The sequence below is a fragment of the Sphaerimonospora cavernae genome (assembly GCF_042435035.1).
GTDB lineage: Bacteria > Actinomycetota > Actinomycetes > Streptosporangiales > Streptosporangiaceae > Sphaerimonospora > Sphaerimonospora cavernae.
In genome coordinates this window covers 622,451-723,029 of sequence record NZ_JBHMQT010000003.1, presented here as the reverse complement: position 1 = coordinate 723,029, position 100,579 = coordinate 622,451, and the positions used below count along the sequence as shown (strand labels likewise).

Here is a 100,579-nt window from a genome sequence, read left to right as displayed (position 1 = left end):
CAAGGCTTTCTTGCTTGCGTCCACTATGTGATTTTCGAACAGCAACCAGTGGTTGTTTGTTCAATGGGGTTACGGCGGTTTTAGCGGTTGGGAAACACCCGGTTACATTCCGAACCCGGAAGTTAAGCCTTCCAGCGCCGATGGTACTGCACCCGTGGGGGTGTGGGAGAGTAGGACGCCGCCGGACAATCTTTTTGTGGAGGCCATCCCTTGTGGGGTGGCCTCCACGTGTTTCTGGGGGTGTTCCCCCCGGGGGGGCAGGTCGGGCGGATGCGCCGGCCGACGTAGGACCGTGCCCGAGACCCCCGGTCACAGCAGACCCCACCGTTCATCACTCCCCAGCCACCAGCACGCCCCGCTACCGGCGTGGCGAAGTCTTGGCGGGTTAGTTGATGCTTCTTGTCACTACTTGATCAATCCGCCTTCGCTGCCGCAGTTCTATCCCCTGACGGCAGCGGTGAGGAGGGGTTCGATGCGGAAGGGGATCTGGGTGGAGAGCGCGATCGTCGTGTCGGTTCGCTGGATAGCCGGGGATGCGAGAATCCGCGCGATGATCTCCTGTAGGTGCGGCGTGCTGTGTGCGACAACCCGGCAGAGCAGGTCGGCCTGGCCACTGGTGCCGTATACCTCCAGGATCTCAGGGATCTCGGCCAGGGTGTGTACGGCCTCGGTGAGCTTGCCCTGAGCGATCTGAAGGGAAGCGAATGCGAGGATTGGGTAACCGATCTGCTCGGTCACGACGGTGGGCCCGAAGTCGCTGATCACTCCGCGCCCGGTGAGCTTCTCCAGCCTTGCCTGGACTGTGCCTCGGGCGACGCCGAGTAGTCGGGCGAGTTCGGTGAGTCCGATTCTGGGGTTGGCGCGCATGGCGACAAGCAGGCGGCTGTCGAGCGAATCCAGCATGGGTTCGAGAGTACGCTTCTCTGATCGAATCGACCAGTGAAAGACCCAGGGAATACCTGATATTGAGCATCTCGCCCACTTTGATTGGTCACTCTTGCCAGCCAAACCGCGTCTTGCTGTCATATAGAAGTATGTTCGAGGAAGCACAGTACTTCGCCCCGGTAGAGACGCGTGACGACGGATCCGTTGTCGTCGAGCTGGCCAAGAGCCACCCGGGGTTCGCGGACGCCGTCTATCGCGAGCGTCGTAACGCGATCGCCGCGCTGGCGCTCAACCACACGCGGGGGGAGCCCATCCCGCATGTCGACTACACCGCCGAGGAGCACCACGTCTGGGCGCTCGTCACCAGCGAACTGGCGGTGAAGCACCGTATGTACGCGGTGCGGGAGTTCCTCGCCGCGGCTGAACGACTGGGTCTGCCCAGGGATCGCGTACCGCAGCTCCAGGAGGTCGGCGAGCTGCTTGCGCCGATCACCGGATTCCGTTATCTGCCGGCGGCGGGGCTGGTCCCGCTGCGGGATTTCTACGGTGTGCTGGCGGATGGCCTGTTCCACTCCACCCAGTACATCCGGCACCACTCGGTGCCCTTTTACACCCCGGAACCGGACATCATCCATGAGGTGATCGGGCATGCGAGCACGCTCGCGTCATCCCGTTTCGCCGAGCTGTACCGGTTGGCGGGTCGGGCCGCACGTCGGGTGGAGACGGATGAGGCGTTGGAGTTCGTCTCCAAGGTGTTCTGGTTCACACTGGAGTTCGGCGTCATGTGGGAGGGGGCCGAGCTCAAGGCGTACGGCGCGGGCATCCTCAGCTCCTATGGCGAGATCGAGGAGTTTCGTGGGATGGACATCCGTCCGCTCGATCTTTCCGCGATGGGCACCACGCAGTACGACATCACGAAATATCAGGAGGTGCTCTTCGCGGCGGCCTCGCTCGACCATCTCGAGGACGTCGTCGGCGCGTTCTGGGACACCTGCGACGACGACGCCGTCGCCCGGCTTGTCTCGGCCGTTTGATCGCCACGGCCCTTTCGAAGCACGCTCTCTGTCATCGATCATCGGTGATCCTGGGGTGGGGTCGGGAGGTCACCCCCGGACGGCCTGGGCCGGGTAGGGTCAGCGGGCGCTGGGGCCGACGATGAGCAGCGCGTCTCCGACGGCTCGCTCGGCGCCGTCGGACGGGTGGTTGACGACCTTCTTGCCGATCACCATCGCGGTTGAGCCGCCGCCGTCGAGATTGATCGCGTCACGCGCGCCCAGCCACTTCATGAGCGCGGCCGCCTCGAAGAAGGATGCGCCGACTGTCTTGCCGGGATCGCGTCCATCGACGACCGCGATGATCAGCTTGCCGCTGCTCGTGACTCCGGCGAGCGTGCGCGGGTGACGCCGCACGATCATGTTGACGTTCGCCATGCCGTCGCGGGAGGCGGTGATCGAGATGTGGCCGCCGCGGACGAGGCCGATCGCTCCGCCGATGATGTTGGTCTGCGGGGTCAGCGGGATGGTCCTCCTGGTCCTCAGGTCCGTGACTGTCGTCGTGACCCGGACGGTCGAGCCTTCCGTGGCGTATTCCCAGAGCCAGTCCGCCGCGGCGCCGACGCCGTGCAGCACCCGGGTACCCGGGACGACCCTGCCGCCCTTGCCGCCCGCCGAGCGGACCGCCACAACCTGGCCCGATGCGTCCAGCACGGCCTCGGCGCCGTCGTCCTTGGGCGTCGCCTGGCCGAGCTCCTCGGTGTACATGACGAGCTCGTCCGGTTTGGGTACGCGGTTGACGCCGGTCACCTGTACGGCGGATCCGCTGCTCGACCGTGCGACCACCGTGGAGGACAGTTCGGTGATGCGTGCCGTACGCCCCTGGAACACCAGCCCGACGCGGCCGGGTACCGCCTCGCTGAGGAGTTCGCCGCCGACGACCGAGATCCCGGTGGGATCCCCGCGGAATGCCGGCAGTGTGTGGATGTCGAAGAACCCGCCGTTGACCGCGGCGATGGCCTTGGCCGAAGCGGCCATTTCCGAGACCTTCTCCCGTTTGGCGGTGCTCTTGCCGAGCGAGGACTGGAACGACCCCCGGAACGTCCGAGGGTCGACGGTGATGACCCGGATGCTCCACGGGCCGGTGGTGGCGAACCCGTCGTCGCCCTGCCAGTCGACCTTGGCGGATATGCCGGCTTCCTTGAGCTGTTTGACGACCTTGGCCGCCGCGGCCTTCTCGTCCAGCGGCCAGTTGCCTACGCGTACCATCCAGTAGTCGGCCGCCGGGTAGTCGGCTACGGCGGGCCTGGTGAACTTCACGATCGTGGGTTCCAGTCCTGCCGCCTGGACCGCCTCCGCCTGAGCCTGGGCGGTGGTCTCGGACATGAAGTCCTTGCCCGAGACCACCACGCTCACGGTGTAGCCGTCCTCCGACTTGCCGTGTTTCAGCACGAAATAGCTGATGCCGGGGGCGAGGCTCTTGGCCGTCGACTTCGGGATCCCCGGTACGCCGAGGGGGAACTCCGTCGTCGGAAGGCCGGCGACGGAATCGGCGAGTGCCGGGGCCGAGAAGGTGGTCATCGTCACGGCCAAGGCGGTGGCTGCCATGGCCAGGCGGCGTCTCATGCGTTCCCTCTCTCCGCGTGATGATCCTTGATCGGACCATCGTGGCGAGGACAGGACGCAAGATGCGGCAAAACGCCAAAAAAGCAACAGAATTGACCCCGACTTTCCCACAAAGCCCCATAAAACGAATAATCAGCGTAAATGGTCGATTTTCGGAACGAACGGTACGGCTAGGGCGTGTGGGTGTCGATCTCCCGGGCCTGCCGTACGAAGTCCTGGGCGGATCGGGCCTCGACGTGGATCAGAGTGCCGTTGCGGCGGCGGGACATGCCCCAGTAGCGCATCGTGGCCTGGCCCCACCAGATCGTCCACTTGGGGAAACGGGCGGACAGGGCGCGCACGACGATCGCCGGGCTGACTTGAGGTTCGACTCTGCGCTGCACTCTTCGAGCAAACACGATTCGCCCCGTGAGTACGAGCCTACACAGGGTAGCCGGTGTCATAGCTTTTATACCCGGGGATGCAGATCTGCCTTCTGGTGTGTTCCATCTACGCGCCGCTCGTCACGCACCACTCGGCCGTTCAGCCGTTCGAGCTCTTCGGTCGTGAGGTCGAGGTCGGTCGCGGCCAGCGAGTCGAGGATGGACGCGGGCCGGCTCGCTCCCGGGATCGGAATGATCACGGGCGACGTGTGCAGCTGCCATGCGAGGGAGACCCGCTGGGGGCTCACTCCTCGCGCGACCGCCACGTCGTCGAAAGCCTCGCACTCCGAGCCGAGACCCTTCGCCGCGCGCATCCCGCCGAACGGCCCCCAGGAGAGGAAGGCCAGGCCAAGCTCCTCACACAGTCTGACCACGGGTTCGCTGGTCCGCACGCGGGGCGAGTGCTCGTTCTGGACCGATACCAGAGCCTCGCCGAGGATCTCGTGGGCCAGCCGAACCTGTGCCACGCTCGCATTGGAGATGCCCACGCGTACGACGAGTCCCTCGTCATGCAGTGCTTTCAGAGCGCCCATGCTCTCCGCGTACGGCACCCGCGGGTCCGGGCGGTGGTGCTGATAAAGCGGGAGGGCGTCGTAGCCGAGTCGGCGCAGGGATGCCACGCAGGCGCGGCGCAGGTGCTCGGGCCCGCCGTCGATCCACCAGGTGTCGGTTTCGGGGAAGCGCAGATGGCCGCCTTTGGTCGCCACCACCACGTGCTCGGTCGAACCGGGGTAGTGCCGCAGGGCCTTGGCGACGATCAACTCGTTCACGCCGTCTCCGCCGCCGGCCGGGCCGTACACGTCCGCGGTGTCGAGCAGGGTCACGCCCGCGTCCAGGGCGGCGTGCACGGTTTGGATGCTCTGCTTCTCGTCATAGCCGCGGACCTGGGTCAAGGTCATCGCGCCCAGCCCGATCGCGGAGACCGCCAGGTCGCCGATCCGGCGGGTCCTACTGTGAGAATCGGTCATTTGCCCACTGCCGTCCAGCCGCCGTCCACCGGCATGCAGACTCCGGTGGAGAACGCGGCGCCGAGCAGCAGGAACTCGATCGCCGCGGCCATCTCGTCTGGAGTGCACAGGCGCCCCAGCGGGGTGCGTGCCTCGGTGGCCGACACGTCGTATCCCTGGTCGATCATCTCCTGGACCATGGGGGTCAGCGTGTGCCCCGGCGCGACGCTGTTGACCCGGACGCCGAGCGGGGCCCACTCGATCGCGAGGTTCTGCGTCAACTGCGCGATGGCCGCCTTGGCGACGCCGTAGTCGGCCTGGTTGGCCCACCCCCGGTAGGCCGTCGTCGACGAGATGGTCACGATCGATCCGCGCTCGGAGCGGTCGCCGCTCCCGGCGTCGCGTTCCGACAGTCCGGCGACGAGCGCCCGGGCCGCGACCAGGGTTCCGACGAGGTGGACGTCGAGCACCCGCCGGTAGGCGTTCAGATCGAGCTCCAGGGCGGGCTTGTACTCTCCCCGGATGCCGTGGCTGGTCACCAGGCGAGTCGGGACTCCCGCCGTCCCGGCGGACGCGGCCAGGGCCGCTCGTACGTCGAGTTCGCGGGTGACGTCGACCTCGAAGGACCGCAGCACCCCGTCGGGCAGGTCGGCGGCGTTCATCGGCTGCATGTCAAGGACGGTCACGGCCAGTCCCCGATCCAGCAGCCGCCGCACGACGGCCAGGCCGATCCCGCTGCTGCCGCCTGTGACGACCGCGTGTTCTCTGGGCATGGACACCTCTCTCAGGAAGCTTGCGTCGGGGTGGCCGTGGGGGGTTCCACGAGCTCTACTCGCACCCGGTCGGGGTCGAGCACGTAGACGACCCGGCAGCCGGCCATGGGGCCCACCCCCGCCACGATGGGGTCCGACAGGGCGATGACGCCCTCCTCGCGGAGCCGGTCCAGCGTCCGGTCGAGCTCGGCCACCTCCACCGCGACGTGCACGGCTCCGACACGGCCGTTCTCCGGGTCGATCGGGTCGGGGTTCCCGCCGACATACTGCAGTAACTCCACCACGCAGTCGGCGCGCAGCGGACGAGCGAAGGCCTGGCGGACGACCACCCCCGGGTAGCCGGTGACGGCATCCACCTGCGGACCGCTCCGCTCGAAGGTGCCCAGATGCGACATGCCCAGCAGCCGTATGTAGAAGTCGAGTGACCGCTCCAGGTCGGAGACGGTGAGGCCGACATGGTGGATGAGGGTCAAAGCGCTGCCTCGCTTCTCAGCAGGTATGTCGGATCACATTAACCTAATGCTTGCTTGATTGACGCAGCCTCGTGCATGCTATGGCAACAGGCCGACCAAGCGCTTGCAACGCACGCCATGTGCTGGTCATCGGGGCTGTCCCGTGCCGCTCACGCGGACCGAATGTCAAGGAGGAACCACGTGGAAGAACGGATCACCTACGCGCGGGCGACGCACGGTGAGGAAGAGATCCAGGCGGTCGTCGACGTTCTCCGCAGTGGCCCCCAGTGTCTGCGCATCGGCAAGAACGTGCACGAGATGGAGACCCGGGTGCCGGCGCTGAGCGGCAAGCGGTACGGCGTCATGTGCAACTCGGGTTCGTCGGCTCTCTATCTCGCGATCGAGCTGCTCGACCTGCCCGAAGGGAGCGAGGTCATCACCTCGCCGCTGACCTTCTCCACCGATGTGGCCCCGATCGTGCGCGCCGGCCTGGTCCCGGTGTTCGTCGATGTACTGCCGAACACCTTCAACGCCGACCCCGGCAAGATCGAGGCGTTGATCTCTGATCGGACCGGGGCCATCCTGATCCCCAACCTGGCCGGGAACTGCCCTGACTGGGACGCCATCCGTGGGATCGCGGATCGGCATGGGCTGAAGGTCATCGAGGACACCTGCGACGCGCTGGGGTCCCGCCTGCGCGGCACTCCCACCGGTTCCCGCGCCGACATCTCCGCCACGAGCTTCTCGATGTCGCACATCATCACCACCGCCGGCACCGGCGGCATGGTGATGATGGACGACGAGCAGAGCCGAGACCGGGCCCTGCTGCTGCGCCGCTGGGGCCGGCGCTCGGAGCCGAACCTGTTCGGCGACAACGGCATCGGCCGGGTGTTTCGTGAGGACCTCGACGGCGTCGACTACGACAACGACTTCATCTTCGACACCCTGTCGTGGAACTTCGAGCCGTCCGAGGTCGGTGCGGCGTACGGCGTCGTCCAGCTCAACAAGCTCGAGCAGAACTTCAAGCGGCGCAAGGAGATCTTCGCCAAGTACACCGCCGCGTTCGGTGCGTACCCGGAGTTCTTCACCACGCCGGTGGAGACCGAGGACCTCGACACCGCATGGCTGTGCTACCCGGTGATGGTCAACGCGGACGCTCCGTTCACCCGTAGCGATCTTCAGGAGGGCATCGAGGCCCAGGGCATCGACACCCGCACCGTGTGGAGCGGCAACGTCACCCGGCACCCGATGATGAACGGCGTCGAGTTCCGCCAGCCCGCGGAGGGCCTGCCGGAGGCGGACGCGGTGTTCGAGCGCGGCATGTCGCTCGGCATGAGCCACGGCCTGACCGAGGCGGAGGTCGTCCGGATCGCCGAGGCCATTCACACGTTCGCCTCCCGCTGGAAGTGACCGGCGCCCTGCGGTAAGCGGCTGCTACATCGAGACCATTGGAGGGTGAGGAATGAAGAGTCGTTTTTCCATGATGGCCGCGCTTGTCGCAGGCGCGGCACTGGCGCTCACCGCGTGCGGGTCGTCTGATTCGTCCGCGGACAAGGGCGCCGGCGGTGGCACCGGGGAGCCGTACCGGGTGCTGGTGATGGGCGGGCTGAGCGCGGACGGCGTTCTCAAGAACAACGCGCAGACCTCGATCCTTTCCGCCAAGGCGGGCGCCGAGAACGTCAACAGGAACGGCGGCGTCCTCGGGCACAAGGTCGAGATCACCGTCGTCGACGACGGCGCCAACCCGACCGTGGCGGTGACCAAACTGCGTGAGGCGCTCGCCTCGAAGAGCAGGCCCGACCTGGTCCTCAACTCCGGTCCCTCGACGATCGCGGCGGCCACTTTGCCGATCTTGAAGCAGAACAATGTCCTGTCGTTCAACATCGGGCCGACCGAGGACTCCGCCGATCCGGCGGCCTTCCCGCTGAACTTCGACCTGTCGGCGTCGCCGACGGACTATGCGAAGGGCTTCGTCGCCTACCTGCAGCAGAAGGGCTACAAGTCGGTCGGCGTCATCCACGGCAGCAGCGCGTACGGTGTGACGTTCGGGCAGCGGATCGAGAAGGCTCTCACCGATGCCGGGATCACCGTGGTGGCGAACGAGGAATACGACGTGGCCGCCCTGGACATGACGCCGCAACTGCAGGCGATCCAGGCCAAGAATCCTGAGGCGCTGGTCATGGACGGCTACGGCGGCCCGGTCGGATACCTGCTCAAGAGCCTGGAGAAGCTCGGCTGGGACATCCCGGTCGTCGGCAACAACTCGATGGCGGCCACCGGCCTGATCTCGTCCAAGCCGCCGGCCGGCGTGCTCGGCACCGACCAGGTCAAGAACCTCGTGATGGAGGTCTACATCAGCACCCGCCACGACCCGGCCGACACCCGCGTCAACGAGGCGGTGAAGACCATGACGGCGCTGGGGGAGATCCCCTCGACGCTGATCAACGCCTACAACTACGACGCGCTGCCGCTCGTGGCCGCCGCCGCGGAGAAGGCCGGAACCGCCGACGACCCCAAGGCGATCGCGACGGCGCTGGAGGATCCCGCCGTGCAGGAGAAGGCGGTGACCGCGATCCTGCCGCGGTACAACTTCTCCGCCCAGTCACATGAGCCGAACGTGGGAGCCGACGCCTTCACCTTCATCGCGCCGTCGGAGCTCAAGAACGGCCAGTTCCAGCCCGGCGAGTCCGGGCAGTGAGGTCGCGGTAGCGTGACGCTGATCTGGGGCGGACTGGCGCTCGGTGCCGTGTACGCACTCGTCGCGATCGGGTACAACATCGTCTTCACCTCGTCGAAGACGTTCAACTTCGCCCAGGCGCAGTTGATGATGGTGGGCACGTTCGTCGCGTACACGGGCCTGGTGACCCTCCGGCTTCCCGCCGTCGTGGTGGCGCTCATGGCCGCCGGCGCGGTCTTCGTGGTGGCGGCGCTGGAGGAGCGCATCGCCATCCGCCCGGTCAAGGAGCCCGAGGCGGTGCTGGTCACGACGCTCGGCGCGTCGATCCTCATCGACGGCGTGACGCAGCTGATCTGGGGATCGCAGCCGCTGACGGTGCCGTTCTTCGGGTCCGACGGCGTGCTGACCCTGCTGGGCGGCCGGGTCTACCCGGTGGAGATCGCACTCATCGTCGTGACGATCCTCATCGTGGCGGTGCTGGCCTGGCTCAGCAGGCGCACGCTCCTGGGCCTGGCGCTGCTGGGCATGGCCGAGGACCGGGAGGCGGCGATGCTGCGCGGGGTGAACGTCCGGCGGTTGGCATTCGGCGCCTTCGCGGTCACCGGCGCGCTGGCCGGGGTGCTGGGGCTGTTCGTCGGGCCCAAGACGTTCGCCGTGGCCACACTGGGCGCCTCGCTGGCTCTCAAGGGGTTCGTCGTGGTGGCGATCGGCGGGTTCGGCTCGATCCCGGGGACGCTGGTGGGCGGCCTCATCGTCGGCATGGTCGAGGCGCTGGCCGCACGATACCTGGGCAGCGAGTACGCCAACATCTCGGTCTTCGTCGTACTCATCGTCATTCTGATGACGCGCCCGGCGGGTCTGTTCGTCCGCGCCCGGGAGAGGACGGTCTGACCATGACACAGAGCCCGATCACGGCCCGCGGCCCGATCCTGGAAGTGTGGCGGCTGCTGCGCGTGATCCCCTCGTGGATCTTCCCGCTGGCCGTCGGGATCATCGTGCTGGTCTTGCCCGCCCTGGGGCTGGACTTCGCCACCACCCGGCAGATCCAGCTGGCGTGCGTTCTCGCGCTGCTGGTCAGCGGATTGAACCTGAGTCACGGGTATGCGGGGGAACTCGCCCTGGGACAGGCCGCCATGTACGCGGCCGGGGCCTACACGGCGGGGCTGCTGTCCAAGGCCGGGCATACCGACATCACGCTGCAGTTCCTGCTCGCCGGGGCGGCCGCGCTGCTGGTGGGCCTGCTCAGCGGTATCCCGGGGCTGCGCCTGGGCGGCTGGTCGCTGGCGATGACGTCGTTCTTCCTGATCCTGCTCGTACCGGACATTCTCGCGATCTTCAGTAAGCAGACCGGCGGGCGCAACGGCCTGAGCGGGATCGAGGGCCCGACCCTGTTCGGCACCGCCCTGGATGCCGATGCCTTCTATCACGTGATCGTCGCTGTCACGATCGTCTGGTTCGCGGTCATGCGGAACATCGTGGTGTCCCGGCACGGCGTGGCCTTCCGGGTGCTGAAGAAGAGCCCGGTGCTCGCCTCCTCCATGGGCATCTCGGTGTTCCGCATGAAGCTGCTGGCCTATGCGGTGGGGGCGGTCCCCGCGGGGCTCGCGGGCGCGCTGTTCGCCAACCTCGACCTGTACATCTCGCCTGAGGCGTTCGGCTTCGTCGTCGCGGTCACCGTGCTGGCGGCCTCGATCCTGGGCGGTTCCACCAGCGTGTACGGCGCGGCCCTCGGCGCGGCGATCATGCAGTTCGGGCCGAACCAGGCCACAGAGTTCAAGGAGTACGCCCTGGTGTTCACCGGGGCCTTCCTGATCGTCGGTGGCGTGCTACTCAAGGGCGGACTGGCCGGCCTGTGCCGGGGTGTGGTCAAGCGGCTCGACCGGCGGCTCCAGGCAGCCAACGCCACGCGATCGGTGGCACCGGCCGGGCACGACGACACCGGTGCTCCTGCCATCGGCACCGATGAAATCAAGGGTGCGTCGCTCGAGATCGATGGGCTGTCGAAGAGCTTCGGCGGAAACCAGGCCCTCAAGGACGTCCGCCTGTCCGCGCCCCCCGGCCGGGTGACCGCGCTGATCGGTCCCAACGGCTCCGGCAAGACCACCCTGTTGAACATGGTGTGCGGCTTCTACCGGACCGATTCTGGGACGATCAAAGTCGGGGAGCGGCAACTGCAGGGGTCCGCGCCGTACCGGGTCGCCCGGGCCGGGGTGGCCCGTACCTTTCAGACCCCGAACATCCCCGAGGGGGTGACGGTCCTGGAAGCGGCCTCCTCCGGGCGGTTCAGCGGACATCGGGCCTCGGTCTTCGACGCGATTTTCCGTACGCCCCGCTTTCGCCGCGTACGGGCCGGGGACCTGCACGAGGCCGAGCGTGCCCTCACGCTCGTCGGCATGTCCCATCTGCGTGACGAGGAGGCGACCTCGCTTCCGTTGGGCATGCGGCGGCTGCTGGAGGTGGCGCGAGCCCTGGTCGCCCGGCCGGGAGTGCTGCTGCTGGACGAGGTCGCCTCCGGCCTGGACGAGGATGAGGTCGCCAGGCTCGCCGGCCTGATCAGGCGGATCCGCGCGGCGGGTGGGACGGTCGTGCTGGTCGAGCACAACTTCCGCCTCGTCCTCGACCTCGCCGATGACATCTTCGTGCTGGCCCATGGCCAGGTGATCGCCTCCGGGCCGCCCGAAGCGATCGAGAAGAACCCCCGCGTGCTCAGCGAGTACCTCGGCATCGACACCGAGTCGGCCGGGGGCAGGGCCAGGGTCGCCGAACTGACCGAAGCCCATTCGGGCGGCGAGGGGGAGAGCCGATGACTACGCCGCCGACCATGCCGTCGACCACGCCGGGGAGCGGCAGACAGCGGGAAGAACCGCTTCTGCGGGTCCGGAATCTGGCCACCGGCTACGGCGACCTGCGGGTCGTATGGGACGTCTCCTTCGAAGTGCGGCCCGGGCAGTTGACCGTGCTGCTCGGCCGCAACGGCGCAGGAAAGACCAGCACCCTGCGGGCCGTTTCCGGTCTCAACAAGGCATCTGCCGGGACCGTGCACCTCGCGGGCCGGGATGTCACCCGGATGCCCCCGCATCAACGGGTGCGGCTCGGTATGGCCTACGTCCAGGAGGGCAAGCGGGTCTTCCATCAGTTGACGGTCGAGCAGAACCTCCTGCTGGGCGGATACCCGCGCGGAATGCGCCGATCGGCCCTGCGCGACGAGGTGCAGCGGATCTACGAATTGTTCCCCGTGCTCGGGAGCAAGCGCACCCTGCCCGCGGGCAGCATGTCCGGCGGGCAGCAGCAGATGCTGGCCATTGGTCAGGCACTGATGGCCAAGCCCCAGCTGCTGCTCCTGGACGAGCCCTCGGGCGGACTCGCACCGGTGATCGTGTCCGAGGTCATGGAGCGGGTCGAGTCGCTCAAGGAGACCGGGCTCGGAATCCTCCTCGTCGAGCAGGCCGTCGAGGCGTCCGTACGGGTGGCCGACCACGTCGCCGTGATCGACATGGGCAGGGTCGTCCTGTCGGCTCGGGCCGACGAGGTCGACGACCTCCACGTGATCCGTGACGCGTACTTCGGCAGGGCTGGTCAATGAACCACGTGATTGCCAGATCGATCGATTTGTCTCTTTGGGAGGGGCTGCTGTGACTGATCCATTGGTGCGGTTGGACGACAAGGTCGTGTTCATCACCGGTGCGGCGGGAGGTCAGGGCGCCGAGCATGCCCGGCTGTGCTCGCGCCTGGGCGCGCGGGTGGTGCTCGCCGATCTTCAACAGGAAGCCGTGGCCGCCGTGGCCGGCGGACTTTCGGGAGAGAGCCTCGCCGTCGCCCTGGACGTCAGCAGCGAGGAAGCCTGGGATGAGGCGCTGGCACGCACCCGTGAGGCCTTCGGCCGGGTGGACGTGCTGGTGAACAACGCCGGGCTGTACCGGCTGGGTGCCCTGGAGGGACTGCCGCGCGGTGAGATCGAAGCCGCTCTGGCCGTGAACCTGGTCGGTCCGCTGCTCGGCATGCAGCGCGTCGTGCCGCTCATGCGAGACCGCGGCGGCTCGATCATCAACGTCGCCTCCACGGCGGCCCTGAGCGGGTACGCGGCGGCGATCGCGTACGGAGCGTCCAAGTGGGCGTTGCGCGGTGCCACCCGTTCGGCCGCCAAGGAGCTGGGTGTTCACGGGATCCGGGTCAACTGTGTGTGTCCCGGAGCGATCGACACGCAGATGATCTCCGAGGAGACCCGGGCGGGACGCGGTTCGGTGGCGGGCCAGCCGATCCCCCGGGCCGGTCGGCCGGACGAGGTGTCCGCCCTCATCGCCTTCCTGGCCAGCGATGCCAGCAGCTACTGCACCGGGCAGGACTTCGTCATCGACGGCGGCCAGAGCATCTGAAGCGGTCAGGGGTTCTCACGGCGGAACGTCTCCAGGGCCAGCAGGGCGACGTGCAGGGAAAGACACGACTCCACGTCGTCCAGGTCGGTTTCGAGGACACGTTCCAGCCGCCGCAGCCGATCGTAGAAGGCGGGCCGGGACAGGTGCGCCTTCTGAGCGGCGACCGCCTTGTTGCGTCCCGCGTCGAGGTAGATCCGCAGGATCCTGGTCAGGTCGCCGTGCCGCTGGGCGTCGTGCGCCAGAAGCGTGCTCAACTCGCGCTCGGCGAACGTCTGCAGTCGGGCGTCGTCGCGCAGCAGATGCAGCAGGCCGCGCAGCCGCAGGTCCGGCAGGCGGTAGAACGCCCGGCCGTCGGGCTGGCGCACCGCCACCTCCGCGACCTGCTCGGCCTCCAGGAAGCTGCGCCGTACATCCTTGACCGACTCGACCACGGACCCGGCGGCCAGCACGAACGGAGAGGCGAAGGCGGCGCGCAGGCGCTCGGCCAGCGCACCGAGCGTCGCCTCGGCCGCCGTGCGCGGCGGGAGCGGCAGCAGCACGCCGACCCGGCTCTGGTCGAGCGCGCCGACCAGCGCGGGGAGCTTGACTTCCCGGCAGGCGGCGGCCGTCGCCTCGGCCAACTCGCCGAGCCGGGCCTGCTCGCCGAGCGCGGTGCCGGGTGGCGCGGTGAGCCGGACCACGGCGCTGATCAGCCGGCGGCCGGTGAGCGGCACGCCGACCGCGCGGGCCCGGGCGGCCGCCTCGTCGGGATCGGAGAAGGCGTGGGTCAGAATGCCCGCGATTATCGTGCCGTGCGCCTGCCGCTCAAGGGACTCCTGGTGCCGCTCGATCAGCCGGCCGAGGGCGAGCGTCGTCGCCGCGCGCTCGGTCAGCACGATGTCGTGGGGAGTGGGCGGGGCGTCGCAGAACATGATCAGTCGTCCCCAGTCCTGCCCACGGGCGCCGACCATCGTGACCAGCCAGCCGGCCGCGGCGTCGTAGGCGGTCCGCTCCGTGGGCGAGACCGAGCGGGACCGCGTCTCCCAGTTGGCCAGGATGACGCCGGTGTCGGCTCCGGCGGCATCGCACGCGAGGACCTGGTGAGCCAGATTCTCCAGCAGAACCGGGCGGCCGGAGAAGCGGGCCACCTGGCCGAGGACCTCGGCCGGGGCGGCGCCCTCGACGGACAGCTCGGTGAACACCTCGTGGAGTTGTTCGGAGGCCCGCAGCTCCTGCAGTTGGATGTCGATGATCCGCGCGTGGACCGACTCGGTGATCTGGACGAACGGCGTCTCCCGCGCCAGCGTGATCAGGGGAAGCCCGTGCTCCTCGGCGGCCTTGACAACGGCGGGGGGCAGCTCGCGTACGAACCTGCGGCCCAGCTCGACGATCAGGCCCGAGGCGCCGACGGCGGCCAGGTCGGAGACGTACTCGGCGAGCTTTCCCGGCTCGCCCGGCAGGGCGACACCCGTGGTCAGCACGAGTTCGCCACCGCGCAGCAGATGCGCGATGTCGGCGATCTCACCCACGTGGACCCAGCGAACCCGGGTGTCCAGCCGGTCGACGCCCGCGACCACATGCGGGTTGCCGCGCCGTACCGTGTCCAGCGCGAGCACGTCGGCGACCGTCGGTAACATGCCCCCGAGGCTACCTGATCATTATGTAAAGCAGATGCGGCCTCGAATGACAAGATGGAACACCGGGATGGCGTCTTGAGCTTGGACGCTCACGATCCGGCGATCGTCTCAGGTGTGGTCTCATCCCCGGTCGCACGCCTGTTCTCGCACAGGGGGTCGTCCACGCGACGGCTTCCGTGGCCGGGCGGCCGCCGCTCCGGATCCAGCCGCCGTGCGTCCAGACCGTCGAGGAGTGCGAGCAGGCCGTAGTCGAAGCCCACCTGCGCCGCCGTCGCGGGATCGAAGCCGGCGGAGGAGCACGCCGTGAAACGCTCGAGCACGTTGGGAAAATGCTCGGCCAGCCGCTCCACCATGGGGCGGATCGCGGTCTGGGCTTCGCCCAGGCTCTCGCCGGACCGCCTGTTCGCGCCGCGCCAGGCCGCCTCGGGCAGGCCGGAGCCGAGGGCGTAGGAGAAGACGGCCGTGAACGCGTAGTCGATGTCGTCGCCCTGGAACCCGGCCCGCCGGCATGCTCCCACCAGCCGGTCCACCGCCGTCATCGCGTTCGGGCCAAGGCTGGGCAGCACGCCGATGACCCCGATGCACCACGGGTGCGCGATGATCATCCCGCGCAGGCCCCAGGCGACGGCCCCGGCGGTTTCGCGCCAGTTCGCGTCCGCCGGCACGTGCACCTCGCCGTAGATCTCGTCGAGGGTCAGTTCCAGTAACTCGTCCTTGTTGGCCACATGCCAGTAGAGGCTGGTCGCGCCGGCGCCGAGTCGCGCACCGAGCTTACGCATGCTGAGCCCGTCGAGCCCCTCCTCATCGAGCAACTCGATAGCGGCACGGACGATCTGATCACGGCTGAGTCCCTGCTCACGCCGCTCCGTGCGCTCGCGGGCCCAGACGGAGGAGAAGGGCTTCGCCGACATCTCCCCAGCATATTTCCTCGCACACCGTACGGGAAATATCGTACAGTGTGCGAGGCTCGGGTCGAACGCTGTACGAGACCAGAAGGCTTATAAGAAGGAGAGATCTCGTGTCCCATCCCCGCCGATGTGGTCGCCCTGCTGGTCCTGCGCGGCGGGCCCGCCGTACGGCCCGCTCCCGAACCGCAACCCGTCGCCTCGTCCTGAGGGGATGCGAGTATTTACCGAACTGTAAGGTCAACTCGAAAAACGGCGACATGTTGACGGGTGTGCCATTACTCCTAGCAGCAGGGATACTCGAAGCATGCCGGACTCGCCCAATTCCACACCGATGTCGCAGACCGACGGTCTGCTCGCCCGCCACCGCGCGGTCATGCCCAACTGGGCAGGCCTGTACTACGACGAGCCCATCGAGATCGTCAGCGGCAAGGGCAACCGTGTCGTCGACGCCTCCGGGAAGAGCTATCTCGACTTCTTCGCGGGCATCCTGACCAACATGATCGGGTACGACATCCCCGAGGTGCGGGAGGCCGTGGAACGGCAGCTCGCCACCGGGGTGGTGCACACCTCCACGGTCTATCTCCTCCGCGGGCAGATCGAGCTGGCCGAGAAGATCGCCCGGCTGTCGGGCATCCCGGACGCGAAGGTGTTCTTCACCAACTCCGGCACAGAGGCGAACGAGACCGCCCTGCTGCTGGCGACGTACGCGCGTGGATCCGACCAGGTGCTCGCCATGCGGCAGAGCTACCACGGCCGATCGTTCGGCGCGATCAGCGTCACCTCCAACCGCTCCTGGAAGAACAACTCGCTCTCGCCGCTGAACGTGCACTTCCTGCACGGCGCGGACCAGCACCTCGCCCAGTTCCGCGGGATGTCGGACGCCGACTACGTCGCGGCGTGCGTCGACGACCTGCGCCACGTGCTCGCCACCGCCGTCACCAAGGACGTCGCCGCGCTGATCGCCGAGCCGATCCAGGGCGTCGGCGGCTTCACGATGGCCCCCGACGGCCTGTTCGCCGCCTACAAGGAGGTCCTCGACGAGGAGGGCATCCTGTTCATCTCCGACGAGGTCCAGACGGGCTGGGGCCGTACCGGCTCGGCGTTCTTCGGCATCCACAATCACGGCGTGACCCCCGACATGATGACGTTCGCCAAGGGCCTGGGGAACGGCTTCGCGGTCGGCGGCGTGGTCGCCAGGGGTGACCTGATGGACGGCCCGCACGCCGCCGGCGTCGCCACGTTCGGCGGCAACCCGATCTCGATGGCGGCGGCCGGGGCCACCCTCGACTACGTCCTCGACCACGACCTGCAGGCCAACGCCGCCAGGACCGGTGAGATCATCATCGGCGGTCTGCGCGAGGCCGCGACCCGCCTGCCCGTCGTCGGCGACGTACGGGGCAAGGGGTTGATGTTCGCCGTCGAGTTGGTCGACCCCGCCACCGGGGCGCCGGCCCCCGCGCTCGCCGTACGCTTCATGGAGGAGACCAAGAAGCTCGGCCTGCTCATCGGCAAGGGCGGCCTCTACGGCAACGCTCTGCGGATGGCCCCGCCGCTCACGCTCACCGAAGACGAGGCCCGTGAGGGGCTGGGCATCCTCGTCACCGCTCTGGAGATCATCAATGACGAAGCTCGTTAACCACTGGATCGACGGCGCCCGCTCCGGCGGCGCAGGAGGGGCCGCGGACATCTTCAACCCGGCCGCCGGCGAGGTCGACGGACAGGTGGTCCTGGCGACCGTCGAGGAGGTCGACGCGGCGGTGGCCGCGGCCGCCCGCGCCTTCCCGGCCTGGCGCGACACGTCATTGACGAAGCGGACCCAGATCCTCTTCCGCTTCCGTGAGCTGCTCGACCGGCACCGTGACGACGTCGCCGCGCTGATCAGCTCCGAGCACGGCAAGGTGCACTCGGACGCGCTCGGCGAGGTGGCCCGCGGCCTGGAGGTCGTCGAGTTCGCCTGCGGCATCCCGCATCTGCTCAAGGGCGGGTTCTCCGAGAACGTCTCGACCCGGGTCGACTCGTACTCGATCCGCCAGCCGCTCGGCGTGGTCGCCGGGATCGCTCCGTTCAACTTCCCGGCCATGGTGCCGATGTGGATGTTCCCGGTCGCCATCGCCTGCGGGAACACGTTCGTGCTCAAACCGTCGGAGCGGGACCCCTCCGCTTCGCTGCTGATCGCGGAGCTGTGGCAGCGCGCGGGGCTGCCGGACGGCGTGTTCAACGTCGTCCAGGGCGACAAGGTCGCGGTGGACCGGCTGCTGGCGCACCCGGACGTGAAGGCCGTGTCGTTCGTCGGCTCGACCCCGATCGCCCGATACGTGTACGAGACCGGCACCGCGCACGGCAAGCGGGTGCAGGCGCTCGGCGGGGCGAAGAACCACATGCTCGTCCTGCCCGACGCCGATCTCGACCTGGTCGCCGACTCGGCCGTCTCGGCCGGCTTCGGCTCCGCCGGCGAGCGGTGCATGGCGATCTCGGTCGTGCTCGCCGTGGATCCCGTCGGCGACGAGCTCGTGGAGAAGATCGTCTCCCGGGTACGGAACCTCGTGATCGGCCCGGGTGACGACCCGACCTCGGAGATGGGCCCCCTCGTCACCGCCGCTCACCGCGACAAGGTCGCCTCCTATCTCGACATCGGCGTCCAGGAGGGGGCCAAGATCGTCGTGGACGGCCGGGAGACGCCGGTCACCGGCGGCCGGGGGAACGGCTTCTGGATCGGGCCCACGGTGCTCGACCACGTGGCACCGGGGTCCCGCGTTCATCGGGAGGAGATCTTCGGCCCGGTGCTGTCGATCGTGCGGGTGCGGTCGTACGAGGAGGGCCTGCGGCTCATCAACTCCGGTGAGTACGGCAACGGCACAGCGATCTTCACCAACGACGGCGGTGCGGCCCGGCGCTTCCAGAACGAGGTCGAGGTCGGCATGATCGGCATCAACGTGCCGATCCCGGTGCCGATGGCGTTCTACAGCTTCGGCGGCTGGAAGGACTCCCTCTTCGGGGACACACACGTCCACGGCACCGAGGGGGTCCACTTCTACACCAGGGGCAAGGTCGTCACCTCGCGCTGGCTCGACCCCTCACACGGCGGCATCAACCTGGGCTTCCCCACCAACGCCTGATGCCCTCCGCGCGGAGCCGCGCCGCGCACTTCACGCGGACGCGGCTCCGGCCCGATGGTCATGCTCTGAACGCATGCCGACGGGTGCCACTTCTAGCTCGCTTTTCTCGCCTAGAAAAGGTGGGGGAGCGGCGCAGTAGGCTCATGGCGAGATCGTGTCGGGGTTCGGGGGGGTCGTTCGCGTGAGCCGTACGCACCGACTGGTGGTCGCCGTCTCGGTGACCGGGTTGCTGGCCACGGCATGCGGCGGGACCGGCGAAGGCGGACAACGCGCCGCGAGCGTAGGGCAGGAGGCCGCGACGCCGGGCACGCCGGTGGCCGGGCAGGCGGCCGAGCGCGTCGCAGCCGCCGTCCTGCCGGCTTCCGTCTCTCCGTCTCCGTCACAGTCTCCATCGCCGTCCGCATCGGCGTCGCCATCTCCCTCCGCGCAGACGTCCGGGCCTGGCCCGGCGCCGCTCGCGTCGATCGGTCCCGGCGAGCGGATGGTCCGCGTGCTCGCGCTCAACGGCTACGTCGAGTGGGGCGGCACCGACCCCAAGGTCAGCTGGGTCGGGGAGTTCGAGAAGACGACCGGTTGCAAGGTCAGCCTCAAGTCCTACGACCCCTCACGAGACGACGGGGCAGGCGTGCCCGCCCCGTCGTCCTTCGACGCGATCTCGGCACCGCCCGAGGTCGCGGGAAGGCTGATCGCCGAGCGGAAGGCCGCGCCGCTGAACACCGCGCTGCTCCCCGGTTACGGCGAGATCCCCAAGCGGCTACGCGAGTCGTCGGCCGAGGACGGCCAGGTGTACGGCGTGCCGTACCTGTGGGGTCTCAACGAGGTGCTCTACGACTCGAGCGAGGTCGAGCCGGACGGTGCGGACGCGATCTTCGAGGACGATGGGCCGGTCATGTTCAGGGACAACCCGCTGTCGCTGGCCGACGCCGCGCTGGTGCTGAGAGATCGTGGCGCGCGCATCAAGGATCCGTTCAAGCTGACCCCGGACCAACTCGACGCGGCGGCTGAGCTGTTCGACAAGCCGGGCAAACGGGTCTTCTGGACTGATCCCATCGATGTCGTCAAGGGCTTCGCCACGGGTTCCGTACGGCTCGCCCACGCCACGCCTTACCACCGGGACGTGCTGAGCCGCGGCGACAGGCCGGTGCGAGCGGTCGGCGACCGGCCCGTGACCGGCTGGGTCGACTCCTGGATGGTGTCGGCACAGGCCGCCCACCCATCGTGTGCGTACCGGTGGCTGACCTGGACGAGCTCGGCGGACGTGCAACGTCAGGCGTCGGCCTGGACCGGGTTCGCCCCCGCCAACCCCCGTGCCTGCACCGGCCGCGCCCGGCGGCTCTGTGTGGACTACCGGGTGGGCGAGCCGGGCGAGTTCAAGGGCGTCTACTTCGCTGTCCGCCCCGCCGACTACGACCAGTGGATCGCCCGCTGGTCCCAAGTGGCCGGCTGACCCCCACCCCCCCTCACCCGCCCCCCCCACACCGTGATCTTGCGAATTCTGTCACGCCAGCGGCCTGACGTGCATAAACCCTTACAGTGATCTTGCAGAAACTCGCACACATGATGATTGACCAGGGGTGATGCCTTCCGTGATCTTGCAGTGCAAGATCAGGGAGGTGGTTTGGGCAGGTCAGCGGTGGGCGTTGCGAGTATTCGCAAGATCACGGGGAGGGGGTGGGTCAGCTGGTCGATGGCGGTCTTCAGGCTGGCGCCGGTGGCGTCGGCGAACGGGCCGCCCGGGTAGTCGACCAGCCAGACGCGCAGCATGTCGGACATTCCCTGGGGGCTTGTGCACGAGCTCGCCGGACAGGGAACCGGGTACGGCTGCCACGGGGTGAGCGGGCCGGCGACGGCGGGTCCCGGCAGGCCGGGCGGCATGATGTAGACCACGCCGAGCAGCGTCGAGGAACCGTCGGGCTTTTCGTAGTAGACCAGCGCTTCGGGCCGTGCCGGGTCGAGGACCGCGCCGTCGTCGAGCAGTGCGGGCTTGGCGAGCTGGCGCACGCCCTCCCCCTCCGTCCAGCTCTCGTACCCGTCCTTTTCCGCGTCGCGCTCGGTGGGCCAGCGCTTGGTCGCCTCCCGCCTCGTCACCTCCAGCAGTGCGTTGGCGGCGCCCGCCTGCGCGTCCGTGTTCTGGGTGTCGGATGCCGCCGCGGCGGTCCCGTGATGGTGGTGGCCGAGGTGTGGGTCGGCGGGGCTCGTCGAACTCGCCGACTCCGCCAGTGCGGTGGAGACGGAAGCCGCGATCGACGGGGTGAACGAGGCGGCGACGCCGGCGGCCACCAGGCCGGACAGCGTCGCCACGCTGAGGCGCCTCACCCAGGGTCGCCCAGCCCAGGACAGCACAGCCCAGGAAAGCACAGCCCAGGAAAGTACGGCGGCTGGCCCGGTTCCAGAAGGCAGAGTTCCAGAAGGCAGAGTTCCAGAAGGCGGAGTTCCAGAAGACGGAGTTCCAGAAGACGGAGTTTCGGAAGGTACGGTTCCCGGCGGCGTCCGGCGCTCGGCCAGCACGAGCGAGCCCGCGATCAGCATGACCTCCAGGGTCGCGCACAGCAGGTCGGGCGCCTGTGCGGGCTGCGGCGTCCACGCGCTGGGGCCGAAGGGGAGCCCGGCCGTCGTGCCGACCAGCCAGATCACGAGCACCGCCAGGTTGAAGAACGCGCCGGTCAGGAGCACGTTCTGACCGGCGCCCCGCCCGGTGAGCGCGGCCGCCGCCCAGGCGAGCTGGGCCCAGCCCACGAAGGCGAAGAAGACGCCGTGAACCAGGGACGCACTGAAGTGACCGGGCATGACGCCGAAATGGATTGCGGCTGCTCCGGCCGACAGCGCGGCCAGCGTCGGCGCCGATGGTGACGCGGCGGAGATCCGCGTGTCGTTCATGCCCCAATTATCGTACTTTGCGATCTCCGAGCGGGAGACCCAAGGAGTGATCAGGATGTGGCGGCGCGGGAACGGCGCGGCAGTGGCACCTTGCCCTCGGGCGCGGGCAGCAGAGCTTCGGCGCAGTCTTCGCAGGCATGAACGGGGGCGTTGTCGGGGAGCAGGCCGACCCTGACGCGGGGGCGGGGCCACTTCTTGTGGCACACGACACAGGCGTCACCGTCACGTTGCGTCGTCGTCAGGCCGACCGGGTCGAACGTCAGCATGAGCCTGCCGACGCCGTTCGGGTTCCAGGCCATTGGAGGTCCCCCCTCGATCGCGTATCGGAACCGTTATAACGCGGTTACCCTTCGTGATCGGCGCGTGGTAGGCCAAACTCCGGTTAAATCGCGGCATGGCACAAGCCGTATGACAACAAAAGGGACACCCAGCATTAACCCGGGTGCCCCTTTTAGTGTTGTTTAAACGGTGTTGTCCCCTCCAAGGATGTTCTCCAGGATGGAGAGGCCCTCTTCGAGCAGGTGATCCGGGATGACCAGCGGCGGCAGGAAGCGCAGCACGTTGCCGTAGGTCCCCGCGGTGAGCGCCAGCAGTCCCTGTGCGTGGCAGCGCTGCGCGATCTGCCCGGCCGGCACCGGATCTCCGGTCGCCGGGTCCGTCAGTTCGATCGCGATCATCGCGCCGCGCCCGCGCACGTCGCCGATGATGGGGGAGCGCCGCTGAAGCGCGCGCAGGCGGGGCAGCATGATCTCGCCGATGCGCCGGGCGCGTTCGACGAGCTTGTCCTCCTGGATGGTCTCGATCACACCGAGGGCCGCCTCGCAGGCGAGCGGGTTGCCGCCATAGGTTCCACCGAGCCCGCCGACGTGCACGGCGTCCAGCAGTTCGGCGCGACCGGTCACGGCGGCGAGTGGCAGGCCGCCCGCGATGCCCTTGGCCGTGCAGATGATGTCCGGCACGATGCCCTCGTCCTCGCAGGCGAACAGATCGCCGGTACGCGCGAAGCCTGTCTGGACCTCGTCGGCGATGAAGACGATGCCGTTCGCCCGGCAGAACTCAACGATCTTCGGGAGGAAGCCGCGCGCCGGCACGATGAAGCCGCCCTCGCCCGCGATCGGCTCGATCACGACGGCGGCCACGTTCTCCGCGCCGATCTGCTTGTTGATCATATCGATGGTCTGGGCGGCGGCCTCGTCCGCGCAGTTGTCCGGCCCCGTCGGCCAGCGGAACGGGTAGGCCAGCGGCGCGCGGTACACCTCGGGCGCGAACGGCCCGAACCGATGCTTGTACGGCATGTTCTTGGCCGTCAGGGTCATGGTGAGCAGCGTCCGGCCGTGATAGCCGTGATCGAACACCACGACCGCCTGCCGCCCGGTGGCATGCCGCGCCACCTTCACCGCGTTCTCCACGGCCTCCGCGCCGCTGTTGACGAGGAACGTCCGCTTCTCGTGGTCGCCTGGCGTCAGTTCGTTGAGCTTCTCGCAGACCTCGACGTACGACTCGTACGGCGTGATCATGAAGCAGGTGTGGGTGAAGTCGGCGACCTGCCGGCTCACCCGCTCGACCACGCGCGGGGCCGCGTTGCCGACGTTGGTGACGGCGATGCCGGAGCCGAAGTCGATCAGCGAGTTGCCGTCGGCGTCGACCACCACACCGCCACCGGCGTGGGTCACGAAGACGGGCAGCGTGGTGCCGATGCCCGGCGGCACGGCGGTCTGCTTGCGTGCGAACATCTCCCGGGACCGGGGGCCGGGGATCTCGGTGACGAGGCGGCGCTCCTGGGGAAGCCCCGGGCCGCCTGCCGTGGTGGCAGTGCTCATGCTTTCGAAGGTATGGCCGCACCCCTGATTCTCCCGATACGTCGATATGGAAGAATTAGTCAGGCGTTTTGGCCGTCCCGGACAAATTTCGCGGATGGAGGGGGCGTGGCACCCACGTTGCGACGGGTGGCGACGATCGCGCCGCTCCACCTCGTCGTGCTGGCTGGGCGGGAGAGGCTGGACCGGCCGGTTCGCTGGGTCGCGGTCAGCGAACTGGAGGATCCCACCCCGTTCCTGGAGGGCGGCGAGCTGGTGCTGACGACCGGCATGCGCCTCGCCGAGGCCGACGCCGTGCCGTACGTCTCGCGGTTGGTCGCGCGCGGCGCCGCCGGTCTGGGGTTCGGTGTGGGGCTCAGCCATGGGGCGGTCCCGCCGGGTTTCGTCGCGGCGGCGGATGCCGAGGGGCTGCCGCTGTTCGAGGTGCCGAGGGACACTCCGTTCATCGCGATAGGCAAGGCGGTCAGCGAGCTGCTCGCGGCCGAGCAGTACGAGGAGATCAGCCGAGCCTTCGCCGCTCAGGGGCGCCTCACTCGCTCCGCCCTCCAGCCGGAGGGTGTCGCGGCCGTCATCGACCGTCTGGCCCGCGAGATCGGCGGCTGGGTGCTTCTGCTCGACGAGACCGGTGCCGTACGGCACGCGGCCCATGTGACCGGCCATGTGACCGGCCATGTGACCGGCCACGTGACCGGCCACGTCACCGGCCACGTCACCGGCGTCACCGGCAGCGCAGCCGGAACGGCGGGGGACCGGGAGCCGGGTTGGGCGGAGGCGGCGGCGCGGATGCTGGAGCCGGAGCTGATCCGGCTGAGGCGGACGCCCACGCTTTCCAGCGTGGCGCTGGCCGGTCCGGACGAGCACGTGATCGTCCAGCCGCTCGGTCGCCGTGCGTTCTTCGCGGTCGGGTCGTGTCGGCCGTTCTCCCCGACCCGGCACACGATCGTCAACGCGGCCGGTTCGCTGTTGACGCTCTCCATCGAGCAGGAACGGGCGCGAGGCCGCGAGCAGCGGGCCGCTGAGGCCCGGGTGCGGGCGGCGGCGCTGAGCCTGCTGCTCGTGGGCGAGGTCGGGGCGGCCGAGGAGGCGCTGGCGGCCCTGAGCGGGAAACCGGGACGGCAGGCCGGGCAGCCGGCGCGAAAGCCGCCCCAGCTGCCGCGGGGGCCGCTGTCCGTGCTGGCGTGCGCTCACGCCGACATCGATCTCGACGACCTCGCCGAGGCGCTGCCCTGCTTCACGGCTCCCCGAGGCGGCTTGCTGGTGGCGATCCCCCCCGCCGAGGAGGCCGAGGCGATCGCGGAGATCGCGGGCAGGCACGGCCGGGTGGGCGTGAGCTCTCCCGGAGTGGTCACCGTCGAAGGCTCCGCGGACGATCCCGCCGGGCGCGTCGCGGGGAATGTCGCGGGGGATCTCGCCGCGGGTCTGGACCAGGCCGAGCGGGCGCTCGCCTCGGCCACCCCCGCCAAACCTGTCGTGCGCTTCCCCGATCTCGCCGGCCAGGGGCTGCTGTCCCTGCTCGATCCCACCGCGGGGGCGTCGTTCGCCGCCGCGCTCCTCGCGCCACTGCGGGAGTACGGCTCCCGCGCCGATCTCGTTGAGTCGCTGGGCGCCTACCTGGCCTGCAACGGTCACTGGGACGCGGCGGCTCAGCGGCTCGGGGTGCACCGGCACACACTCAGGTATCGGATGAAGCGGGTGAGCGAACTGCTCGGCCGCGACCTCGATGACCCGGCGGCGCGGGCCGAGCTGTGGATCGCGCTGTCCCTCTGATCGCCCCTTGTGATCGACCTCTCGTGATCACCGCCGTCATCAGCGCTTTCAACAGCGCTTTCATCAGGGGGCGGTCGAGCACTCGGGATCGGTCATGAAGCTGCGGATGGCGGCGGTCGTGATGGTTTCGTACGTCCTGCCATCGGCCAGATGACCGGCACGTTCCAGGCTCAGCGCACCCTGGGCGGCGGCCCACACCGCGTCGGCGATCCGTCGTGGCTGCGTCGGCACCAGATAACCGGCGGAGATGCAGTCGGCGATCACCCGGTCGACGATGTTCAACGCGGCCCGGGCGAGCGTGCGGGCCCGCTCACTCGGCACGAAACCGGGGATGGCCCGCTCGAACATGAGACTGTAGTAGCCCGGCTCGGACAGTGCGGCGTCTCGGTAGGCCGGACCCAGTGCGGTGAGGTGCTCCAGCGGGTCGCGGCGGTCCGGAACTGCCTCAAGGCGGCGTCGAAAGCGCTCGAAGCCCTCCAGATACAGAGCTTCGGCGAGTCCCTCGTTGCTGCCGAACATCGTGTAGATGACCTGGGCCGAGCAGCCCGCCTCGGCGGCGATCCGGCGGACGGTGAGGCTCTCCGGCCCGGAGGAGTCGAGCAGCCGGCCGGCGACGTCGAGCAGGCGCGTGCGCAACTCGTCGTATGTGCTGCGGTGGCCGCGCGTGTAGGCACCCTGAAGTCCGAGCGGCGCCGGCGTACCCATCAGCGACGAGCCCTTCTCATATCGGGAGTCTCACAAACCAGACCCGGAAGATGACTTAACCATGCCGCTCGTCTTTCAAACCGCATTGAAACGGAAAACATCCCGAAATTGCCGCGCATTCGTGACCAGGCGAAAGCTTGTCCATATCGGCGTGTCTCCCGCCTCCGATTGTGCGGCATGGAGCAACGCCGGTGTCGGCGGGGTGGCATAGCGTGAGAAGCATGGACGTGAGCCCCAGCCCCGAACGACGCAGTTCCGACCCTCGCCCCTTCTGGCTCGCCGGTCGTCCCGCCATGGGCGACGCCGAAGGGACCGTGACCAACTCCCACGACCGGCGCGTCGTCGGGGCGTACTCGATCCCCACCGCCGAGCAGGTCGAGCAGGCGGTGGCGGCGGCGGACGCGGTCCGCGGACAGGCCGCCGCGCTGCCCCTGCATGTTCGTGCGGAGGCGCTGGCCCATGTCGCCCGCCGCCTCGCCGAGCGGGCGGAGGAGCTCGCCCAGTTGATCAGCGGCGAGAACGGCAAGCCCGTCTTCTGGGCGCGGGGGGAGGTCGGCCGGGCCGTGTCCACGTTCCGCTTCGCCGCCGAGGAGACCCGGCGCTTCAGCGGAGAGGTGCAGCGGCTCGACACCGAGGCCGCCGCCCAGGGCCGTCTCGCCTACGTCTCGCGGGTGCCGTACGGACCCGTGCTGGCCATCACGCCGTTCAACTTCCCGCTCAACCTGGTGGCGCACAAAGTGGCCCCGGCCATCGCCGTCGGCGCCCCGATCATCGTGAAGCCTGCTCCCAAGACCCCCCTGTCCGCGCTGGTGCTCGGGGAGATCCTGGCCGAGACCGACCTGCCGGAGGGCATGTTCTCCGTCCTGCCGGTGCCGAACGAGCGGGCCGGCGCGCTCGTCGAGGATCCCCGGCTGCCCGTCGTCTCGTTCACGGGTTCCGGCCCGGTCGGGTACGCGATCCTGGACCAGGTGCCGCGCAAGCACGTCACGCTCGAGCTCGGCGGCAACGCGGCGGCCGTGGTGCTGGCCGACGCCGACCTTGACTGGGCCGCCGGGCGGATCGCGCTGTTCTCCAACTACCAGGCCGGTCAGAGCTGCATCGCCGTGCAGCGCGTGATCGTGGAGGACGCGGTCGGCGAGGAGTTCACCGAGGAGCTGGTCAAGGCCGTCGGCGCGCTCGTCACCGGGGACCCGGCCGACGAGAAGACCCAGGTCGGCCCACTCGTCAGCGAGGAGGCCGCGGTCCGGGTGGAGAGCTGGATCAAGGAGGCCGTCGCGGCGGGTGCGCGCGTCCTCATCGGCGGCACCCGTGACGGCGCGACCATCGCCCCGACCGTGCTCGCCGACGTGCCGGCCGACGCGAAGGTCTCGTGCGAGGAGATCTTCGGTCCCGTCATGATCCTGCATCGGGTCGGCTCCGTCGACGAGGCGTTCGCCGCGGTCAACGACTCCAGGTACGGCCTGCAGGCCGGGGTGTTCACCCGCAGCGTCGACATCGCCTTCCGGGCCAACCGGGAGCTCGAGGTCGGCGGCGTCATCATCGGCGACGTGCCGTCGTACCGGGCCGACCAGATGCCCTACGGCGGTGTCAAGGAGTCCGGCGTCGGACGAGAGGGCCTGCGGTCGGCCATGGCGGACCTGACCTACGAGAAGGTCATGGTCCTCACCGGCCTCACCCTCTGATCACATGACTCGGCCGACCGGGGCGGCAACCCGGTCGGCCGTTCCTCACCTGGTGAGCTCGCTCACCCGGTCAGTTCGGCGGCGCGGGTACGGGCCCACGCGTCGGCGGCCAGCACCTCCTCGACCGATGAGGCCGGTCCCGGCGCGTGCTCGGCGACCACCCGCTCCACGGTGTCCATGATGCCGAGGAACGGCAGGCCACCCTTGAGGAACGCCTCCACGCACACCTCGTTGGCCGCGTTGTAGACGGCGGGAGCCGTACCACCCTGGGCGCCGACATGGCGGGCCAGCGCGACGGCCGGGAACGCCTCGTCGTCGAGCGGCTCGAACGTCCAGGTGTGCGCGGCGGTCCAGTCCACGGCCGACGCCGCGCCCGGAACGCGCTCGGGGAACCCCAGCGCGAGGGATATCGGCAGCCGCATGTCGGGCGGGCTCGCCTGGGCGACCGTGGAACCGTCGGTGAACTCGACCATCGAGTGGATCACCGACTGTGGGTGCACCACCACGTCGATCCGGTCGAAGCCGATGTCGAAGAGCAGGTGTGCCTCGATCACCTCCAGGCCCTTGTTGACCAGGGTGGCGGAGTTCACCGTGATCACGGGGCCCATGTTCCACGTCGGGTGGTTGAGCGCCATCTCGGGCGTGACGTCCCCCAACTCCGCCCGGTGCCTCCCCCGGAACGGGCCGCCGCTCGCCGTCACGACCAGGCGGCGTACGGCCCGGGCGTCGGCTCCGGACGGCCCGGCGGCCCACAGGCACTGGGCGAGTGCGGAGTGCTCGGAGTCCACCGGGAGCAGCTGCCCCGGCGCGGCCAGCCGCTTCACCAGCGGTCCGCCGACGATCAGGGACTCCTTGTTGGCCAGCGCGAGCACCCGGCCCGCCTCCAGGGCCGCCAGGGTGGAGGTCAGTCCGAGCGCGCCGGTGATCCCGTTCAGCACCATGTCGCAGGGGAGGGCGGCGAGCTCGGCGACGCCCTCCGGCCCGGCCAGGATCCTCGGCCGTGCGCCGCACGCGGCGAGGGCCTCACGGAGCGCCGGTACGGCTGCCGCGTCGGCGACGGCGACCGCCTCCACCCCGAACCTGGCGGCCTGACCGGCCAGCAGGTCGACGCGACCGCCCCCGGCCGCCAGGGCGGCCACCCGGAAGCGCCCGGACGCGCGTCCGACGACGTCGAGCGCCTGGGTGCCGATGGACCCGGTCGACCCGAGCACCACGATCGAGCGTTCCCGCCCGGGCGGTGACGGGGGTGGTGAACCCGAGGGCGACTCGGCCGGCTGACGGCGATCTGTGGTCATAGCCTCATTGTCTCCGAGGAGGACCGTTCGGTGGACCGGCACGCAACCGCCATCGGATTCACTGAAAGTAGCCACGAGACGACAGATCGTGGTCCAAACTCGGGTTCCATGTCTCCCTGTCTCCCCCTGCTCGCCCTCGCCGCCCTCGTCGCCGGACTCACGGGAGTCCCGCAGCCCGGGGCCGTCACCATGCCCGCCATGCCCTCTCCGGCCGCCTCCGACATCGTGGATCACGTGGCCGCGTCGGCCCTGGGCACGTACTGGACGCCGGAGCGGATGGAGCGGGCGCTCCCCATAGACCTGCTGTCCACGGTCAGGCAGGTGGAAGTGGCGACCGCCGGTATCCTTCCGGCTGCCGTGGCCTCTCCCGTGCCTTCCCCATCTCCCTCCCCAGCTCCCTCCCCGTCTCCCGACGCTGCTTCCGCCGGGCCCCGGCGCGTACGGCAGGCCGGACTGGCACGCCGACCCGGCATGCCGCAGGCCAGGACGAGCGGGTCGAAGTGGAACGCGGGCGGTGCGGTGACGAGCACCACCGGTCGGGTGTTCCTGACCATGGACGGCGTCGACTTCGTCTGCTCGGCCAGTGCCGTACGCAGCGCGAACAAGGACGTGGTGGTCACGGCCGGACATTGTGTGAAGAACGGCTCGGGGTCCTGGGCGGAGAACTGGACGTTCGTCCCCGGCTACCGTGCCGGACAGAGACCGTACGGCGCCTACACCGCCCGGCGGATGTTCGTCGCCGGGCCGTGGGCCCGTGGCGGGAACGACGACTACGACCTGGGCATGGTGGCGGTGACCACGGCGAACGGCCGCCACCTCGGCGACGCCGTGGGCGGCCAGGAGATCGGCTTCAACGCCCGGCGGGGGCTGCGCACCTACGGGTTCGGCTTCCCGGCCGACCCGCCCTACAACGGGGAGCACCTGTTGTACTGCGCGGGTGTGGTCCGCGCGGATCCCCAGGGGCAGACCCGCGATCAGGGGCTGCGCTGCGATCTCACGGCAGGGGCGAGCGGCGGGCCCTGGCTCACCGGCTTCGACCCGGCCACCGGCCGCGGCACGCTCACCTCGGTGAGCAGCTTCAAGTACAGCAACGACCACCGCACGATGTACGGCCCCTACTTCGGCGCGGCGGCGAGAGATCTGTTCCAGGCCGCCCAGCGGGCGTGACACATTGACTCAGGCGTTGGAGCCACCGGTCAACGGAGGGCGGCGAAGGTGAATCGAGGACGCCCCGCCATCGCCGGACATCCCTAGACTGGGACCGCCGGCACATCGGCTCGCCGGGCTCGCCAACACACAAGGTGCTGAAATGTCAGTTGATCTCGGGATTCCCACCGTCCGGACCCAGCCGATCGCCAAGCGGCGGGCATCACGCCAGATCATGGTCGGCCCGGTCGCGGTGGGCGGGAACGCTCCCGTTTCGGTGCAGTCGATGACCACCACGCCGACCTCCGACGTCAACGCGACACTTCAGCAGATCGCCGAGCTCACCGCGGCCGGCTGCCAGATCGTGCGGGTGGCCGTACCGTCGCAGGACGACGCCGACGCGCTTGCGTCCATCGCGAAGAAGTCCCAGATCCCGGTGATCGCCGACATCCACTTCCAGCCGAAGTACGTGTTCGCCGCCATCGACGCCGGGTGCGCGGCCGTACGGGTGAACCCGGGAAACATCAAGAAGTTCGACGACAAGGTCGGCGAGATCGCCAAGGCCGCCTCGGCCGCCGGGGTGCCGATCCGCATCGGCGTCAACGCGGGCTCGCTCGACCCGCGCCTGCTCAGCAAGTACGGCAAGGCCACCCCCGAGGCGCTGGTCGAGTCGGCGCTGTGGGAGTGCTCACTGTTCGAGGAGCATGACTTCCGCGACATCAAGATCTCGGTGAAGCACAACGACCCCGTCGTGATGATCCAGGCGTACCGCCTGCTCGCCGAGCGGTGCGACTATCCGCTGCACCTCGGCGTCACCGAGGCCGGCCCCGCGTTCCAGGGCACGATCAAGTCGGCCGTCGCGTTCGGCGCGCTGCTGGCCGAGGGCATCGGCGACACGATCCGGGTCTCGCTGTCCGCGCCGCCGGTCGAGGAGGTCAAGGTCGGCGCCCAGATCCTGGAGTCGCTGGGCCTGCGCGAGCGCGGCCTGGAGATCGTCTCCTGTCCGTCCTGCGGCCGGGCCCAGGTGGACGTCTACACCCTCGCCGACCAGGTTCAAGCGGGGCTGGAGGGGCTGAAGGTCCCGCTCCGCGTCGCGGTGATGGGCTGCGTCGTCAACGGCCCGGGAGAGGCACGCGAGGCCGACCTCGGCGTCGCCTCCGGCAACGGCAAGGGCCAGATCTTCGTCAAGGGTGAGGTCATCAAGACCGTGCCCGAGTCGCAGATCGTGGAGACCCTCATCGAGGAGGCCCTGCGCCTCGCCGAGGCCATGGGCGTGGATGTGGACCTCGACGACGAGCCCGGTCCCGAGGTCGTGGTCCACTGATCGTCGTAGGCCCTGATCGTCGTAAGCCACTCACTCCATTACACTCCGCAATGGAGTGACTACGAAATGGCAATGATCGGGTAGTGTGGGCGGTAGCCCTGCGATCACGTCCGGGAAGCTGTCCTCTGCCGTTTGAGAGCAGAGGGAGCGTGGCCGGTGAAGCGGGTCGTCGGAGTGTTCGCGGGTGTGACGGTGCTGGTCACCGGATTGGTCGGGCCGGTCGGCCCGGTAGGCCCTGTCTGGGCGATCGGCGCCGCCGGAGCGCGGGTTCTCCCGGACGCGTCCCACCCGGCGCCCTGGCGGGGACGGCAGGGGATCACCTGGGGTCCCTGTGAGCGTTCGGGACTGTCGTCGAAGCTCGGCGCCGCCCTCGGCCCCGTGCTGCCCGCCAAGCCGAGCAGGAACCGGGCGCAGGGAGAGGAGTGCGGGACGGTCCGGGTGCCGCTCGACTACGCCGAGCCGTACGGCCAGCAGATAACGATCGCGTTGAACCGGATCAGAGGCTCGGTCTCCAGGGACGGCAACCACCTCGGCTCGCTGCTGGTCAATCCCGGGGGTCCGGGCGGCTCGGGGTTGGAGCTGGCCAGGTTCGTCGCGTCCCAACTGCCCCGGGACATCGCCGCGAGGTTCGACGTGATCGGGTTCGACCCGCGCGGAGTCGGCGCCAGCCGGCCGGCCATCGCCTGCGTGAATCCCAAGCACTACTACGCCCCGCCGCGCCCGGACAACGTGCCGCGCGGCAAGGCCGAGGAGGACGTGCTGGTCGCCCGGGCCAGGCAGTACGCCGAGGCGTGCGGCAACCGTTGGTCGTGGTTCCTGCCGTACCTCACGACCGAGAACACGGCGCGGGACATGGACATGATCCGCGCGGCCCTGGGCGAGGAGAAGATCAGCTACCTGGGCTACTCGTACGGCACCTATCTCGGTGCCGTCTACGCCACGTTGTTCCCCAAGCGGGTACGCCGGCTCGTGCTGGACAGCGTGGTCGACCCCGAGGGCGTCTGGTATGACGTGAACCTCGCCCAGGACCGCAGCTTCGATCGCCGCCAGCGCGACTTCCTTGCCTGGATGGCGGAGCACCACGACGCCTACCGGCTGGGCCGTACCGAAAGGGCGGTGGAGTTCGCGTGGTCCTCGATGCGGTCACGCCTGCGGGAGCGGCCGGCCGGGGGGATCGTCGGCCCCAGCGAACTGGACGACATCTACACCTCGGGCGGCTACTCGAACCTGCTCTGGCCGGCTCTCGCCGAAGCGTTCTCCGCCTACGTGCGCAGGGGGGACACGACCGGCCTCGTCAAACTCTTCCACGACCAGGCCGAGGTGGACGCCGAGGAGGAGAACTCCTATGCCGTCTATCTGGGAGTCGAGTGCCGCGACGCGGCCTGGCCGCGTGACTGGTCCCGCTGGCACGCGGACACGGTGAAGATGCACGCGAAGGCACCGTTCATGGCCTGGCAGAACGCCGTCTACAACGCGCCCTGCGCCTTCTGGCCGGTGCGCGGCGGCACCCCGGTGAAGATCGGGGCCGACCGACTGCCGCCGGTGCTGCTGATTCAGGCCGAGCGTGACGCGGCCACGCCGTACGCGGGCGCCCTGCGCATGCGCGGCCGCTTCCCGACGGCCCGGCTGCTCACCGAGGTGGGCGGGGGCAACCATGGTGTGTCGCTGGCCGGGAACCCCTGCGTCGACCGGCAACTCGCCGCATATCTGCGGGACGCGGCCCTGCTGCCGCAGCGCCGGGGCGTACGCGGCGCCGACGCGACCTGCCCGGCCCAGCCCGGCCCACGGCCGACGGCACGGAAATCGGCGGCAGGCAAAGCGGCGGCACGCAAAGCGGCGCCGGGGGCCGTACGGGATCACCGGGACCTGCTCAGGACACCGAGGCACGACCTGGTGCGGCCGGCACGCCGTTAGGGAGGGCTTCACGAGTCATCTCCCGCTGCGGGCGGACGGCGCCTCGCGAACAGTCCCCGACTTCCAAAAACAACATGGTCGCGTAGGCTTGGCCCGTGATGCTGCGTACATCGGCGTCGCGCGTGCTCGACGACAGCGATCGCGACGAGGTGCTGGCGCTCCTCGACACGGACCCGGTCGCCAACGTATTCGTCGCCTCCCGGGTCAGGGCCGTGGGGCTCAACACCTCGCGGCTCGGCGGCCAGATGTGGGGGTTCGGCCCGCGCGGCGGGCTCGTGTCCCTGTGCTATGCCGGAGCCAACCTGGTCCCCGTCAACGCCACACCCGAGGCCCTGCACGCGTTCGCCGACCGCGCGCGCAAGCAGGGACGGCGCTGCTCGTCGATCGTCGGTCCGGCGGAGGCGGTCGAGCGGCTATGGGAGCGGCTGGAACCGCACTGGGGCCCGGCCCGCGCGATCAGGAGGTCGCAGCCGGTCATGGTGACCAGGTCGCTGCCGCCCGTTGAGCCGGACCCGCTCGTACGGAGGGTCCGCCCCGAACAGTTCGGCATCCTGCTGCCGGCCTGCGTGGCGATGTTCACCGAGGAGGTCGGTATCTCCCCGGACAGCGGGGACGGCGGCGCGCTCTACCGGTCGAGGGTCGCCGAACTGATCCGCATCGGCCGGTCCTACGCCAGGATCGAGGACGGGCGGGTGGTGTTCAAGGCGGAGATCGGCGCGGTCACCCCGCAGGCCTGCCAGATCCAGGGTGTGTGGGTGGATCCCGAACTCAGGGGGCGCGGTCACGCGGTGACCGGCATGGCGGCCGTCGTGGAGCAGGCGCTCGGTTACTTCGCCCCGCTCGTCACCCTTTATGTCAACGACTACAACCTGCCCGCCCGGGCCGCCTACCGGAAGGTCGGCTTCCGGGACGTCGACACCTTCATGTCTGTCCTGTTCTGAACACGTCCCGGGTGGGATGTGGGGAACGGCCCGGTTCGACCGGGCCGTTTTCTTACGTCTCGATGGTGATCTGCCAGCGCGGGGGCCGTTCCTCCAAGCTACACGAGCACTGTCCGCAGCCTGGAACCATGTCGTACTCCCTCCTGCTCCGTTGCCTGATAATCGAACGTTCCAAGTGTGACCGGACCGCGACCCACCGTAAAGGCCAGAAACAGCTATCCCGCCCGGAACCGGAGTGCGGCCATCACCTCATTCCGTCTCAGAGTGCGATATGTCAGATCAAGTGCGTTTACGCCCGCAATTGTGACTGTATGGGGCGGTTATTCGGGACGTTATTCATCCGCCGCGAGCTTCTCGGCTGCCCACACCCCGGTCGAAGGCCGCCCACGCCAGGGTCCTGGGTGGACGAAGCGCCGCAACGGGCAGGGACGGGAGTACAACCTGCGAGTGACACTAATGCTCCGGTGACAGTCGGCCTTTCGGATGGGACCTTGGTTCAGGGGCTATCCGAGGGGGCGGGGTCATGGACGCCTGGTCGGTCCCGGGATACCGGGAAGTGCGCGAGTTGGCGACGGGCGGCACCGGCAGGGTGGTGCTCGCGACCTACACCGCCACCGGGGCCTATGTCGCCGTCAAATATCTGCGTGACGAGCTGAGGGGCGACCCCCTGTTTCTGGCCGGGCTCCGTCAGGAAGCCCGGATCATGGTGGAGCTCGACGACCCCGCCATCGTGCGGCTCTACGAATACGTCGAGGCCCGCGACGGCGCGGCGATCGTCATGGAGCTCATCGACGGAGTCTCTTTGCGCGCGATCCTCGCCCAGCACGGACCTACCGGCCCGGAGGCGGCACTCGCGGTGCTGAAGGGGTCGCTCAAAGGTCTGACGGCCGCACACGCCGCGGGCATCGTGCACCGGGACTACAAACCGGAGAACGTGCTGGTCCAGGCCGACGGGACCAGCAAGCTCTCGGACTTCGGGATAGCCACGCCGAGCGGAGAGCCCGGCATGCCCGCCGGGACACCGCCCTACATGGCACCGGAGCAGTGGGACTGCGGGCCCTCCGGCCCGGCCGCCGACGTCTACGCAGCCACCTGCGTGTTCTTCGAATGCCTCACTGGGCGGAAGCCGTACCGGGCCGAGCACCCGACAGCGCTGCGCCACCAGCACCGGAGTGCGCCGATCCCGGTCGTCGACGCGCCGGCCCCGGTACGCCGCCTCATGGCGCGGGGACTGGCCAAGAACCCGGCCGACCGGCCGGCCGGCGCCCGGGCGTTCCTCACCGAACTGGAGGCCGCGGCGGCCGGGGCGTACGGATCCGACTGGGAGCAGCGCGGCCGCCGCCGCCTCGCCGAACTGGCCACCCTGCTGGCGCTGGCGTTCCCACTGGCGACCCCGGCCGAGCCGATCGAGGTGAGCACCTCGATCGCCCGGACGGCGTACACCGCGACCCCGTTCGCCCGGGTGTCGCTTCGCCGGCGGCTGTCGCGTCGGGGGTCGCTCGCCGAGGTCCGCTCGGGGCCCCGGTTCACGATCGGCGCGGCCGTGCTGTCGGCGTTGGTGCTCGTGGCGATCGTCGCGGCGGATCGGGGCATTCCCTCCGCCCGGATGTTCACCCAGCCGAACAGACTCAGCCCGCCGCCGCACAGCCGAATCGTGCAACCGTCGCCGGGCCCGGGCGTGTCCTCACCCAGGCCGTCCGTGCCCTCCCCGGTGCTGTCCCGCACGATGCCCGACTCGCACCCGACCGAAACGGCCCCCGCCCAACTGGCCCCGGCCAAAATGGCGCAGCGCGGTTCCGCGGCCGGACAGCCGATCTTCGGGTGGCCTATTGATCCCGACACGACCAGCGGGCCGACCGGCGGCCCCACTATCGAGCCTTCTGATGAGCAGACCACCGCGCCGACGACGCCACCCCTGAAGGTGACGGCGCTCGACATAACCGAATTCGACGGCGATTCGGCGACGATCGGCGTGCGGACCATCAGCAGCGGGCGAGCACTGCTCATGGTCCGGTTCGCCGAGGGTTCCTCCCCCGGTCGGCTGGCCCCCGGCCCGCGCCGGACCATCCCCCTGCGTGGTGCGACCTCCTACGAGCAGACCGTCCGGTACGGCTTCCCGCCACCGGCCTGCGGCACCACCGTCTTCCGGCGGGTGACGGCCAGGACGATGCCGCGGGCGGCGGGCGGGACCAGGGCCAGGCTGATGAAGGTGACGAGTGCGCCCTGCCCGTCCGTCTCCATCGACTCCTGGGACGGCACGGAGGCCACCGTACGGGTGACGGCCACGGACACGACGGCCCCGGTGGATCTCACGATCGCCTTCAGGCAGCGGCTGACGTACGAGGGGCGAACCGCCGCCGTCAGGCGTGAAGCGACGAGGAGGCTGTCCGGATCGACGGACTACACGACGTCGTTCAAGGTGTCGTTCGAGCAGCCGGAGTGCGGTTTCGAGGATGTCAGGACCGCCACGGTCACCACCTCACCGGGGGGTGCGACGGCCTCTGCCGACGTGGTGGCGAAAGGGCGCCCGTGCCCCCACGACGCCCCTCCGCCGACGGCCTCCCCAGAGCCCGAGATGACTGATCAGCGTGAGGTGTCGGAGCCTGGCCAGGGCCCGGCGTGGCCCCAGAGGGACGAGACGGGCATGGAGTAGATGCCGCCGCCATGGGAGCCGGCGAAGGTTCCCAGATGCAGGACGGCTCCGGCGAGCATCCGATCACCCAGTCGATCCTTCAACCAGCGCAGATGCTTCGACGCCTCGCTGCCGGGGGAACTGCTGGCCTTGACCTCGAGGCCGACGACGCGGCCATCGGAGCTCCCCGTTCCCTCTGGCGAAGTCCCCGCTGACCGTTCGGCAGTCCCCACACGGACCATTCGACCCGGGGCCGGTGACCGGCCTCGGGTTCTTTGCTCCATATTCATGCTATTTAGTCGGCATATGTCCCGATTCCGGGTCGCCGGTGTGAGATGCCCCACAGATGTCTTCGCGGCCGACGCCGGTCCGATTTGTCCGCGTGGATGAAACGGACATATTACTACAATAGGGGTGTTTATTGCATGAAGGCATCTATAAAGCGATAATGCCAGCCTAAAAGCTGCAGGTGGCTGTTTATGGTCGCATCCGACTGGAAATCAACATGCACAGGAAAGGTAACCGACAATAGATTGCGAGGGCATTCATCCATATATTCGGGATTGATGTCTCGGGAAAAATCACAGAACGGGGGAACAATATGACGATGTTCGCGAAGGTTATCGCAGGGCTGGCGCTCGGCACCGCGCTCGCCGGTGGCATCGTGGCCCTGGGGGCCACCGCCGCCGGGGCCAGCACGGGCCCGGACAACAACCGCCTCATCAACAACAACAACGACTACATGCACAACAACCACTGGTTCTATCCGCAGAACAACTGGTGGAACCAGCTGGGCAGGGCCGACAACCGCAACGGTCGCGAAGCGCTCGGCATGGCCGTGAAGGACGTCGTGCTCGGGTTCCAGCAGAAGGACAACCGGGACGACAAGCAGTTCCTCAACAACTGGTGGAACAACCACGCGATGTTCGGTGGCAACAACTCGTACGACAACAACCGGAACATCAACGAGCACCCGCTCCAGCAGAACCGTGGGGTGAACCAGCCTGTGCTCGTGCAGCCGGTCCAGCAGCGGGTGGTCCAGCCGGTCCAGCGTGAGCGCGTGATCGAGCCGGTCGCGGTCCAGCCGGTCCAGCAGCGGGTGATCCAGCCGACTCTGCCGATCAACGGGTTCCCGCGGTTCGGCGAGGGGCTCGGCCGCTTCTGAGCAGGGTATGGCCTGCCGCTTTTCCCGGCACCTGAGCTGACCATCAGGTCGCAGCGGTCCTTCCCGGCCGCCCGCAAGGGCGCGCCGGGGAGGACCGTGGGCGTCTCCCCGGGTCAGGAGACGGGCACGTTGCGCAGCGCCTCGCGCCGGCTCAGGCCGCTGATGCCCTGGTGGTTCACATAGCGGACGACCTCGTCCGGGTCGGTCTTGGCGTACTCGCGAAGCGCCCAGCCGATGGCCTTGCGGATGAAGAACTCGGTGTCCGACAGATTCGGCTCGATGCACGCGTACAGCAGGCCGAGATCCGTGCGCTTCTTGAACGCGTTCTGACACAGGATCGAGGCGCGCCGCTTCCACATGTCGGCGTCGCCCGCCCACTCCAGCATGAGCGGGCGCATCGCGTCGGGATAGCGCTCCAGCAACGTGCCGACCCGGTGCACGGCAATGTCGTCGACCACGTCCCACCAGGCGCCCGTGACGATCATTTCCTCGTACATCGGCACTGTGTAGAGCGTCTGCCACGACTGGTAGTAACGGTGGGCGGCGAGCTCGATCGCGGCGTACCGCTCCTCGCGGTACTCGGCCTCCCGCCACAGCGAGAGTACGGCCCTGCGCCACTCGGGCGCCGATTCCAGGCGATGCTCCCGGAAGACCCGTCGCAGGGCGTTCCGGCGTGGCACGGACGTCACACCGAGAAACGGCATGACCGATTTCATGTAGGCGGCCATGGCCGGGGCGCGCGAGGGGTCTGCCACCTCGGTCAGCGCGAGCCGTACCTCCTCGACAAGCGTCGTCATCGTGATCCGCCGGTCTCGTCGCCGGAGGCGAGGCCGTCGAAAACTACCTTGACGAAGTGGTCGGCGAGGGCGCCCGTGTCCAGGTGACCGTCGGGGCGGAACCACCGTGCGGTGACCCAGACCGTGTCGCGGATCATCCGGTAGGTGAGTTTGGGATCCACGTCGGAACGGAACTGTCCCACGGCCTGGCCGCGCTGGATCTGCTCCACCCACATGCGCTCGACCTCGTCCTCGGCCCGATCCAGGTAGCCGAAGCGGTCGTCGGGCAGTGACCGCAGGTAGCTCCAGTCGTTCTGCATCACCGTGATGGCCGCGCGGTGCGCGTCCAGGGATCCGAATCCGATCCGCACCATCTCCGAAAGGACCGACCGGGGATCGCCGTCGCCGCTCAGCACTGCCCGGTAGCGGGCGGTCACGTCGTCGAGGAAGGTACGGAGAACCTCGTCGACGATGGTTTCTTTGGAATCGAAGTGATGGTAGAGACTTCCCGAGAGGATGCCGGCCTCCAGGGCGATCTCCCGGACCGTGGTGGCCTGGAAGCCTTTTCGTGCGAAGAGCTCGGCGGCGAGTTTCACGAGGTGATCGCGGCGTTCTGACGCGCCCGCGCCGTTGGCGACCGCTCGCCTCGCCCGCGTCGTAGCGGAGGTGGCGCCTGAGTTCTTTCGCTGGCTCACGGGCTCCATTATGGGCTCTCAAGCAAGGGCTCGCTCAAAATTCCGGCATTCTCCCGTCCTGACCAGCTACGATCCGCATTCCCGCGCGATCGCCTCCCCGAACCTCCGGTTTCACGGCCCCGCAGCCACGACCGCCGTCGGTTTGCCTGCGGCAGGATCTGAAACATGGCCAAATCTGGTTATCCATTTACGCTCGGAGTCGCTTCGGGGGAACCGTTACCCGATGGTGTGGTCCTGTGGACCCGGCTGGCTCCCGATCCGCTGGACGCGAAGCGGCCGGGCGGCATGCCCGATCGGACCGTGACCGTGCGATGGCAACTCGCCGAGGATCGTGCGTTCGCCCGCGTCGTCCAGACCGGAACCGCGGCGGCCCAGCCGGAATGGGCGCACAGTCTCCACGTCAGGGTCGCCGGGCTGCGACCGGGCACGGAGTACTTCTACCGGTTCTCCGTCGACGACCACGTCAGCCCCGTCGGCCGTACCAAGACGGCCCCGGCGCCGGACTCCACCGACCCCGTCCATTTCTGCTTCGCGTCATGTCAGCGCTACGAGCACGGCTATTTCACGGCGCTGCGCCATCTCGCCGACGAGCGGCCCGACGTGGTGCTCCACCTCGGCGACTACATTTACGAGTACGGCAAGCCGAAGCAGCCCCGCCCCGGCCGCTACGTACGTCCGCTGGAGTCGGCGGCCGAGTGCACCACGCTGGCCGCCTACCGCAGGCGCTACGCGCGCTATCACATGGACCCCGACCTCCAGGCGGCGCACGCCGCCGCGCCGTGGCTCGCGCTGCCAGACGATCACGAGGTGCGGGACAACTGGGCCGGGGGGCTGCCGGGAAACGGCAGCAGCCCGTCGGCCTTCCTCAAGCGCCGGGCCGCCGCCTTCCAGGCGTACTACGAGCATCTGCCGCTGCGGGTGCGCCCGACGGGGCCGGATCTGCGCAACTACCGCTGGCGGCCGTACGGGCGGGTGATCGACTTCATGCTCGCCGACACCAGGCAGTACCGCAGCGGCCGGGACATGCTCGGCCGTGAGCAGGAAGAGTGGCTGATCAGCCGGTTGAAGGGCGCGACGGCCCGGTGGAAGGTGCTCGCGCAGGCCGTGTTCTTCGCCCAGCGGAGATTTCCGAACGGGACGCTGAGCGCCGACGCCTGGGACGGCTTTCCCGACTCCCGGGCCCGTGTCCTCGCGAACGCCCCGGACGGGCTGGTGGTGCTGGGCGGCGACGTGCACAACAACTGGGCCTGCGATTTGCGCGCCGACTGGTCCGATCCGGCGTCGGCGCCGCTCGGCGTCGAGTTCGTCGGCACGTCGGTCACCAGCATGCCGCCCGACACCGACGCGAAGGCGATCCTCGCCGCCAATCCGCACATCGAGTTCTTCGACGGCCACCGGGGGTACGTCTCCTGCAGGGCGAGCATGGACGACTTCCGCGCCGACTACCGAGTGGTCGGCCACGTGGACCGGCCGGGCGCATCGGTGTCCACGGCCGCCGTTTTCACGGTCGAGAAGAACCGGTTACGCCGGGCCGACCTGTGAGATTCCGGCGTTCGGCGGGCTAGCAAATAGGAAACTTTCCTATTAGATTGCGGGCATGCCTCAACACTCCCTCATGGGCGCAGCATGAAGCGAAGCCCGGATCTGCTCCGTCTGGCGGACACGGTCATCCTGCCCGGTTTCGAGGGCACCACGGCTCCCGACTGGGTGCGGCGCCGGCTCGGCGACGGACTCGCGGGGGTCGTGCTCTTCTCCCGGAACATCGCCACCCCGGCCCAGCTCGGCGGGCTCACCGCGGCCCTGCGCGCGGAGAGCCCCGACATTCTCATCGGCATCGACGAGGAGGCCGGGGAGGTGACCCGCCTGGAAGCGCGCACGGGGAGTTCGCGGCCGGGAAACTACGCGCTCGGCGTGGTCGACGACGAGGAACTGACCGAGCGGGTGGCCCGCGACATCGGGCGGGACCTGCACGACGCCGGGATCAACCTGGACTTCGCCCCGGCCGCCGACGTCAACTCCAACCCCGACAACCCGGTGATCGGCCTGCGCTCGTTCGGCGCGGACCCGATGCTGGTGGCGAGACATACGGCGGCATGGATCCGCGGTCTGCAGTCCACCGGAGTGGCCGCCTGCGCCAAGCACTTCCCCGGTCACGGCGACACGTCGGTCGACTCCCACCACGGGGTGCCGAGGGTCGGGGTCTCCCGGGAGGAGCTCGCCGAAGTCGAGCTGTGGCCGTTCCGGGCCGCGATCCGTGAGGGCGTGCGCTGCGTCATGACCGGCCACCTGCTCGTCACCGCCTACGACGCCGAGCGGCCGGCCACGCTCAGCCCGCGCATCCTCACCGGCCTGCTGCGCACCGAGCTAGGCTTCGACGGCCTCATCGTCACCGACGGCATCGAAATGGCCGCGGTGTCGGGGGCGTACGGCATCGGCGGCGCGAGTGCGCTCGCCGTCGCGGCCGGGGCGGACGCGGTCTGCGTGGGCGGGGAGAACGCCGACGAGGCCACCCTGGACCGCATCCGCGAGGCGATCGTCGACGCGGTCGCCGGGGGCGCGTTGCCGGAGGATCGGCTCGCCGAGGCGGCGGCCCGGGTGCGGGCACTCGCCGCCTGGCTCGCGGACCGCACCGCCTGGGACGCCCCGACGGTTTCCGGGGAGGGGGACACCACGGTGGAGATCGGCCTGGCGGCCGCGCGCCGTGCCGTACGGATCACTCGCCGGCCGGGAGCCGAGGCCGTGCTCCCGCTGACGGCGGCCCCGCACGTGGTGGAGCTGGCGCCGGAGACCAATCTGGCGATCGACAAGGGCATGCCGTGGGGGGCCGGTGAGCCGCTGAGCAAGCTGCTGCCGGGCACCACGGTCACCCGCCTGACCGAGCCCGACGTCGCCGGGCCGGGCGGCGACATGTCGGATGCGGTGCTCGATCAGGCCGCCGACCGGCCGCTCGTGCTGGTCGTACGGGACGCCCATCGTCATCTCTGGCAGCTCGGCCTGGTGGAGCGGCTGCTCGCCGCCCGGCCGGACGGCGTCGTCGTCGAGATGGGCCTGCCCGGCCGCACCGACCTCGGCGTGGCCCACATCGCCACCCACGGCTCGGCCCGGGTCTGTGGCCAGGCGGCCGCCGAGGCGCTGACCGGAGTGGTTCCCGGGTGAGCGGTGCGTCTCCGTAGCATGGGTTCGCACCTGGTAACGGAGGGAGCACGATGAAGGTCGCGTACGTCACCACAGATCATCCGGTGGCCGGCCATGACGACGAGCGAGAGATCGTCCTGGCGGCCTGGTACGGCGCCGGCATCGAGGGCTCACCGGCGGCGTGGGACGACCCGCGCGTCGACTGGTCGTCGTTCGACGCGGCCGTCATCCGATCGACCTGGGACTACATCGACAGCAGGGACGATTTCGTCGCCTGGGCTGGCCGGGCCGGGACGGCGACGAGGCTGTTCAATCCCGCTTCGGTGATCGAGTGGAACACCGACAAGACCTACCTCAGAGACCTCGGGGTGCCGATCGTGCCCACGTGCTGGGGCTCACCCGGTGCCCGGTTCTCCGAGAAGGGTTCGTCCGAGGGCGGGTTCCCGGACTGGGACGAGTACGTGGTCAAGCCGGCGGTCTCGGCCGGGGCGCGCGGCGCGCTGCGGACCGTCGACCGGGTGGCGGCCGAGAAGCACGCGGCCGGGCTCCTCGACGAGGGCCGGACGGTCATGATCCAGCCATACCTCCGAACCGTGGAGCACGAGGGCGAGCTCTCGCTGCTGTACTTCGGCGGGCAGTTCAGCCACGCCGTCCGACGCCACCCGATGCTGTCGGACGCCGAGCTCACGACCGAGGACCGGGCGACGCTGCGAGATCCGGACGACGACCAGTTCGCCCTCGCCGAGCGCGTTCTGGATCAGTGCGCGCGCCGCTTCCCAGGAGAGGTGCCGGCGGACCTTCTCTACGCCCGGGTCGACCTGGTCCGGATGCCGGACGGCGAGCCGGTGCTCATGGAGCTCGAAGTCGTCGAGCCGTACCTCTTCCTCCGGTACGAGCTCGCGGCCCCCGACATGTTCGCGCAGGCTCTGGTCGAGCTACTCAGGCGGTGAGGCCGCCGTCGACGGGGATGACAGTGCCGGTGAGGTATGCGCCCGCACGGGAGGCGAGGAAGACGGCCGCTCCGGCCATGTCATCGGGCCGGCCGATGCGGCCCAGCGGGATCTGGCTCTCGACGGCGCCGCGCATCGCGGGATCGTCCAGCACGAATGCCATCATCTTCGACTCGAACGGCCCGGGCGCGATGGCGTTCACCGTGATCGATTCGCGGGCGAGCCGGTGGGCCAGATGCCGGGTCAGCATGTGCACCCCCGCCTTTGAAGCCGAGTAGGCGTAGTGCTCCATCGCGGAGACGCGGATGCCGTCCACGGAGCCCACGTTGATGACGCGGGCGGGGTCGTCGGCCGAAGCGGCGGCGCGCAGCAGGGGCAGAAACCGCCGCGTCAGGAAGAACACGCCCTTGACGTTGATGTTCCAGACCTTGTCGAAGGCGTGCTCGGGATATTCATCGAGCGGCGCGCCCCAACTCGCTCCCGCGTTGTTGACGAGCACGTCGAGCCGGCTCTCCCGGGCCGACACGGCCTCGACCAGGGTCTCGATCCCCTCCGTCGTCGACAGGTCCGCCTGGACGGCGTGGCAGCCCAGTTCGGCGGCGGTGGCCTCCAGTTCGTCCTTCTTCCGAGAGGAGATGTAGACGGTCGCGCCCGCGTCCCGGAACCCCCTGGCGATCATCTTGCCGATGCCGCGCGAGCCGCCCGTGACGACCACGGTCTTGCCGACCACAGAGAACAGGGTCATACCCGGAAGCATACCGATCAGTCGGTTCCCGTACGGAGGCGTGGGCTGGGGCGGACGTGAATGAAAGGCGTCCTGGCGGGTGTGGGGGACCCGCCAGGACGCACCCGCCCCGGCTGGGGGCTTCGACCTCGGCGAGGGTTGAGGTCGAAGCCCCGGTCAGCAGGGGGGATCGATGGACATACCCAATGGATGGATTTGTACCAACGTTTGGATAATCGCGGTCCCGCGCGCTCTGGTCAAGGGGTTGTTCCCCCTTTCAGGGAGATCGTCTAGATTTGTTGGAACAAAAGGTGGGATTGAGGAAAGATGGCACGGTCGTCGCTCTACCAGCAGGTGGCCGCCGAGGTGCGGCGGGCCATCTACACCGGCGAACTCGCGCCAGGCGACCAGATCCCGACCGAGACCGACCTCATGGAGGCACACGGCGTCAGCCGCAACACCGTGAGACTGGCCCTGGGCGAGCTGGAGAACGAGGGCCTCATCCTGCGGATGCGTCGCCGTGGAACGTTCGTACGGGAGCGTCGTCCTCTGCTGATGCGCCCTCAGGACGAGTTCCCGTCCCGCGACCAGGACGTCGATCGCCGCCTCGACTCGTTCGTGCACGCGGTCACGTCGGAGGGCCGCAACCCCGACCAGAACATCGAGGTGTCCATCGTCGAACCGCCCGAGGACGTCGCCACGCGGCTCGCCCTCGCCGACGGGGGCCTCGCCGTCGTCCGGCGCCGCCTGCGGTTCGTGGACGGTCAGCCGTACAACACCAATGACTCGTATTTCCCCCTCGACCTGGTGACGGATTCGGAGATCGCCAGGCCCGGGAACATCACCCGCGGAGCGAACCGGGTCCTGGAGGAGCTCGGCCACCCGCAGACGAGGGTCGTCGACGACATCTCGGCGCGGATGCCGACCTCGGACGAGACGCCGCGACTGCGCCTGGAGCCCGGCACGCCCGTCGTCGTCCATGTCCGGGTGGGCTACGACGGGGAGGACACGCCGGTACGGGTCGCGGTGTCGGTGCTCCCGGCCGACAAGCACCTGATCCGATACGAGCTGGAACGTCGGCCGGCTTCTCGGCCGTAAACGACCGAGCCCGCAACTTCCCGCCGTCGATGGCTTCGACGGCGCGGCTCGCGTACGGCGCGCCGGCCCCGTCACGTCTCTCTCGCCCGAGGGGCCCTCCCCGCTGTTCCGCCGCCATGAGCGGGTCGCCGCGCCGCACCCTCGTCACCCTCTGTGATCGCAACGCATCCCACAGCATCGAAAGGACTTCGCCATGCGCGCGAACACTCTGAGTCTGCCTGCCAGGCTCACGCTCACTCCCCGCCGTGCCACGCCGGATGACCTGCGGGCCGTGCTCGGGCTGCTGGCCGAGACGGCCCGCTGGCTGAACTCGCTCGGCGTACGGCAGTGGCCGGCGGAGGGCTTCCCCGCCGGACGGATCGAACCGCTCATCGGAGCCGGGGCGATGTACGTCCTGGACGACGACGCCGTCACCGGCGCCCTGGCGGCCACGATGGCGCTGGACGGCCACGCCGATCCCGAGTTCTGGCTGTCCGTCGACCATCCCGCTGACGCGCTGTACGTCCACAAGCTCGCAGTGAGCCGGGCTCACGCGGGCGAGGGGCTGGGCGAGGCCCTGCTCGATTGGGGCGCACTGCGCGCCGGCACCCTCGGCCGCCGGTTGCTGCGGCTCGACTGCGCCAAGGACAACGCGCGGTTGCAGGCGTACTACCGTGACGCCGGATTCCGGCACGTGCGCACGGTCGACCTGCCGCATCGGGCATCGGGAGCGTTGTTCGAGCGCCGGGCTTCGGGCGTGCCCGCCCCGCGCGCGGGCGTGGGTCCGCTCCTGCGCCGGGCCGCTGAGCACGGCCCGGCGCATCGCGGCTCATTGACGACAACAATCGCCACAAGAAGCTAGTTGAGCCTCGAACGGGAACGGATGTCAGCGGATGCCATATGGCGCCGCAAATGGACTCGATACTGTTCGAACTATGACCAAGCTCCTTGAAGTGATCGCGCTGGACGTGCGCGACGCCGTCGCCGCCGAGGCGGGTGGCGCGGACCGCCTGGAGATCGTGTCGGATATGAGCTCCGGCGGGCTCACCCCCTCGGCGGAGACCGTCGCGGCCATCGCGAAGGAGTGCAGGCTGCCGCAGATGGTCATGCTGCGGTCGAACGCCGGCTTCGCCGTGACCCCGGAGGAACTGGACCGGCTGCGCCGGAACGTCAGGGAACTGGCGCAGGCGGGCGCGGGCGGTTTCGTCTTCGGGTTCCTGACGGCGGACGGTTCGGTGGACCTGGCGGCGACCGAGGCGCTGATCCACGCGGTGGCCCCGCTTCCGTGGACCTTCCACCGGGCGGTGGACCACGCCGCCGACGTGCGGGCGGCCTGGCGTGCCGTACGGCTGCTGCCGAACCTCGCCACCGTGCTCACGGCGGGCTCGGCACAGGGCGTCGGCACCGGCCTGGGCGTGTTGCGCGGCCGTGCCGAGGCCGGGGACGGGCCGCTGGTGCTGGCCGGGGGAGGCCTCAGGAAGGAGCACGTGCCCGTGCTGCTCGACTACGGCGTCCAGGCCTTCCACGTCGGCAGTGCCGTACGGGACCCCGGTTCACCTCCGGATCGGTGGAGCGGTCCCGTCGACGCCGCGCGCGTGCGCGACTGGCGCCGCCTCGTCGATCAGGAGTGACGTCGATCAGGAGTGATGAGGCGGCGCGGCCACCGAAACGCCGCTCAGCCGAGGGCTCGATCGGCCCGGGCCAGCGCGGCGACGAGGGTCTTCACCGTGGCGGGTTCGTCCAGGACGCCGCCCGCCGCCCGGGTACGCTCCTCCCAGGCGTGTACCCGCTCGACGTAGTCCTCGTAGCGGGCGAGGTGGAACGCGTAGACGGTGGCGAAGCGGCTGATGAGATGGGACGGATGCATGTCCCAGCCCTGATAGAAGCCGTGGGACAGCGAGTGCCTGACGAGCGTGGCGTGCCTGCGCAGTAGCGCCCGCACGTCGGCGGCCGAGTCCGAGGCCGGTGCGGCGGCGAGCGAGCCGTCGCAGAGTTCCACGCCGGAGCCGGCCAGCGCCGTCTGCATCACGTGACGGGCGTGGTCGCACACGGGATGGTCGAGCCGCTGTTCGTGCGGCGGCAACCCGAGGGAGGCGGTGTAGTCGAACACCCCGAAGTGCGCGGCGGCCAGCCGCCCGCCGAGGGAGGGCACCAGGTCGGCTGACCGCTGCAGCAGCAGCACCGTCTGCGGGGCCTCCACCTGCATCTCGAACCGCAGCGTGCCGGGTTCGAGCGGCAACGACGCCTCCAGGGCCGCCAGGCATCGGGCGAACTGCCCGAGGTAGGCCTCCATGAGCACCTTCGGGAAGGTGACCGTGAACCCCGGCGGCAACTCGCCGGCCCGCCTGATCACCGTGTTGAGGAAGCCGTCAAGCGTACGGATCGACCGGTGCGGATCACCGTCGGCGAACGACTTGACCCGTAGACCCCACCGCCGGGGCAGCGTGCCCGCCTCGCGCATCGCGGCCACGGCCGCCGCCGCGCTTTCGGCGTGCCCGTCCTCCTCCTCCGGCGGGCGCTGCCCGTATCCGTCCTCGAAGTCGATCCGCAGGTCCTCGATCGGCTCGACCGACAGCTTCCGGCGGACTCGATCGTGTACGGGCTGCGCCAGGTCGGGATCGCATTCGAACAGCGCGGCCAGGTCGGCGGGAGTGAACAGGTGCCGGTGCAGGAGGTCGGTCGCCGCGTGCCGCCACTCGGACACGGTGGCCGCCGTCACCTTGTCGGCGGGGACATAGACGGTATGCACCGGCTGCCAGGCGGGTTCCCGTACGGGAAACCGCTCGGTCTGCTCCCGGTGCGTCTCGGCGAACCCGGTCAGCGGTCCGTCCAATCCTGTCAGGGTCGTCTCCATGTCGATCTCATATCGATCTCGTTTCGATCATGGTCAGGACGGGGACTGCGGCGCGGGCTGGGCGATGCGACCACAGGCCGCCAGCATGGCGCCCCGGCCGACGAGCTTGACCCGGGCGCCGCGATCGAGTGCCGTTGCGAGGCCGGCCTCGGCGGCCTCGATGGCGAGCCAGTCCTGATACGTCACAGGGACGACGCCACGGGCGTCCAGGACGTCGTCGAGCCTCAGGCGCGCCGTACCGGGAACGGTCTCGGCGAGCAGACCGCGCACGGTCTCGGCGGCGTCGGACTTGTTGGTCCCGATGACGCCGGTCGGGCCGCGCTTCAGCCATCCCGCGACGTACTGGCGGTCCGAGATCTTCCCGGCGATGTTGGGCACGGTCATCGAGGCCGTGTCGAAGGGCACCCCGGCGAGCGCCACGCTCTGATATCCGACCGACCGCACGACCATCCCGGCCGGGATCGTCTCGAACTCGCCGGTGCCGACCACACGGCCGCCCTCCAGGCGGGTCCGCTCCAGGCGGACGCCCTCGACCCGCGAACCGCCCAAAATCTCCACCGGGCGCAGCCAGAAGCGCAGGTCCAGCCGCCGCTGCCGTCCGGCGGGCACCCGCTCCGACCACGACCGCAGCACGTCCACGTTCCCTCTGACCTGCCGCGAGAGCGAGGCGAGGTCCTCGGGCTCGACCTTGACCTCACCGGGCAGCGTCAGCACGTCCGCGCTCGGTAGCTCGCCGAGTTCCCGCAGCTCCTTCAGGGTGAACTTGGCATGCTTCGGGCCGCGGCGGCCGATCATGTGAATTCGCCGGACGCGCGAGGCCGCCAGCCGGGCGAGCACGTCCTCCGGCACGTCGGTGCGGCGCAGCTCGTCGGCCGTCTTCGCCATGATGCGCACGACGTCCACCGCGACGTTGCCCACCCCGATGACGACGACATCCTCGGTGTCGAGGGAGAACGCCTCCGGAGGGACGTCGGGATGCCCGCAGTACCAGTTGACGAAGTCGGTGGCGGCGACGCTGCCCGGCAGATCCTCGCCCGGGATCCCCAGGTGCCGGTCGATCATCGCCCCGGTACAGTAGACGACCGCGTCGTAGCACGCCATCAGATCGTCGACCGAGACGTCCGAGCCCAGCTCGATCCCGCCGAGGAAGCGCACCCCCGGTGTCTCCAGGACCCGCCGTAGGTAGTCCGCGATCGACTTGATGGAGGTGTGGTCGGGCGCGACGCCGTACCTGACGAGTCCGTACGGTGTGGGCAGCCGCTCCAGGACGTCCACCTCGACCGGCTCGGGGCACTGCTTGATCAGGGCTTCTGCCGTGTAGATCCCGGCAGGACCCGATCCGACGATCGCGACGCGCAGTGCCACCATAGCCTCCATATACCGGGCGTCCTACGAGTGATTCTTCATCATCGGGCCGTCACCCTGCCAGGGCAACGCGGCGCTCGGTCAGTGGGACCAGTTCATGTCTGTGGGCCATGAGGCTGGGGAGTGCTTCAAACGTGCTGTCCGTCGCGAGCGTGAGTCGCCCTCTGGGCCGGGCACAGCGGGAATGACTTTTGAAACACGATCTAAAGGAGGGGGAAACCCGGGGACGCGGCGGCGCGGCGGTGGGACTCTCCCAGACATGAGGGGACCGCACGGGGCACGGGATGACGGTATGGCGCCGGCCCGGCACTGCGAGGCCGATCGCCGATGTCGGGGTGAGGGGGCGCGGGACGGAGTCCGTCCGCCCGACGCCCGGCGATATGAGGCGCTCGGCCGGGTGCTGGCCGCGCTGGCAGACGAGGCGGAGATGCTGGAGGCCTGCCGCGATCTCACCTGGCGGCGGGGGGCCGATCATTGCTGGCATGTCGAGTGGCGCGACGGGCCGCACGCGGCCGAGGTCGCCGCGCTGCTCGTCGACCGGATCCGCGGGCCTGAGGCCGCGGTCCCCCTCGCCGGACCGACCGGGCCGGCCACGGCTTCGACGGCGTCGCTGGACGTCACCGGCGCGAGCTTCGTGCTGCTGGCCGTCGACCCGGTGGGCATGGACCGCCTGCGCGCTCGCCCGGGCCGGTGGCGGTTGTCCGCGACGCTCGCCGGAGTCACGGCGGACAGGGCCGGGGGAGAGGCGCGACGCGGCGGTTCCCGGCGGTGCTGGGAGGAACTGCTCGGCGGTTGATCGTACGGCTACCGCGCCATGACCCTCGGGGGAGCGGCTTTACCATTCCGGGCGTCCATCGGGCCAGTTATTTGACATCCGTATTACACTGCTAGTGGTTCGTACGCGCCGTCGCGGGCCTACTGGCCGTGCTGCTGGCCACGGACGTGCTCGGTGGCGTGGCCGCGGCCGCCGTCTGCGCGTTCGCCGCCACCGCCTGACTCCGCCTGACTGGGCCGGTGACCGGCGGGCGAAGCCAGGAGAGCGGCCGGCGGGCGACGGGAAGCAGCGTCCCGTCCCGGAAGTCGATAACCTTGGGTCACATCATCTCCACTTCGGCTCTCACGCCGTCTCCGGGAAGACTGAGGAGATATCGCGCGAGACCTCTCACGAGCAAGGAGTAGCCGTGCTGCTGCGTATGTCGACCCTGTTCCTGCGCACGCTGCGTGAGGATCCGGCGGACGCGGAAGTGCCGAGCCACAAGCTGCTCGTCCGCGCCGGATACGTCCGCCGGGTCGCGCCCGGCATCTACTCCTGGCTCCCGCTCGGCAAGATCGTACTGGAGAACGTCGCCCGGGTCGTGCGTGAGGAGATGGATCGGATGGGCGCCCAGGAGGTGCTCTTCCCCGCGCTGCTGCCCCGCGACTACTACGAGACCACCGGCCGCTGGACCGAGTACGGCGACACGCTGTTCCGCCTGAAGGATCGCAAGGGCGCCGACTACCTGCTGGGGCCGACTCACGAGGAGATGTTCACCGACATGGTCAAGGGGGAGTACTCCTCCTACAAGGACTACCCGGTGACCCTCTACCAGGTCCAGACGAAGTATCGCGACGAGGCCCGCCCCCGGGCCGGCATCCTCCGCGGCCGCGAGTTCGTGATGAAGGACTCCTACTCCTTCGATCTGGACGACGACGGGCTGAAGCGTTCCTACGAGATGCACCGGGACGCCTACATCCGGATCTTCGGCCGGCTCGGCATCGACTACCGGATCTGCTTCGCGATGTCCGGCGCGATGGGCGGCTCGGCCTCCGAGGAGTTCCTCGCGCCCTGCCCGACGGGGGAGGACGCGTTCGTGTCCTGCCACGACTGCGGCTACGCCGCCAACGCCGAGGCCGTCGTCACCCCCGCGCCGCCCGCCGTCACCGGGGGGCAACCGCCGCTCCAGATCCTGGACACGCCCGACACGCCGACCATCGAGTCACTGGTCGCCCACGTCAACGAGCACTTCGGTCTCGGGATCACCGCGGCGGACACGCTGAAGAACATCGTGGTGAAGGTCCGTACGCCCGGTTCCGACAAGATCAAGCCGCTGGTCATCGGCGTCCCCGGTGACCGTGAGGTGGACTTCAAGCGCCTGGAGGCTGCGCTGGCGCCCGGGGTCCCGGAGATCTTCGAGGCGGAGGACTTCGCACGCCATCCCGGCCTGGTGCGCGGCTACATCGGGCCGCAGGTGCTCAAGGCACTCGGCATCACCTACCTGGTGGACCCGCGCGTGGTCACCGGCTCCGCCTGGGTGACGGGTGCGAACCTGCCCGGCAAGCACGCCGCCCACGTGGTGTCGGGCCGGGACTTCCAGCCCGACGGCACGATCGAGGCCGCGGAGGTTCGCGCCGGGGACGCCTGCCCCCGCTGCGGTCACCCCCTGTCGATCGACCGCGGTATCGAGATCGGCCACATCTTCCAGCTTGGCCGCAAGTATGCCGACGCCGCCGCACTCGACGCCCTCGGGCCCGATGGCAAGCCGATCCGGATCACGATGGGTTCGTACGGCGTCGGCGTCTCCCGGGCAGTGGCCGTGCTCGCCGAGCAGTGCCACGACGAGTTGGGCCTGGTGTGGCCCCGCGAGGTGGCCCCGGCCGATGTCCACATCGTCGGGACCGGCAAGGAGAACCAGGTCGAGGTCGCCAGCGGGCTTGCCGAGGAACTGGAGTCGCGCGGCCTGCGGGTCGTGGTCGACGACCGTCCCGGAGTCTCGCCCGGCGTCAAGTTCAAGGACGCCGAGCTGCTCGGCATGCCGACCATCCTGATCGTGGGCCGTGGGCTCGGCCAGGGAGTCGTGGAGCTGCGCGACCGGGTGAGCGGGACGAAGGAGGAGATCCCGGTCGACGAGGCCGTCGACCGCATTCTGACCGCCTGCCGCCCCACTCCGCACGCATAACCCCCCAACCCCCCCATCGTGATCTTGCGAATACTCGCAGTAATCCTCGTTGACCTGCCTGGATTCTCTTTGTGATCTTGCAGGTACTCGCTTAGGTGTCTGTCTACCTGCGGCGTCATCATTCGTGATCTTGCAATTGCAAGATCGCGAATGATGACTTGCCAGGTCGGGGGCGCCCTGTGCGAGTTTCTGCAAGATCATAAAAGCGTTTTTGCAGGTAGAAGGCACGTGTGCGAGTATTCGCAAGATCACGGGATGGGGGTGTGGCTAGCCGATCGGCTTCGGCTGCGACGGGGACGATGACGGTGTGGGGCCGGCTGGCGAGGGGCCGGATTCGGCCCGGCCGGGCATTCCGGGGAAGGCACTGATCGACGGCTGCCAGCCGTACGCTCGGGTGGCGCATTCCTGGGCGGCCAGTGCGGCGAGCCGGCGCAGCGACGGGTCGCGATCGGCGGCGAGCTCCAGGTAGGCGGTGATCAGGCGGCCCTCCACCAGTACGGCCAGGCGAACCGCGTCGGCCGAGGTCCGTACCTCGAAGGGCAGGTGATAGGCGGGCCCCGGTTCCGTCGGCGATCCGCCGCGCTGAGTGATCACCGAGCGGAGCCGATCACGCCGTGCTCGATGGGCGTCGAACCCGCCCGTGGCCCGCGCGCGTAGCCCGTCGGCGACCTTCCCGCCGATCACCCCGTAGGCGTACACGGCGGCGTGCTCGGCTGCCAGCGCCCTGGCGAGAGCGTCGCCGCCGGCCGCGGGATCGGCGGCGGCTGGGACGGCGGCGGTCGGCTCCGTGGCAGCCGGTTGCGCGATGGCCAGGTCAGTCACGCAGTCTCCCCAGCGCGACGGCGTGGACGGCCTCGCAGGCCCCGATGCTCGCCAGCAGTTGCGCGAGCGCGGGGGACGCCTTGGCCAGCTGACCGGGTCGCCCGGCCGCCGCCCGGCGTTCGGCGTCGCGGAGTCTGCCGACGGTCACAGACGAGCCCTCCGACGGCGACGGTGAGCCTGAGGGAGAGGGAGACAGGGCGGCGCCTGCGCGGCCTTCGGCGCCAGGTGGCACCATGTCGCGCAGAGCGGCCAGATGGGCGACATGCCGCTGCCGGAACGGTTCTAGCGCGGTGGCCGTCTTGGCCGAGCCGAGAGCGGCCCGCTGATAGAGCGCGACCAGCCGCTCCTTGTCGCGGATCAGCGTGCTCAGCAACACCGCCTCAGGGTCCGGTGGTTTCGGCGCGGGGGGCTCGGGGGAGCGGGACGAGCAGCCGGTGGCGGTGAGCCCGGCAGCCGTCGCGCCCAGCAGGACGCGCCTGGTCACGCGTGCTCCGCCGCTCCGTTCCACGACCAACGTCCTCCCGCCGGCTCCCGTTGAGCCCTTCCCGCCTTCTCCGCCGTCGCGCCGGCGTCCCTCCAGGACTGCGCCGTCAGGGCGAATCTTGTCGGTCGGGGCACTAGCATCGTACGGCGCGCCGCCCAGTAGTCACCGCTTCGTGATGATGGTCGGGCTCGTGTCGGCTCGCCGCTCGGGTATGGCGCCATTTCCGCCCTGCGGTGTCGATAGGCTGTTGGCACATCGGGCGAGGTACACCAGTGAATGGGAGGTCGGCATGGGCAGTGACCCGCGACGCGGCCGTCTGGTGGAGCTGCTCGGCCCGGTGGTCGCCGAGAAGGGGCTCGACCTGGAGGACGTGAAGATCGTCCCGGCGGGCAGACGGCGGCTCGTACGCGTGATCGTGGACCGCGACGGCGGCGTCACGTTGGACGACGTGGCCGAAGTGAGCCAGTCGGTCTCCAGGCGACTGGACGAATCGGACGTTCTGGGCACGGGTCCGTACGTCCTGGAGGTCAGCTCCCCCGGAGTGGACAGGCCGCTGACCGAGCCGCGCCACTGGCGCCGGGCGCGAGGTCGTCTGGTGAAGGCCGAGATGCGGGACGGTACGACCGTGGAAGGGCGTGTGACCGGGACGGGCGAGTCCGGTGTGGAACTGGACGGGACACGCCGCATCGCGTTCGACGAGTTGGTTCGGGGCCGCGTGCAGGTGGAGTTCAACCGGCCGGCCGAGTTCGACGACGCCTTCGGCGGTGACTTCGACGGCGCCCATGATGTCGACGACACTGACGACGAGGGCTAGGGGGGAGCCTTGTGGACATTGACATGAGCGTCCTGCGCAGCCTGGAGCGGGAGAAGGACATCTCCTTCGACCTGGTCGTCAAGGCGATCGAGGACGCGCTGCTGATCGCGTACTTCCGGACCGAGGGCGCCGCGCCGAAGGCGCGCGCCGACCTCGACCGCGTCTCCGGCCACGTGACCATCTGGGCCGCCGAGCTCGACGAGAACGGTGAGGTGGCCAGGGAGTACGACGACACCCCGGGCAACTTCAGCCGGATCGCCGCCACGACGGCCAAGCAGGTGATCCTCCAGCAGCTCCGCGACGCCGAGGACGAGATCAATTTCGGGGAGTTCGCAAGCCGTGAGGGCGAGCTGGTCGCCGGGATCATCCAGCAGGGCAAGGATCCGAGGGTCGTGCTGGTCGACCTCGGCAAGATCGAGGCGATCCTGCCGCACAACGAGCAGGTCCCCGGCGAGGAGTACCTGCACGGCGAGCGCATCCGCTGCTATGTGGTCCAGGTCAAGAAGGGGCCGAAGGGCCCGTCGGTGACTCTGTCGCGTACGCACCCGAACCTGGTGAAGAAGCTCTTCGCGCTGGAGGTGCCCGAGATCGCCGACGGCACCGTGGAGATCGCCGCCATCGCCCGCGAGGCCGGTCACCGCACCAAGATCGCGGTCAGGTCGCGCAGGCCGGGTGTGAACGCCAAGGGCGCCTGTATCGGCCCCATGGGGTCCCGAGTGCGGAACGTCATGACCGAGCTGCACGGCGAGAAGATCGACATCATCGACTGGTCGGAGGAACCGGCGGACTTCGTCGGGAATGCCCTGTCGCCCGCGCGCGTTTCCCGAGTCGAGGTAATCGATCCGGACGGCCGGATGGCCCGGGTGACCGTACCCGATTACCAGTTGTCGCTGGCGATCGGCAAGGAGGGGCAGAACGCTCGTCTCGCCGCGCGGCTGACCGGATGGCGGATCGACATCCGTCCTGACGTCCAGGAGGCACCGGCTGATCCCGCTGATGCGTCGGCACGGTAAGCTGGAATATGGTTGCCGGGCAACCCCGTTAAGAACGTGCGTGGGTTGCCGGGTTCGCACGGTAAAGTCCGAGTTGCTCCGCCTGGTGGTGGTCGAGGGTGTCGTCATCCCGGATCCGGGAGGGCGGCTCCCGGGGCGTGGTGCGTCATTGCATCCGTCCCTGCGCTGTCTGGAGCTCGCCGAGCGCCGTCGGGCGTTCTCTCGTGCGTTTCGCGCACAGGGAGTGTTTGACGTGAGTGTTCTGCGGGCTCACCTGGAGGGGCTTGACGCCGGATAGCACCGGGTGAAGGGTTACCGTTCGGCTCCGGACGTCCGGGGCCGGCATGAAGAAATCGTCAAGTAGGACGCCGAGTTGATGGGCGGAGTCAGATTGCCATGAGCGCCTGATGAGCACGCGGCGATGAGTACGTTCAGTTAGCGACGGTCCGGCGGCACTGCGAGCCTCCCGGACCGAGTTAGGGAGTGCAGTGGCGAAGGTCCGGGTGTACGAGCTCGCCAAGGAGTTCGGAGTCGAGAGCAAGGTCGTCATGGCCAAGCTCACCGAAATGGGCGAGTTCGTGAGGTCGGCGTCCTCCACGATCGAGGCGCCGGTCGTCCGCAAGCTAACAGAGGCGTTCGGCAAGGGTGACGCCTCCAAGGGCGGCGGCAAGCCGTCCTCCCGTTCGGCGCAGCCGAAGCCTGCGCCGAGGCCGGCAGAGAGCCCGGCCGGCGACGGTGCCGCGCAGGCGCCGTCCCCCCTCCAGTCGACAGGTGCGGCCCAGCCCGCGGGAACGGCGGCGAAGCCGATCCCGAAGCCGGGGCCGCGTCCGGCCCCGCGGCCGGTTCCGATGCCTCATCCGACCCCGCCGGTCCCACAGCCCGAGGCCGCGCGTCCTGACGCCGCACGCCCGCGGGCGCCGCGTCCGGACGTCCCGCGTCCCGAGGCGCCCCGTCCCGAGGCGCCGCGTCCCGCGGCGGCTTCCGGCCCTCGCCCGGGTCCCGCCGCGCCCAAGCCCGGCCCCCGGCCTGGCCCGCGGCCGGTGCCGGGTGCGCCAGCCGGTGCCGGCGCGCCGGGAGGCGGCGCCCCGCGCCCCGGTGCGCCCAAGCCCGGCCCCCGCGGCCCGCGGCCCGGTAACAACCCCTTCTCCTCGAACGCCAGCGGCATGGGGCAGCGTCCCGCGCGGCCGGGCGGTCGTGACGGCGGAGAACGGGGAGATCGTTCTGGTGGAGACCGCGGTCCGCGCGAGCCTCGTCGCGACGCAGGCGGCGCCATTCCGCGTCCGCCCGCCGGTCGCTCCGGCGCTCCGGGCGCGGGTGGTCCTCGTCCGGGCCCCGGCGGTCCGCGGCCGGGTCCCGGTATGGGTGGTCCGCGTCCCGGTCCGGGCGCCGGGGGTCCACGTCCGGGTGGCCCGCGTCCCAATCCGATGATGATGCCGCAGGGGCGTCCGGCCGGACCGGGCGGCGGTGGCCGTCCCGGTGGCGGTGGCCGTCCCGCTCCCGGCGGCGGTGGCCGTCCCGGTGGCGGCGGCCGTCCGGGCGGCGGGTTCGGCGGTCCCCGGCCGGGTGCCGGCGCGGGCCGTCCCGGTGGCGCCGGCGGTGGACCGGGTGCCGGTGGCGGTGGGTTCGCCGGCCGCCCCGGCGGCGGTGGCCGTGGCCGCGGCGGTGGCACGGCGGGCGCGTTCGGACGTCCGGGTGGTCGTCCGACCCGTGGTCGCAAGTCGAAGCGTCAGCGGCGTCAAGAGTTCGACAACATGCAGGCGCCGGCGATCGGCGGCGTGCAGGTTCCTCGTGGCGGCGGACAGACGATCCGGCTCCCGCGTGGTGCCTCCCTGTCCGACTTCGCCGACCGGATCGGCGCGAACCCCGCCTCGCTCGTGCAGATCATGCTGCACCTGGGCGAGATGGTGACCGCGACCCAGTCGGTCAACGAGGAGACCCTGCAGCTTCTCGGCGCCGAGTTGGACTACATCGTCCAGGTCGTCAGCCCGGAGGAGGAGGACCGGGAGCTGCTCGAGTCCTTCAAGATCGAGTTCGGTGAGAACGAGGGCGACGAGGCCGATCTCGCGCCGCGCCCGCCGGTCGTGACCGTCATGGGCCACGTCGACCACGGTAAGACCAAGACACTCGACGCGATCCGGCACACCAACGTCGCCTCCCGCGAGGCCGGCGGCATCACCCAGCACATCGGCGCCTACCAGGTGTCGACCACGCACGAGGGCGAGCGGCGGAAGATCACCTTCATCGACACCCCGGGCCACGAGGCGTTCACCGCCATGCGTGCCCGCGGTGCGAAGGCCACCGACATCGCGGTGCTGGTGGTCGCGGCCGACGACGGTGTGAAGCCGCAGACGATCGAGGCGCTCAACCACGCCCAGGCGGCCGACGTCCCGGTCGTGGTCGCGGTCAACAAGATCGACAAGGAGGGCGCGGACCCCACCAAGGTCCGGGCGCAGCTCACTGAGTACGGCCTGGTGGCCGAGGAGTACGGCGGTTCCACGCTGTTCGTGGACATCTCCGCCAAGCAGGGCGTAGGCATCGACAGCCTGCTCGAGGCCATCCTGCTGACCGCGGACGCCGAGCTCGACCTGCGGGCCAACCCGGACATGGACGCCCAGGGTCTGGCCATCGAGGCGCACCTGGACAAGGGCCGCGGCCCCGTGGCCACCGTGCTCGTGCAGCGCGGCACACTCCGGGTCGGCGACTCGATCGTGTGCGGCGAGGCCTTCGGCCGCGTCCGCGCGATGCTGGACGACAACGGCGAGCCGGTCGAGGAGGCCGACCCGTCGCGTCCGGTCCTGGTGCTCGGTCTGACCGCGGTACCGCGGGCGGGCGACAACTTCATCGTCGTCTCCGACGACCGGATGGCCCGTCAGATCGCCCAGCAGCGGGCGGCACGTCAGCGCATCGCCGACATGGCGAAGTCCGGTCGCCGTCGCACCCTCGAGGAACTGTTCAAGGACCTCGAGAAGGGCCAGGTCAACGAGCTCAAGCTCATCATCAAGGGTGACGTCTCCGGTTCGGTGGAGGCCCTTGAGGACGCGCTGCTCAAGATCGACGTCGGCGAGGAGGTCAGCCTCCGCGTGCTGCACCGCGCCGTCGGTGCCATCACGGAGTACGACGTCAACCTGGCGATGGCCGACGACAACGCGGTCATCATCGGCTTCAACGTGCGTCCCGAGGTGCGGGCGCGCGACCTGGCCGAGCGCGAGGGCGTCGACATCCGGTACTACTCGGTCATCTACCAGGCGATCGAGGAGATCGAGGCGGCCCTCAAGGGCATGCTGAAGCCGGAGTTCGAGGAGGTCCGTACGGGCACCGCCGAGATCCGCGAGATCTTCAAGGTTCCGAAGATCGGCAACGTCGCCGGTTCGATGGTGCGCACGGGCACGATCACCCGCAACAGCAAGGCCCGGCTCATCCGCGACGGCGTCGTCGTGGCCGACAACCTCACCGTCTCGTCGCTGCGTCGGTTCAAGGACGACGCGACCGAGGTCCGCGAGGGCTTCGAGTGCGGTATCGGCGTCGGCTACAACGACCTCAAGCTCGAGGACGTCATCGAGACGTTCGAGATGCGGGAGAAGCCGCGCGTCTGACGTCCGTGCCGCCGCCCCCCGTTCTTTCAGGGGGGCGGCGGCCGAACGTCGTCTCCGCGGTTGAGACATCCATGTACATTGGGGCACTTACTCTGGACATCCTGCTCGGCGATGTGCGTTCGCTGAAGCAGAAGCGCTCCGTGGTCCGTCCGCTGATCGCCGAGTTGCAGCGGAGGTTCCCGAGCATCGCGGTGGCCGAGACCGGTCACCTGGATCTGCACCGCCGCGCGGAGATCGGCATCGCGGTGGTTTCGGCCTCGGCCGCCAACTGCGACGAGGTGCTCGGCTCGTGTGAGCGTGTGGTCGCATTCCACCCCGAGATCGAACTGCTGTCCGTACGACAGCGGCTCTTCAACGACCACGAGGAATAAGGCGGCCGGGTCGGCGCGTCAGCCGTACGAGTGAATGAGGGAGCGTGAGCATGGACGTAGCGCGCGCCAGAAAACTGGCCGACCGCATCCAGCAGGTCGTCGCCGAGATGCTTGAGCGGCGGATCAAGGATCCGCGGCTCGGGTTCGTCACGGTGACCGACGCGAGGATCACCGCCGACCTGGGCGACGCGACGGTCTACTACACGGTCTTCGGCTCGGAGGCCGAGCGGGCCGCGACCGCCACCGCGCTGGAGAGCGCCAAGGGGATCATCAGGTCGGAGGTGGGACGCCAGACCGGGCTGCGGCACACCCCCACGCTCACGTTCGTCCACGACCCGCTGCCCGACAGCGCACGCCACATGGACGACCTGTTCGCGGCGGCGCGGGCCAGAGACGCGGAGATCGCCAGGCAGGCCGAGGGCGCCCAGTTCGCCGGGGACGCCGACCCCTACCGGTTCGAGGAGGATCAGGCCGGGGACGCCGTCGCTGTCGACGTCGACGTGGACAGCGAGGACGAACACCGGCACCGGGCGAGGTGACGACGATCGACGCCGCTGTCGGGGAGACGAGCTGGGAACGGGTGATCGAACTGGTCCGCGGTGCGGACAGTGTCGCGCTCGCATGTCATGTCTCCCCCGATGGAGACGCCCTCGGCTCGATGCTCGGCTTCGGTCTCGCGCTGGCCCGCACCGGGAAGAGGGTCGTCGCGTCGTTCGGTGACCGCTGCTTCGCCGTACCCCGCCTGCTGCGGTTCCTGCCCGGCCAGGAGTTGCTGGTCGAGCCCGCCGCCTACCCGGCGGAACCGGATCTGATGATCACATTCGACGCCTCCACGGTGGAGCGGCTCGGCCTGCTCGCCCCGATCGCGGGCCGTGCGGGGGAGCTCGTCGTAATCGACCATCACGTGTCCAACACCCGGTTCGGGTCGCTGCATCTGATCGACGCCTCGGCCGCTGCCACGGCCGTCCTGACCGAGGAGCTCATCCACCGGCTGGCCCTGCCGGTGGGCAGGGACGTCGCGACCTGCCTGTACACGGGGCTGGTGACCGACACGGGCTCCTTCCGCTATTCGGCGACCACCGCGGCGGTCCACGCGATGGCGGGGCGGCTGATCACCGCCGGACTGAGACCTGACGAGATCGCCAGAGAACTGTACGACCGCTCGCCGTTCGCCTACCTGCGAGTGCTGGGCGCCGCGCTCGGCAGGGTCATGCTGGAGCGGTCGGCCGCGGCGGGTCACGGTCTGGTGTGGACCTACGTCACCCGCGCCGACCGTGTGCTGGGCGGCCTGCCGTACGACGAGGTGGAGAGCGTGATCGACGTGGTCCGCCGGGTCGACGAGGCGGACGTCGCGGTAGTGCTCAAGGAGGACGACGAGGGGGTCTGGAACGTCTCGACCCGCTCCAAGGGTGCGGTCGACGTCGGCCGGGTCTGCGCCGAGTTGGGCGGCGGCGGCCACAGCCGCGCGGCCGGCTTCTCCTCCAGGCTCCCCCCGGAGGACACGATCGCCTCCCTGCGCCCGCGTCTCACTCCCTTCCCGGCTGATCTCCCAGAACCCCGCAATTCCTGATCTCGCATTGGACCTATCCATGAGTACGGCAAGGCCTCGCAGAACTCCGCCGCCGAGCGGGTTGATCGTCGTGGACAAGCCTGCTGGCTGGACCTCCCACGATGTCGTCGGCAAGATGCGCGGCATCGCCGGGACCCGCAAGGTCGGCCACGCCGGCACGCTCGACCCGATGGCCACCGGCGTGCTCGTCGTCGGCGTCGAGAAGGCCACCCGTCTCCTCGGGCACCTCGCGCTGACCGAGAAGGTATACGAGGCCACGATCCGGCTCGGCGTGGTCACCAACACCGACGATGCCGAGGGGGAGATCACCGCGGTCACCCCCGCCGGGCACGTCACCGAGGCGGACGTGCGCACCGGCGTCGCCGCGCTCACCGGTGAGATCATGCAGGTCCCCCCGCAGGTGAGCGCCATCAAGGTCAACGGTGAGCGGGCCTACAAGCGGGCCCGGGCCGGCGAGGAGGTCGAGATCGCCGCGCGGCCGGTCACCGTCCGCGCGTTCGAGGTGACCGCGATCCGCCGGGCCACCGGGGCCACCGGGGCCATCGGGGACGCCGTGGACGTCGACGCCACCGTTACCTGCTCAAGTGGGACCTACATCCGGGCACTGGCGCGAGACCTCGGGGCCGCCCTCGGTGTCGGCGGCCACCTCACCCGCCTCCGGCGCACCCGGGTCGGACCGTACGGCCTGGCGTCTGCCCGGACGATCGAAGATCTCGCCAAGGAATGCGTGATCATGCCGATCGCGGACGCGGTGACCGCGGCCTTCCCCCGCAGGGACGTCACCGCGCAGGATGCCCGGCTGGTGGCGCACGGCGGCCGGCTGCCCGCGGCCGGGCTGGGACCCGGCCCGGTCGGAGTCTTCGGCCCGGAAGGGGCGCTGCTGGCCCTCGTCGAGGAACGCGGCGGTACGGCCAGGCCCCTGGTGGTTTTCGCGCCCTGACATCAATGCATCCTCGGCCGCATGGCAGTCTTGTCTACTGCCGGTTTGCCGAGCCGTATCAGGAACCGAGCCGTATCAGGAATCGAGGTCGAAGTGCAGAGCTGGCACGGACTGGATGGCGTCCCCGAGAACTGGGGCAGGTCCGTCGTCACGATCGGCGTGTTCGACGGTGTACATCTCGGGCATCAGCGGATGGTGGCGCAGACGGTGGGCATGGCCCGTGATCTCGGCCTGCCATCGGTTGTCGTCACCTTCGACCCGCATCCGGATGAGGTCGTCCGGCCGGGCACCCACCCGCTGCGGCTCACCACCCTGCACAGGCAGGCCGAACTGCTCGCGTCGCTGGGCGTCGACGCGGTGTGCGTGCTGCCGTTCACGCTCGAGTTCTCGCGGATGTCACCCGACGAGTTCGTGCAGACGGCGCTGGTGGACCGGCTGCACGCGGCGGGGGTCGTGGTGGGGGAGAACTTCCGCTTCGGGCACAAGGCCTCCGGGGATCTGGACACGCTGCGGACGCTGGGGGAGAAGTACGACTTCGTGGCGGTGGGTGTGCCGCTGGTCAGCGACGGCGTCACCATCTCCTCCACGTTCATCCGTGAGCGGCTGACCGTCGGGGATGTCGTCGGCGCGGCCGCCGCGCTGGGGCGCCCGCATCGAGTCGAGGGCGTGGTCGTCCGGGGCCATCAGCGGGGTCGGGCGCTGGGATTCCCGACGGCGAACATCGAGTCGCCGCCGTTCGCCGCGATCCCGGCGGAGGGCGTCTACGCAGGGTGGATGCAATGTGTCCAGGCGCCCTCGCCGTACGAGGGGCAGCGCTGGCCGGCCGCCATCTCCATCGGGACGAACCCGACCTTCGACGGAGTGGAGCGCACGGTCGAGGCGTACGCGCTGGATCGGGATGACCTCGACCTCTACGGCGTGCATGTCGCGGTCGACTTCGCCGAGCGGCTCAGGGACACGTTGCGGTTCGATTCGATCGAGGCGCTGATCGAGCAGATGCACCAGGATGTCGCACGCGCCCGTGAGGTCACGGCCTGACCGGCCTCCCCAATGGCGGGCCGCCCGCAGGCCATCTCGGAGTTGCGCGCGAGGCTGCGACTCGGTGGTAACCTTGCAAGTCAGCCATGTTCAGGTGGCGTCATGTCCGGCGGATGTGGCGGGCCACCGGGCCGGCCTCACGGCGACTGTAGGCACGCGCGGTCGTTCGCGGGTTGGGGAGTCGGAGACGACCTGAGCAATGTTGTGCGTGCCTCCCATCAGAAGGAGAAGAAGTGTCGCTTGACGCGGCCACCACCAAGGCCATCATCGGTGAGTACGCCACCGGCGAAGGAGACACCGGGTCGCCGGAGGTCCAGATCGCGCTGTTGAGCAAGCGCATCAGCGACCTGACGGAGCACCTGAAGGTCCACAAGCACGACCACCACAGCCGCCGGGGTCTGCTCCTGCTGGTCGGCCGCCGCCGCCGGTTGCTGAAGTACCTGCAGGCGAAGGACATCACTCGCTACCGGTCCCTCATCGAGCGTCTGGGTCTGCGCCGATAATGTGGAAAGGAGCGGCGATCCTTCGCCGCTCCTTTCTCATGGCGGGCCACAATGGGTCCGGAGGACGTCCGTCCCGCGCGAGAGGCCGGATTGAACGCCGCGCGCGGCGGAACAAATGGAACAACTGAACAGCCGAGGGGGCGGTGGGCCAATCGGGCCTGCCCCACCCGACAGACAAGCCCCGCGTCCGAACGCAAGCCGCACGCACGATCCCGCGGCGTGAGAGGGCCGGTCCTCGGTAGTGGCCTCCGGTCGGTACGGCACAGCCGTACGAGAGGAACCGGGCGCTTCGATCGAAGACCGGCGCTGCACCTGAACGGGGAGCCTGGCGGAAGGACGCGGGAGACCGACCGAACAAGGAGGTCCCCCGTGGAGGGTGTCCACAACACGGAAGCCGTTATCGACAACGGCTCATTCGGCATGCGTACGATCCGGTTCGAGACCGGGCGCCTCGCCCGGCAGGCGGCCGGCAGCGCGGTCGCCTACCTGGACAACGAGACCATGGTCCTGTCCGCCACCACCGCGTCCAAGCATCCGAAGGAGAGCCTGGACTTCTTCCCGCTCACCGTCGACGTCGAGGAGCGGATGTACGCGGCGGGCCGGATTCCCGGCTCGTTCTTCCGGCGTGAGGGCCGGCCGTCGGAGGACGCGATCCTCACCTGCCGTCTGATCGACCGGCCGCTGCGCCCGTCCTTCGTCAAGGGTCTGCGCAACGAGATCCAGATCGTGGCGACGGTGATGGCGCTGCACCCGGATCACCTGTACGACGTTGTCGCGATCAACGCGGCGAGCATGTCGACCCAGCTCGCTGGGCTGCCGTTCTCCGGTCCGATCGGCGGCGTCCGCGTCGCGCTGATCCAGGGGCAGTGGGTGGCGTTCCCGACCCACGACGAACTGGGTGGCGCGACGTTCGACATGGTGGTCGCCGGGCGCGTGCTGCCGGACGGCGATGTCGCGATCATGATGGTCGAGGCGGAGTCCACCCGGGACACGCTCAAGCTGGTCGCCGATGGCGCCGTCGCGCCCACCGAAGAGATTGTGGCCCAGGGGCTGGAGGCTTCCAAGCCGTTCATCAAGGTTCTCTGCGAGGCGCAGTCCAAGCTGGCCGAGGTCGCCGGCAAGGAGACCGCCGAGTACCCGATCTACCTGGACCACCAGGAGGACGCACTCGAGGCCGTCACCGCCGCGGTGCGCAGTGAGCTCTCTTCGGCGCTGACCATCGCGGGCAAGCAGGAGCGGGAGTTCGAGATCGAGCGGGTCAAGGCCCTCGCCGCCGAGAAGCTGCTGGCCGACTTCGAAGGGCGCGAGAAGGAACTGGCCGCGGCCTTCCGCTCGCTGACCAAGAGCCTCATGCGTGAGCGGGTGCTCAAGGAGGGGGTGCGGATCGACGGCCGCGGTCCCAAGGACATCCGGCTGCTCAGCGCCGAGGTCCACGTGGTGCCGCGGGTGCACGGCTCGGCCCTGTTCGAGCGTGGCGAGACCCAGATCCTCGGTGTCACCACGCTGAACATGCTGCGCATGGAGCAGATGATCGACACGCTCAATCCCGAGCGGACCAAGCGCTACATGCACAACTACAACTTCCCGCCGTACTCGACCGGTGAGACCGGCCGGGTCGGCTCGCCGAAGCGGCGTGAGATCGGCCACGGTGCGCTGGCCGAGCGCGCACTGCTGCCCGTGCTGCCGTCGCGCGAGGAGTTCCCGTACGCCATCCGGCAGGTGTCGGAGGCGCTCGGGTCCAACGGTTCGACGTCGATGGGCTCGGTCTGCGCCTCCACCATGTCCCTGCTCGACGCCGGTGTGCCGCTCAAGGAGATGGTCGCCGGCATCGCGATGGGCCTCATCGGCGAGGGCGACCAGTATGTCACGCTCACCGACATCCTCGGTGCCGAGGACGCCATGGGCGACATGGACTTCAAGGTCGCGGGCACCAAGGACCTGATCACCGCGCTGCAGCTCGACACCAAGCTCGACGGCATCCCGGCGCACGTGCTCGGCGCCGCGCTGAAGCAGGCGAGGGGCGCCCGCCTGGCGATCCTGGACGTGATGCAGGAGGCCATCGACGCTCCGGCGGAGATGAACCCGACCGCGCCGCGCATCATCACGATCAAGGTGCCGGTCGACAAGATCGGCGAGGTCATCGGCCCGAAGGGCAAGATGATCAACCAGATCCAGGACGACACCGGCGCCGAGATCACGATCGAGGACGACGGCACGATCTACATCGGCGCCACCGACGGCCCGTCTGCCGAGGCCGCGCGGTCGCTGATCAACGGCATCGCCAACCCGCACATGCCGGAGGTCGGCGAGCGCTATCTGGGCACGGTCGTGAAGATCGCCGCCTTCGGCGCGTTCGTGTCGCTGCTGCCCGGCAAGGACGGCCTGCTGCACGTCTCCCAGATCCGCAAGCTGCACGGCGGCAAGCGGATCGAGAACGTCGAGGACGTCATGAACGTCGGTGAGAAGGTTCAGGTGGAGATCGCTGAGATCGACTCCCGCGGCAAGCTCTCCCTGGTCCCGGTCGAGGTGGTCGAGAAGGAGGCCGCGGAGAAGGGCGCCGCCGAGAACGACGGAGAGGCCGCCGTGGCCACCGGGGAGGACGTCGCGCCCGAGGAGGAGCAGCGGACGCCGCGCCGCCGCAGCCGCACCCGAGCCGGACGGGACGACCGCAACTCGTGACGACCACAACTCTGTATCCCGGTAAGGACGGCGTGGGGGTCATCCGCCGCACCGTCCTTCCCGGTGGGCTCCGGGTGGTGACCGAGACCATACCGACCGTCCGCAGTGTCGCGGTCGGCATGTGGGTCGGCATCGGGTCACGGGACGAGGCACCCGAGCACATGGGCGCCACGCACTTTCTCGAGCACCTGCTGTTCAAGGGCACCCCCACGCGGGATGCCATGGAGATCTCCGCGTCCATCGAGGGCATCGGCGGTGAGATCAACGCCTTCACGGCCAAGGAGTACACCTGCTACTACGCCCGGGTGCTCGACGAGGATCTCCCACTAGCGATCGACGTGCTCGCCGACGTGGTCACCTCCTCCCTGATCACCGCCGAGGACGTGGAGTCCGAACGCGGCGTGATCCTGGAGGAGATCGCCATGCACGACGACGACCCGTCCGACGTGGTGCACGAGCAGTTCTCCGCCGAACTGTACGGCGACACGCCGATCGGTCGGCCGATCCTCGGCAACGAGGAATCGATCAACGCACTCACCCGTGACCGCATCCGCGAGTACTACCAGCGTTACTACCTGCCGCCCCGGACTGTGGTGTCGATCGCCGGCAACATGGACCACGAGCGGGTGGTCGAGCTGGTGGCGGCCGCTTATGAGCGTGCGGGCGCGCTGGACGGCGGAGCGCTGCCGTCGCCGCCGCGCATCGGGGGTCCCGGGGTGGAGCCACGTTCGGGCATCCGCGTGGTCGACCGTCCGACGGAGCAGGCCAATCTGGTGCTCGGCACCACGGGCGTCTCGCGTACCGACGATCGCAGGTTCGCCCTGGGCGTGCTCAACGCGGCCCTGGGCGGTGGGATGTCCTCGCGGCTGTTCCAGGAGATCAGGGAGAAGCGCGGCCTCGCCTACAGCGCGTACAGCTTCACATCGCAGTACGCCGACACCGGGCAGTTCGGCATCTATGTGGGCTGCCTACCGTCCAAGATCGAGGATGTGTTGAAGATCTGCCGGGACGAGGTGGCGAGGGTCGTGACCGAGGGCATCTCCGCAGAGGAGATCATCCGTGGTAAGGGCCAGATGCGCGGTGGGCTCGTGCTCGGGCTGGAGGACACCGGCTCACGCATGTCCCGTATCGGCAAGAGCGAACTGGTGTACGAGGAGCTCATGTCGGTGGACGAGGTGCTCGCCCGGATCGAGGCCGTGACCGCGGAGGACATCGCCGGCATCGCCGGTGACGTGCTCAACCGGCCGCTCACCCTCACCGTTATCGGACCGTACGCGGACAAGGACTTCGGTTTCGCGATCGCTTGAGCAGCGGATACCACGGAGGCCGCGCGGGTTCACGTCGTGACCCGCGCGGCCGTTTCGTCTCCTGCGCATTCCTCCCGCCGCTCTCACTCGGTCCGTCCGTGCCCTGGCGCCGTCCCACCTGTCCGGGGCTATAGCCTTGGGCGCGTGATAAAGGTCGGTGTTCTGGGCGCCCGCGGGCGTGTTGGCGTGGAAGTCTGCAAGGCCGTGCATTCGGCCGATGATCTGGAGCTCGTGGCGGCCGTCGACAAGGACGACCCGTTGGAGTCGCTGGCGAAGGCCGAGGTGGTGGTGGACTTCACCCACCCCGACGTCGTGATGGGGAACATGCGGTGGTGCATCGACCACGGCATCCATACGGTGGTGGGCACGACCGGCTTCGACGCGCGGCGGCTGGACCAGGTGCGCGGCTGGCTCGCCGCCAACCCCGGGACCAACTCGCTGATCGCCCCCAACTTCGGCATCGCGGCGGTGCTGATGATGCACTTCGCCCGCCAGGCGGCGAAGTACTTCGAATCGGTCGAGATCGTCGAGCTTCACCACCCCAACAAGGCCGATGCCCCCTCGGGTACGGCTCGCCGCACGGCTGAACTGGTGGCCGAGGCCCGCCGGGAGGCAGGACTCGGCTCCTGTCCCGATGCCACCACCTCCCAGCTCGACGGGGCCCGCGGAGCCACGGTGGACGGTGTGCACGTGCACGCCGTACGGCTCGCTGGGCTGATCGCGCACCAGGAGGTCATCCTTGGCGGCGAGGGGGAGATCCTCACCATCCGCCACGACACGATGAACCGCGCGTCCTTCACACCCGGCGTCCTGCTCGGCGTACGCCGAGTCGGCGGACTCGACGGTCTCATCGTGGGGCTGGAGCGCCTTCTCGACCTGTAGGCCTGTGCAGGGGCCCGCGGAGCGTGATGAACGGGCCGCCACTCTAGGAAGGGTGGTACCGCCAAACCTCGGTGACGCCGGTCCCGACTGGGCGAGCGCGGAGGATCGACCCTGGTCAATTCCATCGCGATCCGGTCGTCTTCGGCGATTCTGGCCGGGTATTCGCAGTTCAGGCCGCCGATGGCGGTTCCGGGAGGGCTGGTTGGCCTGCCAGGTTCATAAACGTTGTCCATCGGGTTGAAGTCCATCCACAGAACCTTTTTCTGCGGTCCGAGGCCATCCGGGCATGCGGCATGGTTGTCGCGGGCCGCCACCCGGCGGCTCGCGAAACGACAACCCCCTGGAGAAAGGCATGGTTACCATGGCCGACATGGACTTCGAGGACCGCATCACCGGGCTCGAGATCGACGTGCAGTCGATCAAGATTCTGGTCGGCGCCGTCGACAACAAGGTCGAGCGTCTACGACTGGACCTGCAGCACGCTCAGGGCGCCAATGTGCGCATGATCCAGGCGCTGCGCGACGACGTGGTGGACTTCCGTGCGAGCGTGGACGCTCGGTTCGACAAGGTGGACTCCCGATTCGGTGAGGTGGATGCCCAGTTCGCCGCGGTGAACGCCCGGTTCGATGGCGTCGACCGCCGCTTCGACAAGATGGACGCGCGCTTCGACAAGATGGACGCGCGCTTCGACGAGGTGATGGTGCTCCTCAAGCAACTGGCCTCTGGTCCCGTCGGGACGGCGAGGGGCTGACGAGCGTCCACGGTACGGCTGCCGCAGGGGGAGGGGCGGCAGCCGTACCGGTGGGTGTCAGAGAGCCAGGCCAAGCGTGAAGAGGGCGCCGAAGGCGAGCTGCAGGCGCCCGGTCTGCTGGAGCGTCGCGATGAGGGACGGTCCGGTCGCCCCTGATCGGACCGTCCGTACCGGCGCGACAACGAGGGGGAGCGCGACCAGGGTGAGTGCGACGAAGGGCCGTACCGGCACCAGGGCGAGCGCGATCACGAACGGAAGGATCAGGCCCGCCGTGTAGAGCGCTCGCGTGCGGGTGTCGCCCAGCACAACGGCGAGGGTCCGCTTGCCCGATGTCCCGTCGGTTGCGATATCCCGGAGGTTGTTCACCACGAGGAGCGCGCAGGCCAGGAGGCCGACCGGAACGGAGGCGGCCAGTGACAGCCAGCCGAGGCGCTCGACCTGGACGTACGTCGTCCCGGCCACCGCCACGAGGCCGAAGAACACGAAGACTGAGATCTCGCCGAGGGCACGGTAGCCGTACGGGCGGGAGCCGCCGGTGTAGAACCAGGCGGCCAGGATCGCGGCCAGTCCGACGAGCAGCAGCCACCACGCCCCGGTCGCCATCACGAGTGTGAGGCCGGCGACGGCGGCCGCGAGGAAGCACAGGAGGGCGGCGGCCAGCACGGAACTGGGGCCGGCCGCGCCGGAGCCCACGAGGCGCACCGGGCCCACCCGATCAGTGTCGGTGCCGCGTATGCCGTCGCTGTAGTCGTTGGCGTAGTTCACCCCGACCTGCAGGGCCAGTGCGACGAGCAACGCCACCAGGGCGCGCCACCAGATCGCGCCGTCTTCGGCGATCGCGGTACCGGTGCCGACGGCGACCGGGACGACGGCGGCGGGCAGGGTTCGGGGGCGTGCGCCCGCCAACCACTGAGCTGGGGTGGCCACTTCATCTCCCTTTTCTTACTTGAAAGCCACGTGATGAGGGCCACGCGAGTATGGCCATCCCTTCGGTGCACATCGACAGTAGGGTCCGGGCACGCGGAGCAGGCGATGGTCAGGGGAAGCGATACGGCACGGCCGAGCGAAGAACCCAGGCGGACGTGGAAACAGCACGGGTGATGTGTCAGCGGATGTCGGTGCCGAGGCGGATCATCCGAATGGAGCGGCCCATGTCCAGCACCCGCTCGGCCTCGTCCTCGCCCCATCCCGCCGACTCCAGGAAGCCGAGCATCGGGTGGTTGTCGGCGAACACCCACGTCACGACCGTGTCATAGCCGTCCTCACGGAGGAAGTCGACGGTCGCGTTGAGCAGCCGACTGCCGTGGCCACGCCGGATGTGGTTGGGGTCGATGAGCAGCGTCAGCAGTTCCGCGGTCGTGCCCGGACGCAGATCCGGGTCCTCGGCCGGTCCGTGCGAGGCCAGGCCGACGACCCGATCGGACGCCCGCTGCGCCGCGGTGGCCAGGACTCCACCAGGTCCGAGGGCGGTGAAGGCGTCCGTGTCCGGCACCACGCGCTCGACCGCGACCAGCACCCGGTGTCGTGGGGTGGGTGGCGACAGGATCGCCTCGTCCCACTGGCGACGCCACATCTTCTCCGCCGCCGGCCCGGTCATCTGCTCAAGCGGGCCGGGAGGCAGGAAGTCGCGGTAGGCGCACTTCCACGCCCGGATCTGGGTGCTCGTCACCGCGTCGACGTCTTCGAGACGGGCAGGTCGTACACCCATTGATCCGGCTCCTTTCTGTACCTGTAACACCGTACTGGTCAGGACGGCCTGGGCGAACCTTCCGCCCGGCGTCGTGCCCGATATGCCCTCGTTTTGGTGCGGTTTCCGCAAAACCGCATCGAGCACCAGGAACGCGACCGGTTCTTGGACGAGTCGATGAACGCCCACTGGCAGCTGCTTTCCGCGCACACCTTGAGCCGTCGCCAGCTCCCTTCGGCGTGGGCCGCCGGGATCAACGCCGCGATCCGCGCGAGTCCGCCCGCCACCCCGGAGCACGTCGGCTCCAGCGCGGGTGTTCCCCCGGCCAGTGCGATCCGTACCGGAAGCGCCGTCAGCGTCGTCTCCAGGTCCTCCGGCAGGTCGTACGGCCCGGCGACGTGGTTGTTGTGTCGCAGTGCGCGCCGCAGCCCTTCCCGTAGCCGGGTGGCCATGAGCATGTCCTCGTCGGCGGCGCGGTCTCCGTCTGCGATCAACTCTCGTTCGCGCAGCCACACCGACAGCTCGGCAGGGGACGCCAGATCGTCGGCGTCATCCTCCACGTCGTAGGTGTTCACGAAGTCGCGGAGCAACTCCGCCGGGCCAGTCATGGTCGATCACCCCTGGTGACCACTGTACGGCAGTCGGCGGGGTCGAATAATCAGCGCCTTCACTCGCCGGAGCCGGCGTTCGGCCCCGTCCGCAGGGCGGGTGCGAGGCGGCGGATACCCGTGTCGAGCTCGGCGAGACTCGCGGCGGCGGTGTGCGTCAGCCGCAGCCGGGGGCCGGGCGGTTCGGCCGGATGGTAGATGCGGCCCGGGCTGACCAGGATCCCGTTGAGCTGCGCGGCCTCGACCACCGCCGCCTCATCCGCACCGGCAGGCAGCCGCACCCAGACGTGCAGACCACCGTGGGGGACGAGATGGACGGTCGCCTCGGGAGCGTGCCGGGCCAGGCCGGTGAGGAGTGCCGCCTGACGCGTCGTGATCTCCTGTCGGATCATGCTGACATGGCGCCGCCAGGCGGGAGAGCCGACCAACTCCAGTGCCGTCTCCTGTAGCGGCCGCGAGACGAAGAACGACTCCACCACCTGGCCGGCGCGCAATCGCCGCGCCGCCGGACCACGCGCGATCAGTCCCGCCACCCGCAGGCTGGGTGAGGAGATCTTGCTCAGTGACAGGATGTGGACGACCGTGCCATGGGCGTCCAATGCCACCATCGGAGGCGGGATCGGGCCTGCGGCCAGATATCTGGCGTAATCGTCCTCGATCACGAACGCGCCCGCTGCCCGCGCGACGGCCAGCACCTGCTCGCGGCGCTCCAGGCTCAGCGTCGCCCCCGTCGGGTTGTGCAGGGTCGGCTGGCAGTAGAAGACGCGGCTTCCGGTGACGGCGAAGGCCTCCGCCAGCAGGTCTGGCCGCACCCCGTCCTGGTCGATCGGCACGGCTGTCGCCCGCAGGCCCGCCGCCTTGGCCGCCGCGAGCGCTCCTGGATAGGTGGGGGTCTCCACCAGCACCGGCGCGCCGGGGGCCGCGAGCGCGCGGAACGCGTGTGCCAGCGCGGATTGGCCGCCGCTGACCACGAGCACGTCGTCGCCCGTCACCGCGCCGCCCGCCTCACCGGCGAACCACCTGCGCAGACTGGCCAGGCCGTTCAGCGGCGGCACATCCCAGGCGTCGGCGCGCCGTACGGCTCGCGCCGCGGCGGCGGTGATCGCGCGCACCGGTCGCAGTTCCGGGTGGAGGTAGCCGCCGGTCAGTGGGATGACTCCGTCGGAGGGATGGGCGAGCAGGGTCGCGACGGCGGCATCGTCCACGACGCGATCCCCGAGGGCGAGCGTCTGCCAGGAGTGATCGGGCGCGTCCGCCGTGGGCCGGCGGACGGGGGCGACGAACACGCCGCTGCCGGGCCGGCTCACCACCCGGCCTTCGGCGGCGAGCCACGCGATCGCCCGGGACACGGTGATCGGGCTGACGCCGTACCGGCGCATCAGCGCCCTGCTCGACGGCAAGCGGTCGCCGGGGCGGGACCGGTCCGCCTCGTCCCGGAGTATGGCGGCGAGCCGGACGATACTGCTATCGTCATTCATGAGAAATAACAGTAGCGCTATCCCTTCTGACCCGATAGCGCAGCAGTCCGGCGGGACCTCACGGAGACCGGAGCGAACGGACCGCAAGGCGGCGTGGCGGGGCAGTCTTCTCGCCGCGGCCGGAGTGGTCTCGTTCTCCGGATCGTTTCCGGCGACGATCTTCGCGATGCGCGGGTTCGACCCCTATCTGGTCGCGATCGGACGGGCCGCCGTGGCGGCGGTCCCCGCACTCATCTGTCTCAAGGCCGCAGGCCTGCCGCTGCTGCCGCCCCGGGAGCGGCTGGGGCCGTACGTGCTGATCGTGCTCGGCGTGGTGCTCGGGTTCCCGCTGTTCAGCGGGTTGGCCTTGGACGGCGGCGCGAGCGCGGCCCACGCCGCCGTCGTCACCGGACTGCTTCCCGCCGCGACCGCCGCCTGTGCCGTACTGCGGGCGGGGGAGCGGCCTCGGCCGCTCTTCTGGACAGCGTGCGCGGCTGGGGCGCTGTCCGTCACCGTGTTTACGCTCACCCGGGGCGGCGGGCACTTCGCGATGGCGGACCTGCTGCTGGTGCTCGCGCTGCTGTCGGCGGCCGTCGGCTACACGGAGGGCGGGCGGCTGGCTCGGGAGACACCGGGCTGGCAGGTCATCTCGTACGCCCTGGTCCTGGCGGCGCCGATCACGGTACCGGTGACGGCCGTGCTGGCGGTGTCCACTCATCCAGAGCCGACCGGGGTCTCGCTCGCCGGGTTCGCCTACGTCGGTCTGGTGTCCATGTTCTTGGGGTTCATCCCGTGGTATGCCGGGCTGGCGATGGGGGGAATCGCCCGTGCCGGGCAACTCCAACTCGCGCAGCCGCTGCTCACGCTCGTGTGGGCCTGGTGGCTGCTGGGCGAGCGGTTCGGCGTGGCCACCGTCGCGGCAGCCCTCGCCGTGCTCGTGTGCGTGGCCACGACCCAAGCCGGCCGTAGGTCTTGAATGCCGTGACGGTACGACGCGGTGTCGGTGTGGTCCCGCATGCTCGTCCACCGAGCCCTCGCTCTGATCAACTGATGGGCTTGTCAGGTGACTCCCGGCGCGGTGGGAAACGCGATGCCGTAAGAAGGCGCGGTGCCGTGCGAACGCCGTCGATTTTCGAGAGTCACCTTGATGGAACGAGCGAAGGTCCGTGCGCTCTCCGCCGCAGAGCCTTAGTTCGTGACGCCCTCTGCCTTGGCCATCAACCAGGCGACCTTGCTGGAGAACTCCTCACGCCAGGCCTTCTGGGCCTGGAGCTCGTCGAGCACGATGTTGAATGCGGATCGGAACTCCGCCAGAGTCTCGGTGTTGCGCTCGACCATCGTGCGTAGTTCTTGGTAGTTGGTGCGGAGTTCGTCCTGCCCCTTGCGCAGCTCCTGGTAGTTGGTGCGGAGTTCGTCCTGCCCTGTCCGGAGCTCATCCTGCCCTGTCCGGAGTTCGGTTATGTCCTCGAGGTATCTCGTCAGCACCTGGGTCTGCAGGGTCTGCTGGGTCCTGACTTCACGGACGTGGCTCTTGACCTCACGGAGGTCGCGCTTGATCTCGGCATTGTCGCGCTCGACGGCGTCGATGCGCTCCTCTGTAATCGGCATGCGGGTGAGAATACGTGTCGGTGAATGATCGCGGAGGGTGAAACCTTGATCTCGTAGCGTTCAATTCTTGTCAGGCCGACCTTGACGGGCTAGGCTGCGTCGACAGGTGTCAGGATGAGCCTGACATGCATGCTGATCAGAGGGTGCGATGCCGGTCCCATCTCTCGCCGAGCAGGAGATCCATTGCTCGTTCTGCGCGAAGCCCAAGACGGCCGTGGCCAAGGTCATCGCCGGTCCGGGCGTCTACATCTGCAGCGAGTGCGTCGGGCTCTGCAATGACGTGCTCACCCTGACGCCCGAGGCCACGGCGAACCCCGAGGTCTCCTGGCCGGACAGCATGACCGACGAGCAGATCCTCGAACTCATGCCCCGCGTCGCCGCCGTCGGCGCGCAGGTCGACGCGAACCTGCGGATCTTGGTCGGTCGACTGCGCGGTCGCGGTGTCACCTGGGCCAGGATCGGCGCCGCCCTCGGTATGACCCGTCAGTCGGCCTGGGAGAGGTTCTCCGGTGAAGAGTAGACGCGCCGGCGTCTGTATGGCCGTCCGTCTCCTTGGAGGTGCCGGCAGGATGCGGCTCAGTCGCTGGGCCAACTCTCGGGAGGGGACACGTACGTTCCTCGGTAGGGCACGGTGAACACCCACCCATGCTCACGAAGGAACACGACAGCGTGCCGGACGGTGGCTTTGGCTACCCCGTACTGTTGCATCAGCGTCTTCTCGCTGGGAATGGGCCGGCCAGGCTTGAGTTCCCCTCGCCGAATGCGGTCGGCGATCTCCTTGCCGATCTCCTCAAAGAGGGCAGCCTTGCGACGGATTCGACGGACCGTTCCGTCGCCGACGAACGTGCCTTCGCCGCGGATCGTGTGGGCGAGGCCCTGCTCCCTCAGTTCGCGGGCCACCTGCCGTGCCGTGAGTCGGGCGATGCCGTACTCGGCCTCCAGCTCGGCCTCACTTGGTAATGGATCTCCGGGAACGAAGTCCCCGTGCTCGATCTGAGCACGGATGATCTCGGCGATCTGCCTGTAGATGGGCACTGGTCCATCACGATCGAGCATGGACCTACACTAGTCGTCTAGTGACGACCAGACGAGGAAAACGGATCAGTCTCCCGGCCACTGCTCCTCTGGCGATACGTAACTGCCCCGCTGCGGGACGGTATAGACCCATCCCTGTTCGCGCAGGAACGTGATCGCCTTGCGCGCCGTTTCTCGCGCCACCTTGTACTCCTGCACGAGCGCGGTCTCGCTTGGAATCGGGCGCCGCGGTTGCAGATCCCCACGGCGTACCCGGTCGACCAGATCGTTGGCGATCTTTCGATACAACGAGATCTTGCGCTCTTCCCTGGGCATCTCGGGTTGGCCGACGAAGGTGCCCTCGCCCTGAACGGTATAGATGAGCCCTTCTTCGCGAAGCATGTGAAATGCGCGGCGGGCCGTCGTGCGTGCGACGCCGAACCGGCTCTGGATCGCGGCCTCACTCGGAACCGCGTGACCAGGTGTCAGATTCCCGTCCAGAATCTGCTGCCGGATGATCTCGGCGATCTGGACGTACAGGTGAGTATCCCCATCGTGGTCGAGCACACTCGCACGATAGATGAACCGTAACGACGCCTTCCGTACGAATATGACCGTTAGGCGAGTACTTTTCCGAGTAGACGGAGCGATACAACTAGACGTACTCTGCAATCAAGCGTTCTCTAGAGGCGGGAACGGAACCCGGCGCCAGGCGGTGTCGGTGACGATCACGTGGTCGAGGAATCGGAGGCCGACGGTGTCGGCGGCCTCATGGAGGCGGGCGGTGACCTCGATGTCGGCGTAGCTGGGATCGAGCGAGCCGCTGGGGTGGTTGTGGGCGAGGCCGAAAGCGGCCCCGCCGGAGGTGAGGACGGTGGTGATGATGTCGCGGACGGGTGCGGAGGTGTGGTCGCTCCCGCCTTCGCTGATGATGGCGCGGCGGATGACCGCGCCGCGTGGGTCGCAGATCACGGCGACCAGTCGCTCTTTGGGGTTCCCGTGGAGCATGGGAGCGGCCGCCGCGGCGATGTCCGCCGAGCAGGTGATGCGGACGCGCTCAGGCTCGGCGCGGGCCCGCCGGACGAGCTGGAAGGCGGCGGCGACGCGCGCCGCCTTGGCGGGGCCGACGCCCGGCACGGCGAGCAGCCGGTGGGGGTCGGAACGGGCGAGTTCACCGAGGTCGCCGCAGTACGCGATGAGCTGGGAGGCGAGTTCGACGGCGCTGGCGCCCCTGCTGCCCGAGCCGAGCAGCAGGGCGAGTAACTCCCTGTCCGCGAGTGCCGCCGCACCGGCTGTCATCAGCCGCTCGCGAGGTCGGTCGGCCAGGGGCAGGTCCTTGACGCGCATCGGCACCTCCGGATGGGGAATCCGGAACGGTTCTACCAGCGGCGACCGACAGTCAGGCGTGGACGGGAATCCCGTACGAGAGCCGGAACCTGTCGCCGGGGATCACGATGTCGCTCGTCTCCACCGGGCGGTCCCCGGTCCAGGTGGTCCTCTCGACGTGCAGGACCTGAACTCCGGCGGGCAACTCCAGCAGGTCGATCTCCGTCGGTTGGGGCACTCGGACGTGGACGCTCTCGCTGATCTCCGTGACAGGGGCGCCCGCGGCGGCCAGCCGGGAGAGCATGCTTCTGCGCTCGCCCATGCCATCTTCGGGCGCCTGGCTCTGGCCGAACTCGATCACCTCATAGGAGGTGAGGAGCTGCATCGGACGGCCGTCGCCGCGAAAGACGAAGCTCACCCTGATGACCGAGCCGCAGTCTTCGAGCCGCAGACGCTGCGCGATCTCCTGGGGTGCCTCGGCGAGCTCGCTTCGCCAGTGCAACGTCGGCAGTCGTCCGCAGGCCTGCATGTCCATCGCGAACGCGGTCTGGGAGTCGGGCGCGCGGCCGCGCTGCAGGGGGAGCAGGATGGGTTTCTCCCGCACCCGATGCCCCGATCCCACCCTGCCGATGATCAAACCCTCCCCGACGAGTACGCGGAGGGCGTGGCGGGCGGCGGTCTCCCCGACGCTGTATTTCCTGGTGATCTGGTGGCGAGACGGGATCGGCGCCCCCGGCGGGAGCGTGCCGTCGATGATCTGGCGGCGAATGTCCTCGACTACGCGCAGGTAGACCGGATCAGAGCTGGCCATGAATCCATTCCCTGAGGGGCTGACTAAAGCTCCCCAATCTTGGCGTATCCGAAGAGCAACTCAGAGTAACGGAACAAGCCTGTGACACCAACTTTGCCCGTAGAAAGGTCAGCGAATGGGCCAATCTCTCGCTAAGCAGTCAGGTCCTGAAATTCCCCTTCCGCCGCCGTATCACGGTATACATGTGGCCCCGGTCCAGATGGGCCACCAGAAGATCAACTGGCTGAAGCCCGCCGCTCGCAGTGATCGGGTGCGGGTTCGTCGGCACACCTGTGAATGCAAAGCGACGATCTACGAGCTGTGCCACTCCGGTGGACTGGTGTTCATCCGCCGCACGATCCGGGGACCGGAGCGGTTGGACGTCCACGAGACCGAGCGGCTCATCTCGGTACGCATGGAAGTCCTGTGGAACCGGCTCCTCCTCGGTGAGGCTCGGTGAGGCGTCGGCTGCCCGGCGGCGGATCGGTGGAAATTTTCGGCAGGAGCGTGTAACGCGGGTGTAAGACATGCCGATGGATGGTTAGAGGCCGCTGATGTGTGTACCCCCGAGCACATATCGGCGGCCTCTTTCGGACCCGCGGCGGCTGCTCGCCCAGGCGGAAACGCCGTGACGAACGGTGTGCAGTCCCGGCGACACGGGGCATAACGGGGTGGCGGGGTCCTACGCCCGCCGGGATCCGGGTAGCGTTCGGTCTATGGCATCGCCAACCGGAACTTCCGACGCCCCCTTCGGTCGCATGCTGACCGCGATGGTCACGCCGTTCACCTCTGACGGCGCCGTCGATTACGAGGGCGTCCAGCGGATCGCCGCATATCTCGTCGACGAGCAGCGCCACGACGGCCTCGTGATCAGTGGCACCACCGGGGAGTCCCCGACCACTACGGGCGAGGAGAAAGACCGCATCCTCCGTGCGGTCATCGAGGCCGTGGGCGACCGTGCCCGCGTGCTCGCCGGTGCCGGCAGCAACGACACCCACCACAGCGTCGAGCTCGCCAAGGCCGCGGAGCGTGCGGGGGCGCACGGGCTGCTGGTGGTCACCCCCTACTACAACAAGCCTCCTCAGGAGGGCGTGTTCCAGCACTTCACCGCCGTCGCCGACGCGACTGGCCTGCCGGTGATGCTTTACGACATTCCTGGCAGGACCGGTATCCCCATCGAGACGACGACCCTGCTACGGCTCGCGCAGCACCCGCGCATCGTCGCGGTGAAGGACGCCAAGGGCGACCTGTTCGGCGGATCCCAGGTAATGACGGCCACCGATCTCGTGTACTACTCAGGAGACGACCTGCTCAACCTGCCGTGGCTGTCGGTCGGCGCCGCCGGGTTCGTCAGCGTGGCCGGACACGTGATCGGCGCACAGCTCGCCTCCATGATCGAGCTTTACCGGTCCGGGGACGTCGCGGGCGCCCTTGAGACGCATCGCCGCGTGCTGCCCGTGGTCGCGGGGATCATGACGCGGACCCAGGGCGTGATCATGGCGAAGGCCGCGTTGAAACTGGTCGGCCAGGAAGGCGGACATGTACGGCTCCCGCTCGTCGACGCCACGGAGGAGCAGGTCGCGATGTTGCGTACGGACCTCGTCGCGGGCGGCGTCAAGCTTGCAGACAGCTAAACACATGGAGACGAATGAGCGAGCGAAACACATGGAACAGCGGCGCTGACCGGCGGGGGACGGGGGAGGAGCTCGCATGAGCCATCCGCATCCCGAACTCGGGCCGCCCCCGCCGCTGCCGGAGAACGGCCTGCGCATCGTTCCGCTGGGCGGCCTGGGCGAGATCGGCCGCAACATGGCGGTTTTCGAGTTCGACGGGCGGCTGCTCGTCGTCGACTGCGGAGTGCTGTTCCCCGACCCGGACCAGCCGGGAGTCGATCTCATCCTGCCCGATTTCGACTACATCCGGGGCCGCCTGCACGACATCGAGGCCCTCGTGCTCACGCATGCCCACGAGGACCACATCGGCGCCGTGCCGTACCTGCTGCGGGAGCGCCCGGACATCCCGCTGGTCGGGTCGCGGCTCACGCTCGGACTGATCGAGAGCAAGCTCTCCGAGCACCGGATGCAGCCGGTCAAGGTCGAGGTCGTCGAGAACGAGCGCCGTGCGTTCGGCCCGTTCGAGTGCGAGTTCATCTCAGTGAACCACTCGATCCCCGACGCCCTGGCCGTGGCCATCCGCACCCCGGCCGGAATCGTGCTGCACACCGGCGACTTCAAGATGGACCAGCTTCCGCTGGACGGGAGGCTGACCGACCTCGGAGCGTTCGCCCGGCTGGGATCCGAGGGCGTCGACCTGCTGATGTCGGACTCCACCAACTCCGAGGTGCCGGGTTTCGTCACCAGCGAACGGGAGATCGCCCCGGTCATCGACGACGTGTTCCGCACCGCGGACAAACGGATCATCGTGGCCAGCTTCGCCTCACACATCCACCGGGTCCAGCAGATCATGGACGCCGCCGAGAAACACGGGCGCAAGGTGGCGCTGATCGGCAGGTCGATGGTCCGCAACATGGGGGTGGCCCGCGAGCTCGGCTATCTGAAGGTCCCGGGTGGCCTGCTGGTGGACTCCCGGGAGATCGAGGAGTGGCCGCCGGAGGACGTGGTGCTGATCTGCACCGGCTCCCAGGGCGAGCCGATGGCCGCGCTGTCGCGGATGGCCAACCGTGATCACCCGATCAGGATCGCGACGGGCGACACGGTCCTGCTCGCGTCCTCGCTCGTCCCGGGCAACGAAACCGCGGTGAACAAGGTCATCAACGGCCTCAACCGATGGGGTGCCCGTGTGGTGCACAAGGGCAATGCCCGCGTACACGTATCGGGTCACGCCGCCGCCGGCGAGCTGCTGTACGTGCTGAACCTGACCAAGCCGTCCAACTTCATGCCGATCCATGGGGAGTGGCGGCACCTGCGGGCACACGCGAAGCTCGCCGGCCTGACGGGGGTCCCGGACGAGAACATCGTGATCGCCGAGGACGGCGTCGCCGTGGACCTGGTCGACGGCCGGGCGCGGATCGTCGGCGCGGTGGCGTGCGGCTACGTCTTCGTGGACGGCACCTCGGTCGGCGACATCACCGATGTGGCGCTGAAGGACCGGCGCATTCTCGGCGACGAGGGGTTCATCTCCATCGCCGTGGTCGTGGACTCCACCACGGGGAAGCTCACGGGTGGGCCGGAGATCACCGCCCGCGGCTCGGGTATCGACCCCGACGCGTTCGACGCGGTCATCCCGCAGATCGAGAGCGCGCTGCAGGAGGTCGCCGCGGCGGGGGTGGCCGACGCCATGCAGATCCGCCGCACGATCCGCCGTACGGTCGGGCGCTGGGTCAGCGACACCTACCGCCGTCGCCCGATGATCATCCCGGTGGTCGTCGAGGTATGACACGGCCGCCTGGTGTTCGACGAAGAGGACGAGTTCGCCGAAGCACCAGGCCCGGTACGGTACGGCTACCCGGGAGACGTCATCAGCCAGGCGGAAGAGTCGGCCGCCTGGCTGATGGGCGCGGGGGTGCTGCGTAGGCCCCGCGGGGTGCATTGGCTGCGGGCTTTCCCAGGTCAGTCAGCCGACCCGGGAGGGCTCCGCTTCCGTCGACTCGTCCAGGTCGTGCTCGGGAATCACCTTGGGCACGCCGCGCAGTGCGAACAGGGCGGCGACCGCCAGACAGAGCAGGATGGCCGCACCGGTCAGCACCGTGACGTGGATGCCGTGCACGAAAGCCTCCCTGGCCGCCCGGATGACGGCCCCCGCCGCGTCATCGGGCAGCGTCGCGGCGGCTTGAATCGCGCCGCCGAGCGTGTCGCGCGCCTGGGCCACGACCTCGGCGGGCAGCCCGGCAGGCAGCTTGAGGTCGCCACGGTAGGCGCTGCTCAGCACGCTGCCGAGCACGGCGATGCCCAGCGCGCCGCCCATCTCCTGCGCGGTCTCCGAGATCGCGCTCGCCGCACCGGCCCGTTCCTTCGGCACCGAGGCGAGCACGGTGTCGTTGGTCACGCTGAAGGTGAACCCCATTCCGACACCTTGGATGATCATGGCGACGAGCAGGTACGGATAGTACACATCCACGCCCAACCGGCTGAACATGGCGAATCCCGTGGCGGTCAGGATGAGCCCGAGCGCGACGACCGGGCCGCGGCCCCACCGATGGACAAGGGAGCCAGACAGGGCTCCGCCGACACCTCCGGCAAGCCCGCCCGGCATTCCGGCCAGTCCGGCGATCAATGGTGACCAGCCCACGACGAGCTGGAAGTACTGGGCGAGGACCAGCGACATGGCGAGCATCGCGAAGATCGCGACGAGTGTGGCGCCGACAGAGGCGGCGAAGGCGCGCCGCCGGAACAGCCTGACGTCGATCAGCGGCTCGGCGAGCCTGGTCTGCCGCACGACGAAAACGACCAGTGCGGCGAGCCCGACCGCTGCGGCGGCGACGATCCGGCCCTGAACCGCCCCGCCGTGCGCGGCGGCCTCCTTCAGCGCGTAGATCAGGCCCAGCACGCCGATGGCCGAGAGAGGGACGCTCACCAGGTCGATACGGCCGGGACGCGGGTTGCGCGACTCGGGCAGTACGGCCAGGCCGGCGAAGAAGATCAACGCTATCACCGGCAGGTTGATCAGGAAGACCGAGCCCCACCAGAAGTGGTCGAGCAGTGCGCCGCCCACGATAGGACCGAGGGAGAAGCCCACCGCGGTGACGCTGCTCCAGATGCCGACCGCGGTGGTCCGTTCCTTGGGATCGGTGAAGACGTTGCGGACCAGCGACAGCGTCGAGGGCATGATGGTGGCCCCGGCGATGCCCAGCAGCGCTCGCGCCACGATGAGCAGTTCGGGGTTCGGGGCGTACGCGGTGGCCGCCGAGGCGGCGCCGAACGTGACGGCACCGAGGAGCAGCAGCCGCTTGCGGCCGATCCGGTCGCCGACGTTGCCCATCGTCACCAGCAGCGCGGCCAGGGCGAAGCCGTAGATGTCGACGATCCACAGCATCTGGGTCGCTGACGGCGTGAGGGCCTCGGTCAGCTTCGGTACCGCGAGGTGCAGCACAGTGAGGTCGAGGGACAGCATGAGCATGGCCAGGCATGCGATGACCAGCGTGCCCCATTTGCGGGAGATGGTTTGCATGACCGCAGCGTCGGTGATGGCGCTGACCATCCGTCCACAGTCCGCTGACGGTCGCTGACAGCCGCTGACGGCGGCGTGGTTTCACTCGTCGTCTCAGTCGGGTATCTCAGTCGTCGTCGAACGCGGCCAGGTGGCTGGTGATGAGACCGAGGACGGGGGAGGGCTCGTTCTCGGCGACGGCCCCTGCCACGGAGGGTGGCAGGGCGTCCGCTTCGGCGGACGCGGCGGTGCCCGTGACCGCCCGTGTCCGCTCCAAAGCGGCGTCGCGGGCCTGGCCGTACAGGCGCTCGAAGGCCGCTTCGCCGAGAGCGGTACGGCATCCGTCGGCGACCCGCTCGACGTCGGCGTCACCCACCGGGGGCGTGCCGCGCAGGGCCGCTCCGACGCCGAGCAGCAGCGTGGCGCGCTCGGCGTCGCGGCCCAGCAGCGCGACACCGGAGAGGCCCTCGGCCATGCGCGCCGCGGTGAACAGGTTGACGCCGCCCACCCCGGTCGCTATCGCCCGCCGATGCCAGGCCAGTGCCTCGGCCTCGTCGCCCTCCATCTGGGCGATCCACCCAAGCGTGAGGTAGGTGCGTGCCCGGTTGTCCTCGGCGTTGAACCATTCCGCCGTACATTCGGCGAGCGCCGCTTCGCACAACCGCCGCCCCTCGCCCGGATCGCCGTCGTGCCGGGCCAGTTCACCGAGGCCGAGGAGGGCGTCGGCGGCGAGCTCCGGGGCGCCGGCGCGCCGGGCGAGCTCCACCGCGCGCTCGTAGTCGGCCCGGGTTCCCGCCGTGTTCCCCGACTGTGCCCGCCCGGCGGCTCGGCGGCACAGCGTCTCGGCCACGTCCGCGGTGGAGCCCAGCTGCTCGGCCAGCGTCAGCGCCTCATCGGCCAGTTCCTCGACCCTCTCGTGGTCTCCCCGCCACATGGCTATGTCACTCAGGCCGCTCAGCGCCATCACTGTGGCCCAGCGGTCTCCCAGCGCGCGCATGCCGCGCAGAGATTCCGAGATCGCCCGCTCGGCCTCCTCAAGACGTCCGTCGAACAGCAGTAGGTATGCCTGCCCGAAGGTGGCCAACGCCCGCATCCACGGATCGTGTGCCAGCAAGTCGTATCTGCTTCCCAGCTGCCGGCGCTCGCTCCGGTCGGGCGGACCGCCGAGCATCGCGCGCAGCACGAGGAGGAAGGGCTGCCGGGGCGGCGCCGACAGGGTGTCCACCACCCGCAGCGCGGCCTCGACCGGCAGACCCTGAGATGTGTTCCAGGCCGCGACACAGACGCACACCGCGAACTCTTCGGTGAATTTCGCGACGAGTTCCGCCGGGGGCCCGTCCGAAAGCTCGGGAGTGATTCTGCGAAGCAGTTCCCCGGCGAGGGCCGCGGCCTCGCCGCGGCGGCCCCGCAGCACCCAGAATCCAGTCAGGGCGGACAGCAGGCGCAGCGCACGCTCGATGTCGCCGTCCTCGGTGGCCCGGCGCAGCGCGGCGTGCAGGTTGTCGTGCTCGCTGTCCAGCCGGTCCAGCCATTCAAGCTGTTCGGATCGGCGCAGATGCGGCTCGGCCGTGGCCGCGAGATCCAGGAAGTACGCCACGTGGGCCCGGCGCATCGGCTCGTCCTCGCCCGCCTCGGTGAGCCGTTCCGCACAGAACGCCCTGATCGTCCCCAGCATCCGGTAGCGCCCGTCCGACGCCTCGACCAGCGATTTCTCGACGAGCGAGGCGAGCACGCCGTCGGTGTCGGGCAGCCCGCAGACCCGCTCCGCCGCCTCCAGCGTGGCGCCGCCCGCGAAGACCGTCAGTCGCCGCGCCATGGTGCGCTCCGCCTCGTCGAGCAGATCCCAGCTCCACTCGACCACCGCCCGCAACGTCCGATGGCGCGGCTGGGCGGTACGGCTGCCGCGCGACAGCAGCGAGAACATCGCCGGCTGGGCGACGCCGTCCAGGCGGCCCGCGATCTCGGCCGTCGTCAGTGACCGCGCCCGAGCAGCGGCCAGTTCGATCGCCAGCGGCAGTCCGTCGAGCGCCCGGCAGATCCGCAGCACGTCCTGGGTGACCTCGGGGTCGAGCCGGAAGCCGGGCCGTACGGCGCCGGCACGCTCGGCGAACAGCCGTACAGCCGGATAAGCGAGCGGGTCGGCGGGAGAGGCGCCTGGTGGGGGGAGCTCCAGCGGCGGCACCGGGAGCAGCCGCTCACCGGTGATGCCCAGCGCTTCGCGGCCGGTGGCCAGGACGCGCAGGGTCGGGCAGGCGGCGAGCAGCCGGTCGGCGAGGCGGGCGGCGGCCTCGATCACGTGCTCGCAGTTGTCCAGGACGAGCAACGCGGGCCGCCCGGTCAGCGCCACCACCAGCCGAGCGACCGGTTCGCGGGCGCGATGGTCGATGGCGTAACGAGCGGGAGCCAGGCCGCCGGGTGCGGGCAGCGGGCCGTCGCGCAGGCCGAGGGCGCCGAGCACGGCGTGCGGCACGTCGGCCCCATCCGTAAGCGGCGCCAGCTCGACGAACCAGACCTCTCCCGGATGACGCGCGGCGGCCTCGGCCACCAGCCGAGTCTTCCCGCTGCCGCCCGGGCCGGTCAGCGTGACCAGCCGCGACTCCCCGAGCAGTGCCGCGATCCGTTCGAGCTCACCCGCCCGCCCGATCAGGGAGGTCAGTCGCGCGGGCGGCGGCCGGCGACGCTCCGAGGCGGGAGACAGCGACGGATCCGATCGGAGCACGGCCAGGTGGATATCAGCGAGCTCGGGAGAGGGGACGGTGCCCAGTTCCTCGGCGAGTCGCCGCCGCGCGTTCTCGAACACTGTCAGCGCATCGGCCTGCCGCCCGGCCGCGTAGAGCGCACGCATGAGCTGCCCGGCCGAGCGTTCCCGCAAAGGATGGGCGGCGACCCTTTCCCACAGCTCGGCGACCAGATCATAGTGCTCGCCGAGCGCGATCCGGGCCTCGGCGAGGTCCTCGGCCGCCGACAGGCGCAGCTCCTCCAGCCGAGCGGCCTGCGCCGTCGCGAACGGTGCGTCCGCGACGCAGGCGAGCGCGGGTCCGCGCCACAGCCCGAGCGCCCGGCGCAGGCATTCGACGGCTCCCGCGTGATCCCCTGCGGAGAGCACACGCCGTCCTTCGGCCGCGAGATGCTCGAACCGGAGGGCGTCGACGTCATCGGGCTCGACCGCCAGCAGATAACCGGCAGGGTGGCGCACCACCAGCTCGCCGAGCACGCGCCGCAGCCTGGAGACCTGCGCCTGGAGCGCGTTGACGGCCCCCGCGGGCGGCTCGGCGCCGTACAGGCCGTCGATCAGCTGCTCCGTCGTGACCACCCGGCCGCCGGCGAGCAGCAGCACTGTGAGGAGCGCCCGGACCTTCGGTCCGCCGACGGCGACCGGGGCCGCGTCGGAGGCCGCGTCGTCGGGCCGTGCCTCGACCGGGCCGAGGATGCCGAACCGCATGCCCTCAATTCTGGCTCAGGGAGTGGTGAAACCGTTACGGCTTCGCTGATCGCTTTCAGCCGGTACGCACCGAAGCGAGTCCCCGGTCGGGACTGGTACGGCAGGCAGGGCCCGAATGGGTAAGCAGGAGTTACCGGAGTTCAGCCGCGGCTCAGCCGCTGCGCCATCACGCCACCGGCCTCGATCAGCCATCTCGCCGGGTCGTTCAGCGCGGCGGCGGCCGACCCCGCGAGGCCGACCAGGGAGACCGCCTCCGACACCGAACCGGGCACCGGGCCTGCCAGCCGGCCGGCGACGACGCCGACCCGCACCGCGGCATCCCGGGCCTGGTCGAGCAGTGAACCGACGACCTTGCCGGTCAGCGAGGTCTCGTCGAAACATCCCTCACCGGTGATGACGACATCGGCGTCGGCGAGCGCGTCCGGCAACCCGACCAGGGCGGCGATCGTCCGAGCGCCAGGCATCATCCGGGCGCCCCACAGGGTGACCAGGCCGTAGGAGGCGCCCCCGGCGGCACCGGCCCCCGGCTGGCCGGGGTCGCCGCCGGCCACTTCCGTGAGCCGTCGCAGCGCCCGGTCCAGCAGATCGACATCGCCCGGCTGTGCGCCCTTCTGCGGGCCATACGTCGCCGCGGCCCCGGCCGGGCCGAGCAGCGGTGCTGTCACATCGACCAGCAACCGCGTCCCGCCGGGTGGCGGGGGGAGCAGGTCAGCGGTGTCGATGTGGGCCAGATCGGCCAGCGCCGCGCCGCCGAGCTGTAGATCACGCCCGCGGTCGTCGACCAGCCGTAGGCCGAGCGCGCGCAGGGCGCCCGTGCCGCCGTCGGTCGAGGCCGACCCGCCCAGTCCGATGACCAGTCGGGAGGCGCCGGCATCGAGGGCCGCGCGCATGACCGCGCCGAGCCCATAGGTGTGAGCGCCGAGCGGATCCAGGTGGCGCATGAGCGGCAGCCCGCTGGACTGGGCGAGTTCGAGGACTGCCGACCCGTCGGGCAGCAGCAACCACGCGGCGGAAACCGGCCGGTCGTCCGGGCCGGGTACCGTCACCGTCCTGCGTTCGCCTGCAGGGAGTGCGGCGGCGAACGCGTCGACGACCCCCTCGCCCCCGTCCGCGAGGGGGAGCAGACGCACCTCGTCGGCCGGTCGGCGGGCAAGCCACCCCCGCGCGAGCGCGCGGGCGGCGTCACCGGCCGCCAGACTGCCCTTGAACGAGTCGGGCGCGACGATGACCCGCATCACCCCTCCAGTACCAACCTGATGTAGCGCTCCTTCATGCTGACACCTCCACCGCTTGGACGGCCGCTGGCCGGTACGCCGGTCCCGGGCCCTAATCGTGATCCGGCCGACCTGCCGGAGACCTTGCGGCGCCTGCCGGGATCGTTGACGGCGACCGTGCACGCGGCCGGTCCGACCGAGGCACGCGACTTCGTGCCGGTGCTGCGACGCCTGGCGGGCCGCCTGATCTGGAACGGCTGGCCGACCGGCGTCGCGGTGTGCCGGGCCATGCATCACGGCGGCCCGTAGCCCGCCTCGACGGCCCCGGCGCACACGTCGGTCGGTGCGGCGTCCAACAGGCGATGGCAGACCCCGGTCGCCTACCAGGGCTGGCCGGCGGACCTGCTCCCCCCGAGTTGCGCGATGACAACCCCCTTGGGGTGCCGCAACGGGTGGACGGCCGCCTGCGGGCCTGACATGGGAGAGCGGACCACAACGAGAGGCGGACCGCGGCCAGGGAGGTATGAGATGGCGGAACCCGTGCCGCACGTGCCGGCCGGTTCGGCGAGCCTCCCGGACATCTCCCGTCCCTGCGAGTAACTTCGGCATCATGGCCACCCGTACGTCCGGACAGGGGTCCGGCAAGCGCCCGACGCCGCGCTCCGGGTCCCGTACGGCTTCCGCGAAGCGCTCGGCTTCCCGTGGCCGGGCCGCGAGCAAACCCGCCCAGAGACCGGCGCAGAAGCGGCCGATGGCGGCAGGTCAGGATCCGATCAGCTGGGTCTTCCTGATCATAGGAAAGCTCGTCCTCGGCCTTTGGTCGCTGATCGCCAATGCTCTCGGCGTGGCGGCCAGGGCCCTCGGGCAGGGGGCCCGCGATCTCGACCCGGCGCACCGCCGCGACGGGGCCGGACTGGCGGTCCTGGCCGCCGCCATCGTGGTGGCCGCGATGACCTGGCGGGACACCAAGACCGGGGCGGCCGCGGTGACGGACGCGGTGGTAAGCGGTATGGTCGGCGCGCTGGGCTGGGCGGTTCCGGTGCTGCTGGCCCTGCTCGCCTGGCGGCTGCTGCGCCACCCCGACCAGAACGCCGAGACCGGGCGGATGGGCATCGGGTGGGCCGCGCTGCTCGCCGGCATCCTCGGGATCGTTCACGTGGCGCACGGCACGCCGTACCCGTCCGGCGGGCCGAACGACGGCATGGGGCACGTGTCTGAGGCCGGCGGCATGCTGGGCTTCATCGTGTCGGCCCCGCCGTCGAGCATTCTGCCCCCGTTCATCACGATCCCGTTGCTCATGATGTTGTCGGGGTTCGGCCTGCTGGTGATCACGGCGACCCCGGTCCACCGCATCCCCGAACGGCTGGCCGAGATCCAGCACATGCTCTTCCACCGGCCGGAGGGGCGGCCGGAGGGGCGGCCGGGATCGGCCGCCCGGCCCGGACCGGGCGAGTCCAAGCCCGGCGCCTCCAGGAAACGTTCGCGCAAGAGGGCGGGCGACGGCGACCAGCCGGGTGACGGTGAAGCCGGTGGCGCCAAGCCATACGACACGCCGGTGCTGAAGGAGCACTCCCCGGAGATCGTGCCCGGCCTGGTGGACGAGGCCGGTGCCGCGGAAGCCGAGGCGCGGAGGGCGCGCTCCGGACAGCCAGGACAGCCAGGACAGGACGGGCAGGGCGGGCAGCCGCTCCAGCCGCCGCTGCCGACTCCGGCGCCGCGCAAGGTTGAGCAACTCATGCTGTCGACGCAGGGCGGGCCGTACGTGCTGCCGGATCTGCAGTCGCTGCACCAGGGCACCGCACCCAAGCCGGAGACCAAGGCCAACCGGACCGTGGTGAACGCGCTGACCAGCGTGCTGGAGCAGTTCGGCATCGATGCGCAGGTCGTCGGTTTCACCCGTGGTCCCACCGTCACCCGGTACGAGATCGAGCTGGGCCCGGCGGTCAAGGTCGAGAAGGTCACGGCACTCACCAAGAACATCGCGTATGCCGTTAAATCGGCGGACGTCCGGATCCTGTCCCCGATTCCCGGCAAGTCGGCGATCGGGGTGGAGATCCCCAACGCCGACAAGGACCTGGTCTCCCTCGGTGACGTGCTGCGTTCCGATGTGGCCCAGGGTGACCACCATCCCATGATCGTGGGGCTGGGCAAGGATGTCGAGGGCCGTACGATCGTGGCCAACCTGGCCAAGATGCCGCATATCCTCATCGCGGGCGCCACCGGGGCGGGCAAGTCCACCTGCATCAACGGACTGATCACCTCGATCCTCATGCGGTCGACGCCGGACGAGGTGCGGATGGTGCTCGTCGACCCCAAGCGTGTCGAGCTCAACACCTACGAGGGCATCCCCCACCTCATCACGCCGATCATCACGAACCCGAAGAAGGCCGCCGAGGCCCTCGAATGGGTGGTCGGCGAGATGGATCGCCGCTACGACGATCTGGCCGCCAACAACTTCCGCCACATCGACGACTTCAACAAGGCCGTCAAGGCGGGGAAGCTGGTGCCGCCGCCCGGCAGTGAGCGGGTGTACCAGCCCTATCCGTATCTACTGGTGATCGTCGACGAGCTCGCCGACCTGATGATGGTCGCCCCACGCGACGTCGAGGACTCGATCGTCCGCATCACCCAGCTCGCCCGGGCCGCGGGCATCCACCTCGTCATCGCGACGCAGCGGCCGTCGGTGGACGTCGTCACCGGTCTGATCAAGGCCAACGTACCCTCCCGGCTGGCTTTCGCCACCTCGTCGCTGGCCGACTCGAGAGTCATCCTCGACCAACCGGGGGCCGAGAAGCTGGTCGGGCAGGGTGACGCGCTGTTCCTGCCCATGGGCGCCAGCAAGCCCATGCGGCTGCAGAACGCGTTCGTCTCCGAAAAGGAGATCGCGGACGTCGTCGCCCACTGCAAGACCCAGATGCAGGCCGAGTACCGCGAGGACGTGGCCGCGCCCGCGGCGGCCAAGCGGGAGATCGACGAGGAGATCGGCGATGACCTCGACCTGCTGATCCAGGCGGCCGAACTGGTTGTCTCGACCCAGTTCGGTTCGACGTCGATGCTCCAGCGCAAGCTGCGGGTCGGCTTCGCGAAGGCGGGCCGGCTGATGGATCTGATGGAAAGCCGTAATGTCGTGGGCCCCAGCGAGGGCTCCAAGGCGCGGGAAGTGCTGGTCAAGCCGGACGACCTGCCCGGCCTACTGGCGGATCTCCGCGGAGATTGAATAACCTTGGGTAGACCTCCGAGCACGTTGCGTAGCAGACTACTGGTTGAATGGGACTAACTACGCAATGTAGGACGAGCGGCAGCTCGGGCAAGGGGGCGACCTATGAGCGTTGGCGCTGCGTTGTCGGAGGCGCGACAGCGGGCAGACCTGACCGTGGCTCAGCTCAGCGAACGCACGCGTATCCGCGAGAGTGTCATCGAGGGCATCGAACGGGATGACTTCTCAGTGTGCGGTGGCGACTTCTACGCGCGCGGCCACATCAGGGCCCTCGCGACCTGTCTGCGGTTGGAAGCGGAGGACCTGGTCCGGCAGTACGACGAGCTTCACACCAGCTCACGGTCCCCGGTCCGGGCCTCCGCCGTGTTCCGGGGAGAGGACCTCGTCAGGAACCGGTCGCGTCACGCCTCGAACTGGACCATGGCCGCGGTGGTCGCTCTGGCCCTCGTCGTGGTGTTCGCCGTCGTGCGGCTGCTGAGCGGCTCCGGAGGCAAGGCGGGGGAGACCACGGCGCAACTGCCCATCGCCGTGCCGAACGCGGGGCCCCACCAGGTCCACGAGCCCGGAAAGCCCGCACAGGCGCAGGGCGTCGTCACTCTCAAGGCCGTGGCGAAGAAGTCGACGTGGATCAACGTCAGGGACGGCCAGGGCCACAAGGTCTTCCAGGGCACGCTGTCGGAGGGCAAGGCGACGACCTGGACCGCCAAGGGCCGGATGCGGGTGACGGTCGGCGACGCGGGAGCCGTTCGGCTGGAGGTGAACGGCAAGGACGTCGGTAGCCTGGGTAAGGACGGTCAGACAGTACACCGCACCTTCGAGGCGGGTGGCCCGGGTGCCCACTGAGGGCCAACTGCCGATACCGTAGTTTCATCATGTCTTCTGCTCGCCGAACCGTATCGCTGATCACGCTGGGCTGCGCCCGCAACGAGGTCGACTCCGAGGAGCTGGCCGCGAGGCTCGACGCGGCCGGATGGCGCCTGGGGGACGACGATCCCGACGTCGTCGTCGTCAACACCTGTGGCTTCATCGATTCGGCGAAGAAGGACTCGATCGACACCCTGCTCGCGGCGGCCGACACCGGTGCCAAAGTAGTCGCAGCGGGTTGCCTGGCCGAGCGGTACGGCGAGCAGCTCGCAGAGGCGCTGCCCGAGGCCGCCGTGATCTCCTTCGACGACTACACCGAGATCGGGGAGCGGCTCGACGACGTGCTGGCGGGCAAGGCGCTCAAGCCGCACTCGCCGCGCGACCGGCGGACGTTGCTGCCGATCACGCCGGTCGCCCGCGCGGCCGCCGCCTCCGGTGCGCACATCCCGGGCCACGGCGCCACGTCCGACCAGAACCGGGCCGACGAGAGCCTGCCGGACGGGGTGGCGCCGGCGAGCGGCCCGAGGACGCTCAGGAAGCGGCTGAGTGGCGGCCCGGTCGCCTCGATGAAACTCGCCTCCGGATGCGACCGCCGCTGCACGTTCTGCGCGATCCCCGCGTTCCGCGGATCCTATGTCTCCCGGCCGCCGGAGGACCTGCTCGCCGAGGCGCGATGGCTGGCCGGGCAGGGCGTCACGGAGCTCGTGCTCGTCAGCGAGAACTCGACCTCGTACGGCAAGGACCTGGGCGACCTGCGCGCGCTGGAGAAGCTGCTGCCGCGGATCGCCGCGACCGAAGGCATCGAGCGGGTCCGGGTCAACTACCTGCAGCCCGCCGAGCTGCGGCCCGGTCTGCTCGACGTGATCGCCGGAACCGAGCGCGTCGCGCCGTACTTCGACCTGTCCTTCCAGCACGCCAGTGGCCCCCTGCTGCGGCGGATGCGCCGGTTCGGCGACCCGGAGCGCTTCCTGGACCTGCTGGCGCGGATCCGCGAGCGCGCGCCGGAGGCGGGCGTCCGGTCGAACTTCATCGTGGGCTTCCCCGGCGAGAGCCGGCACGACTTCGACACGCTGGTGGGTTTCCTCGGGGAGGCCAGGCTCGATGTGATCGGTGTCTTCGGCTACTCCGACGAGGAGGGTACCGAGGCGTTCTCCTTCGACGGCAAGCTCGACCAGGACGTGATCGACGAACGGGTGGCCGAGCTGAGCGAGCTGGCCGAGGAGCTGACCTCCCAGCGCGCGGAGGAGCGCATCGGCACCGACATCGCGGTCCTGATCGAAGAGGACCTGGGGGACGGGGGTTACGAGGGTCGCGCGGCGCATCAGGGTCCCGAGGTGGACGGGTCGGTCACCGTCCGGGGGATCGGACTGGTTCCCGGTCAGATCGTCCAGGCAGTCGCCGTCGACTCCGAGGGGGCTGACCTGATCGCCCGGATCAAGGCAGGCCCATGACGGAGCGCAGCGAGCCGCCACCCGTCCCGCAGCCCGCACCGCCCGCGCCGTCTGTGTCGTCCGCGTCGACGACGCGGCGGGTGAGCACCTGGAACATCGCCAACGCGCTGACCGTCGGACGACTGGTGATCGTCCCGGTGTTCACGGTCTTCCTGTTCCTGGAGGGGCCCACCTGGCGGCTCGCTGCGCTCGGGGTCTTCCTGCTCGCGTCGTTCACCGATCAGCTCGACGGCTGGCTGGCCCGGAAGTACGCGCTGATCACCGATTTCGGCAAGATCGCCGACCCGATCGCGGACAAAGCGCTGATCGGTGCGGCACTGGTGAGTCTGTCCTTCCTCGATGAGATCCCCTGGTGGGTGACCGGCGTGATCCTCGGCAGGGAGGCGGGAGTCACGCTGCTGCGGTTCCTGGTCATCCGGCACGGCGTGATCCCGGCGAGCTACGGGGGCAAGGTCAAGACCGTCCTGCAGATCGTCGCCATCGCGCTCTACATCGTGCCGGGCGTGCCAGGCCTGGTCAGGTGGGCGGCCATCGGTCTCGCCCTGATCGTCACAGTCGGAACCGGTCTCGACTACGTGGTGCGGGCGATCCGGCTGCGGCAGGTGGCGAGCAGGGCACGGGCCCAGTAAGGCACGGGTGCGGTAGGCGCACCGAGGGGCACAGGAGGAGGGCCTGCTGAGAGGCCTGGGAGGGCATGCTGATGGGCGATGTGGCGGAGGATGCGGCAGAGGACACGCCCGGGGACATGTCGATGGACGGCCCAACGGACGGCCAGATGGACGCGGCGGCGCGCATCCTGGCGCTGCTGGTCGGCCGAGGCGCCACGGTTTCGGCGGCGGAGTCGCTGACCGGAGGCCTGATCGGAGTGGCGCTCACCGCGCCCGCGGGGGCGTCGGCTGCTTTCCGCGGTGGCGTGGTGGCCTACGCGACCGACCTCAAGGCCGCACTGCTCGGCGTGCCGCCCGAACTGCTCTCCCGGGAGGGCGCGGTGCATCCGGACGTCGCGGCGGCAATGGCCGAGGGGGTGCGCGAGCGCACGAAGTCGGACTACGGCCTCGCGGTCACCGGAGTGGCCGGCCCCGATCCGCAGGACGGCAAGCCGGTGGGCACGGTCCACATCGCGCTTTCCGGTCCCGGAAAACGCGTCTGGCACCGTGACATCATGCTCGACGGGGGCAGGGACCAGATCAGGCAGGGGACATGCCGAGAGGCTTTAAGCCTGCTTAGAGGTGTGCTGGAGGCAAATTTGGGGGAACATTCGGGGTGATTACCGCGTTACGTCACCAGCGAACATGCTCACCACGGTCTGCCGCGGTGTTGCCCTCTACAGGTACGGTGGAACTGTGAGTGAGGTCCGTGAGCCATCGGCGAGGAGCAAGTCAGGCGCGCGCCCGGCGAAAGGGCCGAGCGAACCAACGGTGACGGCGAGGAGCATGCACGAAGGACATTCGAAGAAGGGGCGACATGGGCCCACCGCGCGAGGCGTCGTGAAGGCGCCCCCCTCCGGGAGGGAGCGACAGATGATTCTGCTGCGTCAGCTGCTGGGCGACGTGCTGCGACGGTTGCGGGTGCGCCAGAATCGCACACTTCGCGAAGTCTCCACGCTGGCGCGCGTCTCGCTCGGGTATCTGTCCGAGGTCGAACGTGGCCAGAAGGAGGCATCCTCGGAGCTGCTCGCCTCGATCTGCGGAGCCTTGGGCGTGCCGCTGTCGCAGGTGCTGCGCGAGGTCTCCGACCAGTTCGCGCTGGCCGAGCTGCAGGCCGCCCCGGTTCTGGCCGATGTGCCGGAGCGTGAGCGGCTGGCGATCCCCGAGACCGTGCCCGGCGGCATCCCCGGCCCCGAGTTCGGCGAGGACTTCCACGGTTACAGCCCCGAGGTCAAGGACATGGTCGCCGCCTGACCGCGGCGAGAAGGTCACCCCGGTTGGCACGCCGGGCACCAGAAGACCAGCCGTTCGTACGGCTCGGTCCCCCGGCTCGCGGCCGACGGCACCTCGCTGCGGCGGACCGGGGCCCCGCAGCGGCGGCAGGGGCGGCCCGCCCTGCCGTACACGAACATGTTCCTGGCCGGTCGGAGATCACCCGTTGTGACCGGCAGCGATGCGTCCCTGCTCGCGTCCATGAGGTCGTGCGCGAGCCCGGCCAGTGCCTCCAGTTCGTCCGCGGGGATCGACCCGACCATGCGCCAGGGCGAAAGACGCGCGACGAACAGCGTCTCGGCCCGCCAGATCGTGCCCATCCCCGCCATGTTCCGCTGATCCAGCAGCGCTTCCCCGATGCCGCGCTCGGGGCGCCCGCTCAGGTTCCGCGCGGCGAGCCCCGCGTCCCAGTCCGGGCCGAGCAGGTCCGGCCCGAGATGCCCGACGACCCGGTTCTCATGATCTGTGGCCACGAGGTCCACCATGCCCAGCCTGATCCCGGTGGCCTGCCATCGCTCGTTGGCGAGCACGAGCCGCACGATGCCGCCGCCCGGGACCGGGCGCACGCCGGATCCCGGGCGCCCCGCCGGAGTCACCCGCCAGCTTCCGTCCATCCGCAGGTGCGTGTGCACGGTGAGGCCGCCCGACACGCGCGTCAGCAGGTGCTTGCCGCGTGAGACCGTCGTGAGCACCGTACGGCCGCGCAGGTCGGCGGTCGCGTGGCGGGGCACTCGGAAATCGGAACGGGTCAAGATCCGGCCGTCGAGGGCCTCCCTGAGCCGCTTCGCGGTTCGATAGACGGCGTCGCCTTCGGGCATGGCCGTACGGTCAGGCCGGGGGGTGTGAGTTCCACGCCGCGGGATCGGAGGCGAGCTCGGTCACCCGGGCAGGCAGGTCGCCCGTGGCGAGGTGCTCCAGGGTGACCTCCTCGAGGATCGCCCGCTCGCTGGCGCGCAGTGCGATCCACACCTGCTGCAGGGCCTGGGCGGCGCCCTGGTAGCCGACGTGTTCCGGACGCTCGCCCCGGACGTTGGCCAGGGGTCCGTCCACGGCCCTGATCACGTCGGCGAGTGAGATCTGGGCGGCCGACCGAGCCAGGACATAGCCCCCCTCGGGGCCACGCTGGCCACGGACCAGGCCGGCCCGGCGCATCTGCAGCAGGATGTTCTCCAGGTACTTGGGGGGCATGTCCTGTCCCTTGGCCAGCTCGCCGACCGTTGTGGGCCCCTCGCCCGCGGCGGCGAGTTCGGCGGCGGCACGGAGGGCGTAGTCGACGCGGGCGGAAAGTCGCATGTGGTCGATTATCCCGCCTGGTCGGCGTCTGTTGGCCAGGGGCCTCTACGTCGCCGGCCCTCGTGAGCTCGCGGTGGTTCGCCGGTCAGCTGAGGCGGAGCCGTACGACGACCGGAAGATGGTCGGAGAACGGGACCCGAAGGTTCGTGAGCAGCGCGTCGCCCCAGAGCGGATCGGCCGCCGCCGCGAAGTAGTAGCGCATGCCGAGTCCCTGGGCGATCCTGGAAGGGTGATCAACGAGGGCAGGAAGACGTGCAGCGCGTCCATGTGCAGCAGGACGCCGAGGGTGGTGGCGGTCGGAGTTCCGATCAGGGGAGGAATCCACCGCTTCATCGGGATGTCGCGGTGCCCGGCGACCTGTCCGGCCATATGCCAGCCTCTGGCGAAGAAATGAGTGATCCTCGTACTTTGCGGGCGGGACGGCAACAGCTGGATGCTCACGATTCGGCCGATGTGGGCGAGATGTGGGAGCGTTTCCATGGAAGGGCCTGGAGAGCGCTCCATTCGCACGAGGGCTCGGTAAGCTTTCAGGAAGCTTTGTTGGCGATTAAGCGAACCTTTGTTGGCGATTAAACGGGCAGAGTGTGACGGCGTGGCGGGACCGAGCATGGAAAGCAGGAGCATGGAGCGACGTCCTGGCGTGCCCAGGTTGCTCCGGGAGATCAACGACCGGGCCGCCCTGGAACTGCTGCTGGCATCGGGGCCGCTCACTCGTGGCCAGATCGGTGAGCTCACCGGACTGTCGAAGGTCACGGCCTCCCAGACACTGGCGCGCCTGGAAGAACGCGGGCTCGTTGAGGTCGTGGGCGAGCATGCGGGCAACCGCGGGCCGAACGCCGCGCTCTACGGCGTGGTTCCCTCGTGCGCGTACGTGGCAGGCCTCGATGTGGGCCCCGACTCGGTCACCGCGGCGGTGGCCGACATCAAGGGGGACGTCGTGGCGGAGGTGACGGCCTCACCGCACGGCCATGATGACCCCGTGTCGATCGTCCACAACGCGGTGGTGAAGGCATGCCGGTCCGGCCGGGTGGCACTGTCGAAGCTGCGCGGTGTCGTGATCGGCACGCCCGGTGTCGTCGACCCGCGCACCGGCGACGTTCGATTCTCCTTCGATCTGCCGCACTGGCATGAAGGCATTCACGAGGCCCTCGCCAGGGACCTGCGCCGCGTCGTGACCATCGAGAACGACGTGAACCTCGTGGCCATCGCCGAGCGCGCGCAGGGAGCCGCCCAGCAGGTGGACGATTTCGTGCTCGTCTGGGTGGGCCGCGGCATCGGCCTCGCCGTCGTGCTCGACGGGCGACTGCACCGCGGCAGATCGGGCAGCGCGGGCGAGATCGGTTATCTGCCGGTGCCCGGCGTTCCCCTGGCCGAGGACGTCAAAGCCACTCCGGGCCGGCTGCCGTCGCTCGCCGGCGGCCTGCAATCACTCGTCAGTTCCGAGGCCGTCACCGAGCTCGCGGAGACGTACGGCTTCACGGGGAAGACGGCGGCCGAATGCGTGACCGAGGCCGTGGCGGCCGGGCCTCGAGGCGAGCGGCTGCTGGACGAGATCGCCTCGCGTCTCGCGCTCGGGGTGGCGTCGGTGTGCGTGGTGCTCGACCCCGGCCTGGTCCTGCTGGCCGGCGAGGTGGGACGGGCCGGGGGAGCGGACCTGACCTCTCGTGTGGAGGAGGCCGTGGCCCGGATCTGCCCCATCCGGCCCGAGGTCGTCACCAGTGAGGTGGCGGGCAAACCCGTGCTGCGCGGCGCGGTCCTCGCCGCGCTGGAGCGGGCCCGTGAAGAGATCTTCACCTCCACCACCTAACGCCTCCCCGTGATTCCCCCCGCAAGCGATTCCCCCGTGATCTTGCGAATGCTTGCAGGGCACTCCGTTGACCTGCGCGGATCCATCTCGTGATCTTGCAGTTGTTTGCAGGCGATTACCGTGAGCTGCAACGACACCCTTGGTGATCTTGCAGTTGACGTGCAAGTGCAAGATCACTAAGGGTGTATGTGCCGCTCAGGGCGCAGGCCTGCAAGAAAATGCAAGATCATGAAACGCGAAGTGCCTGCTCGCGGCACCCGCTTGCGAGAATTCGCAAGATCATCCCCTGAGGAGGGGGAGGAGAGTCAGTTTGTCAGGAGTTCCACGGCGGCCTGGGCGTTGGCCCGGGCGGCGCCGTATGTCGCGATGTAGGTGGCGGCACCGGGCCGCCAGATGGGCAGGCCCATCTCCATTACGGTGGCATCCGGACGACCGGCGAGCAGCGCGGAGACCAGGGTCCTGGTACCCGGGTATCGGTGGGCGTCCTTCACCACGATGACCAAGGAGCGATCGTGTGAGCGGCCGAGCAGCGCCGCGGCGTCGGCGTCCTCGGGCTTGACCCGGACGACCTCGGCGTTGGGCAGCCACGGCGCGATTCCCCACGGGACGTCGCCGACGGCGATCGTCGGTGGAGTGTCCACCTCGACCACGAGCGGATCGGTCAGCGGTGTCACCGCGCCGGACAGCGCGACCGCACGGCGGGCGGCTTCCAGGCCGATGCCGTTGCTCTCCGCGGGCTTCCGGCGGGGCGCGGCGAACCATTCACGCAGCCGGTCGACCCGCTCGGCCGCCTCCTCCAGGCGAGCGGCCGCGAGCCGGCCCTCGGCGACCGCCTCGGCGATCCCGGTCAGCACGCGCTCGATCTCCTCCGCTGTGGGCAGCGGCCCCAGGCACAGCAGGTCCGAGCCGGCCGCCAGCGAGAGCACCGCGCCGCCGACCAGGCCGACGCCCTCGGTGATGGCGTGCATGTCGAGGGCATCGGAGATCACGACGCCGTCGTAGCCCATCTCACGCCGCAGCAGGGTGGTCAGCGCCTCCCCGCTGAGCGTGGCGGGCAGGTCGCCGGTGAGATCGGGGACCGACACGTGCGCAGTCATGATCGACTTGGTGCCCGCCTCGACGGCGGCCCGGAAGGGGATCAGCTCGCGATCCCACAGCAGTTCGCGGGACGCCGCTACGAGCGGGATCTCCAGGTGCGAGTCCTGGGTGGTCGCGCCGTGGCCGGGGAAGTGCTTGACGCACGCGGCGACCCCCAGGGACTGGAGGCCGCGGACGGCCGCGACCGTGTGCCGCGCGACCAGATCCGACGAGGAGCCGAAGGACCTGGTGCCGATCACCGGGTTGTCGTCGGCGGTGTTGATGTCGGCGACGGGACCCATGTCGAGATTGACCCCGCAGCGGGCGAGATCGGCGCCGATGGAGTGATAGACCCGCTCGGTCAACTCCACGTCGTCGACGGCTCCGAGCGCGGCGTTCCCGGGGTAGGGACTGCCGATGTGGTAGGCGAGCCGGGTGACGTCGCCGCCCTCCTCGTCCAGCGAGATCACGGGGTTTCCTGAGCCGCTCATTTGGGCGGTGAGGCCCGCGACCTGCTCGGGGTCGCGTACGTTGAAGCCGAAGAGGGTCACGCCGCCCAGGCCGCCTTCCAGGCCGCGCAGGACCCAGTCCGGGGCCTGCAGTCCCTGGAAGGAGACAAGCAGCGTGCCGGCCGCGAGACGACGCAGCCCCCGATCGCCAGTGCTCGCGCACACGTCAGACATGCGTCTCGATTCCTTACTGAAAAATTGATGGGTACGGCTCGCGGGCACGGTCGGGTACGGCTACCTCCCTCGTGAGGCGGCAGCCGTAACCGTGCGCTTGTGGGGTTATCCCTTGACAGCGCCCGCGACGAGGCCGGAGACCATGCGCCGCTGGACCAGGAGGAAGAAGATGAGGACCGGGATCATCATCAGCGTCGAGGCGGCCATGATCGCGCCCCAGTCGGTCATCTTCTGTCCCATGAAATACTTGAGGGCGACCGGCATGGTGTATCCGCCCTGATCTTGGATCAGGGTCAGCGCGAAGGCGAACTCGTTCCAGGTGGTGATGAAGGCGAAGATGCTGGTGGCCACCAGGCCGGGGGCGACCAGCGGGAACAGCACCCGCCAGAACGTGGTGAACCGGCTGGCACCGTCGATCCAGGACGCCTCCTCCAGTTCCTTCGGGACCGCCGCGACGAACGTGCGCAGCATCCAGATCGAGAACGGCAGCGTCAGGCCGACGTTGATCACGATCAGACCGAGAAGCTGGTCGGCCAGACCGAGCCGCCTGGCCATCAGGAACAACGGGATCAGCAGCGCCTCCATCGGCACCATCTGGACGATCAGCAGCAGGATCAGGAACGATGCCCGGAAACGGAACCGGAACCTGGACACCGCCGTGGCCGCCAGCAGGGCGAACACCGCGCCGATCAGCACGGTGGCGACC

89 protein-coding genes and 1 rRNA gene (1 of these 90 only partly in view) are annotated in these 100,579 nt (G+C 69.4%); 54 read left to right on the top strand and 36 right to left on the bottom strand.

Going from position 1 to position 100,579, the window contains the following annotated elements; translation table 11 throughout:
- Nucleotides 1-70 precede the first annotated feature (70 nt).
- Nucleotides 71-187: ribosomal RNA gene (gene rrf / locus ACFHYQ_RS03840) — 5S ribosomal RNA — on the top strand.
- A 251-nt stretch (nucleotides 188-438) separates the two neighbouring features.
- On the opposite strand, the gene ACFHYQ_RS03835 is transcribed toward rrf, so the two are convergent.
- Nucleotides 439-903 carry an Lrp/AsnC family transcriptional regulator gene (locus tag ACFHYQ_RS03835; RefSeq protein WP_394299617.1) on the bottom strand — a complete coding sequence of 155 codons (465 nt, stop codon included), beginning with the start codon at nucleotides 901-903 and terminating at the stop codon, nucleotides 439-441.
- A gap of 131 nt (nucleotides 904-1,034) precedes the next feature.
- Between ACFHYQ_RS03835 and ACFHYQ_RS03830 the strand changes: the two genes are divergently transcribed.
- Nucleotides 1,035-1,919, top strand: coding sequence for a phenylalanine 4-monooxygenase (locus ACFHYQ_RS03830; RefSeq protein WP_394299616.1), 885 nt, complete (start codon nucleotides 1,035-1,037; stop codon nucleotides 1,917-1,919).
- A 99-nt stretch (nucleotides 1,920-2,018) separates the two neighbouring features.
- Here ACFHYQ_RS03830 and ACFHYQ_RS03825 read toward each other — a convergent pair whose 3' ends face one another.
- The 5 genes from ACFHYQ_RS03825 to ACFHYQ_RS03805 form a co-directional block, all read right to left on the bottom strand.
- Nucleotides 2,019-3,503 (bottom strand): phosphodiester glycosidase family protein, encoded by a 1,485-nt coding sequence (locus ACFHYQ_RS03825; RefSeq protein WP_394299615.1) that lies wholly within the window; start codon nucleotides 3,501-3,503, stop codon nucleotides 2,019-2,021.
- 170 nt (nucleotides 3,504-3,673) lie between these two features.
- Nucleotides 3,674-3,886: a hypothetical protein gene (locus tag ACFHYQ_RS03820; RefSeq protein ID WP_394299614.1), complete on the bottom strand. Its 213-nt coding sequence runs from the start codon at nucleotides 3,884-3,886 to the stop codon at nucleotides 3,674-3,676.
- Nucleotides 3,887-3,951: 65 nt separating this feature from the next.
- Nucleotides 3,952-4,893, bottom strand: a complete 942-nt coding sequence (locus ACFHYQ_RS03815) for an aldo/keto reductase (RefSeq protein ID WP_394299613.1) — start codon at nucleotides 4,891-4,893, stop codon at nucleotides 3,952-3,954.
- A complete protein-coding gene (locus tag ACFHYQ_RS03810) occupies nucleotides 4,890-5,645 on the bottom strand; it encodes an SDR family NAD(P)-dependent oxidoreductase (RefSeq protein ID WP_394299612.1) in 756 nt (251 codons plus the stop codon). The genes ACFHYQ_RS03815 and ACFHYQ_RS03810 overlap by 4 nt, the downstream gene beginning before the upstream one ends.
- An 11-nt stretch (nucleotides 5,646-5,656) precedes the next feature.
- On the bottom strand, nucleotides 5,657-6,118 hold the full coding sequence (locus ACFHYQ_RS03805) for a VOC family protein (protein ID WP_394299611.1): 462 nt from the start codon (nucleotides 6,116-6,118) through the stop codon (nucleotides 5,657-5,659).
- A 180-nt stretch (nucleotides 6,119-6,298) separates the two neighbouring features.
- Here ACFHYQ_RS03805 and ACFHYQ_RS03800 point away from each other — a divergent pair, with 180 nt between their 5' ends.
- Genes ACFHYQ_RS03800 through ACFHYQ_RS03775 form a run of 6 tightly spaced genes read left to right on the top strand, consistent with a single transcriptional unit; the run spans nucleotide 6,299 to nucleotide 13,147 of the window.
- Nucleotides 6,299-7,507: a DegT/DnrJ/EryC1/StrS family aminotransferase gene (locus ACFHYQ_RS03800; RefSeq protein ID WP_394299610.1), complete on the top strand. Its 1,209-nt coding sequence runs from the start codon at nucleotides 6,299-6,301 to the stop codon at nucleotides 7,505-7,507.
- Between the two features lie 52 nt (nucleotides 7,508-7,559).
- On the top strand, nucleotides 7,560-8,795 hold the full coding sequence (locus ACFHYQ_RS03795; protein WP_394299609.1) for an ABC transporter substrate-binding protein: 1,236 nt from the start codon (nucleotides 7,560-7,562) through the stop codon (nucleotides 8,793-8,795).
- Between the two features lie 12 nt (nucleotides 8,796-8,807).
- Nucleotides 8,808-9,665 carry a branched-chain amino acid ABC transporter permease gene (locus ACFHYQ_RS03790; RefSeq protein WP_394299608.1) on the top strand — a complete coding sequence of 286 codons (858 nt, stop codon included), beginning with the start codon at nucleotides 8,808-8,810 and terminating at the stop codon, nucleotides 9,663-9,665.
- A 2-nt stretch (nucleotides 9,666-9,667) separates the two neighbouring features.
- The gene (locus ACFHYQ_RS03785) at nucleotides 9,668-11,581 is read left to right on the top strand and encodes a branched-chain amino acid ABC transporter ATP-binding protein/permease (protein WP_394299607.1); all 1,914 of its coding nucleotides are present in this window, start codon (nucleotides 9,668-9,670) and stop codon (nucleotides 11,579-11,581) included.
- Nucleotides 11,578-12,357: an ABC transporter ATP-binding protein gene (locus ACFHYQ_RS03780; protein ID WP_394299606.1), complete on the top strand. Its 780-nt coding sequence runs from the start codon at nucleotides 11,578-11,580 to the stop codon at nucleotides 12,355-12,357. The genes ACFHYQ_RS03785 and ACFHYQ_RS03780 overlap by 4 nt, the downstream gene beginning before the upstream one ends.
- A 49-nt stretch (nucleotides 12,358-12,406) precedes the next feature.
- Complete coding sequence (locus ACFHYQ_RS03775; RefSeq protein ID WP_394299605.1) at nucleotides 12,407-13,147, top strand: SDR family NAD(P)-dependent oxidoreductase; 741 nt, start codon at nucleotides 12,407-12,409, stop codon at nucleotides 13,145-13,147.
- Between the two features lie 5 nt (nucleotides 13,148-13,152).
- Here ACFHYQ_RS03775 and ACFHYQ_RS03770 read toward each other — a convergent pair whose 3' ends face one another.
- Nucleotides 13,153-14,763, bottom strand: coding sequence for a PucR family transcriptional regulator (locus ACFHYQ_RS03770; RefSeq protein WP_394299604.1), 1,611 nt, complete (start codon nucleotides 14,761-14,763; stop codon nucleotides 13,153-13,155).
- Nucleotides 14,764-14,852: 89 nt separating this feature from the next.
- Nucleotides 14,853-15,674, bottom strand: coding sequence for a TetR/AcrR family transcriptional regulator (locus tag ACFHYQ_RS03765; protein ID WP_394299603.1), 822 nt, complete (start codon nucleotides 15,672-15,674; stop codon nucleotides 14,853-14,855).
- Between the two features lie 370 nt (nucleotides 15,675-16,044).
- Between ACFHYQ_RS03765 and ACFHYQ_RS03760 the strand changes: the two genes are divergently transcribed.
- The 3 genes from ACFHYQ_RS03760 to ACFHYQ_RS03750 all read left to right on the top strand — a co-directional run bounded on the left by ACFHYQ_RS03760 (nucleotide 16,045) and on the right by ACFHYQ_RS03750 (nucleotide 20,234).
- The gene (locus tag ACFHYQ_RS03760; RefSeq protein WP_394299664.1) at nucleotides 16,045-17,307 is read left to right on the top strand and encodes an aspartate aminotransferase family protein; all 1,263 of its coding nucleotides are present in this window, start codon (nucleotides 16,045-16,047) and stop codon (nucleotides 17,305-17,307) included.
- Nucleotides 17,291-18,787, top strand: a complete 1,497-nt coding sequence (locus ACFHYQ_RS03755; protein WP_394299602.1) for a CoA-acylating methylmalonate-semialdehyde dehydrogenase — start codon at nucleotides 17,291-17,293, stop codon at nucleotides 18,785-18,787. The genes ACFHYQ_RS03760 and ACFHYQ_RS03755 overlap by 17 nt, the downstream gene beginning before the upstream one ends.
- Nucleotides 18,788-18,968: 181 nt before the next feature.
- On the top strand, nucleotides 18,969-20,234 hold the full coding sequence (locus ACFHYQ_RS03750; RefSeq protein WP_394299601.1) for an extracellular solute-binding protein: 1,266 nt from the start codon (nucleotides 18,969-18,971) through the stop codon (nucleotides 20,232-20,234).
- A 158-nt stretch (nucleotides 20,235-20,392) separates the two neighbouring features.
- Here ACFHYQ_RS03750 and ACFHYQ_RS29355 read toward each other — a convergent pair whose 3' ends face one another.
- The 3 genes from ACFHYQ_RS29355 to gabT all read right to left on the bottom strand — a co-directional run bounded on the left by ACFHYQ_RS29355 (nucleotide 20,393) and on the right by gabT (nucleotide 23,484).
- Complete coding sequence (locus ACFHYQ_RS29355; RefSeq protein WP_446746288.1) at nucleotides 20,393-21,664, bottom strand: hypothetical protein; 1,272 nt, start codon at nucleotides 21,662-21,664, stop codon at nucleotides 20,393-20,395.
- Between the two features lie 50 nt (nucleotides 21,665-21,714).
- The gene (locus ACFHYQ_RS03740) at nucleotides 21,715-21,963 is read right to left on the bottom strand and encodes a hypothetical protein (protein WP_394299600.1); all 249 of its coding nucleotides are present in this window, start codon (nucleotides 21,961-21,963) and stop codon (nucleotides 21,715-21,717) included.
- A gap of 162 nt (nucleotides 21,964-22,125) precedes the next feature.
- Nucleotides 22,126-23,484, bottom strand: coding sequence for a 4-aminobutyrate--2-oxoglutarate transaminase (gene gabT, locus ACFHYQ_RS03735; protein WP_394299599.1), 1,359 nt, complete (start codon nucleotides 23,482-23,484; stop codon nucleotides 22,126-22,128).
- A 105-nt stretch (nucleotides 23,485-23,589) separates the two neighbouring features.
- Here gabT and ACFHYQ_RS03730 point away from each other — a divergent pair, with 105 nt between their 5' ends.
- Nucleotides 23,590-25,248: a PucR family transcriptional regulator gene (locus ACFHYQ_RS03730; protein ID WP_394299598.1), complete on the top strand. Its 1,659-nt coding sequence runs from the start codon at nucleotides 23,590-23,592 to the stop codon at nucleotides 25,246-25,248.
- A gap of 63 nt (nucleotides 25,249-25,311) precedes the next feature.
- Here the strand turns inward: ACFHYQ_RS03730 and ACFHYQ_RS03725 are convergent, their stop codons facing one another.
- Complete coding sequence (locus tag ACFHYQ_RS03725; protein WP_394299597.1) at nucleotides 25,312-25,953, bottom strand: TetR/AcrR family transcriptional regulator; 642 nt, start codon at nucleotides 25,951-25,953, stop codon at nucleotides 25,312-25,314.
- A 221-nt stretch (nucleotides 25,954-26,174) separates the two neighbouring features.
- Between ACFHYQ_RS03725 and ACFHYQ_RS03720 the strand changes: the two genes are divergently transcribed.
- Complete coding sequence (locus tag ACFHYQ_RS03720) at nucleotides 26,175-27,635, top strand: aldehyde dehydrogenase family protein (RefSeq protein ID WP_394299596.1); 1,461 nt, start codon at nucleotides 26,175-26,177, stop codon at nucleotides 27,633-27,635.
- Nucleotides 27,636-27,697: 62 nt separating this feature from the next.
- Here ACFHYQ_RS03720 and dxr read toward each other — a convergent pair whose 3' ends face one another.
- On the bottom strand, nucleotides 27,698-28,849 hold the full coding sequence (dxr, locus tag ACFHYQ_RS03715) for a 1-deoxy-D-xylulose-5-phosphate reductoisomerase (protein ID WP_394299662.1): 1,152 nt from the start codon (nucleotides 28,847-28,849) through the stop codon (nucleotides 27,698-27,700).
- 189 nt (nucleotides 28,850-29,038) lie between these two features.
- On the opposite strand from dxr, the gene ACFHYQ_RS03710 reads away from it, so the two are divergent.
- The 6 genes from ACFHYQ_RS03710 to ACFHYQ_RS03685 all read left to right on the top strand — a co-directional run bounded on the left by ACFHYQ_RS03710 (nucleotide 29,039) and on the right by ACFHYQ_RS03685 (nucleotide 38,052).
- Nucleotides 29,039-30,097, top strand: a complete 1,059-nt coding sequence (locus tag ACFHYQ_RS03710) for a trypsin-like serine peptidase (RefSeq protein ID WP_394299595.1) — start codon at nucleotides 29,039-29,041, stop codon at nucleotides 30,095-30,097.
- A gap of 142 nt (nucleotides 30,098-30,239) precedes the next feature.
- A complete protein-coding gene (gene ispG, locus ACFHYQ_RS03705; protein WP_394299594.1) occupies nucleotides 30,240-31,400 on the top strand; it encodes a flavodoxin-dependent (E)-4-hydroxy-3-methylbut-2-enyl-diphosphate synthase in 1,161 nt (386 codons plus the stop codon).
- 156 nt (nucleotides 31,401-31,556) lie between these two features.
- The gene (locus ACFHYQ_RS03700; RefSeq protein WP_394299593.1) at nucleotides 31,557-33,314 is read left to right on the top strand and encodes an alpha/beta hydrolase; all 1,758 of its coding nucleotides are present in this window, start codon (nucleotides 31,557-31,559) and stop codon (nucleotides 33,312-33,314) included.
- A gap of 98 nt (nucleotides 33,315-33,412) precedes the next feature.
- On the top strand, nucleotides 33,413-34,255 hold the full coding sequence (locus ACFHYQ_RS03695) for a GNAT family N-acetyltransferase (protein ID WP_394299661.1): 843 nt from the start codon (nucleotides 33,413-33,415) through the stop codon (nucleotides 34,253-34,255).
- A gap of 523 nt (nucleotides 34,256-34,778) precedes the next feature.
- Entirely contained in the window at nucleotides 34,779-36,908 is a 2,130-nt protein-coding gene (locus ACFHYQ_RS03690; RefSeq protein WP_394299592.1) for a protein kinase domain-containing protein, read from the top strand.
- Between the two features lie 586 nt (nucleotides 36,909-37,494).
- The gene (locus ACFHYQ_RS03685) at nucleotides 37,495-38,052 is read left to right on the top strand and encodes a hypothetical protein (RefSeq protein ID WP_394299591.1); all 558 of its coding nucleotides are present in this window, start codon (nucleotides 37,495-37,497) and stop codon (nucleotides 38,050-38,052) included.
- A gap of 113 nt (nucleotides 38,053-38,165) precedes the next feature.
- Here the strand turns inward: ACFHYQ_RS03685 and ACFHYQ_RS03680 are convergent, their stop codons facing one another.
- Nucleotides 38,166-38,849, bottom strand: a complete 684-nt coding sequence (locus ACFHYQ_RS03680; RefSeq protein ID WP_394299590.1) for a DNA alkylation repair protein — start codon at nucleotides 38,847-38,849, stop codon at nucleotides 38,166-38,168.
- The gene (locus tag ACFHYQ_RS03675; protein ID WP_394299589.1) at nucleotides 38,846-39,532 is read right to left on the bottom strand and encodes a TetR/AcrR family transcriptional regulator; all 687 of its coding nucleotides are present in this window, start codon (nucleotides 39,530-39,532) and stop codon (nucleotides 38,846-38,848) included. Before ACFHYQ_RS03675 ends, ACFHYQ_RS03680 begins: the two co-directional genes overlap by 4 nt.
- A 156-nt stretch (nucleotides 39,533-39,688) precedes the next feature.
- On the opposite strand from ACFHYQ_RS03675, the gene ACFHYQ_RS03670 reads away from it, so the two are divergent.
- The 3 genes from ACFHYQ_RS03670 to ACFHYQ_RS03660 all read left to right on the top strand — a co-directional run bounded on the left by ACFHYQ_RS03670 (nucleotide 39,689) and on the right by ACFHYQ_RS03660 (nucleotide 43,608).
- On the top strand, nucleotides 39,689-41,065 hold the full coding sequence (locus ACFHYQ_RS03670) for an alkaline phosphatase D family protein (RefSeq protein WP_394299588.1): 1,377 nt from the start codon (nucleotides 39,689-39,691) through the stop codon (nucleotides 41,063-41,065).
- An 84-nt stretch (nucleotides 41,066-41,149) separates the two neighbouring features.
- Entirely contained in the window at nucleotides 41,150-42,679 is a 1,530-nt protein-coding gene (locus tag ACFHYQ_RS03665; RefSeq protein ID WP_394299587.1) for a glycoside hydrolase family 3 protein, read from the top strand.
- A 50-nt stretch (nucleotides 42,680-42,729) separates the two neighbouring features.
- The gene (locus tag ACFHYQ_RS03660; RefSeq protein WP_394299586.1) at nucleotides 42,730-43,608 is read left to right on the top strand and encodes an ATP-grasp domain-containing protein; all 879 of its coding nucleotides are present in this window, start codon (nucleotides 42,730-42,732) and stop codon (nucleotides 43,606-43,608) included.
- Here the strand turns inward: ACFHYQ_RS03660 and ACFHYQ_RS03655 are convergent.
- Nucleotides 43,598-44,353 carry an SDR family oxidoreductase gene (locus tag ACFHYQ_RS03655; protein WP_394299585.1) on the bottom strand — a complete coding sequence of 252 codons (756 nt, stop codon included), beginning with the start codon at nucleotides 44,351-44,353 and terminating at the stop codon, nucleotides 43,598-43,600. The two genes, ACFHYQ_RS03660 and ACFHYQ_RS03655, sit on opposite strands and share 11 nt — an antisense overlap.
- A gap of 306 nt (nucleotides 44,354-44,659) precedes the next feature.
- Between ACFHYQ_RS03655 and ACFHYQ_RS03650 the strand changes: the two genes are divergently transcribed.
- The 3 genes from ACFHYQ_RS03650 to ACFHYQ_RS03640 all read left to right on the top strand — a co-directional run bounded on the left by ACFHYQ_RS03650 (nucleotide 44,660) and on the right by ACFHYQ_RS03640 (nucleotide 47,040).
- Entirely contained in the window at nucleotides 44,660-45,430 is a 771-nt protein-coding gene (locus ACFHYQ_RS03650) for a GntR family transcriptional regulator (protein ID WP_394299584.1), read from the top strand.
- 193 nt (nucleotides 45,431-45,623) lie between these two features.
- Nucleotides 45,624-46,271, top strand: a complete 648-nt coding sequence (locus ACFHYQ_RS03645; protein WP_394299583.1) for a GNAT family N-acetyltransferase — start codon at nucleotides 45,624-45,626, stop codon at nucleotides 46,269-46,271.
- 73 nt (nucleotides 46,272-46,344) lie between these two features.
- Complete coding sequence (locus ACFHYQ_RS03640; protein WP_394299582.1) at nucleotides 46,345-47,040, top strand: copper homeostasis protein CutC; 696 nt, start codon at nucleotides 46,345-46,347, stop codon at nucleotides 47,038-47,040.
- 44 nt (nucleotides 47,041-47,084) lie between these two features.
- Here ACFHYQ_RS03640 and ACFHYQ_RS03635 read toward each other — a convergent pair whose 3' ends face one another.
- Both ACFHYQ_RS03635 and ACFHYQ_RS03630 read right to left on the bottom strand, forming a co-directional pair.
- A complete protein-coding gene (locus tag ACFHYQ_RS03635) occupies nucleotides 47,085-48,263 on the bottom strand; it encodes a DUF6986 family protein (protein WP_394299581.1) in 1,179 nt (392 codons plus the stop codon).
- Nucleotides 48,264-48,296: 33 nt separating this feature from the next.
- Nucleotides 48,297-49,640, bottom strand: a complete 1,344-nt coding sequence (locus tag ACFHYQ_RS03630) for an FAD-dependent oxidoreductase (RefSeq protein ID WP_394299580.1) — start codon at nucleotides 49,638-49,640, stop codon at nucleotides 48,297-48,299.
- A 247-nt stretch (nucleotides 49,641-49,887) separates the two neighbouring features.
- Between ACFHYQ_RS03630 and ACFHYQ_RS03625 the strand changes: the two genes are divergently transcribed.
- Entirely contained in the window at nucleotides 49,888-50,424 is a 537-nt protein-coding gene (locus ACFHYQ_RS03625) for a hypothetical protein (RefSeq protein WP_394299579.1), read from the top strand.
- Between the two features lie 385 nt (nucleotides 50,425-50,809).
- Nucleotides 50,810-52,564, top strand: a complete 1,755-nt coding sequence (locus ACFHYQ_RS03620; protein ID WP_394299578.1) for a proline--tRNA ligase — start codon at nucleotides 50,810-50,812, stop codon at nucleotides 52,562-52,564.
- Nucleotides 52,565-52,831: 267 nt separating this feature from the next.
- Here ACFHYQ_RS03620 and ACFHYQ_RS03615 read toward each other — a convergent pair whose 3' ends face one another.
- Together ACFHYQ_RS03615 and ACFHYQ_RS03610 are read right to left on the bottom strand one after the other, a co-directional pair.
- Nucleotides 52,832-53,386 carry a ferritin-like domain-containing protein gene (locus ACFHYQ_RS03615; protein ID WP_394299577.1) on the bottom strand — a complete coding sequence of 185 codons (555 nt, stop codon included), beginning with the start codon at nucleotides 53,384-53,386 and terminating at the stop codon, nucleotides 52,832-52,834.
- Nucleotides 53,379-53,870, bottom strand: a complete 492-nt coding sequence (locus tag ACFHYQ_RS03610) for a hypothetical protein (RefSeq protein WP_394299576.1) — start codon at nucleotides 53,868-53,870, stop codon at nucleotides 53,379-53,381. Before ACFHYQ_RS03610 ends, ACFHYQ_RS03615 begins: the two co-directional genes overlap by 8 nt.
- Nucleotides 53,871-54,159: 289 nt before the next feature.
- Here ACFHYQ_RS03610 and rimP point away from each other — a divergent pair, with 289 nt between their 5' ends.
- The 14 genes from rimP (at nucleotide 54,160) to ACFHYQ_RS03540 (ending at nucleotide 69,310) form a co-directional block, all read left to right on the top strand.
- Entirely contained in the window at nucleotides 54,160-54,684 is a 525-nt protein-coding gene (gene rimP, locus ACFHYQ_RS03605; RefSeq protein ID WP_394299575.1) for a ribosome maturation factor RimP, read from the top strand.
- 23 nt (nucleotides 54,685-54,707) lie between these two features.
- Nucleotides 54,708-55,697, top strand: a complete 990-nt coding sequence (nusA, locus tag ACFHYQ_RS03600; protein WP_394299660.1) for a transcription termination factor NusA — start codon at nucleotides 54,708-54,710, stop codon at nucleotides 55,695-55,697.
- Nucleotides 55,681-55,974 (top strand): YlxR family protein, encoded by a 294-nt coding sequence (locus tag ACFHYQ_RS03595; protein ID WP_204011958.1) that lies wholly within the window; start codon nucleotides 55,681-55,683, stop codon nucleotides 55,972-55,974. The genes nusA and ACFHYQ_RS03595 overlap by 17 nt, the downstream gene beginning before the upstream one ends.
- 190 nt (nucleotides 55,975-56,164) lie before the next feature.
- Nucleotides 56,165-59,269 (top strand): translation initiation factor IF-2, encoded by a 3,105-nt coding sequence (gene infB / locus ACFHYQ_RS03590; protein ID WP_394299574.1) that lies wholly within the window; start codon nucleotides 56,165-56,167, stop codon nucleotides 59,267-59,269.
- Nucleotides 59,270-59,340: 71 nt separating this feature from the next.
- The gene (locus ACFHYQ_RS03585) at nucleotides 59,341-59,640 is read left to right on the top strand and encodes a DUF503 domain-containing protein (RefSeq protein ID WP_394299573.1); all 300 of its coding nucleotides are present in this window, start codon (nucleotides 59,341-59,343) and stop codon (nucleotides 59,638-59,640) included.
- A 50-nt stretch (nucleotides 59,641-59,690) separates the two neighbouring features.
- The gene (gene rbfA / locus ACFHYQ_RS03580; protein ID WP_394299659.1) at nucleotides 59,691-60,179 is read left to right on the top strand and encodes a 30S ribosome-binding factor RbfA; all 489 of its coding nucleotides are present in this window, start codon (nucleotides 59,691-59,693) and stop codon (nucleotides 60,177-60,179) included.
- Nucleotides 60,176-61,210, top strand: coding sequence for a DHH family phosphoesterase (locus ACFHYQ_RS03575; protein WP_394299572.1), 1,035 nt, complete (start codon nucleotides 60,176-60,178; stop codon nucleotides 61,208-61,210). The genes rbfA and ACFHYQ_RS03575 overlap by 4 nt, the downstream gene beginning before the upstream one ends.
- Before the next feature lie 19 nt (nucleotides 61,211-61,229).
- A complete protein-coding gene (gene truB / locus ACFHYQ_RS03570) occupies nucleotides 61,230-62,150 on the top strand; it encodes a tRNA pseudouridine(55) synthase TruB (protein ID WP_394299571.1) in 921 nt (306 codons plus the stop codon).
- Nucleotides 62,151-62,243: 93 nt separating this feature from the next.
- Complete coding sequence (locus tag ACFHYQ_RS03565) at nucleotides 62,244-63,188, top strand: bifunctional riboflavin kinase/FAD synthetase (RefSeq protein ID WP_394299570.1); 945 nt, start codon at nucleotides 62,244-62,246, stop codon at nucleotides 63,186-63,188.
- A gap of 233 nt (nucleotides 63,189-63,421) precedes the next feature.
- A complete protein-coding gene (gene rpsO / locus ACFHYQ_RS03560) occupies nucleotides 63,422-63,691 on the top strand; it encodes a 30S ribosomal protein S15 (RefSeq protein WP_204011947.1) in 270 nt (89 codons plus the stop codon).
- Nucleotides 63,692-64,060: 369 nt separating this feature from the next.
- Nucleotides 64,061-66,370, top strand: coding sequence for a polyribonucleotide nucleotidyltransferase (locus ACFHYQ_RS03555; RefSeq protein ID WP_394299569.1), 2,310 nt, complete (start codon nucleotides 64,061-64,063; stop codon nucleotides 66,368-66,370).
- Nucleotides 66,367-67,677, top strand: a complete 1,311-nt coding sequence (locus ACFHYQ_RS03550) for a M16 family metallopeptidase (protein WP_394299568.1) — start codon at nucleotides 66,367-66,369, stop codon at nucleotides 67,675-67,677. Before ACFHYQ_RS03555 ends, ACFHYQ_RS03550 begins: the two co-directional genes overlap by 4 nt.
- 144 nt (nucleotides 67,678-67,821) lie before the next feature.
- The gene (dapB, locus tag ACFHYQ_RS03545) at nucleotides 67,822-68,559 is read left to right on the top strand and encodes a 4-hydroxy-tetrahydrodipicolinate reductase (RefSeq protein WP_394299567.1); all 738 of its coding nucleotides are present in this window, start codon (nucleotides 67,822-67,824) and stop codon (nucleotides 68,557-68,559) included.
- A gap of 352 nt (nucleotides 68,560-68,911) precedes the next feature.
- Nucleotides 68,912-69,310: a hypothetical protein gene (locus ACFHYQ_RS03540; RefSeq protein WP_394299566.1), complete on the top strand. Its 399-nt coding sequence runs from the start codon at nucleotides 68,912-68,914 to the stop codon at nucleotides 69,308-69,310.
- A 57-nt stretch (nucleotides 69,311-69,367) separates the two neighbouring features.
- On the opposite strand, the gene ACFHYQ_RS03535 is transcribed toward ACFHYQ_RS03540, so the two are convergent.
- From ACFHYQ_RS03535 to ACFHYQ_RS03520, 4 genes are all read right to left on the bottom strand, one after another.
- Nucleotides 69,368-70,237 carry a 1,4-dihydroxy-2-naphthoate polyprenyltransferase gene (locus tag ACFHYQ_RS03535; protein WP_394299565.1) on the bottom strand — a complete coding sequence of 290 codons (870 nt, stop codon included), beginning with the start codon at nucleotides 70,235-70,237 and terminating at the stop codon, nucleotides 69,368-69,370.
- A gap of 178 nt (nucleotides 70,238-70,415) precedes the next feature.
- The gene (locus ACFHYQ_RS03530) at nucleotides 70,416-71,018 is read right to left on the bottom strand and encodes a GNAT family N-acetyltransferase (RefSeq protein ID WP_394299564.1); all 603 of its coding nucleotides are present in this window, start codon (nucleotides 71,016-71,018) and stop codon (nucleotides 70,416-70,418) included.
- 38 nt (nucleotides 71,019-71,056) lie between these two features.
- Nucleotides 71,057-71,605, bottom strand: a complete 549-nt coding sequence (locus ACFHYQ_RS03525) for a CGNR zinc finger domain-containing protein (protein ID WP_394299563.1) — start codon at nucleotides 71,603-71,605, stop codon at nucleotides 71,057-71,059.
- A gap of 59 nt (nucleotides 71,606-71,664) precedes the next feature.
- Complete coding sequence (locus tag ACFHYQ_RS03520) at nucleotides 71,665-73,083, bottom strand: aminotransferase-like domain-containing protein (RefSeq protein ID WP_394299562.1); 1,419 nt, start codon at nucleotides 73,081-73,083, stop codon at nucleotides 71,665-71,667.
- On the opposite strand from ACFHYQ_RS03520, the gene ACFHYQ_RS03515 reads away from it, so the two are divergent.
- A complete protein-coding gene (locus tag ACFHYQ_RS03515) occupies nucleotides 73,046-74,038 on the top strand; it encodes a DMT family transporter (protein ID WP_394299561.1) in 993 nt (330 codons plus the stop codon). The two genes, ACFHYQ_RS03520 and ACFHYQ_RS03515, sit on opposite strands and share 38 nt — an antisense overlap.
- 212 nt (nucleotides 74,039-74,250) lie before the next feature.
- On the opposite strand, the gene ACFHYQ_RS03510 is transcribed toward ACFHYQ_RS03515, so the two are convergent.
- Nucleotides 74,251-74,670 carry a hypothetical protein gene (locus tag ACFHYQ_RS03510; RefSeq protein WP_394299560.1) on the bottom strand — a complete coding sequence of 140 codons (420 nt, stop codon included), beginning with the start codon at nucleotides 74,668-74,670 and terminating at the stop codon, nucleotides 74,251-74,253.
- 148 nt (nucleotides 74,671-74,818) lie between these two features.
- On the opposite strand from ACFHYQ_RS03510, the gene ACFHYQ_RS03505 reads away from it, so the two are divergent.
- Nucleotides 74,819-75,190: a ClpX C4-type zinc finger protein gene (locus ACFHYQ_RS03505; RefSeq protein WP_394299559.1), complete on the top strand. Its 372-nt coding sequence runs from the start codon at nucleotides 74,819-74,821 to the stop codon at nucleotides 75,188-75,190.
- Nucleotides 75,191-75,246: 56 nt separating this feature from the next.
- On the opposite strand, the gene ACFHYQ_RS03500 is transcribed toward ACFHYQ_RS03505, so the two are convergent.
- The 4 genes from ACFHYQ_RS03500 to ACFHYQ_RS03485 form a co-directional block, all read right to left on the bottom strand.
- Entirely contained in the window at nucleotides 75,247-75,726 is a 480-nt protein-coding gene (locus ACFHYQ_RS03500) for a GntR family transcriptional regulator (protein WP_394299558.1), read from the bottom strand.
- Between the two features lie 45 nt (nucleotides 75,727-75,771).
- Complete coding sequence (locus ACFHYQ_RS03495) at nucleotides 75,772-76,251, bottom strand: GntR family transcriptional regulator (protein WP_394299557.1); 480 nt, start codon at nucleotides 76,249-76,251, stop codon at nucleotides 75,772-75,774.
- Between the two features lie 105 nt (nucleotides 76,252-76,356).
- On the bottom strand, nucleotides 76,357-77,031 hold the full coding sequence (locus tag ACFHYQ_RS03490) for a JAB domain-containing protein (RefSeq protein WP_394299556.1): 675 nt from the start codon (nucleotides 77,029-77,031) through the stop codon (nucleotides 76,357-76,359).
- A 52-nt stretch (nucleotides 77,032-77,083) separates the two neighbouring features.
- A complete protein-coding gene (locus ACFHYQ_RS03485; RefSeq protein WP_394299555.1) occupies nucleotides 77,084-77,821 on the bottom strand; it encodes a GntR family transcriptional regulator in 738 nt (245 codons plus the stop codon).
- 184 nt (nucleotides 77,822-78,005) lie between these two features.
- Between ACFHYQ_RS03485 and ACFHYQ_RS03480 the strand changes: the two genes are divergently transcribed.
- The 3 genes from ACFHYQ_RS03480 (at nucleotide 78,006) to ACFHYQ_RS03470 (ending at nucleotide 81,196) form a co-directional block, all read left to right on the top strand.
- Nucleotides 78,006-78,260: a hypothetical protein gene (locus ACFHYQ_RS03480; protein WP_239089361.1), complete on the top strand. Its 255-nt coding sequence runs from the start codon at nucleotides 78,006-78,008 to the stop codon at nucleotides 78,258-78,260.
- A gap of 256 nt (nucleotides 78,261-78,516) precedes the next feature.
- Entirely contained in the window at nucleotides 78,517-79,434 is a 918-nt protein-coding gene (gene dapA / locus ACFHYQ_RS03475; protein ID WP_394299554.1) for a 4-hydroxy-tetrahydrodipicolinate synthase, read from the top strand.
- A gap of 76 nt (nucleotides 79,435-79,510) precedes the next feature.
- Entirely contained in the window at nucleotides 79,511-81,196 is a 1,686-nt protein-coding gene (locus ACFHYQ_RS03470) for a ribonuclease J (protein ID WP_394299553.1), read from the top strand.
- A 177-nt stretch (nucleotides 81,197-81,373) separates the two neighbouring features.
- Here ACFHYQ_RS03470 and ACFHYQ_RS03465 read toward each other — a convergent pair whose 3' ends face one another.
- The 3 genes from ACFHYQ_RS03465 to ACFHYQ_RS03455 form a co-directional block, all read right to left on the bottom strand.
- Nucleotides 81,374-82,927, bottom strand: a complete 1,554-nt coding sequence (locus tag ACFHYQ_RS03465) for a DHA2 family efflux MFS transporter permease subunit (protein WP_394299552.1) — start codon at nucleotides 82,925-82,927, stop codon at nucleotides 81,374-81,376.
- 106 nt (nucleotides 82,928-83,033) lie between these two features.
- Entirely contained in the window at nucleotides 83,034-86,348 is a 3,315-nt protein-coding gene (locus tag ACFHYQ_RS03460) for an AfsR/SARP family transcriptional regulator (RefSeq protein ID WP_394299551.1), read from the bottom strand.
- Between the two features lie 140 nt (nucleotides 86,349-86,488).
- A complete protein-coding gene (locus tag ACFHYQ_RS03455; protein ID WP_394299550.1) occupies nucleotides 86,489-87,583 on the bottom strand; it encodes a glycerate kinase in 1,095 nt (364 codons plus the stop codon).
- Between the two features lie 36 nt (nucleotides 87,584-87,619).
- Between ACFHYQ_RS03455 and ACFHYQ_RS03450 the strand changes: the two genes are divergently transcribed.
- The 7 genes from ACFHYQ_RS03450 to ACFHYQ_RS03420 all read left to right on the top strand — a co-directional run bounded on the left by ACFHYQ_RS03450 (nucleotide 87,620) and on the right by ACFHYQ_RS03420 (nucleotide 94,995).
- Nucleotides 87,620-87,871, top strand: coding sequence for a hypothetical protein (locus ACFHYQ_RS03450; RefSeq protein ID WP_394299549.1), 252 nt, complete (start codon nucleotides 87,620-87,622; stop codon nucleotides 87,869-87,871).
- Between the two features lie 301 nt (nucleotides 87,872-88,172).
- A complete protein-coding gene (locus ACFHYQ_RS03445; protein WP_394299548.1) occupies nucleotides 88,173-90,779 on the top strand; it encodes a DNA translocase FtsK in 2,607 nt (868 codons plus the stop codon).
- A gap of 105 nt (nucleotides 90,780-90,884) precedes the next feature.
- Nucleotides 90,885-91,622, top strand: a complete 738-nt coding sequence (locus tag ACFHYQ_RS03440) for a helix-turn-helix domain-containing protein (protein WP_394299547.1) — start codon at nucleotides 90,885-90,887, stop codon at nucleotides 91,620-91,622.
- Nucleotides 91,623-91,651: 29 nt separating this feature from the next.
- Entirely contained in the window at nucleotides 91,652-93,094 is a 1,443-nt protein-coding gene (gene rimO / locus ACFHYQ_RS03435; RefSeq protein WP_394299546.1) for a 30S ribosomal protein S12 methylthiotransferase RimO, read from the top strand.
- Entirely contained in the window at nucleotides 93,091-93,723 is a 633-nt protein-coding gene (gene pgsA / locus ACFHYQ_RS03430; RefSeq protein ID WP_394299545.1) for a CDP-diacylglycerol--glycerol-3-phosphate 3-phosphatidyltransferase, read from the top strand. Before rimO ends, pgsA begins: the two co-directional genes overlap by 4 nt.
- Nucleotides 93,724-93,845: 122 nt before the next feature.
- The gene (locus ACFHYQ_RS03425) at nucleotides 93,846-94,361 is read left to right on the top strand and encodes a CinA family protein (protein ID WP_394299658.1); all 516 of its coding nucleotides are present in this window, start codon (nucleotides 93,846-93,848) and stop codon (nucleotides 94,359-94,361) included.
- 253 nt (nucleotides 94,362-94,614) lie between these two features.
- Nucleotides 94,615-94,995 (top strand): helix-turn-helix domain-containing protein, encoded by a 381-nt coding sequence (locus ACFHYQ_RS03420; RefSeq protein ID WP_394299544.1) that lies wholly within the window; start codon nucleotides 94,615-94,617, stop codon nucleotides 94,993-94,995.
- A 14-nt stretch (nucleotides 94,996-95,009) separates the two neighbouring features.
- Here ACFHYQ_RS03420 and ACFHYQ_RS03415 read toward each other — a convergent pair whose 3' ends face one another.
- Together ACFHYQ_RS03415 and ACFHYQ_RS03410 are read right to left on the bottom strand one after the other, a co-directional pair.
- On the bottom strand, nucleotides 95,010-95,831 hold the full coding sequence (locus ACFHYQ_RS03415) for an Fpg/Nei family DNA glycosylase (protein WP_394299543.1): 822 nt from the start codon (nucleotides 95,829-95,831) through the stop codon (nucleotides 95,010-95,012).
- 10 nt (nucleotides 95,832-95,841) lie between these two features.
- Entirely contained in the window at nucleotides 95,842-96,306 is a 465-nt protein-coding gene (locus ACFHYQ_RS03410; protein WP_394299542.1) for an RrF2 family transcriptional regulator, read from the bottom strand.
- A 622-nt stretch (nucleotides 96,307-96,928) separates the two neighbouring features.
- Between ACFHYQ_RS03410 and ACFHYQ_RS03405 the strand changes: the two genes are divergently transcribed.
- Nucleotides 96,929-98,113 carry an ROK family transcriptional regulator gene (locus ACFHYQ_RS03405; RefSeq protein ID WP_204011810.1) on the top strand — a complete coding sequence of 395 codons (1,185 nt, stop codon included), beginning with the start codon at nucleotides 96,929-96,931 and terminating at the stop codon, nucleotides 98,111-98,113.
- A 305-nt stretch (nucleotides 98,114-98,418) separates the two neighbouring features.
- On the opposite strand, the gene ACFHYQ_RS03400 is transcribed toward ACFHYQ_RS03405, so the two are convergent.
- Nucleotides 98,419-99,873, bottom strand: coding sequence for a glycoside hydrolase family 3 protein (locus ACFHYQ_RS03400; protein ID WP_394299541.1), 1,455 nt, complete (start codon nucleotides 99,871-99,873; stop codon nucleotides 98,419-98,421).
- Between the two features lie 105 nt (nucleotides 99,874-99,978).
- A protein-coding gene (locus ACFHYQ_RS03395; protein ID WP_394299540.1) for a carbohydrate ABC transporter permease crosses the window boundary here: on the bottom strand, nucleotides 99,979-100,579 show its 3' portion. 251 nt of this gene lie beyond the right edge of the window; 601 of the gene's 852 nt are visible here — the last part of the coding sequence; its start codon lies beyond the right edge, outside the window — the gene reads right to left on this strand; the stop codon is at nucleotides 99,979-99,981.

What these genes read in the sequence shown, in the direction of transcription:
- ACFHYQ_RS03825 (WP_394299615.1), bottom strand. Translation starts at nt 3,503, where the DNA reads ATGAGACGCCGCCTGGCCATGGCAGCCACCGCCTTGGCCGTGACGATG.
- ACFHYQ_RS03785 (WP_394299607.1), top strand. Translation starts at nt 9,668, where the DNA reads ATGACACAGAGCCCGATCACGGCCCGCGGCCCGATCCTGGAAGTGTGG.
- ACFHYQ_RS03625 (WP_394299579.1), top strand. Translation starts at nt 49,888, where the DNA reads ATGAGGGGACCGCACGGGGCACGGGATGACGGTATGGCGCCGGCCCGG.
- ACFHYQ_RS03665 (WP_394299587.1), top strand. Translation starts at nt 41,150, where the DNA reads ATGAAGCGAAGCCCGGATCTGCTCCGTCTGGCGGACACGGTCATCCTG.
- rbfA (WP_394299659.1), top strand. Translation starts at nt 59,691, where the DNA reads ATGGACGTAGCGCGCGCCAGAAAACTGGCCGACCGCATCCAGCAGGTC.
- ACFHYQ_RS03635 (WP_394299581.1), bottom strand. Translation starts at nt 48,263, where the DNA reads ATGGAGACGACCCTGACAGGATTGGACGGACCGCTGACCGGGTTCGCC.
- ACFHYQ_RS03460 (WP_394299551.1), bottom strand. Translation starts at nt 86,348, where the DNA reads ATGCGGTTCGGCATCCTCGGCCCGGTCGAGGCACGGCCCGACGACGCG.
- ACFHYQ_RS03660 (WP_394299586.1), top strand. Translation starts at nt 42,730, where the DNA reads ATGAAGGTCGCGTACGTCACCACAGATCATCCGGTGGCCGGCCATGAC.
- ACFHYQ_RS03520 (WP_394299562.1), bottom strand. Translation starts at nt 73,083, where the DNA reads ATGAATGACGATAGCAGTATCGTCCGGCTCGCCGCCATACTCCGGGAC.
- ACFHYQ_RS03500 (WP_394299558.1), bottom strand. Translation starts at nt 75,726, where the DNA reads ATGCTCGATCGTGATGGACCAGTGCCCATCTACAGGCAGATCGCCGAG.
- ACFHYQ_RS03400 (WP_394299541.1), bottom strand. Translation starts at nt 99,873, where the DNA reads ATGTCTGACGTGTGCGCGAGCACTGGCGATCGGGGGCTGCGTCGTCTC.
- rimP (WP_394299575.1), top strand. Translation starts at nt 54,160, where the DNA reads ATGGGCAGTGACCCGCGACGCGGCCGTCTGGTGGAGCTGCTCGGCCCG.
- ACFHYQ_RS03685 (WP_394299591.1), top strand. Translation starts at nt 37,495, where the DNA reads ATGTTCGCGAAGGTTATCGCAGGGCTGGCGCTCGGCACCGCGCTCGCC.
- truB (WP_394299571.1), top strand. Translation starts at nt 61,230, where the DNA reads ATGAGTACGGCAAGGCCTCGCAGAACTCCGCCGCCGAGCGGGTTGATC.
- ACFHYQ_RS03655 (WP_394299585.1), bottom strand. Translation starts at nt 44,353, where the DNA reads ATGACCCTGTTCTCTGTGGTCGGCAAGACCGTGGTCGTCACGGGCGGC.
- ACFHYQ_RS03670 (WP_394299588.1), top strand. Translation starts at nt 39,689, where the DNA reads ATGGCCAAATCTGGTTATCCATTTACGCTCGGAGTCGCTTCGGGGGAA.
- ACFHYQ_RS03835 (WP_394299617.1), bottom strand. Translation starts at nt 903, where the DNA reads ATGCTGGATTCGCTCGACAGCCGCCTGCTTGTCGCCATGCGCGCCAAC.
- ACFHYQ_RS03725 (WP_394299597.1), bottom strand. Translation starts at nt 25,953, where the DNA reads ATGGGTACGCCGGCGCCGCTCGGACTTCAGGGTGCCTACACGCGCGGC.
- ACFHYQ_RS03630 (WP_394299580.1), bottom strand. Translation starts at nt 49,640, where the DNA reads ATGGAGGCTATGGTGGCACTGCGCGTCGCGATCGTCGGATCGGGTCCT.
- ACFHYQ_RS03830 (WP_394299616.1), top strand. Translation starts at nt 1,035, where the DNA reads ATGTTCGAGGAAGCACAGTACTTCGCCCCGGTAGAGACGCGTGACGAC.
- ACFHYQ_RS03675 (WP_394299589.1), bottom strand. Translation starts at nt 39,532, where the DNA reads ATGGAGCCCGTGAGCCAGCGAAAGAACTCAGGCGCCACCTCCGCTACG.
- ACFHYQ_RS03710 (WP_394299595.1), top strand. Translation starts at nt 29,039, where the DNA reads ATGTCTCCCTGTCTCCCCCTGCTCGCCCTCGCCGCCCTCGTCGCCGGA.
- ACFHYQ_RS03755 (WP_394299602.1), top strand. Translation starts at nt 17,291, where the DNA reads ATGACGAAGCTCGTTAACCACTGGATCGACGGCGCCCGCTCCGGCGGC.
- ACFHYQ_RS03770 (WP_394299604.1), bottom strand. Translation starts at nt 14,763, where the DNA reads ATGTTACCGACGGTCGCCGACGTGCTCGCGCTGGACACGGTACGGCGC.
- ACFHYQ_RS03760 (WP_394299664.1), top strand. Translation starts at nt 16,045, where the DNA reads ATGCCCAACTGGGCAGGCCTGTACTACGACGAGCCCATCGAGATCGTC.
- ACFHYQ_RS03645 (WP_394299583.1), top strand. Translation starts at nt 45,624, where the DNA reads ATGCGCGCGAACACTCTGAGTCTGCCTGCCAGGCTCACGCTCACTCCC.
- ACFHYQ_RS03595 (WP_204011958.1), top strand. Translation starts at nt 55,681, where the DNA reads ATGCGTCGGCACGGTAAGCTGGAATATGGTTGCCGGGCAACCCCGTTA.
- ispG (WP_394299594.1), top strand. Translation starts at nt 30,240, where the DNA reads ATGTCAGTTGATCTCGGGATTCCCACCGTCCGGACCCAGCCGATCGCC.
- dapA (WP_394299554.1), top strand. Translation starts at nt 78,517, where the DNA reads ATGGCATCGCCAACCGGAACTTCCGACGCCCCCTTCGGTCGCATGCTG.
- ACFHYQ_RS03455 (WP_394299550.1), bottom strand. Translation starts at nt 87,583, where the DNA reads ATGCGGGTCATCGTCGCGCCCGACTCGTTCAAGGGCAGTCTGGCGGCC.
- ACFHYQ_RS03720 (WP_394299596.1), top strand. Translation starts at nt 26,175, where the DNA reads ATGGACGTGAGCCCCAGCCCCGAACGACGCAGTTCCGACCCTCGCCCC.
- ACFHYQ_RS03780 (WP_394299606.1), top strand. Translation starts at nt 11,578, where the DNA reads ATGACTACGCCGCCGACCATGCCGTCGACCACGCCGGGGAGCGGCAGA.
- ACFHYQ_RS03425 (WP_394299658.1), top strand. Translation starts at nt 93,846, where the DNA reads ATGGACGGCCCAACGGACGGCCAGATGGACGCGGCGGCGCGCATCCTG.
- rimO (WP_394299546.1), top strand. Translation starts at nt 91,652, where the DNA reads ATGTCTTCTGCTCGCCGAACCGTATCGCTGATCACGCTGGGCTGCGCC.
- pgsA (WP_394299545.1), top strand. Translation starts at nt 93,091, where the DNA reads ATGACGGAGCGCAGCGAGCCGCCACCCGTCCCGCAGCCCGCACCGCCC.
- ACFHYQ_RS03515 (WP_394299561.1), top strand. Translation starts at nt 73,046, where the DNA reads ATGGCGGCGAGCCGGACGATACTGCTATCGTCATTCATGAGAAATAAC.
- ACFHYQ_RS03445 (WP_394299548.1), top strand. Translation starts at nt 88,173, where the DNA reads ATGGCCACCCGTACGTCCGGACAGGGGTCCGGCAAGCGCCCGACGCCG.
- ACFHYQ_RS03585 (WP_394299573.1), top strand. Translation starts at nt 59,341, where the DNA reads ATGTACATTGGGGCACTTACTCTGGACATCCTGCTCGGCGATGTGCGT.
- ACFHYQ_RS03420 (WP_394299544.1), top strand. Translation starts at nt 94,615, where the DNA reads ATGATTCTGCTGCGTCAGCTGCTGGGCGACGTGCTGCGACGGTTGCGG.
- ACFHYQ_RS03640 (WP_394299582.1), top strand. Translation starts at nt 46,345, where the DNA reads ATGACCAAGCTCCTTGAAGTGATCGCGCTGGACGTGCGCGACGCCGTC.
- ACFHYQ_RS03695 (WP_394299661.1), top strand. Translation starts at nt 33,413, where the DNA reads ATGCTGCGTACATCGGCGTCGCGCGTGCTCGACGACAGCGATCGCGAC.
- ACFHYQ_RS03415 (WP_394299543.1), bottom strand. Translation starts at nt 95,831, where the DNA reads ATGCCCGAAGGCGACGCCGTCTATCGAACCGCGAAGCGGCTCAGGGAG.
- ACFHYQ_RS29355 (WP_446746288.1), bottom strand. Translation starts at nt 21,664, where the DNA reads ATGAACGACACGCGGATCTCCGCCGCGTCACCATCGGCGCCGACGCTG.
- ACFHYQ_RS03530 (WP_394299564.1), bottom strand. Translation starts at nt 71,018, where the DNA reads ATGGGTGTACGACCTGCCCGTCTCGAAGACGTCGACGCGGTGACGAGC.
- ACFHYQ_RS03650 (WP_394299584.1), top strand. Translation starts at nt 44,660, where the DNA reads ATGGCACGGTCGTCGCTCTACCAGCAGGTGGCCGCCGAGGTGCGGCGG.
- ACFHYQ_RS03525 (WP_394299563.1), bottom strand. Translation starts at nt 71,605, where the DNA reads ATGACTGGCCCGGCGGAGTTGCTCCGCGACTTCGTGAACACCTACGAC.
- gabT (WP_394299599.1), bottom strand. Translation starts at nt 23,484, where the DNA reads ATGAGCACTGCCACCACGGCAGGCGGCCCGGGGCTTCCCCAGGAGCGC.
- ACFHYQ_RS03540 (WP_394299566.1), top strand. Translation starts at nt 68,912, where the DNA reads ATGGTTACCATGGCCGACATGGACTTCGAGGACCGCATCACCGGGCTC.
- ACFHYQ_RS03505 (WP_394299559.1), top strand. Translation starts at nt 74,819, where the DNA reads ATGCCGGTCCCATCTCTCGCCGAGCAGGAGATCCATTGCTCGTTCTGC.
- ACFHYQ_RS03810 (WP_394299612.1), bottom strand. Translation starts at nt 5,645, where the DNA reads ATGCCCAGAGAACACGCGGTCGTCACAGGCGGCAGCAGCGGGATCGGC.
- ACFHYQ_RS03450 (WP_394299549.1), top strand. Translation starts at nt 87,620, where the DNA reads ATGCTGACACCTCCACCGCTTGGACGGCCGCTGGCCGGTACGCCGGTC.
- ACFHYQ_RS03410 (WP_394299542.1), bottom strand. Translation starts at nt 96,306, where the DNA reads ATGCGACTTTCCGCCCGCGTCGACTACGCCCTCCGTGCCGCCGCCGAA.
- ACFHYQ_RS03690 (WP_394299592.1), top strand. Translation starts at nt 34,779, where the DNA reads ATGGACGCCTGGTCGGTCCCGGGATACCGGGAAGTGCGCGAGTTGGCG.
- ACFHYQ_RS03765 (WP_394299603.1), bottom strand. Translation starts at nt 15,674, where the DNA reads ATGTCGGCGAAGCCCTTCTCCTCCGTCTGGGCCCGCGAGCGCACGGAG.
- ACFHYQ_RS03740 (WP_394299600.1), bottom strand. Translation starts at nt 21,963, where the DNA reads ATGGCCTGGAACCCGAACGGCGTCGGCAGGCTCATGCTGACGTTCGAC.
- ACFHYQ_RS03470 (WP_394299553.1), top strand. Translation starts at nt 79,511, where the DNA reads ATGAGCCATCCGCATCCCGAACTCGGGCCGCCCCCGCCGCTGCCGGAG.
- ACFHYQ_RS03815 (WP_394299613.1), bottom strand. Translation starts at nt 4,893, where the DNA reads ATGACCGATTCTCACAGTAGGACCCGCCGGATCGGCGACCTGGCGGTC.
- ACFHYQ_RS03490 (WP_394299556.1), bottom strand. Translation starts at nt 77,031, where the DNA reads ATGCGCGTCAAGGACCTGCCCCTGGCCGACCGACCTCGCGAGCGGCTG.
- ACFHYQ_RS03465 (WP_394299552.1), bottom strand. Translation starts at nt 82,927, where the DNA reads ATGCAAACCATCTCCCGCAAATGGGGCACGCTGGTCATCGCATGCCTG.
- ACFHYQ_RS03440 (WP_394299547.1), top strand. Translation starts at nt 90,885, where the DNA reads ATGAGCGTTGGCGCTGCGTTGTCGGAGGCGCGACAGCGGGCAGACCTG.
- nusA (WP_394299660.1), top strand. Translation starts at nt 54,708, where the DNA reads ATGAGCGTCCTGCGCAGCCTGGAGCGGGAGAAGGACATCTCCTTCGAC.
- ACFHYQ_RS03680 (WP_394299590.1), bottom strand. Translation starts at nt 38,849, where the DNA reads ATGACGACGCTTGTCGAGGAGGTACGGCTCGCGCTGACCGAGGTGGCA.
- ACFHYQ_RS03795 (WP_394299609.1), top strand. Translation starts at nt 7,560, where the DNA reads ATGAAGAGTCGTTTTTCCATGATGGCCGCGCTTGTCGCAGGCGCGGCA.
- ACFHYQ_RS03485 (WP_394299555.1), bottom strand. Translation starts at nt 77,821, where the DNA reads ATGGCCAGCTCTGATCCGGTCTACCTGCGCGTAGTCGAGGACATTCGC.
- ACFHYQ_RS03510 (WP_394299560.1), bottom strand. Translation starts at nt 74,670, where the DNA reads ATGCCGATTACAGAGGAGCGCATCGACGCCGTCGAGCGCGACAATGCC.
- ACFHYQ_RS03405 (WP_204011810.1), top strand. Translation starts at nt 96,929, where the DNA reads ATGGAGCGACGTCCTGGCGTGCCCAGGTTGCTCCGGGAGATCAACGAC.